The 115,343-nt window shown below is 63.7% G+C and carries 100 protein-coding genes and 2 pseudogenes (1 of these 102 running past the window's edge); 59 read left to right on the forward strand and 43 right to left on the reverse strand.

Annotated elements, in window-relative coordinates; genetic code table 11:
• Positions 1-357 (reverse strand): annotated as a pseudogene (locus M8523_RS22370) (hypothetical protein); the annotation flags it as partial.
• 187 nt (positions 358-544) lie between these two features.
• Between M8523_RS22370 and M8523_RS22375 the strand changes: the two are divergent.
• Positions 545-835: a hypothetical protein gene (locus tag M8523_RS22375; RefSeq protein ID WP_282587130.1), complete on the forward strand. Its 291-nt coding sequence runs from the start codon at positions 545-547 to the stop codon at positions 833-835.
• 310 nt (positions 836-1,145) lie between these two features.
• Here M8523_RS22375 and M8523_RS22380 read toward each other — a convergent pair whose 3' ends face one another.
• Positions 1,146-1,664 (reverse strand): hypothetical protein, encoded by a 519-nt coding sequence (locus M8523_RS22380; protein WP_282587131.1) that lies wholly within the window; start codon positions 1,662-1,664, stop codon positions 1,146-1,148.
• A gap of 203 nt (positions 1,665-1,867) precedes the next feature.
• On the opposite strand from M8523_RS22380, the gene M8523_RS22385 reads away from it, so the two are divergent.
• The 4 genes and pseudogenes from M8523_RS22385 to M8523_RS22400 all read left to right on the forward strand — a co-directional run bounded on the left by M8523_RS22385 (position 1,868) and on the right by M8523_RS22400 (position 4,174).
• Positions 1,868-2,323: a hypothetical protein gene (locus M8523_RS22385; RefSeq protein ID WP_282587132.1), complete on the forward strand. Its 456-nt coding sequence runs from the start codon at positions 1,868-1,870 to the stop codon at positions 2,321-2,323.
• Entirely contained in the window at positions 2,299-2,820 is a 522-nt protein-coding gene (locus M8523_RS22390; protein WP_282587133.1) for an MFS transporter, read from the forward strand. The genes M8523_RS22385 and M8523_RS22390 overlap by 25 nt, the downstream gene beginning before the upstream one ends.
• Before the next feature lie 320 nt (positions 2,821-3,140).
• Positions 3,141-3,327, forward strand: a pseudogene (locus tag M8523_RS22395) (tyrosine-type recombinase/integrase); the annotation flags it as partial.
• Positions 3,328-3,697: 370 nt separating this feature from the next.
• A complete protein-coding gene (locus M8523_RS22400) occupies positions 3,698-4,174 on the forward strand; it encodes a BLUF domain-containing protein (protein ID WP_282587134.1) in 477 nt (158 codons plus the stop codon).
• A 98-nt stretch (positions 4,175-4,272) separates the two neighbouring features.
• Here M8523_RS22400 and M8523_RS22405 read toward each other — a convergent pair whose 3' ends face one another.
• A complete protein-coding gene (locus M8523_RS22405; RefSeq protein ID WP_282587135.1) occupies positions 4,273-5,223 on the reverse strand; it encodes an IS481 family transposase in 951 nt (316 codons plus the stop codon).
• A 376-nt stretch (positions 5,224-5,599) separates the two neighbouring features.
• On the reverse strand, positions 5,600-5,884 hold the full coding sequence (locus tag M8523_RS22410; protein WP_282587136.1) for a hypothetical protein: 285 nt from the start codon (positions 5,882-5,884) through the stop codon (positions 5,600-5,602).
• Between the two features lie 530 nt (positions 5,885-6,414).
• Here M8523_RS22410 and M8523_RS22415 point away from each other — a divergent pair.
• The 17 genes from M8523_RS22415 (at position 6,415) to M8523_RS22495 (ending at position 27,122) form a co-directional block, all read left to right on the forward strand.
• Positions 6,415-6,954, forward strand: coding sequence for an SRPBCC family protein (locus tag M8523_RS22415; protein WP_282587137.1), 540 nt, complete (start codon positions 6,415-6,417; stop codon positions 6,952-6,954).
• A gap of 189 nt (positions 6,955-7,143) precedes the next feature.
• On the forward strand, positions 7,144-9,438 hold the full coding sequence (locus tag M8523_RS22420; protein ID WP_282587138.1) for a xanthine dehydrogenase family protein molybdopterin-binding subunit: 2,295 nt from the start codon (positions 7,144-7,146) through the stop codon (positions 9,436-9,438).
• 163 nt (positions 9,439-9,601) lie between these two features.
• Positions 9,602-9,895 carry a hypothetical protein gene (locus M8523_RS22425; protein ID WP_282587139.1) on the forward strand — a complete coding sequence of 98 codons (294 nt, stop codon included), beginning with the start codon at positions 9,602-9,604 and terminating at the stop codon, positions 9,893-9,895.
• A 309-nt stretch (positions 9,896-10,204) separates the two neighbouring features.
• Positions 10,205-10,714 carry a (2Fe-2S)-binding protein gene (locus M8523_RS22430; RefSeq protein WP_428351063.1) on the forward strand — a complete coding sequence of 170 codons (510 nt, stop codon included), beginning with the start codon at positions 10,205-10,207 and terminating at the stop codon, positions 10,712-10,714.
• A gap of 82 nt (positions 10,715-10,796) precedes the next feature.
• Positions 10,797-13,163 carry a xanthine dehydrogenase family protein molybdopterin-binding subunit gene (locus tag M8523_RS22435; protein ID WP_282587140.1) on the forward strand — a complete coding sequence of 789 codons (2,367 nt, stop codon included), beginning with the start codon at positions 10,797-10,799 and terminating at the stop codon, positions 13,161-13,163.
• Positions 13,164-13,172: 9 nt separating this feature from the next.
• Complete coding sequence (locus M8523_RS22440) at positions 13,173-13,973, forward strand: FAD binding domain-containing protein (protein WP_282587141.1); 801 nt, start codon at positions 13,173-13,175, stop codon at positions 13,971-13,973.
• Between the two features lie 432 nt (positions 13,974-14,405).
• Entirely contained in the window at positions 14,406-15,743 is a 1,338-nt protein-coding gene (locus M8523_RS22445; RefSeq protein WP_282587142.1) for an ABC transporter substrate-binding protein, read from the forward strand.
• Between the two features lie 73 nt (positions 15,744-15,816).
• Entirely contained in the window at positions 15,817-16,680 is an 864-nt protein-coding gene (locus M8523_RS22450; RefSeq protein ID WP_282587143.1) for an ABC transporter permease, read from the forward strand.
• On the forward strand, positions 16,677-17,570 hold the full coding sequence (locus tag M8523_RS22455) for an ABC transporter permease (RefSeq protein ID WP_428351066.1): 894 nt from the start codon (positions 16,677-16,679) through the stop codon (positions 17,568-17,570). Before M8523_RS22450 ends, M8523_RS22455 begins: the two co-directional genes overlap by 4 nt.
• An 8-nt stretch (positions 17,571-17,578) precedes the next feature.
• A complete protein-coding gene (locus tag M8523_RS22460) occupies positions 17,579-18,679 on the forward strand; it encodes an ABC transporter ATP-binding protein (RefSeq protein ID WP_282587144.1) in 1,101 nt (366 codons plus the stop codon).
• A gap of 22 nt (positions 18,680-18,701) precedes the next feature.
• A complete protein-coding gene (locus M8523_RS22465) occupies positions 18,702-19,187 on the forward strand; it encodes a (2Fe-2S)-binding protein (protein ID WP_282587145.1) in 486 nt (161 codons plus the stop codon).
• Positions 19,188-19,200: 13 nt separating this feature from the next.
• Entirely contained in the window at positions 19,201-21,594 is a 2,394-nt protein-coding gene (locus tag M8523_RS22470; protein ID WP_282587146.1) for a xanthine dehydrogenase family protein molybdopterin-binding subunit, read from the forward strand.
• A 14-nt stretch (positions 21,595-21,608) separates the two neighbouring features.
• Positions 21,609-22,406: an FAD binding domain-containing protein gene (locus M8523_RS22475; protein ID WP_282587147.1), complete on the forward strand. Its 798-nt coding sequence runs from the start codon at positions 21,609-21,611 to the stop codon at positions 22,404-22,406.
• A 12-nt stretch (positions 22,407-22,418) separates the two neighbouring features.
• Positions 22,419-23,870, forward strand: a complete 1,452-nt coding sequence (locus tag M8523_RS22480; protein ID WP_282587148.1) for an amidase — start codon at positions 22,419-22,421, stop codon at positions 23,868-23,870.
• Positions 23,871-23,914: 44 nt separating this feature from the next.
• Entirely contained in the window at positions 23,915-24,829 is a 915-nt protein-coding gene (locus M8523_RS22485) for a LysR substrate-binding domain-containing protein (RefSeq protein WP_282587149.1), read from the forward strand.
• Between the two features lie 22 nt (positions 24,830-24,851).
• Positions 24,852-25,775, forward strand: a complete 924-nt coding sequence (locus M8523_RS22490; RefSeq protein WP_282587150.1) for an AAA family ATPase — start codon at positions 24,852-24,854, stop codon at positions 25,773-25,775.
• Positions 25,776-25,838: 63 nt separating this feature from the next.
• Positions 25,839-27,122: a vWA domain-containing protein gene (locus M8523_RS22495; RefSeq protein ID WP_282587238.1), complete on the forward strand. Its 1,284-nt coding sequence runs from the start codon at positions 25,839-25,841 to the stop codon at positions 27,120-27,122.
• On the opposite strand, the gene M8523_RS22500 is transcribed toward M8523_RS22495, so the two are convergent.
• From M8523_RS22500 to M8523_RS22525, 7 genes are all read right to left on the reverse strand, one after another.
• Entirely contained in the window at positions 27,041-27,382 is a 342-nt protein-coding gene (locus tag M8523_RS22500) for a winged helix-turn-helix transcriptional regulator (protein ID WP_282587151.1), read from the reverse strand. The genes M8523_RS22495 and M8523_RS22500 overlap by 82 nt on opposite strands.
• Positions 27,383-27,425: 43 nt before the next feature.
• Positions 27,426-27,686, reverse strand: coding sequence for a hypothetical protein (locus M8523_RS36815; protein WP_428351071.1), 261 nt, complete (start codon positions 27,684-27,686; stop codon positions 27,426-27,428).
• 43 nt (positions 27,687-27,729) lie between these two features.
• Entirely contained in the window at positions 27,730-27,849 is a 120-nt protein-coding gene (locus M8523_RS22505) for a hypothetical protein (protein WP_282587152.1), read from the reverse strand.
• A gap of 133 nt (positions 27,850-27,982) precedes the next feature.
• Positions 27,983-28,867: an SMP-30/gluconolactonase/LRE family protein gene (locus M8523_RS22510; RefSeq protein WP_282587153.1), complete on the reverse strand. Its 885-nt coding sequence runs from the start codon at positions 28,865-28,867 to the stop codon at positions 27,983-27,985.
• Positions 28,864-31,437, reverse strand: coding sequence for an ATP-binding cassette domain-containing protein (locus M8523_RS22515; protein ID WP_282587154.1), 2,574 nt, complete (start codon positions 31,435-31,437; stop codon positions 28,864-28,866). Before M8523_RS22515 ends, M8523_RS22510 begins: the two co-directional genes overlap by 4 nt.
• Before the next feature lie 67 nt (positions 31,438-31,504).
• The gene (locus M8523_RS22520) at positions 31,505-32,590 is read right to left on the reverse strand and encodes an ABC transporter substrate-binding protein (RefSeq protein WP_282587155.1); all 1,086 of its coding nucleotides are present in this window, start codon (positions 32,588-32,590) and stop codon (positions 31,505-31,507) included.
• A 46-nt stretch (positions 32,591-32,636) separates the two neighbouring features.
• Positions 32,637-33,539 carry an ABC transporter permease gene (locus M8523_RS22525; RefSeq protein WP_282587156.1) on the reverse strand — a complete coding sequence of 301 codons (903 nt, stop codon included), beginning with the start codon at positions 33,537-33,539 and terminating at the stop codon, positions 32,637-32,639.
• A gap of 224 nt (positions 33,540-33,763) precedes the next feature.
• On the opposite strand from M8523_RS22525, the gene M8523_RS22530 reads away from it, so the two are divergent.
• The 5 genes from M8523_RS22530 (at position 33,764) to M8523_RS22550 (ending at position 38,999) form a co-directional block, all read left to right on the forward strand.
• Positions 33,764-34,480 carry a FadR/GntR family transcriptional regulator gene (locus M8523_RS22530; protein WP_282587157.1) on the forward strand — a complete coding sequence of 239 codons (717 nt, stop codon included), beginning with the start codon at positions 33,764-33,766 and terminating at the stop codon, positions 34,478-34,480.
• A gap of 41 nt (positions 34,481-34,521) precedes the next feature.
• On the forward strand, positions 34,522-35,718 hold the full coding sequence (locus M8523_RS22535) for a mandelate racemase/muconate lactonizing enzyme family protein (protein WP_282587158.1): 1,197 nt from the start codon (positions 34,522-34,524) through the stop codon (positions 35,716-35,718).
• Entirely contained in the window at positions 35,715-36,485 is a 771-nt protein-coding gene (locus M8523_RS22540; RefSeq protein ID WP_282587159.1) for an SDR family oxidoreductase, read from the forward strand. Before M8523_RS22535 ends, M8523_RS22540 begins: the two co-directional genes overlap by 4 nt.
• A 49-nt stretch (positions 36,486-36,534) precedes the next feature.
• Positions 36,535-37,569: an L-idonate 5-dehydrogenase gene (locus M8523_RS22545; RefSeq protein WP_282587160.1), complete on the forward strand. Its 1,035-nt coding sequence runs from the start codon at positions 36,535-36,537 to the stop codon at positions 37,567-37,569.
• Positions 37,570-37,667: 98 nt separating this feature from the next.
• The gene (locus M8523_RS22550; RefSeq protein ID WP_345894283.1) at positions 37,668-38,999 is read left to right on the forward strand and encodes an MFS transporter; all 1,332 of its coding nucleotides are present in this window, start codon (positions 37,668-37,670) and stop codon (positions 38,997-38,999) included.
• 222 nt (positions 39,000-39,221) lie between these two features.
• On the opposite strand, the gene M8523_RS22555 is transcribed toward M8523_RS22550, so the two are convergent.
• A complete protein-coding gene (locus M8523_RS22555) occupies positions 39,222-40,184 on the reverse strand; it encodes a MurR/RpiR family transcriptional regulator (RefSeq protein ID WP_282587162.1) in 963 nt (320 codons plus the stop codon).
• A 226-nt stretch (positions 40,185-40,410) separates the two neighbouring features.
• Here M8523_RS22555 and M8523_RS22560 point away from each other — a divergent pair, with 226 nt between their 5' ends.
• The 7 genes from M8523_RS22560 (at position 40,411) to M8523_RS22590 (ending at position 50,348) form a co-directional block, all read left to right on the forward strand.
• Positions 40,411-41,439, forward strand: coding sequence for a substrate-binding domain-containing protein (locus M8523_RS22560; RefSeq protein ID WP_428351076.1), 1,029 nt, complete (start codon positions 40,411-40,413; stop codon positions 41,437-41,439).
• A 157-nt stretch (positions 41,440-41,596) separates the two neighbouring features.
• Entirely contained in the window at positions 41,597-42,667 is a 1,071-nt protein-coding gene (locus M8523_RS22565; protein WP_282587163.1) for an ABC transporter permease, read from the forward strand.
• Positions 42,664-43,443: an ATP-binding cassette domain-containing protein gene (locus M8523_RS22570; RefSeq protein WP_282587164.1), complete on the forward strand. Its 780-nt coding sequence runs from the start codon at positions 42,664-42,666 to the stop codon at positions 43,441-43,443. Before M8523_RS22565 ends, M8523_RS22570 begins: the two co-directional genes overlap by 4 nt.
• Before the next feature lie 29 nt (positions 43,444-43,472).
• A complete protein-coding gene (locus M8523_RS22575) occupies positions 43,473-44,474 on the forward strand; it encodes a hypothetical protein (RefSeq protein WP_282587165.1) in 1,002 nt (333 codons plus the stop codon).
• 73 nt (positions 44,475-44,547) lie between these two features.
• Positions 44,548-45,561 carry a carbohydrate kinase family protein gene (locus M8523_RS22580; protein WP_282587166.1) on the forward strand — a complete coding sequence of 338 codons (1,014 nt, stop codon included), beginning with the start codon at positions 44,548-44,550 and terminating at the stop codon, positions 45,559-45,561.
• Positions 45,562-45,913: 352 nt separating this feature from the next.
• Positions 45,914-47,056, forward strand: coding sequence for an efflux RND transporter periplasmic adaptor subunit (locus tag M8523_RS22585; protein WP_282587167.1), 1,143 nt, complete (start codon positions 45,914-45,916; stop codon positions 47,054-47,056).
• 112 nt (positions 47,057-47,168) lie between these two features.
• Positions 47,169-50,348: an efflux RND transporter permease subunit gene (locus tag M8523_RS22590; RefSeq protein ID WP_282587168.1), complete on the forward strand. Its 3,180-nt coding sequence runs from the start codon at positions 47,169-47,171 to the stop codon at positions 50,346-50,348.
• 201 nt (positions 50,349-50,549) lie between these two features.
• On the opposite strand, the gene M8523_RS22595 is transcribed toward M8523_RS22590, so the two are convergent.
• The 3 genes from M8523_RS22595 to M8523_RS22605 all read right to left on the reverse strand — a co-directional run bounded on the left by M8523_RS22595 (position 50,550) and on the right by M8523_RS22605 (position 52,641).
• Positions 50,550-51,185 carry a Crp/Fnr family transcriptional regulator gene (locus M8523_RS22595; RefSeq protein ID WP_282587169.1) on the reverse strand — a complete coding sequence of 212 codons (636 nt, stop codon included), beginning with the start codon at positions 51,183-51,185 and terminating at the stop codon, positions 50,550-50,552.
• A gap of 435 nt (positions 51,186-51,620) precedes the next feature.
• Positions 51,621-51,878, reverse strand: a complete 258-nt coding sequence (locus M8523_RS22600; RefSeq protein WP_282587170.1) for a hypothetical protein — start codon at positions 51,876-51,878, stop codon at positions 51,621-51,623.
• A 244-nt stretch (positions 51,879-52,122) separates the two neighbouring features.
• Positions 52,123-52,641, reverse strand: coding sequence for a type II toxin-antitoxin system RatA family toxin (locus M8523_RS22605; RefSeq protein WP_282587171.1), 519 nt, complete (start codon positions 52,639-52,641; stop codon positions 52,123-52,125).
• Positions 52,642-52,880: 239 nt separating this feature from the next.
• Between M8523_RS22605 and M8523_RS22610 the strand changes: the two genes are divergently transcribed.
• From M8523_RS22610 to M8523_RS22625, 4 genes are read left to right on the forward strand one after another with little or no spacing between them, the layout of a single operon-like run.
• Positions 52,881-53,441 (forward strand): polysaccharide biosynthesis/export family protein, encoded by a 561-nt coding sequence (locus tag M8523_RS22610; protein WP_282587172.1) that lies wholly within the window; start codon positions 52,881-52,883, stop codon positions 53,439-53,441.
• Between the two features lie 45 nt (positions 53,442-53,486).
• On the forward strand, positions 53,487-54,692 hold the full coding sequence (locus M8523_RS22615) for a glycosyltransferase (protein ID WP_282587173.1): 1,206 nt from the start codon (positions 53,487-53,489) through the stop codon (positions 54,690-54,692).
• 16 nt (positions 54,693-54,708) lie between these two features.
• The gene (locus tag M8523_RS22620) at positions 54,709-56,268 is read left to right on the forward strand and encodes an undecaprenyl-phosphate glucose phosphotransferase (RefSeq protein WP_282587174.1); all 1,560 of its coding nucleotides are present in this window, start codon (positions 54,709-54,711) and stop codon (positions 56,266-56,268) included.
• Positions 56,258-57,562, forward strand: a complete 1,305-nt coding sequence (locus M8523_RS22625; protein WP_282587175.1) for an O-antigen ligase family protein — start codon at positions 56,258-56,260, stop codon at positions 57,560-57,562. The genes M8523_RS22620 and M8523_RS22625 overlap by 11 nt, the downstream gene beginning before the upstream one ends.
• Here the strand turns inward: M8523_RS22625 and M8523_RS22630 are convergent.
• Positions 57,499-58,776, reverse strand: a complete 1,278-nt coding sequence (locus M8523_RS22630; protein ID WP_282587176.1) for a glycosyltransferase family 4 protein — start codon at positions 58,774-58,776, stop codon at positions 57,499-57,501. The genes M8523_RS22625 and M8523_RS22630 overlap by 64 nt on opposite strands.
• A 204-nt stretch (positions 58,777-58,980) precedes the next feature.
• On the opposite strand from M8523_RS22630, the gene M8523_RS22635 reads away from it, so the two are divergent.
• The 7 genes from M8523_RS22635 to M8523_RS22665 all read left to right on the forward strand — a co-directional run bounded on the left by M8523_RS22635 (position 58,981) and on the right by M8523_RS22665 (position 65,360).
• Positions 58,981-59,544, forward strand: coding sequence for a fasciclin domain-containing protein (locus M8523_RS22635; RefSeq protein ID WP_282587177.1), 564 nt, complete (start codon positions 58,981-58,983; stop codon positions 59,542-59,544).
• Positions 59,545-59,591: 47 nt separating this feature from the next.
• A complete protein-coding gene (locus M8523_RS22640; protein WP_282587178.1) occupies positions 59,592-59,963 on the forward strand; it encodes a DUF423 domain-containing protein in 372 nt (123 codons plus the stop codon).
• A 140-nt stretch (positions 59,964-60,103) separates the two neighbouring features.
• The gene (locus M8523_RS22645) at positions 60,104-60,652 is read left to right on the forward strand and encodes a sigma-70 family RNA polymerase sigma factor (RefSeq protein ID WP_282587179.1); all 549 of its coding nucleotides are present in this window, start codon (positions 60,104-60,106) and stop codon (positions 60,650-60,652) included.
• Complete coding sequence (locus M8523_RS22650; protein WP_282587180.1) at positions 60,649-61,362, forward strand: anti-sigma factor; 714 nt, start codon at positions 60,649-60,651, stop codon at positions 61,360-61,362. Before M8523_RS22645 ends, M8523_RS22650 begins: the two co-directional genes overlap by 4 nt.
• Positions 61,363-61,496: 134 nt before the next feature.
• Positions 61,497-62,315 carry an FAD binding domain-containing protein gene (locus M8523_RS22655; protein WP_282587181.1) on the forward strand — a complete coding sequence of 273 codons (819 nt, stop codon included), beginning with the start codon at positions 61,497-61,499 and terminating at the stop codon, positions 62,313-62,315.
• Positions 62,306-65,011 carry a molybdopterin-dependent oxidoreductase gene (locus M8523_RS22660; protein WP_282587182.1) on the forward strand — a complete coding sequence of 902 codons (2,706 nt, stop codon included), beginning with the start codon at positions 62,306-62,308 and terminating at the stop codon, positions 65,009-65,011. Before M8523_RS22655 ends, M8523_RS22660 begins: the two co-directional genes overlap by 10 nt.
• A 133-nt stretch (positions 65,012-65,144) precedes the next feature.
• Complete coding sequence (locus tag M8523_RS22665) at positions 65,145-65,360, forward strand: YgaP-like transmembrane domain (protein WP_282587183.1); 216 nt, start codon at positions 65,145-65,147, stop codon at positions 65,358-65,360.
• Between the two features lie 15 nt (positions 65,361-65,375).
• Here the strand turns inward: M8523_RS22665 and M8523_RS22670 are convergent, their stop codons facing one another.
• The 3 genes from M8523_RS22670 to M8523_RS22680 are packed head-to-tail and all read right to left on the reverse strand — an operon-like array spanning position 65,376 to position 67,751.
• A complete protein-coding gene (locus M8523_RS22670) occupies positions 65,376-66,032 on the reverse strand; it encodes a 2-dehydro-3-deoxy-6-phosphogalactonate aldolase (RefSeq protein ID WP_282587184.1) in 657 nt (218 codons plus the stop codon).
• Positions 66,029-66,952: a 2-dehydro-3-deoxygalactonokinase gene (locus tag M8523_RS22675; protein WP_282587185.1), complete on the reverse strand. Its 924-nt coding sequence runs from the start codon at positions 66,950-66,952 to the stop codon at positions 66,029-66,031. Before M8523_RS22675 ends, M8523_RS22670 begins: the two co-directional genes overlap by 4 nt.
• Positions 66,953-66,983: 31 nt before the next feature.
• Complete coding sequence (locus tag M8523_RS22680) at positions 66,984-67,751, reverse strand: SDR family NAD(P)-dependent oxidoreductase (protein WP_282587186.1); 768 nt, start codon at positions 67,749-67,751, stop codon at positions 66,984-66,986.
• Between the two features lie 177 nt (positions 67,752-67,928).
• Between M8523_RS22680 and M8523_RS22685 the strand changes: the two genes are divergently transcribed.
• A complete protein-coding gene (locus M8523_RS22685) occupies positions 67,929-68,357 on the forward strand; it encodes an NADH:ubiquinone oxidoreductase subunit NDUFA12 (RefSeq protein ID WP_282587187.1) in 429 nt (142 codons plus the stop codon).
• Positions 68,358-68,435: 78 nt separating this feature from the next.
• A complete protein-coding gene (locus tag M8523_RS22690) occupies positions 68,436-69,080 on the forward strand; it encodes a DUF2155 domain-containing protein (RefSeq protein ID WP_282587188.1) in 645 nt (214 codons plus the stop codon).
• 3 nt (positions 69,081-69,083) lie between these two features.
• Here the strand turns inward: M8523_RS22690 and aat are convergent, their stop codons facing one another.
• Positions 69,084-69,776, reverse strand: a complete 693-nt coding sequence (gene aat / locus M8523_RS22695) for a leucyl/phenylalanyl-tRNA--protein transferase (protein ID WP_282587189.1) — start codon at positions 69,774-69,776, stop codon at positions 69,084-69,086.
• A gap of 566 nt (positions 69,777-70,342) precedes the next feature.
• On the opposite strand from aat, the gene guaA reads away from it, so the two are divergent.
• From guaA to M8523_RS22710, 3 genes are all read left to right on the forward strand, one after another.
• A complete protein-coding gene (guaA, locus tag M8523_RS22700; protein ID WP_282587190.1) occupies positions 70,343-71,935 on the forward strand; it encodes a glutamine-hydrolyzing GMP synthase in 1,593 nt (530 codons plus the stop codon).
• Positions 71,936-72,072: 137 nt separating this feature from the next.
• Positions 72,073-73,656 carry an aldehyde dehydrogenase (NADP(+)) gene (locus tag M8523_RS22705; protein ID WP_282587191.1) on the forward strand — a complete coding sequence of 528 codons (1,584 nt, stop codon included), beginning with the start codon at positions 72,073-72,075 and terminating at the stop codon, positions 73,654-73,656.
• A gap of 191 nt (positions 73,657-73,847) precedes the next feature.
• Complete coding sequence (locus M8523_RS22710) at positions 73,848-74,774, forward strand: SMP-30/gluconolactonase/LRE family protein (protein ID WP_282587192.1); 927 nt, start codon at positions 73,848-73,850, stop codon at positions 74,772-74,774.
• Between the two features lie 17 nt (positions 74,775-74,791).
• Here the strand turns inward: M8523_RS22710 and nagZ are convergent, their stop codons facing one another.
• The 4 genes from nagZ to M8523_RS22730 form a co-directional block, all read right to left on the reverse strand.
• Positions 74,792-75,802: a beta-N-acetylhexosaminidase gene (nagZ, locus tag M8523_RS22715; RefSeq protein ID WP_282587193.1), complete on the reverse strand. Its 1,011-nt coding sequence runs from the start codon at positions 75,800-75,802 to the stop codon at positions 74,792-74,794.
• A complete protein-coding gene (locus tag M8523_RS22720) occupies positions 75,802-77,289 on the reverse strand; it encodes an SPOR domain-containing protein (RefSeq protein WP_282587194.1) in 1,488 nt (495 codons plus the stop codon). The genes nagZ and M8523_RS22720 overlap by 1 nt, the downstream gene beginning before the upstream one ends.
• Before the next feature lie 130 nt (positions 77,290-77,419).
• Positions 77,420-79,204: an arginine--tRNA ligase gene (gene argS, locus M8523_RS22725; RefSeq protein ID WP_282587195.1), complete on the reverse strand. Its 1,785-nt coding sequence runs from the start codon at positions 79,202-79,204 to the stop codon at positions 77,420-77,422.
• 46 nt (positions 79,205-79,250) lie between these two features.
• On the reverse strand, positions 79,251-80,456 hold the full coding sequence (locus tag M8523_RS22730; RefSeq protein ID WP_282587196.1) for a deoxyguanosinetriphosphate triphosphohydrolase: 1,206 nt from the start codon (positions 80,454-80,456) through the stop codon (positions 79,251-79,253).
• Positions 80,457-80,665: 209 nt separating this feature from the next.
• On the opposite strand from M8523_RS22730, the gene erpA reads away from it, so the two are divergent.
• On the forward strand, positions 80,666-80,992 hold the full coding sequence (gene erpA, locus M8523_RS22735; RefSeq protein WP_282587240.1) for an iron-sulfur cluster insertion protein ErpA: 327 nt from the start codon (positions 80,666-80,668) through the stop codon (positions 80,990-80,992).
• Positions 80,993-81,320: 328 nt separating this feature from the next.
• Positions 81,321-82,544, forward strand: coding sequence for a carbohydrate porin (locus tag M8523_RS22740; protein ID WP_282587197.1), 1,224 nt, complete (start codon positions 81,321-81,323; stop codon positions 82,542-82,544).
• Positions 82,545-82,629: 85 nt separating this feature from the next.
• Here M8523_RS22740 and M8523_RS22745 read toward each other — a convergent pair whose 3' ends face one another.
• The gene (locus M8523_RS22745) at positions 82,630-84,450 is read right to left on the reverse strand and encodes an AI-2E family transporter (RefSeq protein ID WP_282587198.1); all 1,821 of its coding nucleotides are present in this window, start codon (positions 84,448-84,450) and stop codon (positions 82,630-82,632) included.
• 92 nt (positions 84,451-84,542) lie between these two features.
• Between M8523_RS22745 and M8523_RS22750 the strand changes: the two genes are divergently transcribed.
• Entirely contained in the window at positions 84,543-84,920 is a 378-nt protein-coding gene (locus M8523_RS22750) for a response regulator transcription factor (RefSeq protein WP_282587199.1), read from the forward strand.
• 85 nt (positions 84,921-85,005) lie between these two features.
• Here the strand turns inward: M8523_RS22750 and ppx are convergent, their stop codons facing one another.
• Genes ppx through M8523_RS22770 form a run of 4 tightly spaced genes read right to left on the reverse strand, consistent with a single transcriptional unit; the run spans position 85,006 to position 90,610 of the window.
• On the reverse strand, positions 85,006-86,499 hold the full coding sequence (gene ppx / locus M8523_RS22755) for an exopolyphosphatase (RefSeq protein ID WP_282587200.1): 1,494 nt from the start codon (positions 86,497-86,499) through the stop codon (positions 85,006-85,008).
• Positions 86,500-86,551: 52 nt separating this feature from the next.
• Positions 86,552-88,744 (reverse strand): RNA degradosome polyphosphate kinase, encoded by a 2,193-nt coding sequence (locus M8523_RS22760; RefSeq protein WP_282587201.1) that lies wholly within the window; start codon positions 88,742-88,744, stop codon positions 86,552-86,554.
• Positions 88,745-88,749: 5 nt separating this feature from the next.
• Positions 88,750-89,475 (reverse strand): HdaA/DnaA family protein, encoded by a 726-nt coding sequence (locus M8523_RS22765; protein ID WP_282587202.1) that lies wholly within the window; start codon positions 89,473-89,475, stop codon positions 88,750-88,752.
• 1 nt (position 89,476) lies between these two features.
• Entirely contained in the window at positions 89,477-90,610 is a 1,134-nt protein-coding gene (locus M8523_RS22770; RefSeq protein ID WP_428351104.1) for an AI-2E family transporter, read from the reverse strand.
• 224 nt (positions 90,611-90,834) lie between these two features.
• On the opposite strand from M8523_RS22770, the gene purM reads away from it, so the two are divergent.
• Together purM and purN are read left to right on the forward strand one after the other, a co-directional pair.
• Positions 90,835-91,899, forward strand: a complete 1,065-nt coding sequence (gene purM, locus M8523_RS22775; protein ID WP_282587204.1) for a phosphoribosylformylglycinamidine cyclo-ligase — start codon at positions 90,835-90,837, stop codon at positions 91,897-91,899.
• Entirely contained in the window at positions 91,896-92,558 is a 663-nt protein-coding gene (gene purN, locus M8523_RS22780) for a phosphoribosylglycinamide formyltransferase (protein WP_282587205.1), read from the forward strand. Before purM ends, purN begins: the two co-directional genes overlap by 4 nt.
• 65 nt (positions 92,559-92,623) lie before the next feature.
• Here purN and M8523_RS22785 read toward each other — a convergent pair whose 3' ends face one another.
• From M8523_RS22785 to rnd, 3 genes are all read right to left on the reverse strand, one after another.
• Positions 92,624-93,406: a flagellar hook basal-body protein gene (locus M8523_RS22785; protein WP_282587206.1), complete on the reverse strand. Its 783-nt coding sequence runs from the start codon at positions 93,404-93,406 to the stop codon at positions 92,624-92,626.
• Positions 93,407-93,552: 146 nt separating this feature from the next.
• The gene (locus M8523_RS22790; protein ID WP_282587207.1) at positions 93,553-95,931 is read right to left on the reverse strand and encodes a bifunctional diguanylate cyclase/phosphodiesterase; all 2,379 of its coding nucleotides are present in this window, start codon (positions 95,929-95,931) and stop codon (positions 93,553-93,555) included.
• Between the two features lie 106 nt (positions 95,932-96,037).
• Entirely contained in the window at positions 96,038-97,210 is a 1,173-nt protein-coding gene (gene rnd, locus M8523_RS22795; protein ID WP_282587208.1) for a ribonuclease D, read from the reverse strand.
• Between the two features lie 393 nt (positions 97,211-97,603).
• Between rnd and aspS the strand changes: the two genes are divergently transcribed.
• Positions 97,604-99,397: an aspartate--tRNA ligase gene (gene aspS, locus M8523_RS22800; protein WP_282587209.1), complete on the forward strand. Its 1,794-nt coding sequence runs from the start codon at positions 97,604-97,606 to the stop codon at positions 99,395-99,397.
• 38 nt (positions 99,398-99,435) lie between these two features.
• On the opposite strand, the gene M8523_RS22805 is transcribed toward aspS, so the two are convergent.
• The 3 genes from M8523_RS22805 to M8523_RS22815 all read right to left on the reverse strand — a co-directional run bounded on the left by M8523_RS22805 (position 99,436) and on the right by M8523_RS22815 (position 103,648).
• Positions 99,436-101,292: an ABC transporter ATP-binding protein gene (locus M8523_RS22805; protein WP_282587210.1), complete on the reverse strand. Its 1,857-nt coding sequence runs from the start codon at positions 101,290-101,292 to the stop codon at positions 99,436-99,438.
• 122 nt (positions 101,293-101,414) lie between these two features.
• Positions 101,415-102,299: an MBL fold metallo-hydrolase gene (locus M8523_RS22810; protein WP_282587211.1), complete on the reverse strand. Its 885-nt coding sequence runs from the start codon at positions 102,297-102,299 to the stop codon at positions 101,415-101,417.
• Between the two features lie 113 nt (positions 102,300-102,412).
• Positions 102,413-103,648: a M24 family metallopeptidase gene (locus M8523_RS22815; RefSeq protein ID WP_282587212.1), complete on the reverse strand. Its 1,236-nt coding sequence runs from the start codon at positions 103,646-103,648 to the stop codon at positions 102,413-102,415.
• Positions 103,649-103,912: 264 nt separating this feature from the next.
• Here M8523_RS22815 and M8523_RS22820 point away from each other — a divergent pair, with 264 nt between their 5' ends.
• A complete protein-coding gene (locus tag M8523_RS22820) occupies positions 103,913-104,665 on the forward strand; it encodes an SDR family NAD(P)-dependent oxidoreductase (protein ID WP_282587213.1) in 753 nt (250 codons plus the stop codon).
• Positions 104,666-104,702: 37 nt separating this feature from the next.
• Here the strand turns inward: M8523_RS22820 and M8523_RS22825 are convergent, their stop codons facing one another.
• The 8 genes from M8523_RS22825 to M8523_RS22860 all read right to left on the reverse strand — a co-directional run bounded on the left by M8523_RS22825 (position 104,703) and on the right by M8523_RS22860 (position 114,427).
• Positions 104,703-105,971, reverse strand: coding sequence for a glycerate kinase type-2 family protein (locus M8523_RS22825; RefSeq protein WP_282587214.1), 1,269 nt, complete (start codon positions 105,969-105,971; stop codon positions 104,703-104,705).
• A 128-nt stretch (positions 105,972-106,099) separates the two neighbouring features.
• The gene (locus M8523_RS22830; RefSeq protein WP_282587215.1) at positions 106,100-106,804 is read right to left on the reverse strand and encodes a response regulator; all 705 of its coding nucleotides are present in this window, start codon (positions 106,802-106,804) and stop codon (positions 106,100-106,102) included.
• Positions 106,791-109,517 (reverse strand): DUF4118 domain-containing protein, encoded by a 2,727-nt coding sequence (locus tag M8523_RS22835; protein WP_282587216.1) that lies wholly within the window; start codon positions 109,515-109,517, stop codon positions 106,791-106,793. Before M8523_RS22835 ends, M8523_RS22830 begins: the two co-directional genes overlap by 14 nt.
• Before the next feature lie 64 nt (positions 109,518-109,581).
• Positions 109,582-110,244, reverse strand: coding sequence for a potassium-transporting ATPase subunit KdpC (gene kdpC / locus M8523_RS22840; RefSeq protein ID WP_282587217.1), 663 nt, complete (start codon positions 110,242-110,244; stop codon positions 109,582-109,584).
• Positions 110,245-110,249: 5 nt separating this feature from the next.
• On the reverse strand, positions 110,250-112,289 hold the full coding sequence (gene kdpB, locus M8523_RS22845) for a potassium-transporting ATPase subunit KdpB (RefSeq protein ID WP_282587218.1): 2,040 nt from the start codon (positions 112,287-112,289) through the stop codon (positions 110,250-110,252).
• Between the two features lie 175 nt (positions 112,290-112,464).
• Positions 112,465-114,174, reverse strand: a complete 1,710-nt coding sequence (gene kdpA / locus M8523_RS22850) for a potassium-transporting ATPase subunit KdpA (RefSeq protein ID WP_282587219.1) — start codon at positions 114,172-114,174, stop codon at positions 112,465-112,467.
• Positions 114,175-114,210: 36 nt separating this feature from the next.
• Positions 114,211-114,330, reverse strand: coding sequence for a K(+)-transporting ATPase subunit F (gene kdpF, locus M8523_RS22855; RefSeq protein WP_345894280.1), 120 nt, complete (start codon positions 114,328-114,330; stop codon positions 114,211-114,213).
• Positions 114,305-114,427 (reverse strand): hypothetical protein, encoded by a 123-nt coding sequence (locus tag M8523_RS22860; protein WP_282587245.1) that lies wholly within the window; start codon positions 114,425-114,427, stop codon positions 114,305-114,307. Before M8523_RS22860 ends, kdpF begins: the two co-directional genes overlap by 26 nt.
• Before the next feature lie 235 nt (positions 114,428-114,662).
• Here M8523_RS22860 and M8523_RS22865 point away from each other — a divergent pair, with 235 nt between their 5' ends.
• Both M8523_RS22865 and M8523_RS22870 read left to right on the forward strand, forming a co-directional pair.
• Positions 114,663-114,905 (forward strand): hypothetical protein, encoded by a 243-nt coding sequence (locus M8523_RS22865; protein WP_345894281.1) that lies wholly within the window; start codon positions 114,663-114,665, stop codon positions 114,903-114,905.
• Positions 114,906-114,912: 7 nt separating this feature from the next.
• Positions 114,913-115,343, forward strand: the 5' portion of a protein-coding gene (locus M8523_RS22870; protein ID WP_282587220.1) for a hypothetical protein. Its footprint extends 493 nt past the window's final position; the window shows 431 of its 924 coding nt (coding positions 1-431); its start codon is at positions 114,913-114,915; its stop codon lies off the right edge, out of view.

Below are 115,343 nucleotides of genomic sequence, written 5' to 3' on the forward strand. Positions count from 1 at the left end.
AAGAACGTGACCATTCAAGGCCCGAAGCTCTGGGGCGAGGCCATAGAGCCGCATCAATTTGCCCAGGCGCGGACCCGCCTCGCAGACCACGATGAAGCTTTGCGCGAGGTGCATGCGCCCCTCTCGGGTTACCAGCCGGCGGCTCCCCAACGCGGCGAGCACGAGCACGAGCGCGGGCGCCTGCTCGATATAGTCAATGGCGAAGGGATGAAGCGCCGCGAGAAACGCGGCCACCCGTTGCAGTTCGGGATCGGAGAAGCATTGGGCCGCCCGTTCACCCGCGATCGGCACCCACTCCTTGTTCTTGACCAGACCGTCCCGGACCAGATCCGGTGCGATCTGCTGAAATGGCGTCATGACCTGTCTCCGTTCGAGAGAAGCCGCCAGCACCGGGCGGCAGCCCGGCGCGGCGATCACCTCTGAGGACGGAGGGCTGCGAGGTTTTAGGAGACGCGGAGGTCATTCCAGCCGCTCTCCATATTCGGACCATGCTCGCGTGCGGCATTTCACGGCGTGCTCATCCAGATTGGGAGAGGAGACGCCCGTGTCCGAAGACCCTTGCCGCTTCATACTCGCGGTTCTCGTGGTGGCCGTGTGTGCGGCGAGCGCCGATGCCCGCGCCGCGGAGGCGAGCATCGGAACGGCGCAGATGGCGCCGGACGGAACCCTCACGTTTTTCCTGATCGCACGGGATCCGGCGAGGGGCATCACCGGCCACGGATTCTTCACATACAAGCGAGGCGATCCGAAGTACGGGGAGATGCTTCGCCACGTCGGGGGCTTGCGGCCGGGCCAGACGAAATCGGTCCCGCCCTGGCCGAGCGCCGCGAAATAGGCCGCACGCGGGGACCTCCCGATCCCCGCATGGTTGGTGGCCCACGCTTCGGGGGCCTCACCGGGCTGGATTTCGAGACGCTGCTCGGAAAGAAGTCTGACCCCTCATCCTGAGCAGGCCTCGCAGAGGCCGCGTCCAAGGATCGGCAGGTACCTCAGACGTGGCCGATGCTTCGACACGCCCGCTCTGCGGACTGCTCAGCATAAGGGTGTAGAATGTTCAGTCAGGCTTGAGCAGCCCGCGGCTCGCCGGCGTCTCGAAAAATCGGCAAGAGCTTGGCCAATCCTTCGAGACCGCCTTCCCGCTCTTCTCAGATCGAGGTCCCCATGAAGGCCTTCACGGCGTCCTGCATCGCCGCGTCGAACCCTTTCAGGTCCAGCGTCCAATGCACGGTGCCGTTGCCGACGTCGATCGTGACGGGCGTCGTGTCCGACAGGTCGAGGGTGTCTGGCGCCATGTCGACAACCTCCACTTCGGTCGGTGACCGGGCGATGGCCGCCGCCGTGTAGTCGGTGCCGCCCACCTGCATGCGGACCGGCTGCCGATTGCCGACCGTCAAATCCCATTTGGGATTGGTGAGAATGAATTGCCCGGTCTTGCTGACCTGGAAGACCACCGTGCCGCCATGCGTCATTTCGGTGGTGACGCCGAAGACCGAATGGCTGTCGGCCGTCACAGCGAAGCCCCGCCAATAATCGTGCCGCGGGCAAACGGACGTGTCCGCCGAAGCGGGTGACGCGAGCGCGGACAATGTGACCGCGCCAAGAATCATCGGGGCCGCGACGAGAGCCGGCAGGCTCCGGCGGCTGAACGGGAAAGGCTTGCGCATGGGACCGGTGCTCCTTCGAGAGCCCGTCTGAATGACGGCTCATCGAGGGAGACGGAGGCCAGTCGATTTTTCGCAGCGGCTCGCTGGCCAAGCCACGGCGTCCGGATCGAACGAAGTCGGCCCGCGAAAGAATTTTGCTCCTCCGTCTCCTGGATCATGAGCCCGCGACCGGCGGCCTCGGTCCATGTCTTGAGGAGACCACGATGAAGAATATCGGCAAGATCGCGCTGTGCGTGCCCGTCGCCGTCGGCGTCTGGCTGGCGGCCATCCCCTATTTTGCGATCGCCTTCGTGGTGATCGACTGGTTTGCCAATCGGCTTGGCGGCGCGGACTACGCCGAGGCTCTGGGCTATCGCGCCAGCGCGATCGGGGTCACGGCCGGCATTGGCTTCGCCGCTTACTGGCTGCTGCTCATCGCCTGCACCGCGGTCCGCAGCCACGGCGGCACCGATTGGATTTCACGCGCCCTGGCCTTGCTCTTCGTCGCCTTTCTGTTGCTCGTCCTGCGCGGCACGGCCTGGGATTTCCTGACGACGATCACCCACTACAGCCGCTGGGGCGCCCTCGCCGCCCTGCTCTTCGCTTCGATGACAAAGCAGGTCCTCGCCGGCAATAGAGATCGGGCCAGAGCACGTTGCTCCGCCTGCCTTACGGGTTGATGAAGGCCAGCCATGCGTCGGCGGTGTCGGCCGGCGCGGCGCTGCTGCCTGTGACGGTGCTGCTCGCAACTCTTTCGTCTCTGTTCGGAAGCCTGTCCGCGCGTGTCGGTGCGCGTCCGGTGCTGGTCGCGGGCTGCATGGTCATCGCGGCCGGATTCCTGCTGATCCTGCGCGTCAACGCCGGTTCGTCTTACGCGACCGGGCTCCCACCGGCGCTTGCCGCGATCGGAATGGGTCGTGCCGCTGCCGTCGCCCCGCTAACCGCGGCCGCAATGGCCACGGTCGAGCCTCGTCTGCCAGGCGCAGCCTCCGGCTGTAACCACGCCACGGCCCGCACCGCCGGGCTGATCGCAACCGCGTGCCTCGGGCGAGCCGTGGCGTTAAGCGGCGACGATCTCATAACGGCCTGCCACAAGGCGGCTGTGGTGGCAGCCATCGCATGCGTCATCGAAGCCGCGGCCGGTCTCCTGGTGCAAAGCCCCCTTCGCAAGCGATGAGTCGGGGGCCTGTCCCTCGGCTTCAAGCGTTCCAAAGCCATCGAATTCGACCACCGATCTACCTGGTCTGGAGGTCCATACAGGTCGGTGTCGGTGTTTCACGATCTGCAATACAGAGCGGACCGTCTTCTCACGGCCAAGCCCACCAGTCCGTGGTTGATCGCCCGTGCTTCCATCGGACGCTTTCGGCCGTGGGATAACAACGATCGGACTCTTAGAATTTGACCCAGGCGTCAAAGAACGACGCCCCTGGAATGCCGGCCGAAAGCTCGGGGCCAAGCGAGCGCCCATGCCACAGCAAGTTTGGGCCGTTCGGTTCTGGGTGGCGGCCTGAAGACTATGCAACCCATTCAGTCCGGAGAACGAAGGCGTCGATTATCTACAAGCAATCCGGCAACTTGCGCGGTGCAGATCCTTCTTGGGCATACGAAGATCGAGAGCACGGTGCGCTATTTCGGCGTGGATGTCGAAGACGCGCTGACCTTGTCTGAACGGATCGAGATCTGAACGTAGAGGCGCAGCAAGACTTGTTGGATCGAGGCTGCGCTTTCGCGCCCATCCCGGTTCTTCACCGGGCCGTCGTCTCTGCTCCGAAGCAGCCGTTGGACGTCGATCGCTTGAATGGCTCAGGTGAGTGGTTTGCTGACCTTCCCGAACACGTCAGGATGGTCTGATTGAGATCGAGCTTGAGTCGTCATCAGCGCTGATCGCGCCGACACCTCGACAGGAAAATCCGCTCTGACTCTCATGCTTTCAGCGCGCATCAGATAGGGGCGGTGATCCAACGCTTCCTTACACAAATCAGGTCGATGCGCTAACATGGCCCTCACTCACCGGGCGGTACGGCCCGCTTGGCATAGACAGAGCGAGCTTACCCATGTTCGACGAAATCGGTTTTCCAGGCGGCGCTGAGTTAGACGACGACGACGCGCCGGCGCTTTACAATTTCGTTTACTGCAGCCGTGCCGCCGATGGCGTCGACGACGTCGAGGTCGGCCGCATCGTCGAATCGGCTCAACGCCGCAATCTCGCCCGTGGCATCACCGGGGTGCTGGTTTTCGGTAGCGGTGTCTTCTTCCAATGGATCGAGGGGCCGGCCGCCGAGGTGCAGGAACTAATCGCGAGCCTGCATGGCGATTCGCGCCATTACGACATCGTCTCGCTGAACCGGAGTGAGGAAAAGCGCGAGCGTCTGTATCCGAACTGGGAGATGGAACGGGTCGAAGCCGAACACATCCGCGCGGTGCTCCAGGACGCGCTCGAGAGCGCCGAAGACGAGAACAACGTTGCGGCACTGAGGCGTATCCTCGATCACCTCGCTTCCGGGTCGTTCGAATCGCTTGGGCGAAGCTAATGTTGTCGGCGAGTGGCAGTTTAGAGCCGATCCCCCACTGAGCCGCAGCGGAAAGGTCTATCCCCATGCAAATTCACCAGGACGCATTGGCATTGTAGCTAGGTGTTTAGTCCCGGCATTTGATGGATCGAGTCGATCCTGAACCGTTGTGGTTCTGATGTCCGTTGTTTGCAGATGGCTTCGTAGCGGATGAGACCCTTCAGGGTCTTCAATCGCCGTCCGAAGTTGTAGGCGTCGATGAAGTCGGCGAGGTGCTGCTGCAACTGCGCGTGATTGTCGTAGTGGAAGCGCTTGACGGTTGCGTCCTCGATGGTCCGGTTCATCCGCTCGACCTGACCGTTAGTACATGGGTGTTTCAACTTGGTCAGGCGATGCTCGATGTCGTTCTCGTTCGAGACGCAGTCGAAGATGTGGTGGAAGGCGGAGTGGTCGCAGGCGCGATTGGTGAACTGAATGCCGTTGTCGGTCGGCACCGTGTGGATGGTGTAGGGGATCGCCACGATCAGGTCGCGGAGGAAATGTGCGGCCACCATCTTACCGGCTTTGCGGCAGAGTCTGACGAAGGCGAACTTGGACGTCCGGTCGATGGCGACGAAGAGGTAGAGCTTGCCTTCTGCGGTTTGCACCTCGGCGATGTCAACGTGGAAATAACCGATCGGATAACTCTTGAACTTCCTCTTGCCTGGCTTGTTGCCTTCGACATCGGGCAGCCGGGAGACGCCGTGACGCTGAAGGCAGCGGTGCAGGGACGAACGCGTCAGGTGCGGGATCGTGGGCTGCAGGGCGTAGAGACAGTCGTCGAGCAGCAGCACCGTGTGTTGACGGAACGCGACCACGACGGCTTCCTCTTCGACCGACAGGACCGTCGACTTGGGGGCCGCCGGTCCGGTCTTGCGATCGGCCGTCGAGGTCCGTTTCTTCCACTTCGCGACGGTCTTCGGGTTGATCCCGTAGCGTTTGCCGAGCGATCTCAGGCTCTCTTGACTATGCTGTATCGCTCGACGCACTGCCGCTGTCGTCGTGGCGCTGCCATGGTGAACCTGACCCATAGCGCCTCCTTCCACTCATGCGTGAAAGTTGCACCATCAAAATCCGGGATCAAACACCTAGGCGCGATGGGCGGTACCGGTTTCAAGTCCGATTTGACCAGCACCGGAAACGTGGCGACCCTTGTCGTGAATTCAGATTCGCTCTGCGGAGAGCGGCCTATCCCGTTACCTTGCGGCGCAAGGTGTCGCGCCGATCGACGCCGTCGGTCAATGGGCCACATCACGCGGGCTTCACGCCGCTCGTCAAACGTCATTTTTCGCGGGACAATTATGCGCCCAGTGCAGCAGCTTGACCAGGCTCGAGTCCGACGGGTTGTGCTTCACGCCACCTGAAACCAACTTTCAATGGTGCGAGCCCGACCAGATATGGCGCGGCTCATACACGCTTGAGCCATGATGCCGGCAATAGCGCCCCGCGTACCTGAAAACCCTTCGCCAGCCCGGCCACACAATTCCTGATCGACGGGAATATCGCCGCAGCAATTGCAAACGCTTCGCATTCGCAGATGATCGGCGACCTGGAGTGCCAGGGAAGACCTTTGGCCGCGAGGTCGCTGGCGAACGTTGTCAGCGGCACCACCAGAGCGAGCGGCTTGTCCTCAAGCGGTTGCGCGCCGCAGCCCAGTCGCTTGAGCAGTGTCCCGACGACATCATGACCCACGCCATGGCCATCGCCTGCAAGGCGGCGGCGAGCTTACTCAAACTCTTGGTCGTCCATTTGAGCGGCGACAGGGGATCTTCGCGCGCGTTGGATCGATGATCTTCTCCAGGCCGCAGAGCAGCGCCGGATCGGTCGCGTTAACGGGTTTGCGACCGCCCTCCGCAGGGCGGATGCCGCCTTGAGCCTTCGAGGTCTAGCCCGGCAACTCGTCGAGGCCCCGCCCGGTCGTGCAGCGGGCGATCCCCCATCATTTCAGACACCGCCGCGATTCCGCCCCGGCCGCCGCCAGAGCTTTCCACGCGGCAAACCAACGCCGTGCACGCTCGTCCAGAACCGGACCGAGTGTCTGATAGCGAAGCTTGACGGCCTTTGTCCACAGCTTTGGCCTATCCTGAGTAGGCCGCCTCAGGGTAAAAACTGACCCTTGCGGAAGAGCCCGGCTTGTGTCCGGATGGCCCGAATGATCAAGCCCTTTGGCTATGGCACACTCGTGGACGAGATGGCCGGTTGCAAATGGTGGGGGGATACCAGTGGATCTGAACGGAACACAGCGGATCGAGGCCTCGAACGAGACCGTTTATGCCGCATTGAACGACCCTGAGGTGTTGCGCCAGTGCATCCCAGGGTGCGAGTCCATCGAGAAGTCATCCGATACGGCCATGAAGGCCAAGGTGACGCTGAAGATTGGACCGATGAAGGTCACGTTCAACGGGAACGTCACTTTGTCCGATCTCGATCCACCGCACGCCTACCGCATCAATGGCGAAGGCTCGGGCGGTGTCGCCGGTTTCGCCAAAGGCTCGGCCGGTGTGCGCCTTGAGCCCGAGGGCGAGGGCGAGGCGACCCTGCTGCATTATTCGGTGAAAGCCGATGTCGGCGGCAAGATCGCCCAGCTTGGCGCGCGTTTGATCGAAGGCACGGCCAAAAAATTGTCTGCTGAATTCTTCGAGAAGCTCGGGACAGTGATTGTACCGCCGGCGCCGCAAGTCGAAGAGGTGGTTGCTGAGGCGGCCGATGCCAAGAAACCTGGGTGGTTCAGCAAGACCTTTGGGACGGCTTCGACGTCGTGACGCGTTCGGAACACGGCTGAGCACTCCGAAGAGATCGAGCACGCGACTACGCAATTCGCCTGCGAACAGTGTGGACCTGGGCACGGATCGACTATTTACCGCAGGGCCATGCTCAAGCTTTGTGGTCGAAAGCATTGGTTGGGGCCGCGCGGTGCTGAATACCGCCGGGAATCGAACGGAACGATCGTCATGAAGCCGATGAAGTTTGGGATAGGGCAGTCCATCAAGCGGATCGAGGACGCGAAGTTCATCACGGGCGTCGGTCGCTACACGGCCGATCTCGTTCGGCCGGGCGGCCTGGTCGCCGGCTTCTATCGATCGCCGCACGCGCATGCCCGCTTCACGCTGGGCGACCTTGCGGCCGTTCGGGACATGCCGGGCGTGAAGCTCGTTTTGGAGGCAGACGACATCTCCCACTTGGGCGGATTGCCGTGCCTCGCGCCCATGACCGACACGGACGGGACCGAGATGGTGCTGCCGCCGTATCCGCTCCTCGCGCAGAACACCGTCCGCCACGTCGGTGATGCGATCGTCATGATCGTGGCCTCGTCGGAGGCCGAGCTTCGAGACGCCATCGAGGCGGTGCCGATCGATTTCGATATGCTTGATGCGGTGGTCGACATGCCGGCGGCGATCGCATCGGGCGCTGTCCCGGTTTGGCCGGAGGTCGGCGGCAATGTCGCCTACGACAATGCGATGGGAGACAAGGCGGCGACCGACGCGGCCTTTGCCGCGGCCGCGCATGTCGTTTCACTGACCGTCGAGAACAACCGGCTCGTCGCGAACTTCATGGAACCGCGCGCGGCCTTAGCCGAGATCGACCCGGATGGCCGTTACGTCCTAACCACCGGCAGCCAGGGGGTGCACGGACTGCGGGATACCTTGGCCGAGACGATCCTGAAGGTCGCTCCGGACAAAGTCCGGGTCGTCACGCCCGACGTGGGCGGCGGGTTCGGAACCAAGACCTTCATGTATCGCGAATATCCGCTGCTGCTCGAGGCGGCGCTGCGCTGCGGGGCCCCAGTCAGTTGGGTCGCGGACCGGACAGAGCATTTTCTCGGCGACGCACAGGGCCGCGACAATCTCACGACCGCCGAAATGGCGCTCGACGCGGAAGGGCGCTTTCTGGCGCTTCGCATCGATATTCTCGGCAATCTCGGCGCCTATCTGTCGCAGTTCGGGCCTTACATCCCCTGGCTCGGCGTCACGATGGCGACCGGCGCCTACGACATTCCCGTCATTCACGTCCGCTGCCGGGGTGTCTACACGCATACGGTGCCGGTCGACGCCTACAGGGGCGCGGGCCGCCCGGAGGCCGCCTATGTGCTGGAGCGTCTCGTCGATACCTGCGCGCGTGAGCTCGAAATCCCAAGGGAGGCGCTGCGGGCCATGAATTTCGTGCCTTCGCAGAAGATGCCTTACAAAACCCAGACCGACCGCACCTATGACGTCGGCGACTTCGAAGGCGCGATGCGGCAGGCGCTCGATCGGGCGGATGCGGCGGGGATCGAAGCCCGCGTGGCGGAGGCCAAGGCGCGCGGCAAGCTGCGTGGCCTCGGATTCGCGAGCTACATCGAGTGCACGGCCTGGGGCGAAGGCGAGGACGGCAGCGTGTCGCTCGAACCGGACGGGACGTTCACGGTGCTGGTCGGAACGCAGTCGAACGGTCAGGGCCATGCCACGGCCTATGCCCAGACGGCCTCGCAATATCTCGACGTTCCGCTCGACCAGATCCGCGTCGTACAGGGGGACACGGACCGCGTGAAGACCGGCCACGGAACAGGCGGGTCACGTTCCATTCCGGTCGGTTCGGTGATGGTGGCGGGCGCCTCTGAAAAGCTCGTGGGGCAATTGAAGACGCTCGCCGCCGAGAAGCTGGAAGCCGCGATCGCCGATCTCGAAGTCGGCGACGGCGGCATCCGCGTCGCGGGCACGGATCGCGCCATCAGCTACGCCGATCTGGCCCTGCTGCCGGGCGCGACGGAGGCGGTTCGGGGCGCGCGCGATGAATTCGTGCCGCCGCAGGCCACCTATCCGAACGGCACTCACGTCTGCGAAGTGGAAATCGATCCGGATACCGGAATCACGACAGTCGAGCGCTACACGGTCTGCGACGATTTCGGTGTGACGCTGAACCCGATCCTCCTGGCCGGTCAAGTGCATGGCGGCATCGCGCAAGGCATCGGCCAGGCGCTGCTCGAGCGTACCGTCTACGGCGACAACGGACAGCTGCTGACCGCGACGCTGATGGACTATTGCCTTCCGCGCGCGACCGACGTGCCGATGATCGACTTCCAGACCCGGAATATCCCTTCGACGACCAATCCCCTCGGTTTGAAGGGGGCGGGCGAGGCCGGGACGATCGGTGCCTGCCCTGCGGTGATGAACGCCGTTGTCGATGCGCTCGACCGGGCCCGTGGCATCAGGCACATCGACATGCCGGCAACGCCGTCGCGCGTCGCGGCGGCGCTGCGGGCAGCCTGATCGCCGGGATCGAGGCGGCCGCTTGGCCGGCCGCCTCGGTCGGGTCGTTGTCCGAGCGTTGGATTTCGACCTGTAAGGGCAAAGCGACCAAGTCATCGTGCGCAACCGCTGCTGCCGCGCGTTACCGCTCAACGAGAGTTCGGCGCAAGGATTTAAAAATGACGTGCGCACCACGGCGCCCGCCCATCTGTCGCGTGACGATCGCTCTGCCGAGGATTGCGTCAAGCATGTCGACCAGCAGCCCGGCCGTCGCGTAAGACATACGCATCTGGCGGGTGCCGGCCGAGATGGTCCCGCTCTCTGCGAACCGCTCGATCAGCTCAATGTTGCCCGGTCCGCTTCGCCGGCCTGGGTCAAAATCGATTCGCGCTCGGAGAACGGCCGCGTCGAGCGGCCCAGTGGGGAGAGCGGCAATCTTTGTCGCGCGACGTACCGGATGTTCGCCCACGGGCTTTGATAGCTCGGTCAGGCGGAGGTTGCTCCCTTCAAGACCCAGCCACGTGGACGAGGTCCGTCGCCCCTTCGGTGGCCTCCACATTCGAGATCCGACGCACGCTGATGAGTCACCGTTCGGCGGGAGGTGCGCCGGATACGGTCTCGACGCCGTTCGCAGACTTACGCTTGACCGGCCCTCCAACGCCTATCTATCATTGGCCTAATTCCAAGGTGCGGTTCAACGTTCCTGGAAGGCGTGCTCGCAAAGCGCGGTGGGCGGCTGGGCGACCTATGTGAGGTCCCTGGCACGAACGTCCGATTTGAGGATCCGATGGGATCGGGGGAAACGATGCTTGTTGCCATGACGGTGAACGGCAAAGCCGTATCGCGTGACGTCGATCCGCGGACGCTGCTGGTTCAGTTTTTGCGAGACAATCTCAGGCTGACCGGAACCCACGTGGGTTGCGACACCAGCCAGTGCGGCGCCTGCGTCGTGCATATCGACGGGAACGCCGTCAAATCGTGCACGATCCTGGCGGTAGCCTGTGAGAGCAGTGCCGTGACGACCATTGAAGGGCTTGCCGCCGGCGGCACGCTGCACCCCATGCAGGAGGCTTTCCGCGAGCATCATGGCCTGCAATGCGGGTTCTGCACGCCGGGCATGATCATGACGGCGGTCGACATGGTCAACCGCCGCGGCCCCGACCTCGACGAGCACACGATCCGCGAGGATCTCGAAGGCAATATCTGCCGCTGCACGGGCTATCACAACATCGTCAAAGCCGTCGCAGCGGGTGCCCAGGCCATGGGCGAGACAGCCTTCAAGCAAGCCGCCGAATAGCCAGCATCCCGTTTTCAACGGCGGCCCGGCGAAACCCACGCAGCAAGACGTGAGACCCGGGTCCTGCCGCGAGGAGGAACCCATGAGTGCAACCGGTATCGGCGCTTCTGTTCGCCGCAAGGAAGATTTCCGCTTCATCACCGGCAAGGGCCACTACACGGACGATATCAACCGTCCCGGCCAAGCCTATGCCTACTTCGTCCGTTCGCCCCACGCGCATGCCAAGATCAACCGCATCGACAAGGCGGAGGCGGAGCGCGCGCCTGGCGTCGTCGCCATCTTCACGGGCGAAGATATCGCGGCCGACAAGATCGGCGGCCTGATCTGCGGTTGGATGATCCATTCGAAGGACGGCTCGCCCATGAAGGCAGGCCCGCATCCGGCGCTCGCGCAGGGCAAGGTGCGCTATGTCGGCGATCATGTCGCCGTCGTCATCGCCGAAACCTATGCGCAGGCCCGCGAGGCCGGCGAGCAGGTCAACGTCGACTACGACGTGCTGCCGGCGGTCGTCGATACCGGGTCGGCCCGCTCGGTCGGCGGCGAGCCGGTGCATGAGGTCGCGCCCGACAATACCGTGTTCGAATGGCACCTCGGGAACAAGCCCGAGACCGAGGCGGCCTTTGCCCGGGCCGCGCATGTCACCAAGCTCGATATCGTCAACAACCGGCTGATCCCGAACGCCATGGAGCCCCGGGCCGCGGTGGGCGACTACGATGACGGGGCCGACAGCTTCACGCTCTACACCACCAGCCAGAACCCGCATGTCGCCCGGCTCGTTCTCTCCGCCTTCAACGGCATCGCACCGGAAAACAAGCTTCGGGTCATCGCGCCGGATGTCGGCGGTGGTTTCGGCTCGAAGATCTTCATCTATGCGGAAGAAACCGTTTGCGTCTGGGCCGCCAAGAAGGTCAATCGGCCGGTCAAGTGGAACAGCGACCGGACCGAGGCCTTCCTGTCGGACGCCCATGGCCGCGACCATGTCACCCATGCCGAACTCGCGACCGATGCCAATGGCATGATGATCGGCCTCCGGGTGCATACGACGGCCAATCTCGGCGCTTATCTGTCGACCTTCTCGTCGTCGGTGCCGACCTATCTCTATGCGCCGTTGCTCTCGGGTCAGTATAACATTCCGGCGATCTACTGCGAAGTCGACGCGGTCTATACCAACACGGCTCCGGTCGACGCCTATCGGGGCGCCGGCCGACCCGAGGCGACCTTCGTGATCGAACGGATCGTCGAGGTGGCGGCGCGGGAACTTGGATTCGATCCCGCGGAGTTCCGGCGCAGGAACTTCGTCACCAGCTATCCGCACCAGACCCCCGTCATCATGTGCTACGACGCCGGCAACTACGGCGCCTCGATGGACAAGGCGCTGGAGCTGATCGACTACAAGGGCTTTCCGGCCCGCAAGGCGGAGGCACAACGCCGTGGCCGTCTCCGGGGCATCGGCTTTTCAGCTTATATCGAAGCCTGCGGCATTGCCCCTTCGGCGGCGGTCGGATCGCTGGGCGCGGGCGTCGGCCTCTGGGAATCTGCCGAGGTGCGGGTGAACCCGGTCGGCACCGTCGAGGTCCTGACCGGCTCGCACAGCCACGGCCAGGGCCACGAGACGACCTTTGCCCAGCTCGTCTCCGAACGCCTCGGCATCCCGATCGACAACGTGACCATTGTTCACGGCGACACCGATAAGGTGCAGATGGGCATGGGCACCTATGGCTCGCGCTCGGGTGCCGTGGGCATGTCCGCTATCGTCAAGGCGCTCGACAAGGTCGAGGCCAAGGCCAAGAAAGTGGCCGGCTACGTGCTCGAAGCCTCCCCCGATGACATCGAGTTCAAGGACGGCAAGTTCACGGTCAAAGGCACCGACAAGGAGATCGATTTCGCATCCGTCGCCCTGCAGGCCTATGTGGCCCACAAGTTCAACGGGCAGGACCTGGAACCCGGACTGAAGGAAGGTGCCTTCTACGATCCCACCAACTTCACCTTCCCGGCCGGCGTCCACATCTGCGAATGCGAGATCGACCCCGACACGGGTGTGACGCGCATCGAGAATTGGGTGGCGGTCGACGATTTCGGGATCGTGATCAACCCGATGATTGTCGAGGGCCAGGTGCATGGCGGGATTGCTCAAGGCGTCGGTCAGGCGCTGCTGGAAGGCACGGTCTACAACGAAGACGGTCAGCTGCTCACGGCGAGCTACATGGATTACTGCATGCCGCGCGCCTACGACTTTCCGTCCCTGAAGGTGGAGACGACAGAGACCCGCTGCCCGTCCAATCCGCTCGGCATCAAGGGATGCGGCGAGGCGGGCGCGATCGCGGCGCCGCCCGCCGTGATCAACGCCATCACCGATGCTCTCGGGCACGAGAACATCGCGATGCCGGCGACGCCGCTGAAAGTCTGGAGGGCCGTGCAGGAGGTTCAACCCCGCATGGCGGCCGAATAGGAGAGACCCATGTACGCCTTCACCTATCAACGCCCCACCTCCCTCGACGACGCCATGGCAATGCTCGGCGATGGCGACGCCAAGCTCCTGGCCGGCGGCCACACGCTGCTTCCGACGATGAAGCAACGGCTTGCTGCCCCCAGCGCGCTGATCGATCTCGGCGCTTTGCGCGACCAGCTCTCGGGTGTGACCGAAGAAGCTGGCGGCGTGACGATCGGCGCCATGACGCGGCACGGCGAAGTCGCCGAAGATCCTATCGTGAAGCGGGTGATCCCGGCATTGGCCGCGATGGCAAGCGTCGTGGGCGACCCCGCGGTTCGCTCGCGCGGCACGATGGGAGGTTCGGTAGCCAACAATGATCCGGCTGCCGATTATCCGGCCGCCTGCCTCGCCCTCGGGGCCACCATCCGCACGACCAAGCGCCAGATCGCTGCCGCCGACTACTTCACCGGTCTCTTCGAGACGGCGCTCGAAGCTGGCGAGATTATCACTGCCATCCATTTTCCAAAGCCCGAGAAAGCCGGCTACGAAAAGTTTCGCAATCCCGCGTCGCGCTACGCGATGGTCGGTGTCTTCGTGGCCAAGACGGCTGAGGGCGTTCGGGTCACGGTGACGGGGGCCGGGGCGAATGGCGTGTTCCGGGCGCAGGACTTCGAACAGGCACTCGCGGCGAACTTCTCGGCTGATGCCATCAAGGCGGTCAAGATGTCCCCGGACGGCCTGAACTCGGACATCCATGCAGATGCGGTCTACCGTGCGCATCTCATCGGTGTCATGGCGCGTCGCGCGCTCGACAAGGCGAACATCTAAGAGCCGGATCGGTCCAATAGTTTCGGAGGGGTCGAGTCCGTTGCGCTCGGCCCCGTTTTGTCCCCAGACGTAGTCTGCCGCCTGGCTTGCTCGTTTCCATCCAGACTGGCTCGTCGTAGGACCCGCCCACACGCCGCTGGATCCGGCACCCCTTCACAATTCAGCGTCTTCGCTCGTGCATCAGCGCGCGTTGAGACACGTTTGCAGCTCGCGAGGGATCATCCGGCGGAGCTTCGAGGTCCCACGACCATCCAAAAGCCTGCATCATTGTTGATCAGCGGAGAAGATTTCGGGGCGCAATGGTGAAATACTTCGCAGATAAAGGGATCATAAATTTGAGTTATGGGCCGCCTTTGGCCTTTTAATTTGCTTCTTATATTCAATACAAAGCATCCTTCACTCAGGAATAACCTGTTACCTGAGGATGATCTGATGATCAGCGACAACCCGGATGGTATTGCGCCGAAGGTAGACGAAGCCGAGAACCATGTGAGCCGTCGCTCATTTCTGAAGGTCGGTGCCGCGGTCGCGGGCGCCGCCGCCGGCTCGGGCGCCATAACCGGCTTCCCGACCATCTGGGCGCAGGAGATCAAGGACATCGAACTGCGCCATGTGGGCGTGTCCTATTCGGTCGTGAAGGCCATCGGTGACCAGGCCTCGAAGGATCTCGGCTTCAAGGTCACGATGCAGAACCTCGACACTTCAGCGGCCATCAACCGCTTCATCACGCAGCCCAACACGGTCGACATCGCCGACCTCGAAGGCTGGCAGGCCAAGCTTGCCGCCAAGCGCGGCGTGATCCAGGGGATCGAAGCGAAGAAAATCAAGGAGTTCGACAACTTTCTGCCGATCTTCACGAAGGGCGAGCTCGACGGCCACAAGATCCCGCGCCAAGGCATTTCGCCTTACGAGGCGCTCTATCTTGCCAAGCCGGACGCGACCGAGCTGCATGACGGCGTGACCGAGTGGCTCACCAATGTGCCACAAGTCTATAATGCAGATTCGATCGGCTACCGGCCCGACCTCGTCGGCCACACCGTGACCGAGTGGAAGGACCTGATCGACCCCAAGTTCAAGGGCAAGGCCGCCATCCTCGACGTGCCGGCCATCGGCATCATGGACGCCGCACTCACCTTCGAGAGCGCCGGGTTGATCACCTATGCCAACAAAGGCAACATGACCAAGAAGGAGATCGACTTCACCTGCGACAAGCTGATCGAGCTCAAGAAGGATGGGCACTTCCGGGCCACCTGGACCACCTTTGACCAGTCGGTGCAGCTTATGGCGGCGGGCGAAGTGGTGATCCAGTCGATGTGGTCGCCGGCGGTCGCGGCGGTGCGGGTCAAGCAAATTCCCTGCACCTATGCCCCGGTCAACATCAAGAACGGCAAGGAAGGCTATCGCGGCTGGTGCAACGGCATGGGCCTGATGAAGCATCTCACGGGCAAGAAGCTCGAAGCGGCCTATGAATACATGAACTGGTACATGTCCGGCTGGCAGGGCGCCTTCGTGAGCCGCTACGGCTACTACAGCCCGGTCCCTTCGACCGCCAAGAAGTTCATGACGCCGGCCGAATATGCCTTCTGGTACGAAGGCAAGCCGGCGCCGGAAGAGGTGAAGGATCCTTATGGCGTGGCGATGGAAAAGGCCGGCACGGTGCGCGACGGCGGCTCCTTCACCGAGCGCGTCACCAACATCTCGTGCTGGAACACGCTGATGGACGAAGCCGCCTACATGAACAAGCGCTGGAACGACTTCAAGGTCGCGTAAGCGCCCGCGATGCCCCTTCTCCCGCTAGGGGAGAAGGGGTGCCTGGCTGAACCCTGCCTGTTACGGAGCGCTTATGCGCCTCAGCAAACCCGTCGTGAGCTGGCTCTATGTCGCGCCGCTCGTCCTCGTCCTGATCCCGTTCTTCGTCGTGCCGATCGTCGTCGTGCTGATCGCGAGCGTGTTCGACACGGACGGGTTTGGCGGCCTGATCCCGACCTTTACGTTGAGCAACTATCTGAACGTCTTCACGTCGACCCTGACTTTCAATCTCTACTACGAGACCATCAAATTCACGGTCCTGACCTGGATATTTACGCTCCTGCTTGGATTTTTTATCGCCTACTACCTGGTCTTCCACGTGAAGAACCAACTGCTGGCCATCGGCCTTTTCCTGCTCTGCACGGTCCCGTTCTGGACCTCGAACATTATCCGAATGATTTCCTGGATTCCCCTGCTTGGCAAAGAAGGGCTCATCAATACGGCCCTGATCAAGATCGGGCTCATCCACGAGCCGCTTGGATTTCTGCTTTATTCGAGCTTCGCCGTTGTGGTCGCTTATGTGCACCAGCTGACGATCTTCATGATCGTGCCGATCTTCAATTCCATGGTGCGCATCGACAAGCGCGTGATCGAGGCGGCTGTCGACGCCGGGGCGAGCCGCTTCGACATCCTGCGGCTCATCGTCATTCCGCTGTCGAAGAGCGGCATCGCCCTCGGTACCATCTTCGTCGTGGCCATCGTGATGGGCGACTTCTTCGTCACCAAGGTGATGTCCGGCGGCGGTTCTGCCTCGGTGGTCGGCGCCTTTTATGAGGACATCGGAGTGCTGCAATATCCTGGGGCCGCGGCGAGCGCGGTCGTCCTCACGGTCATTCTCATGACCTCGGTGGCCCTCATCCTGCGCACGGTCGACATCCGCAAGGAGATTACCTCGTGAGCGCGGCCCCGGCGGCGATGCCGGCCGCGAAGACCCATGCCAAGCGCCGCGCTATCGCACCCAGCAAGGGCAGGCGGCCCTGGACCTTCTATGCCCTCACGGCCCTCTTCGTCTTCTACGTCCTCGCCCTCTACGGCCCGATGATCTGCATCTACATCCTGTCGTTCCAGGATGTGCGCGGCGGACTGGTCTTCCCGATGAAGGGTTTCTCGCTGCACTGGTTCGTCGACCTCTTCACGCAGGTCCGCACCGGCGATGTTAAAGGCGCCTTCAGCCGCTCCATCAAGCTCGCCATCCTGGTCACGGCCATCACCGTCGTCGTCTCGTTCCTTTCGGCCATGGCGTTCCGCCGCCGCTTCCCCGGCGACAACATCGTCTTCGCGCTGATGATCGGCTCGCTCGTAGCACCCGGCCTCGTCCTCGGCATCGGCGTAGGCCTGATGTTCAATTTTCTCGGCATCGACACGTCCTGGTGGGGATCGGCGTTGGGCGCGCAGCTCTCTTGGACGCTGCCCTTCGGCGTGCTCGTGATGTTCGCCGTGATGTCGCGCTTCAATCCGGCCTGGGAAGAAGCGGCCTACGATCTCGGCGCGACGCGCTGGCAAACCATCCGGCTCGTCATCGTGCCGGTGCTGGCGCCGGGCCTGGTTGCGGTCGCGCTCTTCGGCTTCACGCTGTCCTACGACGAATTCGCTCGCACGCTGCAGACCGCCGGACCACAGAACACGCTTCCCCTCGAAATCTGGAGCATGACGATGAACGTCACTTCGCCGTCGCTCTATGCGCTCGGCACGGTCACGACCGTCATCTCCTTTCTCGTCATCGGCATCAGTCTGGGTACGATCGTGCTGATGCAGAAGCGGCGCGGCCAACGCGCTCCCATGCATTGAGGTCCACCATGGCAATCCAGCGCGGCGCCATCGAACTGGCGGGTCTCACGAAGAGCTACGACGGGGTCACACCCGTGGTGCAGGGCGTCAACCTGAAGATCCCCGACGGCGCCTATTGCTGCTTCCTCGGCCCGTCTGGATGCGGCAAGACCACGATCCTACGTATGATCGCCGGCCACGAGGATCCAACCGACGGCGAGATCCTGATCGGCGGCGAGAATGTGGTGGGCCTGCCGCCGGTGGAGCGCGGAACCGCCATGATGTTTCAGTCCTACGCGCTCTTCCCGCACCTGTCGGTGCGGGACAACATCGCCTTCGCGCTGCGGGTGCGCGGCCAAGACAAGGCCGAGCGCTATCGGCTGACCGACGCCATGATCGAGAAGGTGCGGCTGACGGAGCTGCGCGACCGCCTTCCGGGCCAACTCTCGGGCGGCCAGCAGCAGCGTGTCGCGCTCGCCCGGGCCGCCATCACCGAACCGCGCGTGTTGCTTCTCGACGAGCCGCTCTCGGCGCTCGACGAACAGTTGCGCATCCAGATGCGATCCGAACTCCGTCGGATGCAGCGCGAACTCGGCATCACGTTCATCCACGTCACCCATTCGCAGCTGGAGGCGATCGCGCTCGCCGACATCGTGGTCGTGATGGAGAAGGGCCAGATCAAGCAGTCCGGCGCGGCGCGCGATGTCTATGCCGCACCGAAGGACCGTTATGTCGCCGAGTTTCTGGGCGGACAGAACGTGTTCTCGGGCCGGGTCGGGACCGTGAATGGCGACCGGATCGTGCTGCAGGCGTCCGAGATGAAGCAGGTGGCCATCCCGCTCTGTGGCGCGCGCGTGAAACAGGGCGATGCAATCGATGTCGCTGTCCGCCGCGATGACATCAACCTGCTGCGCCCCGGCGCAACCCTTGCAGGCGATACCTCATCGTTGGCGAGCCGGGTGATGGGGATCGAGTACCAGGGCAATTTCGTGAAGGTGATGCTCGATCCGGTCGGGTCGGATGAATTTGTCGCCTACGTGCCCGAACGCACCTTCTTTCACGATCCGCTCGATATCGGCGACGTCGTGATGGCCGCCTGGCCCGCCGACCACGCCCGCCTTCTCGCCTGAACCCGCGCCCTAGGAGCCGCTCATGCCCATTTCGTTCACGCTCAACGGCCGGTCCCGGACAGCGGATGTGCCTTCCTCGACCCTCGTCTCGGACCTGCTGCGCGATCATATGAACCTCACCGGCACTCATGTGGGCTGCGACACGAGTCAATGCGGCGCTTGCGTGGTGCTGCTCGACGGCGAGGCGGTGAAGAGCTGTACACTTCTCGCCCCGGTCTTGGCCGGTCGATCGCTGACGACCATCGAGGGCCTCGCCAAAGGCGAAAAGCTGCATCCCATGCAGGAAGCCTTCCACACGCAACACGGCCTGCAATGCGGCTTCTGCACACCCGGGATGGTGATGACCGCCATCGACCTCGTGAATCACAATCCGGTGCCGACCGAAGCCGAGATCCGCGAGGGCCTGGAAGGCAACATCTGCCGCTGCACGGGCTACCAGAACATCGTCAAGGCCATTCAGGCCGGTGCTGCCGCCATGGCGGCTTCGACCACGGCCGCAGCCGCCTGAGGGAGCAGAACACATGGCCACCATCACTGGCGTTGGAGCCGCTCCGCTCCGCAAGGAAGACCTCCGTTTCCTCACCGGCCGCGGACAATATGTAGCCGACATGAAGCGGCTGGACATGGCCATCGGCGTCTTCGTTCGCTCGCCGCACGCCCATGCGGTGCTGAAGGGCATCGATGCCTCGGCAGCCCTGCAGGCGCCCGGCGTGCTGGCGGTACTCACCGGCCAGGACGTTGCGGCTGATGGCCTTGGTTCACTCCCCTGCGGATGGGCCATCACGGGCAAGGACGGCGTGCCCATGAAGGAGCCGTCCTTCCCGATCCTGGCGCAGGGCAAGGTTCGCTTCGTCGGCGACATGGTGGCCTTTGTGATCGCCGAGTCGATCGAACAAGCCCGTGCCGCAGCCGAGTTGGTGATCGTCGATTATGAGGAGTTGCCGGCCGTCGTTGGGGTGCTTGAGGCGGTGAGCGACGGCGCGCCGCAACTCTACGACGACGTTCCCGGCAACCTGTGCTGCGATTGGGCTTTGGGTGACGAAGCCGCGACCGACGCCGCCTTTGCGAAAGCGGCCCATGTGGCGCGGCTCAGTCTGATCAACAATCGCCTCATCGGCAATCCCATGGAGCCGCGCGCCGCACTTGCCGAGTACAATCCCGGGAATGGCCATTACACGCTCTTCACGACGAGCCAATTTCCCCATGTCGTGCGCTGGCTGATGAGCGCGCTCGTGCTCAAGATTCCCGAGCAAAAGGTGCGGGTGGTCGCGCCGGATGTGGGTGGCGGCTTCGGGGTCAAGCAATTCCTCTACGGCGAAGAAGCCGTGATTACCTGGGCGGCGAAGAAGGTCGGTGTGCCGGTCAAATGGGTCTCGGACCGGGCGGAAGGTTTCATGTCCGACCGCCAGGGGCGTGACCACGTGACCGAAGCGGAGCTCGCGCTTGACGAGAACGGCAAGTTCCTCGGGTTTCGGGTGCACACGCTCGCCAATATGGGCGGCTATCTATCGACCTTCGGGCCGAATATCCCCACCAACCTCTATGCGCCCCTGCTGGGCGGCGTCTACACGACGCCCGCCATCTACTGCAACGTGAAGGTCGTCTTCACCAATACTGTGCCGGTCGATGCCTATCGCGGCGCAGGCCGCCCCGAAGCCACGTTCGTGGTCGAGCGGATCGTCGATGTTGCAGCAGCCGACATGGGCATCGACCGGGTCGAACTGCGGCGTCGCAACATGATCCCCAAGGAGGCCTACCCCTATCAGACACCGGTTCTGGTCGAATACGACTCGGGCGATCCCGTGGGGTGTCTCGACCGTGCCGAGACCGTGGCGGATGTGGCGGGCTTCGCGTCCCGCAAGGCTGCGTCGAGGGCTGCCGGCAGGTTTCGGGGTCTGGGTTACTCTACCTACGTCGAAGCCTGCGGGCTTGCTCCATCCCGCTTCGCAGGCCGACTCGGCGCGCGTGGAGGCCTCTACGAAAGCGCGACCCTGCGGGTTCACCCGACAGGTCAGGTCACGGTGCTGATCGGCACCCACAATCACGGGCAAGGGCACGAGACGACCTTCGCCCAGATCGTCTCGGAACGGCTCGGCATTCCATTCGAGAATGTCGACATCGTCTTCGGCGACACCGACAAGGTGCAGTTCGGGATGGGGACCTACGGCTCGCGCTCCCTCGTGGTGGGCGGCTCAGCCCTCAACAAGGCGAGCGACAAGGTCATCGCGAAGGGCCGCAAGATCGCCGCCCATCTCCTCGAAGCGGGCGAGCAGGACATCGAATTCGAAGCGGGCGTGTTCTCGGTCGCCGGTACGGACCGAACCAAGAGCTTCGTCGAGATCGCGCTGGCCGCCTATGTGCCACACAATTATCCGCTCGAAGTGCTCGAACCCGGTTTGGAGGAACAGGCCTATTACGACCCGATCAATTTCACCTACCCGGGCGGCGCGCACATCTGCGAAGTCGAGATCGACCCGGACACCGGTGTGGTGAGGATCGAGAGGTACACTGGCGTCGACGACGTCGGAACCGTGATCAACCCGATGATCGTCGAGGGCCAATTGCACGGAGGGATCGTGCAAGGCATCGGCCAGGCACTCTGCGAGGCGGCCATTTACGACGACCAGTCGGGCCAGCTGCTCAGCGGCTCCTTCATGGATTATTGCATGCCGCGCGCCGACATGAGCCCGCACATGGATGTCTCGACCCATTCGACGCCCTGCACCCATACGCCTTTGGGCGTGAAAGGATGTGGCGAGGTTGGCACGATCGGCTCGCCCGCCGCCGTGATCAATGCCGTGGTCGACGCGCTGTCACATCTTGGCGTGACGCACGTGGACATGCCCGCGACACCGAACCGGATTTGGCGCGTCATCCAGAACGCGACTCTGCCGCGCGCCCTCGCGGCTGAATAAGGGAGGGGAAAAGCTTGCGCGATTTTGCCTATCACCAACCGGCCACAGTGCCGGATGCCGTGGCGCTGCTCGGCTCCGTCTCGGAGAGCCGGCCCATCGCGGGCGGCATGACCCTGCTGCCGACCTTGAAGAACCGTCTCGCGTCGCCGTCTGCCTTGATCGATCTCGCGGGTCTGCCTGGACTTCAAAGCATCGAGGAGAGGTCCTTCGGCCTTGCGATCGGCGCACTCGCCCGGCACGCCGACGTGGCCCGGTCGAGGCTCGTGGCGACGCGCATCCCGGCGCTGGCCCGGCTCGCGGGTTCGATCGGCGATCCGGCCGTCCGCCATCGGGGCACAATCGGTGGATCGCTCGCAAATAATGATCCGGCGGCCGACTATCCCGCCGCGGCGCTGGCTCTCGGCGCGAGGATCGTCACGAACCGGCGTGAGATCCCGGCCGACGACTTCTTCCTCGGCCTGTTCGAAACCGCGCTCGGACCTGATGAACTCATCACCGGCGTGGTTTTCCCCGCCCCGAAGCGGGCCGGCTACGCCAAGCTCCGCAACCCGGCGTCGCGCTACGCGGTCGTCGGCGTGTTCGTGGCCGAAACGGCAAATGGGATCCGGGTTGCCATGACTGGCGCAGGCAACGGGGTCGTTCGAGTCCCCGAATTCGAGCAGGCGCTGGCAACCTCCTTTGCGCCGGAGGCCGTCGCCCACCTGAGGCTTGCCCCCGACGATTTCGCCTCGGACATGCATGCCGAAGCCGCCTATCGCGCGCATCTCGCGAGCGTGATGGCCGCACGTGCCGTCGCTGACGCCCTGGCCTAAGCCGAGACTCTCATGACCCTGGTGACCGAAGAGGGCGGCGTTGCCGTCAACGACCTCGCGCGTCTGTCCGCAGGCGAACTTCTGCGAGGATATCGCGCTGGCCACTTCACGCCGGTTGACGTCGTCGATGACGTGATTGCATCCCTGAAGCGTGTCGATTCCCGCTGCAACGTGGTCGTGGAACCGCTTTACGAGCAGGCGCGTCGCCACGCCGAGGCGGCGGCCCTCGACTGGGCGGCTGGCCGGCCGCACGGCCCTCTGGCAGGCGTGCCGGTGACCATCAAGGACCTTGTCTTCGTGGCAGGGGTGCCGGCGCGCGGCGGGGCGCCCGCCAACCAGGGCTTCGTGCCCAAGGCCGACGCCGCCGTGGTCAGCCGTCTTCGCGCGGCCGGGGCGGTGGTCACCTGCAAGACCACGACCTGCGAGTCGGGCTACAAGCTCACGGCCGACAGCCCCGTGTCGGGCATCACCCGCAATCCCTGGCGGCTTGACCGGACAAGCGGCGGATCGAGCGGTGGGGCCGTGGCCGCGATGGCGGCGGGCTGTGGTCCGCTGGCGGTCGGGACCGACGGCGTCGGCTCCATCCGCGTGCCGTCCAGCTTCTGCGGTGTGTTCGGCATCAAGCCGACATTTGGTCTCGTACCGCGCTCGCCAGGCTTCTCGCCGCCGTCCTGGGGGTCGCTTGCCCACACGGGGCCAATCACCCGCACGGTCGCCGATGCTGCCCTCATGCTGGGCATCATGGCAGGGCATGATGCGCGCGACGGAAGCAGCTTGCCCCTCTCGGGCTTCACCTATGAGGCCAATCCCGGGTCCCTTGCGGGACTTCGGGTCGCCGCGAGCGTCGATCTCGGATATGCCGCGGTCGATCCGGAAATACGCGCTGCCTTCGACCGTGCGCTCGACACACTCGCGAACTGCGGCGCGGCCGTGATCGTCGACGGGCTCGAGGTCGACCCTGGCATCCTCGATCGGACCCTCAAGCCCATTGCCTTGACCGAGCAGGCCGCGGCCGTGTCCGGACGGAGTGCGGCGGATCTCGCCGATTCGGAACCTGACTATCTGGCCGCCATCGATCAGGGTCGCCGCTACAGCGGCACCGACTATATCGAGGCCACCTACCGGCGCGGCGACCTGCGAGCGAAGTTCCTCGCCCTGTTCGACCGCGCCGACATCCTGGTCACGCCGACGGTCGCGGTCACGGCCTTCGCGGCGGGCACGCTCGGCGTCGATGCGATCGACGGGCGGCCCGTCGATCCTCACCTTGGCTGGTCGCCATTCTCCTGGCCGATGAACCTGGCCGGCCTGCCGGCCGCGACCGTCCCCTGCGGCTTCGATCGTGACGGCCTGCCCATCGGGCTACAGATCGTTGCCCCATGGCTCGGAGAGGCGGCGATCTTCCGGGTCGCAGCAGCCTTTGAAGCCGCTCAGCCCTGGGCGGGACGTTGGCCGGACATCGCCTGAGGTCTTGATTGGTGAGCAGCACAGGTCTTGCATGGCTGCCGCCGATGAACCTGATCAGCCTCGACATCCGCATGCTGCGCTCGCTGGTCTCGGTCGTGGATTCCGGCAGCATCACCGAGACGGCGCGCCGACTCGGCCGGACGCAGCCGGCCATCACGCTTCAGCTCAAGCGTCTCGAAGAGCTGGCCGGCAAGCCCCTGTTCAGTCACGAAGGGCGGCGCATGGCGCTGACCAGCGACGGCGATACGGTCTTGACCTACGCCAAATCGATCCTTCGCCTCCACGACGAGTTGCTCTCCCAGCTCGCAGCACCCTCAATCGAGGGGCATGTCGTCCTCGGCACGCCCGATCTCTATGCCGCCTTCCTGCTGCCTTCGATCCTTTCGGTTTTCCGCCGCGCGTTCCCGGGCATCCAGGTCGAGCTGAACTGCTCGCTTTCGACACCGCTCGTCAATCTGGTGAAACGCGGTGAGGTCGACGTGGCGCTTGTGACGCGAATGAATGATTTCACCGGCGGTCAGGTGGTCGGCCAGGAGCAACTGGTTTGGATGGTCGGTGAACGTTCCACGGCGCATCAGGAACGGCAGGTGCCGCTTGCGCTCCTGCCTCCGGGAAACATCTACCGCGACCATGCCATCGCGAAGCTCGAGGAGGTGCATCGCCGCTGGCGCGTGGCGTGCCAGAGCGAGAGCGTTGGCGGGCTACAGGCGGCTGTCTTCTCCGGCATGGCGGTCACCGTTCTGGGTCGCAGCGCGCTCGTGCCGACGATGCGGGAACTCAGCTCGGAAGAAGGCTTCCCGCCTCTCCCCAAAGTGGACCTTCTTCTCTATCGTTCCCACCGGGCGGCGTCGAAGGCGGCCCAAGCCCTGCACGACTACCTCGCCCACTACCTGAGCCTCGACACGGAGTTGCAGCCTGTGCCGCCTCATCCGGCAGACAAAGCTGGGGATGTGCTTTAAAAAATCGGGTAGAACGGGTCCCATGTCACATCTGCTTCCCACATCTATCGATGAGACGCTGGCTCTGCTCCAGCGGGCCGACTATGTCGGCGATCGCGCCCTTGCCACCGTGCTGTTCCTGAGCCTTCGCATGGGCCGTCCGCTCTTTCTCGAGGGCGAGGCGGGCGTGGGCAAGACGGAGATCGCCAAGGTGCTGGCCAAGTCACTGGGGCGCCGGCTGATCCGCCTCCAGTGCTACGAAGGCCTCGATACGGCGTCGGCGGTCTATGAGTGGAACTATGCCGGCCAGATGATGGCGATCCGCCTCTCGGAGGCCGCCGGTGACAAGGACCGCGTGACGCTGCAGGAGGACGTCTTCTCGGAGCGCTATCTTATCAAGCGACCGCTGCTCCAGGCTCTCCAGCCCGACGCCGCGGGCGCGCCGATCCTGCTTATCGACGAACTCGACCGCGCCGACGAAGCCTTCGAGGCCTATCTCCTCGAAGTGCTGTCGGATTTCCAGATCACAATTCCGGAGATCGGGACCGTCAAGGCGGCGGAGCCCCCGGTCGTCATCATCACCTCGAACCGCACCCGCGAGATCCACGACGCCCTGAAGCGGCGCTGCCTCTACCATTGGGTCGACTACCCCGACGCCGAGCGGGAGGCGCGGATCCTCTCCGTCAAGGCACCGGCGGCGCCCGCCGCCCTGACGCGGGAGCTCGTCGCCTTCGTGCAGAAGCTCCGCAAGGAGGATCTGTTCAAGTCGCCTGGGGTTGCCGAGACGCTCGACTGGGCCATGGCGCTGACCGAACTCGACGCGGTGGCCCTCGACCCCGACCTCGTGACCGACACACTCGGCGTGCTGCTCAAATACCAGGACGACATCGCCAAGCTGCAGGGCTCGCGGGCCCAAGTGCTGATCGACGAAGTGCGGGCGGATCTGGCGCATCGGGCGGTGGCTTGATTGGGTGAGCCTGGCCCCATCTCGGCCACCGGCCTCGACGGTGGCAAGCTGGCCATCAACGTCATGCATTTCGCGCGCGCCCTCCGGGCCGCCGGCCTCGCGATTGGTCCGGGTGCCGTGCAGGATGCCCTGACAGCCCTCCAATTGGCCGGCTTCGAGCATCGCGACGATGTCCGCGCCGCCTTGCATGCTACGTTGGTTCGCCGGCACGACCAGACGATCCTGTTCGATCAGGCCTTCGACGCCTTCTGGCGCCGTCGCGGCTATCTCGACAAGCTGATGGCAGCGCTGTCGCCCCTGGCTCAGCCCGAAGCCGGCAAGCAGAAGAAGCCCGATCCGGGTGCCTCGCGGGTCTCCGAGGCCCTGGCGCGATCCCGGCGGGATGAGCGTCCCGCTCCGCCACCCGAACTTTCGGCGCGCCTGACGGTCTCCGCCCAGGAAAAGCTGGCCCGCAAGGACTTCGCCCAGATGACGGCGGCCGAGATCGCCGAGGCGATCCGGCTCGTCGCGCAACTGCGTCTGCCGCGCGATGCGGTGAAGGTTCGGCGGCACACGGCGGATGCGCGTGGCAGCCGCGTCGACCCGCGCCGTGCGTTTCGCCGTTCGATGCGGGCGGGCGGCGCCGGCATCGAACTCGCCTACCGCAGCCCCGAGGAGAAGCGGCCGCCGATCGTGGCAATCTGCGACATCTCGGGGTCGATGGCGGATTACACACGCATCTTCCTGCATTTTCTCCATGCCATGACGGCAGAGCGCCGCAACGTCCATTCCTTCCTGTTCGGCACGCGTCTCACCAACGTGACGCGCGCCCTGCGCGCGAAGGACGCCGACGAGGCGCTCACGGCTTGCGGCGCCGGGGTGCTCGACTGGGCCGGCGGCACACGCATCGGACCGTCGCTTCACCGGTTCAACAAGGACTGGTCCCGTCGCGTCCTCGGTCAGGGCGCGACCGTGATTCTCTTCACGGACGGACTTGAGCGCGAAGGACTCGCCGAATTGGCGCAGGAGATGGAGCGTCTCCACCGATCCTGCCGCAGGCTGATCTGGGTCAACCCGCTGCTGCGCTTCGCCGCCTTCGAGGCCAAAGCGGGCGGAATCCGGACCATGCTGGCCCATGTCGACGACTTTCGACCCATTCACGATCTGCGATCGATGCGCGATTTGTGCACGGCGCTGGGAAATGGGGCAGGCCGCGGCGCCAACCCACGACGCTGGCTCAGAATCGCCGAGGCAGAGCGACCGATCCATCCCGGTCAACGACCGCTTCAGGCGAGGTCGTCGGCTGGGGACTTCACCGGTTCGAACCGGATGCTGAGCGCAGGCGCGGTCACCTCGCCCCAATCATAGAGCGCTTGCAGGACGGGCCGCAGCAACCCACCCTGGTCCGAGAGACAATAGCGCACCAGACGCCCGTCAAAGGGGTCTGTCTCGCGGTGGATGAGGCCGGTGTTCTCCAACGCCCGGAAGCGCTCGGTCAGCACTGCTAATGCCGCGGGCTCGCCGGGCGGCAGCGGCTCCTCGGCGAACATCGGCCGTCCCGGCGCCAACGCTTCGATGTCGGCTAGGGCCGCGGCCGCGCTTGCGGGACGGCCATGGAAGTCCACCATCACCTTGATGCCCGGGCCGACGGGGCTGCCCGGAGTGCCTCCATCATGCGGGCGACCTTATCCACCCCCGGCAATGGCGCATGATAATGTGTGTTAGGGAATGAACACGGCCTTGAGATGCGGTAGCCCCTCTCGACAACCTTCCGGGCGCGCTCCACAAGCGGGGCGACTTCCAGCGTCTCGTAAACGGCGCGCATGTCGCCGAGCCCGAGGTGTAGACCTGCACCTTGTCGCGCACCTTTCCGCCGAGCAGGCGCCAGACCGGCACCCCGAGATGCCTCTCTAGGATGTCCCAGAGCGCCATCTCGATGCCCGAGACCGCGCTTCACGCCGATGACGCCGAGCCGTCAGAATCTGCACTTCTTCAGCACGCGCACCGCCTGCTCGATGTCGCGCGGATCGCGCCCGACCAGCAAAGGCGCCAGGTCCTCGATGGCGCCTACCACCGAGCTGGTCTTCCATGTCACCGTGACCTCGCCCCAGCCAAACAGGCCGGCCTCGTCCGTCTCGACCTAGACGAAGACCCGGTGGCGCATTTCGGTGTTGACGATGCGGGTCGAGATGGCGGTGATCTTCACGGGCGATGCCCTGGCATTGTGATCAGCCGGCGAAGCGCGGCTCGGGCAGGCCACCGACTCCGACGTCGAGAGCCAGCAGGCCGCCAGCATGGGGTTGGGCCGCGAGAGCGTCGCCCTCAAGATCCCACACGGCCGAGGTCACGTAGAGGGTCCGCAGATCCGTCCCGCCGAACATGCAGCTCGTGGGCTTCTGCACAGGCAGGAGCACCACGCGATCCACCCGGCCATCGGGGGCATAGCGAACGAGCCGCCAGCCGTCCCATTGCGCGTTCCACAGGAAGCCTTCCGCATCCACCGTGGAGCCGTCAGGCGTGCCCGGCTGGTCCGCGCAGTCGGTAAACACACGCCGCTTGCCGAGGCGCCCGGTCGCCACGTCGAAATCGTAGGCGAAGATGGTACGGCGCAAGCTGTCGGCGAAGTAGAAGACGCGGTCGTCCGGGCTCCAGGCGAGGCTGTTGGAAATCCCGATGCCACCCTCCATGCGATGGCAGGACAGATCGGGATCGAGGCGGTAGAGCGCCCCGGATGGGGCCCTCAACCCGTCGTCCATGGTACCGGCCCAGAAGCGGCCGCGCCGGTCGCATTTGCCGTCGTTCATGCGATTGGTCGGCAGATGCGACTCGGGCGCAGCCAGACGACGGATCGCGCCCGTTGGAGGATCGAAGAACGCGAAGCCCGAGGCCAAGGCGAGTACGAGCCCGCCCGTCTCGCGCAGAGCCAGGGCGCAGACCCGCTCCTGGAAGTGCCACCGCTCGACGGCGCCCGTCGCGGGCTCGTAGCGCTGCAATAGGCGGCCCTCGATGTCGACCCAGTAGAGCGCCTGTTCGGCGACATCCCAGACCGGCACCTCGCCCAGCTTGTTGCGGGCGTCGACGACGCAGCGGACCTCGGATGTTTCCGCACTCATAGCGCACGCCTCCGCGATAGACGCAACGAATAGCCCGCGACGGCGATCAGGGTGAGGCCGCCCGTCCAGACATATTGGAAATAGGCCGATACATGCATGAGGTTCAGCGCGTTCTGCATGACACCGACCGCGATGGCGCCAAGCAGCACCCCGATCGCCGTGCCGCGGCCACCGAACACGCTGACCCCGCCGACCACCACCGCCGTCACCGAGGCCAGCGTGAACGAGGCGCCTGCCTGCGGATCGCCGCTGCCGATGCGCGCCGCGATCAACAAGCCCGCCCCGGCAGCGCAGATCGCACAGACCACATAGGCCAAGGCCCGCACCGCGCGGGTGCCGATGCCCACCACATGCGCGGCTTCGGCATTCGAGCCGACGCCGTAGAGCCGCTGGCCGAGCCGCCCGCGCACGAGCAGCAGTTCGGCGAGGAGGAAAAGCACCACCACGACGATTGCCGCGGCAGGAACCGGGCCGACGTTGGCGCTGAAGATGTCGAGAAAGCGATCGCCGACAAGACCGCCGGGGCTTGGCCGCACGATCAGCGCGAGGCCGAACACGATGGAATAGCTGGAGAGGGTCGCGATCAGGTCGGGGATGCGCAGGCGCACCACGAGCGCGGCGTTGAGCGCGCCGGTGAGGAGCCCCGCCGCGAGGCTCGCCACAACGGCGAGCACGACACCCCCGAGGCTTTCGCCCGTCGCGGTGTAGGACACGATGGCGGTGACGAGGCTGATCAGCGGCCCCACCGACAGATCGATGCCGCCGAGCAGGATTACGAAGAACTGCCCGAGGGCGACGAGCGCCAGCGGAGCGACTTGGCTGGCGATGTTGGACAGATTGCCGGGCGACAGGAAGAACGACGAGACGCGCGATGTCGCGAGCCCGAGGGCAAGCACCAGCGCCGCGAGCAGCGCCGCGCTGGCGTAGCGCGCCACCATCGCGTGACCGCCGCGGCGCGGAGCCGTGGCCGGCGTGGCTCGCGCCGCGTCGCCGTCAGCCTTGATGCCACCGCCCGCCAGGGCGGTCGTGCCGGCATCGACCGCGCTACCGACGATGCCTTCCTCCGTCGCCTCGGCGCCGCCGACCTCATTGACGACCCGTCCGCGCGAAAAGACGAGGATGCGGTCGCTGAGCCCGATCAATTCGAGAAGATCGGACGACACCAGGATCACCGCGGCCCCGGCCTCAGCCAAAGTCCGGATGCGGCGGTAGATCTCGAGCTTGGTCGCGACGTCGACGCCGCGCGTCGGATCCTCGAAGATGAAGACCTTGGGGTCACCCACGGTCCAGCGCCCGAGCACCACCTTCTGCTGGTTGCCGCCCGATAGGCTGGCGACACTCTGCTCGCCGGACGGGGTCTTGGTCGCGAAGCGCTCGATCGCGGCCCGTGTGACATCGCGCTCGCGGGCCGCCGGGATGAGCCCGAGGCCAGCCCAGTCGCGCAGATGGGGCAGCGAGGTGTTCTCGCGGATGGAATGGGGCAGGAACAGCCCTTCCTTCTGCCGCTCCGCGGGAACGTAGACGATGCCGGCACGGATCGCGCGGGCGGGCGTGCCGAGCCGCACGGCGGTGCTATCCAGCATCACCCGGCCGGTCCAGGGCGCGAGGCCGAACAAGGCGCGCACCACATCCGACTGGCCATTGCCCTGAATGCCGCCCAGCCCAAGCACCTCGCCGGCCCGCGCCGCGAAGCGTACCCCCTCGAAGCGCCCGTCGCTCGATAGATCCTCGACCACCAGTCGCGCGGCGCCGGGCGCGGTGGCGCGCGGCGGATAGGCGAGGGCCATCTCGCGCCCGACCATCATGGCGACGAGCTGTTCGTGGTCGACCTTATCGCGATCCACCGTGCCGACCACCTCGCCATCCTTGAGGACGGTGATGCGGTCCGCAATGGCGAAGACCTCCGGCAGCCGGTGCGAGATGAAGATCACCGCCGTGCCGGCCGCCCTGAGCTGCCGGACGATGACGAAGAGATGCTGGATCTCGGCCGCGTCGAGCGCGGAGGTGGGTTCGTCGAGGATCAGGACCGACGGGTCCGTGGTCAGCGCCCGTGCGATCTCGACGATCTGCCGTTCCGCGACGCTCAGATCGCGTATCCGCGCCGTCAAGGGCAGCGTCGCGATCCCTAGACGGTCGAGGATTGCTTGGGCGCCGCGGTCCATCGCGGCTCTGTCCACCAGCACTGCCCCGCCCGGCTCGCGGCCGAGCCAGATGTTCTGCGCGACGTCGAGGTCGGGCACCAGGCGGGTGTCCTGGTAGACCATGGCGATGCCGAGGTCCTGCGACTGCCGGGGCCCGATGATCGCAACCTCGGCGCCCCGAACCCGGATCACGCCGGCGTCGGGCCGCCAGACGCCGGCGATGATGCGCATCAGCGTCGACTTGCCGGCGCCGTTCTCGCCCATCAGGACATGCACCTCGCCCGGCCGACACGCGAAGGACACGCCCTTGAGCGCACGCACCACGCCGAACGATTTTTTGATCCCGACGAGTTCCAGCGCATTCGGCGCGACAAGACGATCCGCGACCGAGGTACCAGTCGCCTCTTCTTGCACTGCATCCAACATCATCGGGAACCGCCCTGCCCTTTGGTGGGTGACCCGCCTCCCAGCCAGGCGGGTCGCGTCATGGTGAGGCTCAGCTGAACAGCTTCTTGAGTTCCTCGTCTGTCAGCAGCGTGTCGACGAAAACGCCGTCCGGCAGGTCCTTCTTCATGAACTGCTGATAGTTGCTGCCGTCGATCAGGATCGGGTCGATGATCTGCCGCTTCGGCACATCCTGGCCGGACAGCAGCTTGACGGCGGTGCGGAGGGCGACGACGCCCTCCCACGACGGCTCGGATACGCAGCCGATCTTGAACTTCGGGTTTTTTTCCTTCTCGGCGTCATAGAGCTTGAAGAGGCCGTTGTAGTCGTCGCCGGTCGCCGGAACGAGCGGGCGATTGGCGGCGATCAACGCCTTCAATGCGCCTGCTGCATCCTGGCCGCCGTCGCACCAAATGCCATCGATCTCGGGATAGGCGGCGATGAGGTCGGCCATGACGACCTTGGCCTTGTCCTCCTGCCAGGACGCATCCTTGAATGCGAGAACCTCGATGCCGGGGCCGAACTGGGTCTGCGCACCCGCCCAGCAATCGGCGGTATAGGAGTTGCCGGGAAGACCGCCGAGGGCGACGATCTTGCCCTTTCCACCGAGGAAACCATTCAACGCCTTGCCGGTGGTTGCACCCTTGCGCTTGGGGTCGGTGCCGATGAAGGCCGTCCAGTTCTCGCCCTCCACCGGCAGGTTGAACGGGATGGTGGGGATGCCGGCGCGGGTCGCCTTGCGGAGGGCAGGCACGACGGCCGTGCTGGAATTGGGAATGCATAGCAGGGCATCGACGTTCTGCGAGATCAGGTCTTCGATGTCGTTGACCTGCTTGGAGATGTCACCCTGGCCATCGACCACGATAAGATCGTACTTGTCAGCATTGGCCTTGGCCTCGCTCTGCATAGAAGTGAGGCATTCCGTCCGCCAGGTATTCCCGGAGAAGCCATTGGAAAAGCCGATGCGCAGCTTACCGGATTTCTGGACCCCCTTGGCCATTTCCGGAGAACCGTCGATCTTGGCGCTGCTGATCGCGTCCGCAAGGGCGAGACCGCCGGTCGCTACGAACAGCCCCGCCGCCGAAGCGCCGAGACCGAGCCGCAGGGCGGTCCGGCGGTCGATGTTGGAATGCGTCATTTTCGTTTTCCTCCATTGATGGTGCCGTTGCGCGGCACCTTGTTGCTCAGGCGGTTCCGCGCGAGCCGATCATCCGGTAGGCCACGACGCTCAACGCGATCAGCACGCCCTGGATGACGTATTGCGCGCCCGTCGAAACCTGGGCGACATTGGTGAAGCTTGTGAGTTCTGTGACGAAGAGCGCTCCGGCGATGGTGGCCGTCACACTGCCGATGCCGCCGGTCAGGGCCGTGCCGCCGACCACGACCGCGACGACCGACGTCAGCAGGAACTGGTTGCCGATGCCGAGGCTCGGATTGCCCACATAAGCGGTTATAAGGAGACCGCCGAGCACTGCCAGGGTCGCGCTCAGGGCATAGGCGGCGACCAGCACGCTGCGGGTCGGCACGCCCATGAGGCGCGCCGCGGTCTCGTTGGCGCCCACCGCATAGACCCAGCGGCCAAAGGTCGTGCGGCGCATGGCGAAGGCGACGCCTAGAGTGATCACGATCCAGCAGATCGCGCTGGCAGGTAGGCCGAAGGCGGAACCCTGCCCGATGACGTTGAAGGCTCCGGCTGCGGCGCCGTGCGGCGCGCCGCCGGTAAAGACCAAGGCCGCACCGAACAGGATCGAGTTCATCGCGAGCGTGGCGATGATGGGTGCGACGCGCAGCACCGCGATCAGGATCCCGTTGACGATGCCGACCACGGCGCCGGCCACGAGGCAGCACAGGACGGCCGGAAGGATCCGCGAATCCTGGCCCAACATCACGCTGGTCGCGATGATGTTGGTCATGGTCACCACACCGGCGACCGAGAGGTCGATTCCGCCGGTCAGCAACGCCAACGTTTGTCCCGTCGCCACGAGGCCGAGGAAGGCCGTGACCTGCAGGATGTTCAGCATTTGCGCCGGCTTGAGCATGGCCGGCGATACGATCGCGGCGACGACGTAGAGCAAAACCACAGCCACCCACACGGGTGAGCGGCGTAATAGCGTGGATGCTCTTTGCCCCAACATCGATCGGGATCTCCGCCACAGCCGATATCGCCGGACAACCTTTAGGGGACCGACCTCGGCAGCCAGCGCGCTATATCACAGGCAATTGACCGTTGACAAATAGCTTCTGGGGTCTTCAATGATCGAAACAGCTCAACCTATCTGAGAGGTCGGCGGTATTGTTGAGTGGACTTGCCATGATTGATCCGCAATCCGCCGATCCGCGCGCCGCCAGCCTCGTCGATCGACTGATGGCGGATGTCTGCGACCACATCCGCGTCAACGGCCTGGAGCCCGGCGCAGTGCTGCCGAGCGAAGCCGATTTCGCGAGCCGGGCGGGCGTGTCTCGCGCGGTTGCCCGAGAGGGGTTCCGGGGCCTCGCCGCATTGAAGCTGATCGATGTGGGAAACGGCCGTCGCGCCCGTGTGGCGCAAACCGACGACAGCGTCCTCAGCCTCATGATCGACCACGCGGTCCACACCAAGCAGATCCGCATTCAGCAGATCCTCGATGTGCGCCGCACTATCGAACTCCGGACCGTAGCGCTGGCGGCCCTGAGGCGGAGCGATCGCGAGGCCACCGACATCGTCGATCTCGCGGCCACCATGCGCGCGAACCTCGCGCAACCCGAAAAGGTCATGGACGCCGATATCGCGTTCCATGAGGCGATCGCCAAAGCCTCGCGCAATCCGATGTTCGCGCTGCTGGTCGGTTCGTTTCGCGTCGTGACGCGGGAGACCTGGCCGATCGGCTGGGCCACGCGGTTCAATCAGGCCAGCCAGGTCGAGAACATCGACTGTCATGACTCTATCGCGCGCGCCATCCGCGATCGCGACATGCGCGCCGCCGAATCGGCGATGGCCCATCACTTCGATTCTGCCATCAAGACACTGGTCGACGCGGGTGTGATCTAGCGCATGCCCACGCATCCGGCTGAACACTCCCCAGGACTGCCATGAAGATCACTGCGATCGAGACGCTCTACGCCCGCGAATTTGCGAATGTGATGTGGGTGCGCCTGCACACGGACGCCGGCGTCATCGGCCTGGGCGAAACCTTCTATGTCGCCGCAGCGGTTTCGGCCCACATCCACGACACCTTGGCTTCACGTCTACTCGGCAAGGATCCATCCTGCATCGAGGCGATCAACCGCGACATGGTCGATCTGCCCTTGGCGCAGGCGAGCACCGGCGCCGAATTCCGCGCCGCCTCGGCGATCGACATCGCGCTCTACGACCTATGGGGGAAGGCGACCAACCAGCCGGTGCACCAGCTGCTTGGCGGCCTCTGCTGGGACAAGCTGCGCGTCTACAACACCTGCGCGGGCTACGGGTATGTCCGCAACCGGGACATCCGCACCGTCAATACGTGGAACATCGGCGCGGACGGCCCCTACGAGGACCTGCAGGGCTTCACCACCGACGCCGGGGCCCTGGCCGAGAACCTGCTCGAAAGCGGCATCACGGCCATGAAGATCTGGCCCTTCGATCCGATCGCACGGCAAACCGGCGGTATCGACATTTCCGCCGCCCAGCTCAGGGAGGGGTTGAAGCCCTTCGAGCTCATCCGGAGCCGCGTCGGCGACCGGATGGACATTATGGTGGAGTTCCATTCGCTGTGGAACCTGACAACCGCCAAGCGGATCGCCAAAGCGCTCGAGCCCTATGCGCCGACCTGGTACGAGGACCCGATCCGCATGAATTCCAGCGGCGCCCTGGCCGAATATGCGCGCTCCACCACGGTGCCGGTCTGCGCCAGCGAGACACTGGGCTCACGCTTCGCCTACAAGGACATGCTCGACAAGGACGCCATCGGGGTCGTCATGGTCGACCTCTGCTGGACGGGCGGCTTGACGGAAGGCCGCAAGATCGCGGCGCTCGCCGACCTCTACCACAAGCCTTTCGCGCCACATGACTGCACCGGCCCGGTTGGCTTCGCGGCGGCCGTGCATGCTTCCTTCAGCCAGCCCAACACCCTGATCCAGGAATCGGTGCGGGCTTTCTATACCGGCTGGTACAAGGAACTGGTCACCGCTGTGCCGGTGATCCGCGACGGCTATGTCTATCCCATGGAGGGACCGGGCCTCGGCACGGACCTCCTGCCCGCCGTTTTCGAACGGTCGGACCTCGTCGTGCGCCGGAGCGAAGCATGAAGACCCCCCAACTCTTCGATCTTTCCGGCAAGACCGCTCTGATCACGGGCTCCTCCGGCGGCCTCGGCTTCGCCATGGCGCGCGGCCTCGCCGAGGCGGGCGCCACCCTTGTTCTCAACGGACGGGACCAGGACAAGCTGAAGGCGGCGGTGCGCACGCTCGCGGACGAGGGGCACAAAGTGTCGGCGGAGGCCTTCGACGTCACCGATGAGGCGGCGGTCACGGCGGCATTCGCCCGTTTCGACACTGCCGGGGCCGCGATCGACATCCTGGTCAACAACGCCGGCATCCAGTTTCGCAAGCCGCTGGTCGACCTCGCGGTCGCCGATTGGCGCCGCGTGATCGAGACCAACCTCACCAGCGCCTTCCTGATCGGGCGGGAGGCGGCCAAGCGCATGATCGCGCGCGGCGGCGGCAAGATCATCAACATCGGATCGCTCACGAGCGAGGTCGCCCGTGCAACGGTGGCGCCCTATACGGCGGCCAAGGGTGGCATCAAGCTGCTGACCCGATCGATGGCGGCCGAGTGGGCCGCGCACAACATTCAGGCCAACGCGATCGGCCCCGGTTACATCCTGACGGAGATGAACAAGGCGCTCATCGAGAACCAGAGCTTCGACGCCTGGGTCAAGGGTCGCACACCCACCGGACGGTGGGGAACACCCGACGACCTGATCGGCGCGGCCGTCTTCCTGGCCTCCCCGGCTTCGGCCTATGTCAACGGCCACATCTTATATGTCGACGGCGGCATGCTGGCCGTCCTTTGACACCGCGGACGGTCTGGGCGATCCGCTTCAACACCTAGGAACAAGCATCATGCGCGGCGTCGTCGTCCATGCCCCAAAAGACCTCAGGATCGAGGAGGTCCCCCAGCAGAGCCTCGGGCCGACCGATGTCCGGGTCCGCATTGCGGCAGGCGGCATCTGCGGGTCGGATCTGCATTATTTCAACCACGGCGGCACGGGCGCGATCCGCATCCGGGAACCGATGGTGCTCGGCCATGAAGTCTCCGGCACCGTGGCGGAGATCGGCAGCGGAGTAACCCGGGTTGCGGTCGGCGCCCGGGTCGCCGTCAACCCGAGTCGCGCCTGCGGGCGTTGCGTTCGTTGCCAGCAAGGACTGCACAACCATTGCTTCGACATGCGCTTTATCGGCAGCGCCATGCGTTTTCCCCACATTCAGGGCGGCTTCCGCGAAAACCTCGTGGTGCACGAGACCCAGGCCGTGCCGGTGGCCGATCAGGTCGGCATGGGGGAGGCCGCCATGGCCGAACCGCTCGCGGTCTGCCTTCATGCCGTCGAGCGCGCCGGACCCTTGAGCGGGCGCAGGGTCCTGGTGACGGGCTGCGGACCGATCGGCGCCCTCGTGATCATGGCGGCCCGGCTGGCGGGGGCCGCCACCGTGGTCGCCACCGATGTACAGGATTTCGCGCTCGCGGCGGCGGTCATGGCGGGCGCCGACGAGGCATTCAACACGGCAATGGCGCCGGACGCCCTTGACCGATTTGTCGCCCAGGCCGGTCCCTTCGACGTGCTGTTCGAGGCGTCGGGCAATGCGTTGGCCCTAAGAGCTGCAATCCTGCATCTGCATCCTCGCGGCATCGTGGTCCAACTTGGTCTGGGCGGCGATATCCCGCTGCCGATCAACATCCTGGTCACGCGTGAGATCGACCTGCGCGGCACCTTCCGGTTCGACACGGAATTCGACCTCGCCGTCGCCTTGATGAACACGGGCCGAATCAACGTGCGGCCGCTGCTCAGCGCGACATTGCCCTTTGAGGACGCTGAGGCGGCGTTCGGCCTCGCGGGCGATCGATCGCGCGCCGTGAAGGTGCAACTCAGCTTCGTTTGACGCGGCCGGGACCGCAGGGCAAGTTTGTATTCGAAGGCCGGCCCAGAGAGGCGGCAGTGAGGGAGGGAATATTGTTGGCGACTCCGCAGCAGAGCGCAATGGACGGCGCGGTCCGCCATCTGGTGAGCAACTACAACCCCAAAGGCAATCGAGTCGGCTGGCTGATGCTGGCCTCGATTCTCGTCGAGGCCTGGGACCTTTACTCCATCGCCTTCGTGCTGGTTTTCATCAAGGACCAGTACCATCCCGATCCTCTGCTGCTGGGTCTCGCGGCGGCCGGCACTCAGGGCGGAGCCCTGGTGGGAGCGCTGATCGGCGGATGGCTGTCCGACAGGATCGGCCGCCGCATCATGTTTCTGACCACAATGGTGCTATTCATCGTGCTGGCCCTGGCGCAGGCCTTCGTGACCAGCGTCGGCCTGCTGGTCGTGGTGCGCTTCCTCCTCGGCGTGCCCCTCGGGAGCGACATCTCGAACGGCTACACCTACATCATGGAATCGATGCCCAAAGGGCAGCGCGAGGTGATGGGCAACCGGTGGCAGTTCATGTTCGCGCTCGGCGAAATCATGACGCTGGCCGTGATCGCCGTCTTCCTGCTGGTGAACCTCAATCACGAGATGATCTGGCGGGTGACGCTTGGGCTCGGCGCCGTGCCGGCCCTGGTGATCCTCCTGATGCGGCACGATCTGCCGGAAACGGCAGTCTGGCTGATCCGCCGCGGCCGATTCCGCGAGGCCAAGCAGGTCTCGACCCAGCTCTACGGCGACAGCCTGGCCATGCTGCCCGACCAGGACATCGTCGTGCCAAGGCCGCGGGCCTCAGCCTTCCTGGCCGACATCCGACGTGATCCTATCCGCTGGCGCGCCACTCTCTACGGATGGATCGCCTGCTTCTGCCAGGGCAGCGAGTTCTCGACCTTCGCGTTCTATCTGCCGGTGCTGTTCGTGATGGTCGGCGTCTCGTCCATCCTGGGCATCAACCTCGTCACAATGGCGCTCTACGTCGTCGCCGCCATCGCCGGATGGATCGGACCGATGATCACGCCACGCATCGGCCAGCGCGGCATCAGCATTGCTGGCTTCGCGATCGTCCTCGTCTCGCTGCTGGTAGCGGCGGGCGCGCTCTATACCGGCAACACGATGCTGCTGCCCTTCGCCGCCGCCGCCATGCTGTGGGGCCACTACTGGGATGCCTCAAACTGCATGACGATCCCGACCGTGGTTGCGAGGCCCGAATATCGCGGCACGGCGAGCGGTTTCGCCTACATGTTCGTGAAGCTCCCGTCATTTCTCGCCATCTTCCTGTTTCCATCCCTCTTCGCCGCGGTCGGGCAGGCCGCGGCGACGCTGATGGTCGCGATATTCCCCCTCGTCGGACTGCTGGCCGCCATCTTCATCCTGCCGGAGATCTACGGGTTCGAAAACGACTGACGGCCCGGCCGTTCAGCCGGGTGACTCAGGAGGTTGGAGCCGGCCGGCCTTACATCGTCCCTTGATCAGCTTCAGGCGGACAATTTAGGGTCACTAGGCCGACTTCGCTAACGCAAACGGAAACCGGCGTTCGGACCGGGTCTTCAGCCCCTACAACGACGCAGTCCCGCACCGCTGCAATGCTTGAAGCTATCCTGAGCGCAACCCGCTCCCACTTCTAGATTAGACAAGCCGCTGTGGTCTGGCACGCTTGGGCATGTCGGGAAGGCGCTTTTTGGCGATTTCCCGGTCGTGCACCGCGATGCTCCGGTCCAGTTGCTCGCGGTCGGGATGCTGGAGTGCAAGCGCGACGCAGATCATTTCGATGATCGCCAGTTGCGATGTGCGCGTGCCGATCGTTTCGTGCGCGATGGGCGATCGTCGCACGGCGGAAATCAGCATGATGTCGGTCGTCGTGGCGACCGGGCTGTTTCGGTCACTCGTGATCGCCAGCCGCTTGGCACCGCGAGCCCCCGCCGCCTGCAGGGTTTCCACGAGATCGCGTGTTCGGCCGGAGCAGCTGATGCCGAGGAATAGGTTGCTGGGGCGGGCATTCGCGGTCACGGCCGCCAGCACATGCGGATCGGAATGGACGCTCGCCGTGAACCCCAGGTAGAGGAGCCGCTGGTAGGCATCGAAGGCCACCGGCGCCGAGCTGCCGAAGCCGACGAGGTGGATGTGGTCGGCCACCAGCAAGGCGTCGACAGCCTCCTGCAGGGCGGGCAGCGCCACGAGGCTCATCGTTTTCAGCAGCGCCTCCGAATTGACCTCGATCACGCGACGCATGACGGCGGCCAGCGGATGTTCGTCGCACGCGCCCTGTTGCAGCCGTGGATGGACCAGTTGCGCCCCGAGGGCGAGCCCTCGTCCCTCCGCGAGGGCATTGCGAAGGTCCCGGTACCCTGTGAGTCCAAGGAGCTTGCAGAACCGGAACACCGTCGTCTCGCTGACCTGGCTTGCCGAAGCGACTGACGAAATAGACAGGCTCGCCGCGCGTGTCTGGTTGTCGATCATCCACTGCGAAAGCCGCGCCATGGTGCGGTCGGGAGACCGGGAAGCCGAAACGAGCTTCTGAAAGATATCGACCGCGCGGGAACCGATGCCCGGATCGCCAGTCATGGATGGGTCCACACTCGCTTCAGCCATATGCCGATCCTTCGACGCCAACGACTATTCCTCTGTCGCCTGCCGCATTCCTCGCTCAAAGTGCGTGGATCTCGGTTCGTTCGGACCAGGGTAAACTTTTTTCTCAACTCTCCGCCCGAAAAAATTTTCCGAGTCGAGCATGCGGGCCAGTTGCGTTGAAGCGTCATCTCGGCCAAGCTTCGGCCTGGGTCTGCCCATCGAACGAGGCTGGCCAGGAGGAAACACGATGACCGGTATTTTCAAGCGCCGCATGGCGTTGCTGACGGGTGCTGCGGCTCTCGCGCTGTCGATGGGCACGGCACATGCCGCCGACGCGATCAAGATCGGGCTCGTCACCAAGACCGACTCGAACCCCTTCTTCGCCAAGATGAAGCAGGGCGCGGAACAGAAGGGGAAAGAACTCGGAGTCGAGGTTCAATCATTCGCCGGCAAGTTCGACGGCGACAACGACAGCCAGGTGACGGCGGTCGAGAACCTGATCTCGGCCGGCGTTGCCGGCATTCTGATTACGCCGAGCGACACCAAGGCGATCGTGCCGACCATCCAAGCAGCCCGCAAAGCCGGTATTCTGGTGATTGCGCTCGACACCCCGCTCGACCCGATCGATGCGGCTGACGCAACCTTCGCGACGGACAATTTCAAGGCCGGCGAGCTGATCGGCGGATGGGCCGCGAAGACCGTGAAAGACCCGGCTTCCGCCCGTATCGCCTTCGTGGACGCCATCAAGACGCAACCGACCGTCGACGTGCTGCGCGACCAGGGTTTCATGAAAGGGTTCGGCATCGATATCAAGGACCCGAACCGTTACCTCGACGAGGATGACAAGCGCATCATCGGACACCAGTGGGGCGCGGGTGCGGAAGACGGGGGTCGGACCGGCATGGAGACGCTGATCCAGCAGGATCCCAAGGTCAATGTCATCTACACGATCAACGAGCCGACAGCGGCCGGCGCCTACGAGGCCCTGAAGGCGGCCGGGATCACAGATTTCACGATGACATCCGTGGATGGTGGCTGCCCGGGCGTGAAGAACGTCAAGGCGGGCGTGATCGGCGCCACCTCGATGCAATATCCGCTTCTCATGGCCTCCAAGGGCGTCGAGGCCATCGTGAACTTCAAGAAGACCGGTCAGAAGCCACAGCCCTCGCCGGGGCTGACCTTCTTCAACACGGGCGTGACACTCGTGACCGACAAACCGGTTCCCGGCATCGACTCGATCACGTCGGATGAAGCCCTGACGAAGTGCTGGGGATGAGGTTCGCGTTCCTTCTCCCGTCTACGGGAGAAGGGGCCAGCAGGCGGGTGAGGATCGCCTCGACGCCTGAACCGACCCTCGTTCGACCCGACTGCACCGGGCGTCCTTCTCCCGTTCCTACGGGAGGAGGAGCATATTCTGGGAAAGGACCACAGCAATGAGCGTAGCCGGCGAGCCGCTCGTGGTGGGCGCCACCACGGCCACAGATGAGGCCAATTTCGCCCGTTTCGAAGAGCAGCAGCATACGCCGGTCCGTCGTATGCAACGCGCGCTGCATCGGCATCCGACCATCGTTCCCTTCGTGGTGCTGGCGTTTGGCATTCTTATCTTCAGCGCTATCGTGGGGGCGCGGTTCCTGGCGCCCTTCAACCTGTCGCTGATCCTGCAGCAGGTGACGATCGTCGGCATGATCGGGATCGCCCAGACGCTGGTGATCCTCACCGCCGGCGTCGATCTCTCGGTCGGCGCCATCATGATCCTGGTCACGGTAGTGACCGGGCATCTGGCGGTCACGTCGGGTGTGCCGACTGTGTTCGCGGTTCTCATCGGTCTCGCGATCGGCATGGGATGCGGCGCGATCAATGGCGCGCTGGTCACCTTCGTGCGGCTGCCACCTTTCATCGTGACGCTCGGCACCTGGAGCGTCTACGGCGCGATCTTCCTCTGGTATTCAGGCAGCCAGACAATCCGCTCCCAGGACGTGCTCGCCCACGCCCCCTTCCTCCAGATGACCGGCACGGCCTGGAGCTTCTTCGGCGCCCGATTCACTTTCGGCACGCTGGTCACGGTCATCACCGCGGCCCTGATGTGGTACGTGCTCAATCGCACCGCCTTCGGCCGGCACGTCTACGCGACGGGCGACGACCAGGAGGCGGCACGCCTCGCGGGCATCGACACGCGCCGCACCGTGCTGGCCGTCTACACGCTTGCCGGCCTCATCTGCGCGCTCGGCGCCTGGGTGCTGATCGGCCGCATCGGCGCCATCAGTCCCACCTCTGGCGGATCGGCGAATCTCGACTCGATCACCGCGACGGTCATCGGCGGCACGAGTCTGTTCGGTGGCCGAGGGTCCATCGTCGGCACTCTGGTCGGTGCCCTGATCGTCGGCGTCTTCCGCAACGGCCTTGCGCTCGCCGGGCTCGATGCGCTCTGGCAGGAATTCGCCGTCGGCCTGCTCATCATCGTCGCAGTGGCGCTCGATCAATGGATCCGGAGGGTGTCGGCATGAAAACGCCCGTTCTCGAAGCCCGCGGCCTGTTCAAGCGCTGGGGTCGCGTGGTCGCCATGGATGGCGCCGATTTCGAACTCCGCCAGGATGAGATCCTGGCCGTGATCGGCGACAACGGCGCCGGCAAGTCCACCATGATCAAGGCGCTGGCCGGCGCGATCCGTCCCGACGTCGGTGAGATCCTGCTCGACGGCAAACAGGTCGACTTTCGGACTCCGATGGACGCCCGCAACGCCGGCATCGAAAGCGTGTTCCAGAACCTTGCGCTCTCCCCTGCCCTTTCGATCGCCGACAATCTTTTTCTTGGCCGGGAGATCCGCAAGTCCGGCCCCCTGGGTCGCTGGTTCCGCACCCTCGATCGGTCCGCCATGGCGGCCGAGGCCCGGCGGCAGGTCGGAGCCCTCGGGCTGCACACGATCCAGGACATCCACCAGAAGGTCGAGACGCTGTCGGGCGGCCAGCGCCAGGGTGTTGCAGTGGCACGGGCCTGTGCGTTCGGCGGCCGGGTTGTCATCATGGATGAGCCGACGGCGGCCCTCGGCGTGAAGGAGAGCCGCAAAGTGCTCGACCTGATCCTCGACGTCCGCCGCCGGGGCCTGCCGATCGTTTTGATCTCCCACAACATGCCGCATGTCTTCGAGGTGGCGGACCGCATCCACATTCACCGGCTTGGTCGCCGCCTCGCAGTCGTTCGGCCGAAGGATTTCAGCATGTCGGACATTGTGTCCTTCATGACGGGAGCGTCGGTGCCGCCGCCCGAGCTCTCCGCCGCATGACGCGGCCCCTCCCGAAAAGGATTCGATCGATGCCAACCCCCAAGCGCCTAGACCACAAGCTCGCCAAGATCGTGGCCGGCAGCTACACGCCCAAGGATTTCATCATTGCCGACGCCAAGGATGGCGACATGGCGCTCGGCACAGGCACCTCGGGCCCGGAACTCGGGGCCGACGGCAAGCCGACCGGACGCATGCGGCCGCTTCAAGTCTATCGCGACAATATGGAGAAGATGGTCAGGTCCGACACGATCGACATCATGCTGACGTCGCTGTCTTCGGGCGAGTATCTCACCCGAAAGGGCACTTTTGCCGACAGCGAGGTGACCCCGGCCATCCGGCTCAACGACGGCAGCGACATCTGGCATTGGCGCGGCGCGAACTACAAGCACCTGCCGACGATGCCGTTCCGCACGGCGCGGCTCGACCGCGTGAAGCCAATCGCCGACCTTGGGCTCTATGCGCTCACCTTCTTCAACGACCTCGAGCAGGATCACCGCTCGCTCGACGCCTATGCGCAGTTCCGTGATGAGGCTTCCTCCCAGGGCGTGCGTCACTTTCTCGAAGTGTTCAATCCGCAGTTCGAGGTCAAAGCCAAGGATTCCGACTTCGCGACTTACAACAACGACGCCATCGCGCGCTGCCTCGCGGGCGTATCGCGGCTCGACCGTCCCGTGTTCCTGAAGGTTGTCTACAACGGTCCACGTGCGACCGAGGAACTCGCCTCCTACGATCCCGGCAATCTGATCGTCGGCATCCTGGGTGGGGCTTCATCGACGACGCGCGATACGTTGGAGATGGTGGGTCAGGCGGAGCGCTATGGCGCCCGCGTGGCCCTGTTCGGCCGCAAGATCTTCTTCGCCGAAGATTCGGTGGGCATCGTCCGGGCCATGCGCCGCGTCATCGAAGACCGGATCGGGTCCGAGGAAGCCACCCGGGCCTATCACGACGAACTCGGAAAGGCTGGCATCCGGCCCAAGAAAAGCTTGGCCGACGATCTCGAAATCACCGATCCGTCTTTGAAGTCCGCCTGATTCCGACCGAGTGTGCAGCGAGGTCGCCCGCCGCTGCACGACCAATCGCCCCGATACACGAGTGCTGTCTTCCATGGTTCATTCACGGCGCGGTTTCGTCACTGGGGGATGCTGGTGCGTCGACCGCAACAAGACGATCCCGTTCTGGCCGTCGGAAGACATGTCGGTAGTGGTGTCCGCATCGGTCTTGCGCGGCGGCGGCTCGGCCTGCAACTTCGGGATCGACATCCGTAAACTTGACCCTGAAATGTGGGTCGAGACCATCGGCCTCATTGGGGATGACCCCGAGGGCCGCTTCCTTTTGGAGGAAGCGGCACGCTATGGCATCGAGCACAGCCGGCTTCAGGTCACATCTGACGCGCCGACCCATATCACCGATGCCTTCCAGTCGCTGCAGTCCGGACGACGGACCCATATCTTTCACGATGGTGCCAGCGGTCGCCTATCGCCTGACCATTTCGATTTCGCCGGCACGACCGGGCGTATCCTGCACCTCGGCCTTCCAGGCGTGCACGCCGTGATGGACGCGCCCTGGCACGACGACCCGAACGGTTGGGTCACCGTACTGAAGCGGGCCCGCGCGGCAGGTCTCGCTACCAACCTCGAACTCGTCACCGTGGCACGTGATAAGCTCGCCGCCCTGGCGCGGCCATGCTTGCCCTATCTCGACACGCTGATCGTCAACGATTTCGAGATCGGTGCCCTGGCGGGCATGACCACAGTGAGCGAGGGCGTGACCGACGTGGCCGCCTGCATGACGGCGGCCAGGCATATTCTCGAACAGGGAGCCATGGATGTCGTCGCGGTCCACTACGTTAAAGGGGCTGTGCTGGTCGCGCGCGACGGGACCGAGATAGAGAAGCCGTCCGTCCGCGTCCCTGACGACGCCTACCAGGGGGCCAACGGTGCCGGGGATGCCTTCGCGGCCGGTTTTCTCTATGGTCGCCATGAGGGGTGGAGCTTCGATCGGAGCTTGAGCCTCGCCCATGCGAGCGCGGGCGCCTGCCTACGCTCGATCACCACCGTCGATGGTGTGGACACAGTCGCCGCCTGCATGGCCTTGGCCGAGACTTGGGGCTGGCGGTAACGCGACGCATCGCGGCCGACCGAAGCGTTTCGCCTCAAAAAGACGGTCATACCCAAAAAGGCGAGGCTTACATGTCGCTCCTCAATCCCGCTCAGCGGGATTGAGGCTGCATCCGGTATCCCTGCGAACACGGCTTCCGTCAGCGTGATACCTTGCTTGCCTCGCCTCGGTTTCCTGTTGAAACGTCACGCACCCTGCCCCGGTTGCCATAGCCCCGCTCAGGCTCGATAATAGCCCAAGCGTTTTGAAGCGCGGGGCATGTGGCCCCTCCGTCGCAAATCGAATATATCCTGTTGGATATGTAAGGCTCGCATCTTACCTCACCGGGAATGCGGGATCTGGGAGTGTGCGGATGAAATGCCTGAAACGGCCGATTTGGACGGCCTTTGCAGTTCTGCTGCAGGCGGCGGTCGGGGTCGGCCCGGTGCTGGCACAAGCCCAGCAGCCACCGGCGGCCGTGACGGTCGCCAAACCCGTCGTCAAAGAGGTCATCGAACACGACGACTACACCGGCCGCTTCAACGCGGTGGATTTCGTCGAGGTAAGAGCCCGCGTGACGGGCTATCTCACAAAGATCAACTTCACCGATGGTGCGTTCGTCAAAAAGGGGGACGTTCTGTTTGTGATCGACCAGCGTCCTTACAAGGCTGCGCTCGACCAGGCGAAAGCCGCAGAAGCCTCGGCCAAGGCCCGCGTCTCCTTCTCACAGACCGACCTCGAACGCGCCCAGGCGCTGACGAAGACCGGCAATATCACGGAACAGAGCACCGACCAGCGGCGGCAATCCGCCCTCACCTCGCAGGCCGACCTCGACAGCGCGATGGCCGCCGTGACACAGGCGTCGCTCAACCTCGACTTCACCGAAGTGCGCGCCCCCGTTGCGGGCAAGATCAGCCAGCGCCTGGTGTCCGAGGGCAACATCGTGGTGGCCGATCAGACGCAACTCACCACGATCGTGTCGCTCGATCCGATCTATTTTTCCTTCACGGTGGATGAGCGCTCCTTCCTGGAATATCAAAAGGATCTTGGCATCGGCATGGGACAGACGCTCGGCCAAAACCCGCCGTCCGTGCTGATTTCGCTGACCGGCGAAGACACCCCGACCCACAAGGGCATCCTCGACTTCGTCGACAACAACGTCGACAACGCCACCGGCTCGATCCTGCTGCGAGCGACGGTCGAAAATCATGACACTGCGATCAAGCCAGGCCTGTTCGGTGTCGTGAGCATGCCGGCCTCGAAACCCTATCAGGGCGTGCTGATTCCGGATGAGGCGGTCGCCACCAACCAGGACAAACGCATCGTGTATGTGGTCGGGGCGGACAACACGATCACATCGCGCGAAGTGCGGATCGGCGGCAAGATCGACGGCTACCGCATTGTCCGCAAGGGACTCGATGGGAGTGAGACGATCGTCATTTCCGGCCTGACCCGCGTCCGGCCCGGTGCCAAGGTTGCTCCCGATCTGAAGGTCTTGCCTCAAAGCCGGTCCTGAGCGCGTCGTTCGACGCCCGACGGTCCGTGCTGCTCTTCGTACGCCGGGATGACTGACCCCGGCTCATCGACCGCCCTGCCGAGCCGTTCAGCGGTCGGCGCCGGAGACTCCGATGCGTTTCGCCCATTTCTTCGTCGACCGGCCGATCTTCGCGTCCGTGACTTCGATCGTCCTCCTGATCATCGGCTACGTCGCGTATATCTCACTGCCCGTCGCGCAATATCCGGACATCGTGCCGCCGACCGTCGTGGTGCGGGCGTCCTATCCGGGCGCCAATGCCGAGACCGTGGCGGCCACGATCGCGACGCCCATCGAGCAGGAAATCAACGGCGTCGACAACATGCTCTATATGTCGTCGCTGTCGACCAACGACGGCAACATGCAGTTGACCGTCACATTCAAGCTCGGCACCAATCTCGATATCGCGAACGTGCTGGTGCAGAACCGTTTATCGGTCGCCCAGCCCCGGCTGCCACCCGATGTGCGCAACCTCGGTGTGACTGTCCGTAAGTCCTCGCCCGACCTGATGATGGTCGTGCACATGCTTTCTCCCAAGAACACCTACGACCAGAACTATCTCTCGAATTACATCTATTTGAACGTCCGCGACGAGTTGCTGCGCCTCGACGGCGTCGGTGACATCACGATTTTCGGCGGCAACGAATACGCTCTGCGGGTCTGGCTCGACCCCGACAAGCTGGCTGCCTACGGTCTGTCGACGACCGACGTCGTCAATTCCCTGCAGGAACAGAACGTGCAGGTTGCCTCCGGCGCACTCGGCGCTCCGCCGGCCCCCAAGAGCAACGCGTTCCAACTCGTCGTTCAAACGGAGGGGCGCTTCAAGGACATCAACGAGTTCAAAAGCGTTGTTCTCAAGGCGTCCGAGGGACGGCTCGTCCGGATCCAGGACGTCGCACGAGTCGAACTCGGGCAGAAGGACTACGTCACGCAATCCTTCCTGAACGCACAACCGGCTGTCGGCATCGGCGTCTTTCAGCGCCCCGGCACCAACGCGCTCGAGGCCGCCGCACAGGTCCAGAAGGTGATGCAGGACCTGTCAAAAAACTTTCCGCCCGACGTCGAGTACAAGATTGCCTACAACCCGACGGAATTCATCGCGGAATCCGTGCATGAGGTCTACAAAACCCTCTTTGAAGCGCTGATCCTCGTCGTCATCGTCGTGATCGTGTTCCTGCAGAGCTGGCGCACGGCGCTGATACCTGTGGTTGCGATTCCCGTCTCGCTCGTCGGCACCTTTGCGGTCATGAAGGTGCTCGGCTTTTCGCTCAACAATCTGACGCTGTTCGGCCTGGTGCTTGCCATCGGCATCGTGGTGGATGATGCGATCGTGGTGGTCGAGAACGTCGAGCGCAACATTGCCGAAGGCATGTCGCCGGGAGAGGCGGCCCACAAGACGATGGACGAGGTCGGTGGCGCCGTCGTCGCGATCGCGCTCGTCTTGTCGGCCGTGTTCGTACCGACCGCTTTCATTCCCGGGATTTCGGGCCAGTTCTACCGCCAGTTCGCCCTGACGATCGCCGCGTCCACAATCATCTCGATGGTCAATTCGCTAACCCTGTCCCCCGCGCTCTGCAAACTGTTGCTGAAGCCTCATACGGAACACGGCAAGACGCGTTTCTTCCTGGCGCGTTTCGGCGGCTGGCTCGCGAAAAAGTTTAACGATGGCTTCGATGCGGTCTCGCACGGCTATTCGCGTATCATCCACGCTCTGACCAGCAGGATCGTCGGTCTCGGCGCCATGCTGATCCTCTATGCCGGTGTGATTGCCGGCGTGCTCTATCTGGGAACTACGACACCGACCGGCTTCATACCGCTGCAGGACCAAGGTTATCTGATCGTGGTCATTCAGCTTCCGTCGGGGGCCGCGCTCGAACGCACGACTGCCGTGGTACGCGAAGCCGCGCGCCGCGCCGGTCAAGTGGACGGTGTCGCCAATGCGGTCATCATCTCAGGCTTCGATGGGTCGACCTTCACCAACACGACCAACGGCGCCGTCATGTTTCTGACGCTGAAGCCCTTCGAGGAACGTACCAAGTCACATCGACCCGCCAATGCGATTCTGGCTGATGTGCTGAAGCAGACCTCTCCCATCCAGGAGGCTCGTATCATTGCAATCGCGCCGCCGCCCGTCCGGGGTCTCGGAAACGGCGGCGGCTTCAAGATGCAAATCCAAAGCCGTCAGAGTTCAGATATCTCCTCGCTGCTGGAAGTCGCCGGAAACGTCATCGGGCAGGCCAACCAGGATCCGAGCCTCACGCGCGTCTTCACCACCTTCGGCAACGACACGCCTCAACTGTTTCTCGATATCGACCGCACTAAGGCGCAGATGCTGAACGTGCCGCTCGCCAATCTCTTCTCGACCCTGCAGGTCAACCTCGGCGGCGCCTATATCAACGACTTCAATCTTTTTGGCCGCATCTACCAGGTGCGCGCGCAGGCGGACGCCCCCTTCCGGCTTGAGCCAACCGATATTGAGCGCTTGAAGGTGCGCTCATCGACGGGTGCGCTCGTGCCCATGGGGTCGCTGGTTCGGGTTCGGACTATCGCCGGACCGCAGATCGTCCAGCGCTACAACCTCTATTACTCAGTGCCTGTGCAAGGCGATGCCAAGCCGGGTGTGTCGACGGGAACGTCGTTGACCGCCATGGAACAGATCGCCGCGAAAGCGCTGCCGGAGGGGACGACGTACCAGTGGACCGACATCGCCTACCAGGAGCGCGCAGCCGGTAACACGGCGGTTTACGTCTTCGCGCTTGGCATCGTGTTGGTGTTTCTCGTGCTTGCCGCTCAATATGAATCGTGGACGCTGCCGCTTGCGATTCTACTTGTTGTGCCGACCGGCGTTCTCGCAGCGCTCGCGGGCGTCCAGTTGCGCGGGCAGGATAACAACATCCTGACCCAGATCGGGCTGATCGTGCTCATCGGACTCGCGGCCAAGAACGCCATCTTGATTGTCGAATTCGCGCATCAGCTCGAAGGACAGGAGGGACGCGGGCCGGTGGAAGCGGCCGTCGAAGCGTGCCGCCTGCGCCTGCGGCCCATCCTGATGACGGCCTTCGCGTTCATCCTTGGCGTCGTGCCTCTGGCGATCGCCACGGGACCGGGTGCCGAGATGCGGCAAGCGCTCGGCACCGCTGTGCTGTTCGGGATGCTCGGCGCCACGGTGTTCGGCCTGTTCCTGACCCCCGTCTTCTATGTGACGATTCGCAAAATCCAGAATGGTCTGGGTCGGATGTGGGGCTCCCCTGCGAATCCACCGGCATCGGCTTGAGACTGGCTTCCTCATTCAGGAGGCCGGCCTATCAAGGCCGTCCTGCGAACTCGGCGTTGGGTCGACCGGAGGCAATCCTATTCGACGAACCTCTGAGTTGAGACGCGGACTTCGAGGCGCGTCGCAATGTGGAGCAACACCGGCAGTCGCGGCTTTCTGTCAAATGGTTCCGAGTACGACTCGACGGCCTCAACGCGAAGGTCATGGAGAAAGCACTTCCTTCATGTGGAGGTAGGTGGGATCGAAGCCGGCGAAGTCTTGCAATTTTTCTCGGTCGAGGATCTGCAGGAACTTTGCTTTTGTGGCGATCAGCCCTCGCCCGCGCAGATCCTGCATCATTCGATTGACGTGAACGCTGGAGAGCCCCGTGGCGTCCCCAAGGACGGCCTGGGTGAGCGGCATCTCGCATCCATCTTTGTGGGCGAGTCCGACTGTCTCGAGCCGGTAGAACAATTCGCAGAAGAGGTGGGCGAGACGCTGAGGTCCTGGCCGGCAGCCCACGTTCACGACCCATTCTCGAAAGATGGCCGCATTGATCAGGCTGTCGCGCCAGAAGGCAACGGCGAGGTTCGGGAACTCACCGACCAACAGGTGCAACGCCCGATGCGGAATGAACGCGACGACGCAGGGCGTGAGAGTGCCCAGCGCATGATCCATCACGTTGAGCTGCATCGTTTGCAGATCGGGAAGGTCGCCGGGGATATGAAAAGAAACGATCTGCCGTTTGCCGGTTTCCAACTGCTTGTAGCAATGCATGAAGCCTTCGATCAGCAGGCAGCAATGATCGGGGTCGTCGCCGTCGCGAACGATCTCCTGGTCGGCGGGGAAGGATCGCATCAGAATCGGCAGGGCCTGAAGGCCGATCCTTTCGTCACGAGAGACGGAAGCAATAGACGCAAGTTTTCGGATGAGACCATCATGCCCTGAACCGTGCGGGAAAGACGCGCTCATGGATACTCCAGTGAGACCTGGCCGATCACGCACGTTGCTCAGCCCGGCCACGAGGAACGCAGCGACGATGGGAACCTTCGATCTCGGTGATCTGGAGCCTCAAGTTACGGCGGTAGGATCCTCATCGAGCGGGTGTTTTCCAGCTTCTCGGACCAAGTTCATTCGTCTGTCGATCTCAAGGATTTTAAGGCCGACCCGTCGTTCTGGCGCACAGCCAAACGGTGAAAAAGAAGAGGTCCGAAGACAAGGATTGGAAATTACACTCAAAAACCATTCATTTGGCGCAGCGGCCACACTGTCGATCTGTCGCTAGCAGCGACCTCAAGGTTGAACGTTGCCGTTCGTTTTCGTTGGGGCTGCGCCGCGCTTTATCGTGGAGTTGAAATTTTTCTCTTTCTGAATGATCGGTACGGGTTCAGAAATCACGAGACCGTCGGGGCTGACCCGCACAGCACTGCTGCCCGCGATGATCGGGGTCCCGTACAAAGCCCCTCGGGAAGGATGCTTGACGACGCGCGAGCGCGCCAAAGCCGGACTGACCGCCATCAGGGCGACAGCGATCAAGGCAATCCATTTCATCTCATCGTCCCCACGGTTCCCCGAATTAGTAGGACAGGTGGGACCGCTTTCCAAGGCCGATCAGGATCTCGTTCACCGCGGATCGGCGGCGAAGCCCGCTTGGCGCCTGCTGGTGAGCAGAGGCTTGGGAATGAGGTCGAGAATGGCCTCGGGTGGCCCACGTCTCCGCCGGTCGCCAGAGATCCAGCTTGCTTGTCTCGTCCGAGGACCGCGGCCTCTTAGGTCGCAATCGATGCTGCCTCTCCTAAAGAGGATCTCCGATACCGGCTTGTCTCACCGTATGCAGGCTGCCGCCTCCGTTGCGGCCATAGACTTGGTCGGCGCGACGCTCAAAAGCTTCCGCGAAACGCCTGAACGCCGAATCGAACATCGACCCCATCAACATGCTGAGGACGCGGCTCTTGAACTCATAGGTGATGAAAAATTCCACCGTGCATCCGCTGTCATCTGGACGGCCTGGTTCAGGCCGAAACGTCCACCGATTCTCCAGCGACCGGAAAGGCCCCTCGACATACTCGACGAGAATGGTCATGCCCGGTCGATCAAGCGTCACACGGCTGGTGAAATTTTCCCGGATCGCCTTGTAGCCCACCTGCATGTCGGCCAGGATCACCCCGTCTCCGGCCTCGTCGAGCTTCCGTTGCCGGATGATCAGGCTTTGGCAAAGCGGCAGAAACTGCGGATAGCTTTCGACGTCGGCCACCAAGTCGAACATGTGTTCCGCGGAATGGCGGACGCGGCGCGTGGTACGGAAACTCGGCATGCGGGACTCGAAGGCGGGGGGGGGTGGCGCTGAGTGAACTCCGCGTCGCCGTCACCCCTCAGGAAAGCGCGACATCACTCGACCGCTTCCACTTAAGGGGAGCAGAGAGCTCTTTCCACCCTTTTCGCGCATCGGTCATGAGGTCGCACGGGTCCGCAACAGAGTTCATTAACCATGTTTGGCTACAACGTCCGAGTTGTCTCCGCCTCGGCTTCGGTCGGCGCAGTCCTGGTTGGATCATGCTGCGATCTTTCATCTTTCAGTGCCTCGCCGTAGCGTTTCTGCTCGGCGGATGCGCTCAGCAGAATTTCCGGAACGACCTGTTCGAAAGCACCTTGATGGCGCCCTACGTCCTCGGGAGCGGTGATCGCATCCGAGTTCTCGTGTTCGGTCAGGACGCCTTATCGAACACCTATTCGGTCGGCGGCGCGGGAACGATCTCGATGCCTTTGATCGCCGATGTCAAAGTTTTCGGACTGACGACGACACAGGCCGAACGGACGATCGAGGCCAGGCTGCGCGGGGGCTTCCTGCGCGATCCTCACGTTTCGGTCGAAGTCGATGCCTATCGCCCCTTCTTCGTGCTCGGTGAGGTGACAGCGGCCGGCCAATATCCCTTCATCAACGGGATGACCATCCGCAAGGCTATCGCGGTCGCCGGTGGCTTCACGCCACGCGGATTCCAGAAACAGGCGCAAATCACCCGCGTCATCGACGGCGTTCCGGTGGTGGGCCGGTTCCCACTCGATACGCCGATTCGGCCCGGCGATACGATCACGGTCGAGGAACGCTTCTTTTAGCTTTCATCCCCATGATCCAGCCCCGGAGGTCGGCGGGATCTGGTGATGGTGGCTCATTCGGACCAACAGGACGATCCCCTTCGGGTTGTTCACGTGATCAGGGCGCCGCTCGGCGGCCTATTTCGCCATGTCCTCGATTTGGCGGAGGGTCAAATCGCGCGGGGCCACGCCGTGGGGCTGGTGGCCGACAATTCCCTCCAAGATGCGAGAATTGAGGCGATCCTGAAATCGCTGGAACCCCGGCTCGTCCTCGGTTTGTCCCGCGTCAGGATCCATCGTTCCCCTCACCCGTCAGATATCCCGGCTCTGTTCCATCTCGCCGAATGCATCCGGGTCGCGAAGCCGAGCATCGTTCATGGGCATGGCTCGAAAGGGGGGGCGCTCACGCGCCTTTGCGGCTTCGTCCCAGGTCTGCCGCCCCACGTTCGGGGCTACACGCCGCACGGCGGCAGCCTCAACTACAAGCCGGGCACGCGTCGACATGCGTTCTACATGACGGTCGAACGCTTCCTGCGCCGACAGACCGACCTTCTCATCTTCGAAAGCGGCTTCATCGCGTCCCGCTACGGCCAGTTCGTCGGGCGCCCTCCCGCGCTCAACCGGGTGATCCACAACGGGGTCGCACCTGAGGAATTCGCGCCGGTCGAGCCCGCGCCGCATGCGGCCGATTTCGTTTACGTTGGTGAACTGCGCTCTGCGAAGGGGGTCGACATCCTCCTTATGGCACTTGCGCGGGTCCGCGCTCTGGCCGGTGTCACTCCGACCTTGGCGCTCGTCGGATCCGGACCGGATCGGGACGTGCTGAGGCAGCAGGCGTTCAGCCTGGGACTGACCGAGCAGGTGACGTTCCATGGTGCCATGTCGGCACGTCGGGCCTTCGAGCTCGGACGCACCATGGTTGTCCCATCCCGCGCCGAGTCCCTCCCCTACGTTGTGCTCGAAGCCGCAGCGGCGACGATCCCGCTCGTTGCGACCAATGTCGGTGGGATCCCGGAGATCTTCGGCCCCTTGCGGCGGCGGCTCATTCCGGCCGACAGCGTCGCCGATCTCGCCGATGCGTTGATGGTCGCCTGGAATGCCGCCGCTCCCGCGAGAGCCCAGGAAGCCCAAGACCTCGCCCGCTATGTGCAAACGCGATTCTCGCTCGACCGCATGGTCGACTCGGTGCTGACCGCCTACCGGGAAGCCTTGAAGCCACCCTTCCCGCGGCGCGCCATCGAGGCTTCCCACCCGCTGGTCCTGTCATCGTGACACATCGGAATCTCAAATGAAGGCACACCCTTCGGCCTCGGCTCCCTTTGGTACCGATGACATCGTGCGGCTGCACGCGTCGGCGGCTACCAACGAGCCGACCAGGACGGACCGAACGGAACCGAATGCCGCCCTTGCCAGGCTCCTGCAAGCCGCAGGCGGCCTCGACATTAAGCCGCCGGTCTCGCCCGTGGTGCTGTCCGGCACGGTTAGGCTGATCGAAACCGCACTCCTTGGCGCAACGGGCGTCCTCGCGGCCGGCGCGCTGCGGTTCCCGAGCGTTCTCGTCTCGTCCATCATCACCCTTGTCGTCTCGCTGCTCGCCGCGACGCTTTGGAGGATGTTGCGATTGAACAGCCTGCAAGTGTTGCGTGCGCCCGGCTCCGCCGTGCCGCGCCAGATCGCGGTCCTGGGCGGCCTGTGCTCGGTGTCGGCGATCCTGCTCTGGCTCGCGGGCTATGGCGGCCCGACATCGGCAATGTGGCTTAGCACCTGGTTCGGATCGGCGGCCTTTGCGCTTTCAACCGAACGTCTCCTTGTGGCTCGGTTTGTCAGATCTCTGACACGGCGCGGTCGTCTCGAACGCAGAACCGTGGTGGTCGGCGGCGGTAAGCCCGGAGAAGAATTGCTTGACGCACTCGCCCGGCAGGCCGACCCGGATCTGCGGATCTACGGTGTCTTCGATGACCGCAACGATGCCCGGTCGCCGCTCATATTAGCCGGCTATCCCAAGCTCGGCAATGTCAGTGACCTCGTCGAGGTGGCGCGCCGCACCCGGATCGATCTCATACTTTTCACTCTGCCCATCACGGCCGAGGAGCGGCTGCTTCAGATGTTGAAGAAGCTTTGGGTGCTGCCAACCGATATCCGCCTCGCGGCTCACCGCAGTGGTCTTCGGTTTCGCCCGCAAGCCTATTCCTATGTCGGCGACGTCCCCGTTCTCGACATGTTCGACAAACCGATCGCCGATTGGGATGTCGTGATCAAGGCGATCTTCGACAGGGTGGTGGGCGCACTGGCATTGATCGCCCTTTCGCCTGTGCTGCTGTTGACGGCCATCGCCGTGAAACTCGACTCGCGTGGGCCGGTGTTCTTCAAACAGATGCGCCATGGCTTCAACAACGAGGCCATCGAAGTCTACAAGTTCCGATCCCTCTATGCCGATCAGACCGACTTCACGGCTGCGAAACCCGTGACCAAGAACGATCCGCGCGTCACTCGGATCGGCCGTTTCATCCGCAAGACGTCTATCGACGAGCTGCCGCAGCTTTTCAACGTCGTGTTCAAGGGCAACCTGTCGCTCGTCGGACCACGTCCGCATGCCGTTCATGCGCATCTGGCCAACAAGGGGTACGACGATGTGGTCGACGGCTATTTCGCCCGCCACAAGGTCAAGCCCGGCATCACCGGATGGGCGCAAGTCAACGGCTGGCGTGGGGAGACTGACACGCCGGTGAAGATCCAGAAACGCGTCGAGCATGATCTCGCCTATATCGAGAACTGGTCGATCCTGTTCGATGTCTACATTCTTCTGATCACGCCCCTCGCGCTGACGAGAACCGAGAATGCCTATTGAGGCGGCTGGAGCGACGCCGGGCCCCCACCGTCTGGGCCTGAGCTTCGACTACCAGGTTCTGATCCGCGCGACCTTCGGGCTGACCATTTTCTGTGGCGCCTTCGCGCTCGTCGAGCCTTCACCCTACGACTTCGCCTCGTTCCTCGCCATCGCGGTCTGGTGTCTGGGCGGATTTCGGGTCAACAGCACGGCGTTCCTGTTCATCGCTCTGATCGCGATCTACAATTTCGGCGGGTTCGTTTCTCTCACTCCCCACCTCGACGAGTGGCTGCCGACGCTGTTCATGCTGCAATCGCTGTATCTGGCGATCACGGCCGTCTTCTTCGTGCTCTTCTTCTCAGAGGACACGCTCAGGCGAACGCATGTCTGCCTTGTCGCCTTCACGGCAAGCACGATCGTGGCCGCAATCTGCGGCATTCTCGGCTACTTCAATGTCGCTCATCTGGGCGCCGTCTTCTCGATGTACGGACGCGCCTCAGGGACATTCAAGGACCCCAACGTCCTCGGATCCTACCTGATCATGGGCGCCCTCTTCCTGATGCAGCGCTTGATCCTTTCCCAAACCCATCGCGTCGCACTCACGACCCTGGGTTTCCTGATCATCGTCGCCGGCATCTTCCTGTCGTTCTCGCGCGGCTCCTGGATGGCCTTCGCGGTGGCCAGTGTCGTCACCGTGGGGCTGACCTTCTTCACGACTCCGAATCCGCAAAGCCGCCGCCGGATCTTGATCCTGGTCAGCGCGGCTGCCGCTCTCGGGGCCCTGGCCATCGCGGCTCTTCTGGCTGACAGCAACATTCGCACCTTCTTCTTCGAGCGCGCCGCCGTCACCCAAGACTACGATGTCGGAGAGACGGGCCGCTTCGGCAATCAGTTGCGCTCGCTCAACATGCTGCTCGATCTTGTGAATGGGTTCGGGCCGCTGCGTTTTCGGCTGACCTTCGGGCTCGATCCGCACAATTCCTATATCAACTCTTTCGCATCCTACGGCTGGCTCGGCGCCTGCGCGTTCTTCCTGCTCGTGGGGCTAACCTTCTTTATTGGATTTCGGGTTGCGATCGTCCCGTCACCCTATCGACGGACCGCGCAGGTCTTCTGGCCGGCCCTGATGGTCTTTCTCCTGCAAGGATTCCAGATCGACATCGATCATTGGCGTCATGTCTATCTGATGTTCGGCGCCGTCTGGGGATTGGAGGCGGCGCGCCTGCGCTGGGAGGCCAAGGCCTCCGGGTCTCAAGCGGCGCGGGTGTCTGCCAGGCTGCCGACCGCGTCCCGTGTCCCGGTGGCAGCGCGGTAGATCCGCATGATGTCACGGACATGGCGATCGATGGTCGGCGGATCGCTCCAGAACGACTGATAAGCCGCGGCCGACATCCTGACGGCTGTGCCGTCATGGGCTAGGCGCGCCATCGCAGTACCGAGATCATCGGCATCCGCACAACGGAACCACACGCCATTCACGCCATCTTCGATAGAGTCCCGACCAGCACAGCCGTCCGACACGATCACCGGGGTCCCGAGCGCCTTGGCTTCGAGGACGGTGAGCGGCTGTCCCTCGTACCAAAGGGATGGGAACACCAGGGCGCGGGCCGACCGCATGGCCTCGGCGACAGCGGCCTGGCCTTGCCAGCCGCGAATCTCGGCTTCCGGATAGCGCGCGATCAACTCGGCGCGCATCGGGCCATCGCCGACGAAGACCGGGCGAATGCCCTGCCGACGGGCCGCTTCGGCAAACAGGAGCGGACCCTTTTCGGGCGACAGGCGGCCGACGAAAATGAAATCGCCCCGGGCCGCATCGGGCTTCGGGCCGAGATCGACCGCGCTGATGGGATTCGACACAAGGTGCAGCCGGGCCTTCGCCGGCAGGGTGTCGCCGATGATGGATTTTTGAAACTCGGAGATCAAGATGTAGTCATCGAACACTTCAGGCAGCTTTGCCCCATACTTCAGCACCGTCTGACGCATATTGCGCCACAGCTTGCGTGTGTAGCTCCGCGAGTCGCAGTCGGTCGCCCAGCAGGCCCCCGACAGCGGCGTGAGGTGGCAGGGGTGTTGTGTCCTATAATTGTAGAACCCGCCATTGGGGCAGAGCATGAAGAACTCGTGCATCGTGTAGACGGCGGGCAGCCCCGAGGTGGCGATCGGCCCGGCAATCGAGGGTGACAACGCCTTGGCCCAACCGTGCACATGGACGACGGTTCGACCGCGCGGCAGGGTGGAAAGAAGGTCACCAAGGGCCTCGGCCGCGGAGGTGTTCCAGATCCCTTGGCGGGCGGCGGCGAGTTTTGAGGGATTGTGGATCAAGTCGGGCTGGTCGAGACAGACCACCTCGATGCCGTGTTCCTGCAGCACCGGGTCCACCGGGCCGGAGGCCGCGAAGACAATCGGGTGCTGCCCGTGGCGTTTCAGCCCAAGAGCACTGTCGATGGCCACGCGGGACTGTCCACCGCTGATGAAGCCATGATCGAGCGCGATGACGGTCGTGAGCGGAACGCCTGGATCCTGCCACATGCGGTTCGAACGCCTCCTCGCGATGGTCGAGCCAGTGACATTATGGCTTGAGGCTTCGAAGGACCTTAAGGCCCAGGAAAAAGGGCTAAGCGATCGAGGGATGTCGTAAAATTCAAATTAATCCGCGTCTTTGAAACTTGGCCCCTGAGGCTCCGTAATTCTTCATGTCTCCCGCGAAATGAGCGGAGATCTCTGGAGGATGTGATGATCGGTTCTAGGACAAACAAGGTTGCGGGTGGTCTTCTGCTTGCACTCGCACTCTCGACGGCGCCTGTCTACGCTGCTGTCAAGATGGTTGGCGGTGCGCCGATGTATCCGACCAAGAATATCGTCGAGAATGCTGTCAATTCCAAGGATCACACGACGCTGGTCGCTGCTGTCAAAGCCGCCGGTCTTGTCGACACGCTCGAAGGTGCCGGCCCCTTCACGGTCTTCGCCCCCACCAACGAGGCGTTTGCGAAGCTTCCGGCTGGCACGGTCGAGACCTTGGTCAAGCCCGAAAACAAGGACAAGCTCACCGGGATCCTCACCTATCATGTTGTCGCCGGCAAGCTGACCGCGGCCGATCTGATGAAAATGGTGAAGGCGGGTGGCGGAACGGCCGAGATCAAGACGGTCGAAGGTGAGCCGCTGACCATCTCCATGAAGGGCAAGGGTCTCGACATCACCGATGCCAAGGGCGATGTTGCACGCGTGACCATCCCGAACGTGATGCAGTCGAACGGCGTCATTCATGTCATCAACACAGTGCTGCTGCCTGCCACCTGATCTCGGGACCCACGTCTTTGCGTGAGGCGTGGGGTTCAGGGAGCCGCGTGCTGCTGGCGGCGTCTGGGGTGCTGGGCGCCTCAGGCGTGGCCCTCGGGGCAGCCAGCGCCCATCTGGGAGGCGGCGACTTTGGCCGCCTCGCTTCGGAGTTCTTATTGTTCCACGCAGCCGCCATTCCCGGGATTCTCGCGATATGCGTGCCCTCCGGATGGGTGGGGCAACTTGCCGCCTCGATGATGGTAATCGGGGCGGTCTGCTTTTCGGGCGACCTCGCCTATCTTGGCTTTGTCGGTCGGAGTCCTGTGAGCGGGTTGGCACCCTTTGGGGGCCTGACGCTGATCGCAGCCTGGCTTGTCATCGTCGCAGCAGCAGTCGGGGTATTTCGCCAAAAGGTGGAAATCGACGACAAAACGGTTTGATGACGCGTCGATGCCTCATGATCGTTGTATATGATGAGCGTTCACAGCGCTTTTCAGTTGGCCTGCCGCCCAGCGATAGATAGCCTGCCGCCAAGCTTCCAGTCGGCCCTGGCCCTCGAGAAGTGCACTGGGGCGGCTTGATGATGTTTTCGGCGGACGAGCTTTCTGCGGTCCTGCGGCGTGTCGTGGCCAAGGACCCTGAGGCGTTCGAAGCGCTCTATCGCGCCACTAGTGCCAAACTTTACGGCATTATCGTCAGGATCGTGGTGAACAGGAGCGTAGCGGACGATATCCTCCAGGAGGTGTACGTGAAGGTTTGGCAGCATGTGGGCGACTTCGACGCCGCAAAAGCATCGCCGATCACGTGGCTGGCGACGATCGCCCGCAATCGTGCCATCGACGAGGTTCGCCGCCGCAAGCCGGATGTCGCCCAAGAGGAGATCGAGACGATCGACGTCGCGGGCAATGACAGCCATCCTCTCGACGCGCTCGACCGCAGCCAAGACCTGCAGGCTCTCATGGGCTGTTTGAAAACACTTGATCAAGAAAAGCGCGATATCATTCTCTTGGCCTATTGCCGTGGACTGAGTCGGGAAGAACTCGCCCGACGCTATGTTCGTCCGGTTCCTACCATCAAGACCTGGATCCACCGTGGTCTGGCGCAGTTGAAGGCCTGCTTGTCGTCATGATCGGCTTTTCGGACGACGAGGCCCTCGCGGCCGAATATGTGCTCGGTACCCTTGATCAAGCCGAGCGTGCGGCCGCGGAGACGCGCCGCCGGACCGACCAGGCGTTCGACGACCTAGTGCAGCAATGGGAGCTGCGCCTCGCGCCTTTGGCTGACACGACACCCGACCTCGCTCCACCTTCCGATCTGTTCGCTTCGATTCTGACGCGGCTCAACGATGGGCAGGCAACGGTCGCGGGCGATAACGTCATTGTCCTGCGCCGCCAGATCCGCGTGTGGCGGACGGTTGCTGCGATCGCGAGCGCATTGGCGGCGGTCCTGGCCGTCTGGGTCGTCGGTCGCGAAGCCTTCCCGTCATCGTCGACGAATCAAACCTATGTGGCAGTGCTCCAGCAGGGCCAGGGCGCCCCGACCTTCGTGGTATCGCTCGACCTTGCCCACCGCCGCCTGGCCGTCATGCCGCTCGGGACAGACGCGCCGCAGAACAAGAGCTACGAATTGTGGATGATCGGTGCGGATCACGCGGCGCCCCGCTCCGTGGGCGTCATCGACTCGAAAGCCACGATTCTTCCCGCTCTGCCGGACGTCGATCGCGGCACGATCTCCGGGGCGACCTACGCCGTGACCTTGGAGCCACATGGCGGGTCTCCCAACGGAAAGCCGAGCGGCGCACCACTCTTTGTCGGAAAGCTGATGAATACGTCGCTTTAGCGAGTGCGATGTTGTCGGTCTGCACCTGCGCCCGCTGTGTCGTCAGGGCAACCAGCCGGCCAACTTGCGATCGTGCCTGAAATGCGCAGAAAAGGCTGGCCCGCTCCATGCTTGGAGGGCGGTGGAGCTGACGCATGGATCTGAACACCGTCACGGCCGTGACGAGACCTCGTTCGCGGAGCGAACTCGACAGTTTCGTCGAAGGCGATGCGTGGCTCGCGGGAGGCACGTGGTTGTTTTCCGAGCCTCAGCCCGATGTGAGGCGCCTGATCGACCTGTCTGACCTCGGCTGGGAGCCGATCGAGGTCACGCAAGCCGGTCTCTCGATCGCGTCCACCTGCACGATCGCGACGCTCGAAGGATTCGATCCTCCAAAGGCGTGGCGGGCCGGATCTCTTATCGGCCAGTGTTGCCATGCTTTTTTGGCGTCATTCAAGATCTGGAACATGGCGACGATCGGCGGCAATCTCTGCTGCGCCCTGCCGGCCGGCCCGATGATCTCGCTTTGCGTGGCTCTCGACGGAACATGCGTGATCTGGGGACCCAATCGCGCGGAGCGTCGGCTGGCGGTGCTCGACTTCGTGATCGCGCCGCAGCAGCATGCCTTGGGACGTGGCGAATTGCTTCGGGCGATCGAACTGCCACGCGCCGCCTTCGACCGCAGAGCTGCGTTTCGCCAGATCTCCCTCACGCCGCTCGGCCGTTCGGCCGCCCTGCTGATCGGGACGCTTGGGGCCGACGGCGCTTTCGATCTCACGGTCACGGCCGCGACGCGCCGGCCGATCCAGCTCGACTTCGGCGCCCTGCCCGATCCGAGGTCGCTGCAACAACGCCTGCAGGCCGACATTCCCCTGAGCCTCTATTACGACGACGTTCATGGGGCGCCGGATTGGCGGCGGCACATGACGTTCGAGTTTGCTGAAGAGATCCGGAGCGAACTGGCATGCTTTTGACCGTCAATGGCCAGGATCAGCACGGGGCGCCGCGTCCGGGCCAGTGTTTGCGGACCTTCCTGCGCAACCTCGGCTGGTTCGGCGTCAAGAAGGGTTGCGACGCGGGTGACTGCGGCGCCTGCACGGTCCACCTTGACGGCAAGCCCGTACATAGCTGCCTCGTCCCGGCGTTTCGGGTCGAAGGGCATGAGGTCACGACGATCGAAGGGCTCGGAGACACCGACGGCCTGCATCCGATGCAACAGGCCTTTGTCGATGCACAGGGCTTCCAGTGCGGCTTCTGCACAGCCGGCATGGTGATGACGGCCGCGTGCCTCAATCAGGCTCAACGCCGCGATCTTCCCGCCGCGCTGAAGGGCAATCTCTGCCGCTGCACCGGCTATCGCGCGATCCAGGATGCAATCGAGGGTCTGAGGCATCGCGAGGAGGCTCCCTCCGGCAAGACGATCGGCCGCAACATCGCGGCGCCGGCCGGTCCGGGGATCGTGACCGGTCAGGCGCGATACACGATGGACGTTGCGATCGATCGTCTGACACACATGAAGATCTTGCGCTCTCCGCACGCGGCCGCGCGGATCCAGAGGATCGACGCGTCGGAGACCTTGAAGATTCCTGGAGTGCTCGCGGTGCTGACGCACCATGATGCGCCCGCAAAACTCTTCTCGACCGGCCGGCATGAGCACGCGACGGACGATCCCGATGACACGCGGGTCCTCGATTCGGTCGTTCGTTTTGTCGGTCAGCGTGTGGCCGCCGTCGTGGCCGAAAGCGAGGCCGCCGCCGAGGCCGGCCGAGACCGCCTGGAGGTCGACTACGAGATCCTGCCGGCCGTTTTCGATCCCGAGGACGCAATGCGGCCGGGCGCCCCCGTGATCCACGACAAGCCGGCCGCTGCACGTATCGCCGACCCGCAACGCAACATCGTGGCGGAACTGCACGGCGAGATCGGCAGCGTCGATGCCGGCTTCATGGACGCCGATGTGGTGCATGAAGCGACCTACATGACGCAGCGTGTACAGCATGCGGCGCTCGAAACGCATGGTTCGATCGGTTGGCGCGACAGCGAGGGTCGGCTCGTGTTGCGCACGAGTTCACAGGTGCCTTTCCTCACGCGAGAGGCCCTGGCGGCGCTCTATGACCTGCCACGTGACAGTGTGCGGGTCTTCAGCGAACGGGTTGGCGGCGGCTTCGGCGGCAAGCAGGAGATGCTGACCGAAGACCTTGTCGCGCTGGCCGTGCTGAAGACAGGCCGGCCCGTGAAACTCGAATTGACGCGGGAGGAACAATTCAGCGCCACCACGACCCGCCACCCGATGCGGGTGAGCGTGAAAGTCGGCGCCAAAAGCGACGGCCGCTTGACCGCTATAGCGATGCTCATCCTCTCCAACACGGGCGCCTACGGTAATCACGGACCGGGCGTGATGTTCCATGGGGCGGGCGAGTCCCTGGGGCTCTATCGCTGCCCGAACAAGAGAGTGGATGGACACGCGGTCTACACCAACACGGTGCCGAGCGGCGCCTTCCGGGGCTACGGCCTCAGCCAGACTAACTTTGCGGTCGAGACCGCCTTGGACGAGATTGCGCGTCGCCTCGATATGGATCCCTTCGCGTTTCGCCGACGCAACGTTGTGCGACCCGGCGATCCCATGGTGTCGTATGACGAGAGCCCACATGACGTCGAATATGGCAGTTACGGGCTTGATCAGTGCCTGGACAAGGTCGAAGCCGCACTCGCCGATAAAGCCCGGCCCGACCTCGGGCCGGATTGGCTGACTGGACGCGGCATGGCGGTCGGAATGATCGACACGGTTCCACCGCGCGGACACTTTGCCGACTGTCGCATCAGGCTGGGCCGCGACGGCCTCTACGACCTGACCGTCGGTACGGCCGAATTCGGGAACGGGACCACGACGGTCCATTGCCAGATTGCGGCCGCCGTTCTCGGCACATCGGTCGAACGGATCAGGATCCGGCAGTCCGACACCGCGCATGGTGGCCATGATACGGGCGCCTACGGCAGCACCGGAACCGTGATTGCCGGAGCCGCCACCGAAAATGCCGCGCGCGCGCTCGCCAAAAGCCTGTCGGCCTTCGCGACCCGTCACATGGGACGCGACAATGCCGCCCTGGCCGAGGATCACATGATGGTCGACGGGAAGCGCGTAGATCTGGCCGAGCTTGCACAGAGCGCCGAAGACGCCGGCCTTCCCCTCGAAGCTATGGGGCACGCGAACGGGACGCCGCGATCCGTCGCCTTCAACGTGCAGGGCTTTGAGATCGCGGTTCATCGACGCTACGGCACGCTGCGTATCTTGCGAAGCATTCACGCCGCCGATGCCGGAACGGTCATGAACCCGATGCAGTGCCGGGGTCAGATCGAGGGTGGCGTTGCGCAAGCGATCGGCGCGGCCCTCTATGAGGAGATGCGGATCGATGCCGACGGAAAGGTCATCAATCCCGTCTTCCGCGGCTATCACATCCCAGCCTTTGCGGATGTGCCGCATACGGAGGTTTATTTCGCCGCAACCCACGACAGTGTCGGCCCCCTTGGGGCGAAGTCCATGAGTGAAAGCCCGTACAATCCTGTCGCGGCGGCGCTTGGCAATGCCATCCGGGACGCCACCGGCATCCGTCTGCTTGAGACACCTTTCTCCGCCGATAGGCTGCACCGGGCTTTGGCGTCCCAGGCCCCTTAGCCAAAGCGGCGCGAAGGCGGCAGTTTGGCGATGCCGCCTCACATTTGTGGAACCTCATCCGGTGATTGCCGTTCAGGATATCGAGCCGTGCTGCAATGCAGCGCCGCCAGATTTTTCATGAGGAGCCATCCCGATGTCGACAGGACTTCCCGCTTTCCCGGCCCACGAAGGTCATATCGGAATGCCGGAGCGATTCATCTCGGTTGCGGCCGGCTTGGCGCTTGCAGCGACTGCCGCAAAGCCACGTCCCAACGTTCTGCTCAGCATCCTGGCACTTGGGGCCGGTGCCTTCCTGGCCTATCGAGGCGCGACCGGCTACTGCCCCGCCCGCGCGGCTCTGGACGCGTAAGGCGGCGTAAGCCGTTCAGCGTTGAGAAGACCCGGCCCATTCGCGGACGGCGCCGACCAACGCTTCAGCGTTCTTGCCGACCTCGTCCGCAGTCATGCCTGGCTTGAACAAGGACGAACCGATCCCGAACCCGTGCACCACGCTTCCGTTCCAATCCTTGATGGTGCCGGATGAAACGCCACCCACGACAAGAAGGCGTGTGCCCTTCGGGAGCACCGCAGCCATTGCTTTCGCGACGGAGGGTGTCACCAGTTCACCCGGGAAGAGCTTGACCGCATGCGCACCCGCGTCGAGCGCCGCGAAGGCTTCGGTCGGCGTGAGGCAGCCCGGCAGGGAGATCATCCCGGCCGCGCGCGTGTGGCGGATGACCTCCACGTTGCAATTGGGCGAAATGATCACTTGGCCGCCAACGTCGTGCACACGCGCGACATCTTCGGCGCGCAGGACGGTGCCGGCGCCGACGGTCGCGTGGCCACCGAATGCCTTGGCGAGAAGCCCGATACTCTCGAAAGGCTCGGGTGAATTCAATGGGACTTCGAGGATGCGGATCCCCGCGTTCACCAAGACGGTGCCGACCGCGATCGCTTCCTTGGGGACCAGCCCGCGCAGGATCGCGACGATCGGCATGGTGGCGAAATCTTCTTCGTAGCGCTGCTCCACGGCCGTGCTCATAGGGCTGGTCCTGTGCTGGTGAGATCGAGGCTGGCCGCGATGCTGGTCAGGCCCGCCAGGGTCGCGCCCTCGGGCTCAACGTCGATCACCTGGAATCCATAGTGAAGGAGCGCGGATCGATAGGGTTGCAGCTGCGGATCCGCGGCTACGAGGTGAACCACATGCCCTGCGCCGAAGAGATCACGCGCGCCGGAGATTTCCGCTTCGATCAACAGTCCGGACAGGAAGGGCCGAACAGCACGGCCGCTGACGTTCCTGGACAAGACCTGCGTCCTTGCCTGGAACATCTGGCGCGTCAGCCCACCGGGCATCTGCGAAAGTGTCCGAGCGAGACGCTGACCAGCCTCGACATCCGCAGGCTCCTCGGCGAGTCGACCCACGAAGGATTGGACGAGGGCGGCATAGAGCTCACCGGTCGCGAAGGTCACGAACCGCGTGATGCGCCCCTCTTCCATCTCCACCCACTTGCTGTGGGTTCCGGGCAAACACACGAGCCCGTCCTTCACGCCAGCCCCGAAGGCTTGGATCTCCTCGCCGCGCATCACGTCGTAGCCGCCGTCGTCCGTGCGACAATCGACACCGGGGACGATAAACATCGGCCTCGCATCATTGGGCACCCGAATGAGCCGCGCCGCGAGATCCGCCGGTCCGCAGGGGGGCGAGACATAGGGGGCTTCCAGCCAGCCGTTCCGGCTTCCCACCATTCCGGACATCAAGACCGGCAGAGCCGCGTTGGTGCTGAACCACGCCTCACAAGCATCGTCGAGCGCCTTTTGATACCCCCCGGCGGGAACGCTCTGGACACCACTCTCGGATGCTGCGCGGCCCAGGATCTCGCCATTCATGCCGACCAGGGTCGCCCTCATCCGGGTGGTTCCCCAATCGACCGCGACGAATGGTGCGGAACTTGAAGCTGTCATCCGCCCTCCCGCTCGGCCATTCCGTTGCAGGTCATAGCCAACCGCCGTCCACCAGGTAGCTTTGATTGGTCATGGCCCCCGCTTCGTCCGAGGCGAAAAACAAGGTGGCGCGGGCGACATCATCTGGAACGAGCGGCCGTTTGAGGCATTGCCGGTCGAGCCTGTCCTTGTCCGCCTCGGGCGTCATCCAAAGTTCGAGCTGGCGATCGGTCATGATCCAGCCGGGCGCCACCGAGAGAACCCGGATATTGTCCTTGCCGTAATCGCGGGCCAACGAGCGGGTCAGTCCGAGAACGGCCGACTTCGCAGCCGTATAAATCGGCATCCCGCCCTGCCCGAGCATCCAAGACAGCGAGCCGAAATTGATGATGCACCCTTTCTGGGCGGCCTGCATGTCCGGCAGCACTGCCTGCGCAGCAAAGAACTGGTGCTTGAGGTTAACGGCGATGCGCTCGTCGAAATATTCTGGCGTCACGTCGGGCGTCGCATGACGCTGATCGTGCGCCGCGTTGTTCAGGAGAATGCCGATCGGCCCAAGTTCCTCGCGAATGGCAGCGATCCCGGCGCGAAGCTCGTCGATGTTGCGCAGGTCGGCATGTTTGAAGACGACCTGATGGCCCGCGTCCCTCAATTTGCTCGCGAGTGCCTCGGATGGCGCGTCGGCGATATCGAGAAACCCGATTTTGGAGCCCTGCTCGGCAAAACGCTGCGTGAGAGCCGCACCGATTCCGCTACCGCCCCCCGTGATCAGCACAACGGCATCACGCAGGCTCGGGTAGCGCGCGATCTCAACTGTCATAAAACCTCCCTGCGCCAACATGGCCTCGACGCTCGCGAAGGGTTTAGTGGCAGCTCGCGGATCCGGCAATGCGAACTGCTTCCCGCTGGAGAGGATTTGCCGCGGGCCACTCGCGCTTGCCGCTTTACCTTCCTGCCCTGTCGCGGCATAGTCCGCGCGCTCACAAGGACCCGGGACATGGCGCAAGACCGGCGCGGACCAAAAATACCGTTCAGCATCGCACAGGTCTTCTCCTGGTGGAGCCGGCTGACGGTCGGCACGCGTGTCTACACGAACAGATTCGGCATTTATGTCGGATCGGACGAGTTCGGGAATGCCTATTACAAGACCGGCAAAATCGACCCCGACCTGCTGTTCGAGCGGCGCTGGGTGATCTACGCCGGCGAAAGCGACGGCTCGCTGACGCCACCCGGCTGGTATGGTTGGCTCCACCACACGACCGACACGCCGCCGACCGAGGAAAATTACCGGCCGCGCGAATGGCAGAAGCCCTACATCCCGAACATGACCGGAACGCCCGAGGCTTATCGGCCAGAAGGGTCGACGTTGCGGTCAGGGCAGCGCCAGAAGACGGGCGCGGATTACGGGGCCTGGACGCCGAACTGACGCATCTCCAACATCGATTTGCCATATCGTTCGACTGAAAGCGTGCGTCGCGGCAATGAGGACGCACCCGAACCCCATATGACGTCTGCATCCTTTTTCCAGGGCCTCGGCCCAGTCACCGTCCTCAGTCTCGTGATCGCGGCCGGTGCTTTCGATGCGCCTGCCTGGGCCGACAAGATCAAGAACCCGGTCGCGGTCTTTTCCGGGCTCGACAAGATCACCGGCCGCATCATCTCTTTCGAAGCGAAGATCGACGAGACCGTGCAATTCGGTTCGCTCCAGGTGACGCCGCGAGTCTGCTACACGCGGCCACAGACCGAGGCGCCGCAGACCGATGCTTTTGCCGAAGTCGACGAGGTGCAGGCCGACAAGCAATATAAGCAGATTTTTTCGGGATGGATGTTCGCGGCGAGCCCGGGGCTCCACGGGATCGAGCACCCGGTCTACGATGTCTGGTTGACGGAATGCAAAGGCGGATCAGAGGTGATCGCCGATGCGCCGGATCCAAATGCCGACCCGAACGCTGTGCCGGCGCCGACAGCCGATGCAGCCTCGCCTGCCACGCCATCGGTTGCGGCTCCTCCCCCCAAACCCAAGCGTGTCGTGAAGCGGCAGGAAGCCCCCCCGACGGCTGTTCCGGAACGCCGCGAACCGAGCCAAAGCTTCTTTCCGGCCAGCAACTATCCGACTGAATTCGGCGGCAAGGATCCGGCCGGCAAGTGATGGTCAGCTCGCCGTCAATGCTTCACCTGACGACGACGCCTGTCTGATCACCGCCAGGACATCCGCGCCAGACATCCGATCGGCGTTAGGGTTAAATTTTGCCGGACGATCGATCGCCTTCGCGAGCAGCCTGCGATAGCGGTCCCGCGAGATCTCGACCGCACCCAACGTGGCGAGGTGGGGTGTCACGAATTGCGCGTCGAGCAGCGTGTAGCCGCCGCGGATCAGCCGGGCAGCCAGATGCGCCACGGCGATTTTCGACGCATCCGTCTCGCGATGGAACATGCTTTCACCGAAAAAGGCGCCGCCGATCGACACCCCATACAATCCGCCGACCAAGACCTCGTCCCGGTAGGTCTCGACTGTGTGCACATGTCCATATCGGAACATGTCTCGATAGGCGTTTCGGATTGTTTCATTGATCCATGTCGACGGTCGCGACGGCCCTATCGCGGCACAGCCTTCGATGACAGCGTCAAAATCCGCGTCGATCCGCACCTCGAAGCGGTCGGAGCGGATGGCCTTGGCAAGGCTGCGTGAAATCATCATCGCATCCAGCGGAAAGATGCCGCGAAGCCGGGGCTCGACCCAGAACAACTCCGGGTCATCCGCGCTTTCGGCCATCGGAAACAATCCTGCCGCGTAGGCACGGAGCAGAAGGTCTGGCGTGAGATTGATCGGGTTCGAAGCCGGCATCCTCCATGCTGTCAAGGCTTCCCGAACGCGGGTCAAGCCGGATCGTTGCGAGCCTGAAGGCCGCTCGCACTTCTTTCCCGGTCGCTGGCCTGCGGGAACGCGAAGTGACTGATTAGCTCGCCAGATGAAGGTGTTCCGGCGGAAGGGTGTTTCTCGCCGCCGGATGGGGATTTGGATGTCTCGCGCCTATCCGTGAGGCGGAAGTGTCCACGGAAGGCCCGGATCAGCAGATTGAAAAACACGGGCGGAAGGTCGACCCGACGTCGGGCGTCGTCGTTTACCCGGCGACGTCGCGACTGCGTCGGTGTCTCTTCATCCGGGCAATATGCCGACCCCGCGTGAACCAGACGATCGATTGCATCGGCTTCCGCGCTGGCCTGGGAAAAGGCGGCGAGAACGTCGGCGGTCCGATACGAGGAGGCAAGCCATTGTTGTCTCATCCGAACGGTTCTACACGCGAAACTTTGCCGCCTGCTGTCGCCAATCGCTCAAGGCGACCCTAACGCGTTTACCTTTGCCTTGGCGCAAGGCTTCGCCTAATTCGAGGCGAACGGAAAGGTCGATTGATGCAAGAACAGGATGAAAGCGCCGTGCGCGCGGAATCGCAAGGGCACCACCATCGCGTCCTCATCATCGATTTCGGATCTCAGGTCACACAGTTGATCGCACGGCGCGTTCGGGACGCGGGCATCTACAGCGAGGTCGTGCCGTTCCAAAAGGCCAGCGAAGCGATGGCGGGGAGCCTGCCGGACGCGTTCATCCTGTCGGGCGGACCTGAATCGGTGAGCCAGGAGGGAAGTCCGCGGGCGCCCCAGGCGGTTTTCGAAAGCGGTAAACCCATCCTCGGCATCTGCTACGGCCAGATGGCCATGGCTCATCAACTCGGTGGCGAGGTGAATACGGGCGATCATCGCGAATTCGGCCGTGCAGACCTGACCATCAAGGGCGCGTGTGCCTTGTTCGACGATCTCTGGCTCGACGGGCAGTCCTACCCGGTCTGGATGAGTCATGGCGATGCCGTGACGCGCATGCCGGAGGGTTTCCAGATCGTCGCAACGTCCGAGAATGCGCCCTGCGCCGTGATCGCCGACGAGGCCCGGCGCTACTATGGTCTCATGTTCCATCCGGAGGTGGTGCACACACCCGATGGTGGGCGGCTGATCTCCAACTTCCTGCATAAAGTCGTCGGGCTGAAATCGGACTGGACGATGGCGTCGTTTCGCGACGAGGCACTGGCGCAGATCCGTGCCCAGGTCGGAGACGGCCGAGTACTGTGCGGCTTATCGGGCGGGGTCGATTCAGCGGTGGCGGCCGTGCTGATCCACGAAGCCATCGGCGAGCAACTGACCTGCGTCTTCGTCGACCACGGATTGCTGCGACAGGACGAGGCCAAGGAGGTCGTGACCCTGTTTCGCGACCACTACAACATCCCCCTGGTTCACGTCGACGCGAGCGACACGTTCCTGAGCGCGCTGGCCGGCGTGACGGATCCGGAGACCAAGCGCAAGACGATCGGCAAGCTCTTCATCGACGTCTTTGAAGCCGAGGCGGCCAAGATCGGCGGCGCCGACTTCCTGGCGCAAGGCACCCTCTATCCCGACGTCATCGAAAGCGTGTCGTTCAGCGGCGGTCCCTCGGTCACCATCAAGTCGCATCACAATGTCGGCGGCCTCCCCGAGCGGATGAACATGAAGCTCGTCGAGCCGCTCCGGATGCTCTTCAAGGACGAAGTGCGTGTGCTCGGCCGTGCGCTTGGCCTGCCGCCTGCTTTCGTCGGGCGCCACCCCTTTCCGGGTCCCGGCCTCGCAATCCGCATTCCGGGCGACATCACGCGGGGAAAGCTGCAGATTCTTCGCCAAGCCGACGCCATCTACCTCGAAGAGATCCGCGAGGCAGGGCTCTACGATACGATCTGGCAGGCTTTCGCGGTTCTATTGCCGGTCCGCACCGTCGGCGTCATGGGGGACGGCCGCACCTATGACCAGGTCTGCGCCTTGCGGGCCGTGACCTCGGTCGACGGCATGACGGCCGACTTCTTCCCCTTCGATATGGCCTTCATCGGCCGTGTCGCCACGCGGATTATCAACGAGGTCAAGGGCATCAACCGCGTGGTCTATGACGTGACCTCCAAGCCGCCAGGCACGATCGAGTGGGAATGAGATCAGGTCACATAGGTGTGCGATGGTCTGGATCCAGACGCGTTGACCTTGTGCCAAAGCAGAGCTGAGCCGCGTAGGCGCCCCTCGATCTTATCGCCGTGCCGGCATAGAACAGCACGAACTGGAAGGACATTCACATGGAACTGCTTGGCGAGTCGCTGATTGGCGCGCATTCGGTCAGAGGCGATGCGGGGGAGATCACCGCAACCGACATGACCACTGGCAAGGTGGTCGGGCCGCATTTTGGAGGCAACACCAAATCCGATCTCGACCGGGCCTGCGGCCTGGCTGAGGCCGCCTTCGAACCCTACCGTGCCCTGCCCCTCGAAAAACGCGCGGTGTTCCTCGAAGCGATCGCGCAGGCAATCCTCGATCTCGGCGACGAACTGATCCAGCGCTGCATGCAGGAAAGCGGACTGCCGCGCCCTCGCCTGGAAGGCGAGCGAGGCCGGACGGTCGGCCAATTGCGGCTTTTCGCCCAGGTGGTGCGGGATGGCGGCTTCCTCGACGTCCGGATCGACCCTGCCTTGCCGGAGCGCAAGCCCCTGCCCCGCCCGGACCTGCGGCTTCGCAACATCCCGCTCGGCCCGGTCGCGGTGTTTGGCGCCTCGAACTTTCCGCTCGCCTTCTCGGTCGCGGGTGGCGATACGGCTTCGGCACTGGCGGCCGGTTGCCCCGTGGTGGCAAAAGCGCATTCGGCGCATCCCGGAACTTCCGAACTCGTGGGACGGGCCGTGCAGAAGGCGGTCAAGGACTGCGGTCTGCCCGAGGGTGTCTTCTCGCTCCTCTATGACAGCGGCACGGCGATCGGGCAGGGCCTCGTGGCGGATCCCCGCATCAAGGCGGTCGGCTTCACGGGCTCGCGCCGCGGTGGCCTGGCGTTGATGGGCATCGCGGCCGCGCGGCCTGAGCCGATCCCGGTCTATGCTGAAATGAGCAGCATCAATCCCGTCCTGCTGCTGCCGGGCGCGCTGGCGGCGCGTGGTGCCGAGATCGCGCGCGCCTTCGTGGGCGCCCTGACCCTCGGGGCCGGACAATTCTGCACCAATCCCGGGCTTGTCCTGGGTATCGACGGTGAGGGATTGCAGGCCTTTATCGATGCCGCCAAGGCTGCCGTGCTCGATGCGCCCGCCGCCACGATGCTCACACCGGGCATTTTTAATGCCTATTGCAGCGGCGTCGAGACGCTGGCGGGCCACGCTGGCGTCGAGACGCTCGCGCGCGGCAAGGAAGGGACCCAGTTCCAAGGGCGGGCCGGCCTGTTCGCCACGACGGCCGACCAGTTCCTGGCCCAGCACGCCCTACAGGATGAGATTTTCGGCGCCTCCTCGCTCGTGGTTCGCTGCCGTGACGAAGCGCAGCTGATCTCGGTGCTTCACGCCATCGAGGGACAGCTGACGGCAGCCCTCCATTTGACGGAGGCCGATCATCCGCTGGCACGCCGGCTGCTGCCGCTGCTGGAGCGCAAAGTCGGTCGCATCCTGGTCGGCGGCTTCGGCACAGGCGTCGAGGTGGCGCACGCCATGGTGCACGGGGGTCCTTTCCCGTCCACCTCCGATGGCCGCACCACCTCGGTCGGCAGCCTAGCGATCAGCCGCTTCCTTCGCCCGGTCTGCTACCAGGATCTGCCCGCCGGTCTTTTGCCCGAAGCGCTGCGCGACGAGAACCCGCTCGGCCTCACCCGCCGCATGGACGGAAAGGTTGCCACGCCCACCGCGTAAGAGGCGGCCGCATCAACCTTCCCCAAAGGACGCTGGGGAAGGCTCGCCGACGGCAGCCGATTGTGGACGAACGACCGTTTACCCGCTGCCCTCGTCGACTTAGAAACGCATAGGCGCGCTTCGACCGAAAAAGCGGCGGGCGCGACCTTGAGATGAGTGCGGCCATGAGCCGCCGGCCAGGGAGGCTAAAGATGCTGACGAAGGATTTCGAGGTTATCGACAAGAGGTTCTCGAGGCTTGTTCACGGGAATTGTCATCTCGAAAAGCTCTGGACGGGGTGCCGTTGGGCCGAGGGTCCCGCGTATTTCGCGGCTGGCAAGTACCTGGTCTGGTCGGATATTCCAAACGATAGGGTCATGCGATACGACGAGACGGACGGGTCGGTCTCGGTCTTCATCCAGCCTGCCCGCAACCACAACGGCCACACGGTGGACCGGCAGGGCCGGTTGATCAGCTGCGAGCATGGCGGCCGCTGCGTGTCGCGCATCGAGCATGACGGCAGCCGCACAGTGCTGATCAGCCATGTCGACGGAAAGCGGCTCAACTCTCCCAACGACGCCGTCGTGAAGTCGGACGATTCCATCTGGTTCACCGATCCGACCTACGGGATCGACAGTCACTACGAGGGGGACGCGGCCCCATCCGAGATCGGCGGGAGCCACGTGTATCGGCTTGTGCCTTCGACCGGCGAAGTCACGGCCGTCGCCCAGGACTTCGTCAAGCCGAATGGTTTGGCGTTTTCTCCCGACGAGTCGCTGCTCTACATCGTCGACACTGGCGCGACGCATGTCGAGGATGGCCCGAGAGAGATCCGCGTGTTCGATGTCGGTCCCGATGGCCGCACGCTCAGCAACGGGCGTCATTTCGCGACATGCCCGGTCGGACTTTTCGATGGCTTGCGGATCGACACGGCCGGTCATGTCTGGACGTCGACCGGCGAAGGCGTGCACTGCTACCATCCCGACGGGACACTGCTTGGTAAGATCAAGGTGCCCGAAGTGGTGGCCAACCTCTGCTTCGGCGGCCCGAAGCGCAATCGGCTCTACATTTGCGGGACGACGTCGCTCTATGTGACGTATGTCAATGCGCACGGCGCCACTTGGCCAGAGGCCAAGTAAAAAAACTGCGGCGGCCGTCAGGCCGCCGCAGTGAGTGCCGCAAAGCGGTCGCGCAGGCCTTCGGGAAGGCTTGGCGCAACCTTGGGGATCATCGCCAACGCGGCCTCGGCCCGGCGGGCACTCTCGCCGGCCAGGATCGGCGCCGCCTCAGCCACCTGACGAGCCTCGGCGGCCTTGCCGTTGCAGTGCAGGAGGATGTCGCAACCGGCCGCGGAGGCCGCAGCGGCCCGCTCGCCGAGCGTTCCCTTCAGGGCTTCCATCGACAGATCATCGGTCAGAAGAAGGCCGGAGAAGCCGAGCGCGCCACGGATGATCGTTTCCACGATCAGCCGTGAGGTCGTGGCGGGGCGCTCCGGATCCAGCGCGGTGAACACCAGATGCGCCGTCATCGCGACCGGGAGGTCGGCCAGCGTGCGGAAGGGCGGAAAATCGACGGCCTCCAATTCGGAGCGCGTCGCCTGAACGACCGGCAGTTCAAGATGGCTATCTACCCCGGTCCTGCCGTGCCCTGGGATGTGCTTGATCACGGGCAATACGCCGCCTTCGAGCAGTCCTTCCGCGAAGGCTCGTCCCAGGCGTGCCACCACATCGGGTTCGGGCCCGAAAGCCCGGTTGCCGATGACCTGATGGCTGCCGGGCGCGGGTACGTCGAGGACGGGCGCACAATCGACCGTGATCCCTGCCTGCCGAAGGTCGGCTGCGATCAAACGGCCCCCGAGCTTCGCAGCCTCGCTTGATCCGAAGCCATCCTTATAGTGCAGATAGCTCGCGGCGGCCGGATAGGCCGGCCAATGCGGCGGCCCCAGCCGTTGCACACGGCCCCCTTCCTGATCGATCAGCACAGGCGCGTCGGGCCGCCCGACGCAGTCCCTGAATGTCGACGTCAGATCCCGAAGTTGTTCGACCGAGGCCACATTGCGTTTGAAGAGGATCAGACCCCAGGGCCGCTCCTCACCGAGAAACGCCCGCTCCTCGGCCGACAAGACCAAGCCTTCGCAACCACATACGAACGCCTTCACGGCGCCCATCAGTTGCGAACCACGAAGCACGAACCGCCGCTGGCCTGCAGCTTCGAGCAGAGCGCCTTCGCGTCATCCTGCGACTGACCACCGATCCGAACCCGATAGATGGACTTGCCGTCCCTGTCCGCCTTGTGGATCGAGGGCTTTTGACCACCGAGTTCGCTCGCAAACTTCTTTTGAAGTCGGGCTGCTACATCCTTGGCTTCCTGCTCCGACGGCGGGGCCGCCAACTGCACAGACCAGCTCCCAGGCGTTGCGGCGGGAGTTGTCTCGGCAGGCGCCGAGGCATCCGCCACAGCGACAGGCGGCTTCGGTTTCGCCACATGGGCCGGCGCGGCAGCCTGCTTGGCGCCCGACGCGCCACCGTTTGGATCTTTCGGAGTCGACGAAACGCGGGCCGTTGACTTCGGCGTGGAAGGTTTGGCGACAGGCGCCGGCGGCGGAGCCGCCATATCGGCCTGAGGCTGGGCGGTGCCCAGGTCGGCCGCCGCCGGCATCACCACACCGCCCGGAACCACCGGGCTCGAAGTCTGGGGCGCATCACCGACCACCGACCCGTCAGGCCGGATCAGCACAGTCTTCACCTTGCGCGGCTCGGGGAACGGGTTCGGCGGCGATGCCGCCTGCGAAGGTGCCGAGGCAGCCGGAGACGTCGCTGGCTTGGGGAGTTGATTGAGGTCGACCGGCTGCTCGATCTTCGTCACGACCTTGGCATTGTCGACTTTGTCGCTACCGGACTTTTCCAACAGCGCCGTGTTGCCGTCTGGGCTTGCGCCGTTCGTAACGTCAGGCGACTGAACTTTAACCGGCGTATCTGAGGCCATGATGGTTGGCGTCGAGCTGCTTCCGCCGCCCACGGCCGAGCTTTCGCGCATCAGAAATGTCGCGCCAAGCCCACCTCCGGTCAGCAGCAAAACGGCAGCCAAGACCAACACGGTGCGACGCGGCGAACGCTGTTCTTCACCCTCGGAATTCCGAACCGGTCCATCGAACGGTCCGGGCTGCATCGAATCTTGCGGCAGGGCTCCCTCTGCCCAAAGATCTGCGTTCAACGGTGGCGCATCGCCCCGGGTCGCACCCGCTGGGTAGGAATGGCCAGGATCGAAGGCATCGTGCGAGGCCGGAACCGGTGGAAAACGCAGAGAGTCCCTCTGGCGCAAATCCTCACCGTGACGGGTGTCGAGAGACCCTCGCAATTGTGCATCGAAATCGGGGTAGGCCGTCTCCTGATTGTCGCCGAAGACGTCATCCGGATGGGGTTCATAGGACTCTTCTTCCGGGTGCTCAGGATGGTGTGGCGCCCCCAATTGTGGGAACGGCGATACGTTCGCGGCGGGTGCCCTTGCGGCTCCAGCACGAAATGGGTCGTCTTTCCCCACCAACCGGGCTAGCTCCGCGAGAGGATCCTCACGCGGGACGCCATAGCCTGCCTTCTCGCCCTGCACGTCGTAGCCACCCGCACCCGGGCGGGACTTCAGGAACGGCTCACTCATCCTGCACCTCGCGTCGCGGCGGCGTTGCCCGGAACTGTTTGATCCAAGGACCCCGCCCTCCGCTTTTTACTGCGATGCAGAAAAGCATCACAGCGCGACGGAAAAAAGGCATGTCCCTGTCGGGGATCGGCTACCGCATTTCGTCTGGGGCACTCACCCCGAGAATGCCCAAACCGGCCTTCAGCACGATCGTCAACGATCCCACCAAGGCCAATCGAGCACAGGATAAATCTCGCTGATCTTCCTTAACAAAGCGTAGCTCAGGATGGTCTTTGCCGCGATTCCAATGCGTGTGGAGCGCGCTCGCAAGTTCATGCAGGTAAAAAGCGATCCGATGCGGCTCATGTGCCGTTGCGGCACTCTCAACAATGCGGGGGAACTGCGCGATCATTCGGATCAGCTCGACCTCGCCCTGGTCGGTCAGCGCGTCCAGCTTCGCTGTCGCGAGCGCCTTGGCGGAGACATCGAGATCCGGGAACGCGGCCACGGCCTGCCGCAGCACCGAGCGGCCCCGCGCATGGGCATATTGCACGTAGAAGACGGGATTATCCTTCGACTGCTCGATCACCTTGTCGAGATCGAAATCGAGCGGTGCGTCGTTCTTGCGGAACAGCATCATAAACCGGACGGCATCGACCCCCACCTCGTCGACCACCTCCCGCAGCGTCACGAAGTCACCGGAGCGCTTCGACATCTTGACCGGTTCGCCACCGCGCAGGAGCTTCACCATCTGGCAAAGCTTCACGTCGAGCCCGACCTTCCGATCGGACAGCGCCGCCACGGCCGCGACCATGCGTTTCACATAGCCGCCGTGGTCGGCTCCAAGGACGTCGATCAGGACTCCGAAGCCTCGATCCACCTTGGTCTTGTGATAGGCGATATCGGAGGCGAAATAGGTGTAGCTCCCGTCCGACTTACGCAACGCACGATCGACGTCGTCGCCAAAGTCCGTGGAACGGAACAGGGTCTGTTCGCGATCCTCCCAATCGTCAGGCAGCTGGCCTTTCGGGGGTGGCAACCTTCCCTGATAGATCAGCCCTTTGCGATCAAGATCCTCGATCGCTTCTTCGACCGCATTGGCATTGTGGCCGGGCTGCGGCACTGTCAACGAGCGTTCGGAGAAGAAGACTTCATGCCGAATATTGAGGCTCGCGAGATCGTCGCGGATCATCCCCATCATGGCATCGATCGCATCCTGGCGGACCCTGGGTAGCCATGCGGCCTCCTCCATGGCGAGCAAGCTGTCGCCATGCTGACACGCCAGGGCGTCTCCCACGGACTTGAGATAGTCTCCGGGGTAAAGGCCTTCGGGAATCGCCCCGATGTTGTGCCCCAATGCTTCCCGGTAGCGAAGGAAGGCGGAGCGGGCCAACACGTCGACCTGTGCCCCGGCGTCGTTGATATAATATTCGCGGGTCACGTCGTGGCCTGCGAAGCTCAGGAGATTGGCGAGCGCATCGCCGAAGACCGCGCCGCGGCCGTGCCCCACATGCATCGGCCCGGTCGGGTTGGCGGAGACGAATTCGACGTTGATGGGCCGGGGGTCGCCAGCCGGTCGACCGCGCCCGAACCTCTCGGCATCGGCAAGGCTCTCTCGCAGGACGGCACCCAGCACGTTCGGCTGCAGTCGGAGATTGAGAAACCCTGGACCCGCGACCTCGGCCGTATCGACGTCGGGATCCTCGGCCAGCACAGCCGCCAATGCGGTCGCAAACTGGCGCGGCGACTTGTAATGCGCCTGCGCCTCCCGCGCATAGACCATGGCGGCGTTGGTGGCGAGATCGCCGTTGGTCGAATCGCGCGGAGGCTCCACCACGAAGCGGCCGAGATCGAGCGTCTCAGGCAGGCGGCCATCGGCCATCATAGATTCAAGGATCGCAATGATGCGACGGCGAAAGTCGGCAAAAATGTCCATGGTGCTTTCCTGCCCGCAGCATCGGAGCCGACGGGCCGGCCGGCACCTATCTTAAATCGGGTGTATCGTCAAAAAGCCGCTGATGGTCGGCTACCGCGAAGCGATCGGTCATGCCGGCGATGTAGTCGGACACGCGTCGCGCGCAATGGCGCGGATCGGCGAGAAGATCCGGTTGCGTCCGCCACTCAGGAGGCAGCAGCAAAGGATCGGATACATATTTTTCGGCCAGATCTTTCACGATCTGGCGCGCTCGGATTCGCACCGAGACGAGGCGGGGATGCCGGTACATGTGGGCAAACAGGAAGCTCTTGATGCGGTCGCTCGCCTCAGCCATCGCGGGCGAAAGAGCCACGACCGGCCCAGAGAGGGACCGGACGGCGTCGGCGTGGTCCGGCCGGGCATCAGCCAAGCGGCGCCGGCTTTCGGCGATCGCATCCTCAACGAAGATCCCGACGAGTTCGCGAGTGAGACCACGGACAAGGAGATCGTCCGGCAACCCCGGCGAGGCCGCACGCAGGGCCGCCTTGACTTGCGCCGGCAACGCGACCTCACGGAGGTCATCGAGCGAGAAGAGCCCGGCCTCGAGACCGTCCTCCATGTCATGCGCGTTATAGGCAATATCATCGGCGACGGCGGCCACCTGTGCCTCGGCGCTTGGACTTGGAAAGCGGCTGAAGCTTCGACTCCAGCTATCGTCGTCGTGGAAGCAGGCCAGCCCCTGGCGATGCCACTCGGACTGGCGCTCATTGCGCATGACGGGATCACCCCCGCGGCTGATCAGCCCGTCAAGCGTGTCCCATGTGAGATTTAAGCCGTCGAAGTTTGGGTAACGACGCTCGATCAGGGTGAGAATTCGCAGGGTTTGAGCATTGTGGTCGAAGCCGCCGAACGGCCGCATGACGGCGTCGAGCGCGTCCTCTCCGGTGTGCCCGAACGGGGTGTGGCCAAGGTCATGCGCCAGCGCCAGCGCCTCTGTGAGGTCGTCATCGAGCCCGAGCGCGCGGGCGATCGTTCGAGCGATCTGAGCGACCTCGATCGTATGTGTCAGGCGCGTCCGGTAGTGATCGCCTTGTTCGGGAAGAAAGACTTGTGTCTTCAGCGCCAGACGCCGGAAGGCGGATGAATGAACGATCCGATCGCGGTCGCGCTGGAAAGCGGTTCGTGTGGCCGACGACGTCTCGGGGATTCGCCGACCACGACCTCGCTCAGGATCGGCCGCATAGGGTGCCCGGCTGGGCGAAGGAAGGGTCATGATCCGCGAAAACAACTGAGAGCCCGGCGCATCAGCAGGGATATGGGATAAATCATGGTCATCCACCAGAGTCGGACCTGCGAAACCAGCCTCGACGCTCGGATTGCGGCGCGCGGCACGAGCGCCTATCTTCCTAGCAACAACAAATGTCAGATTCCCTCGGCGACACCGCGAGGGCATGGAGTTCTGTGATGGCCGAGACCCTCGAAATCGCTCCGGTCGCCCTGACCGCTAAGGCTGCCAAGCAGGTAAAGAAGGTTCTGTCCAAGGAGACAGAGGGCGCTCTGCTGCGGGTTGCCGTGAATGGCGGAGGGTGCTCCGGCTTCCAATATGCGTTCGACATCGTGCACGACCGCGAGCCTGATGACCTGGTGGTCGAGCGCGATGGCGCGGTCGTGCTGATCGACCCAGTCTCCGTGGAGTATATGCGCGGCGCCCATATCGACTACGTCGATGACCTGATCGGGCAAGCTTTCAAAATCGAGAACCCGAACGCGACGGCATCTTGTGGCTGCGGCACAAGCTTCGCGCTCTGAAGTCCGAAGACGTTTTCTGAAGGCTGTTGCCCAAAGGCGTGAGACCGCCGCGGCACGGGCACGATAGAGAGAGGAATGGGCCGAGTGCCCGATTCCTCTTGCCGGCGGACACATGACGCGAGCGCATTGGGCAACGCTGATCCTAATGATCGCGGCGCTTGTCATGCGAGCGTCAACCGCCGAGGCTGACGACAAGCCGCGCACCGACGGGCCGTCCTATTCAAGCAATGTATCGCCTGGGCCGAAAGAGCAGACAGCGGCCCCTTCCTGGGCGGGTGATCTCGAGACTCGCAGCAATCTTTTCGGTGACCTCAGAGGTTTGAGACCCGTGCTCGATCGCTACGGCGTGTCGTTCGGGTTGACTGAAACCACTGAGTTGCTTGGCAATCCGACCGGCGGTCTACGGCGAGGCGCCATTGTCGAAGGAATGACGCAAGCAAGCCTTGGATTCGATCTGTCGAAGTCGATTGGTCTCGCGGGTGGATTGATCAATGTCAGCGCCTTTCAGATCCACGGTCGGGGGCTGACGCTTGCCAATGTTGGCGCTCTGAACGTCATCAGCAGCATTGAGGCCGATCCCGCGACAAGGCTCAACGAACTCTGGTTCCAGCAGAGCTTTTGGGATGGGAAACTCGACATTAAGGTCGGTCAGCAGAGCGCCGATCTCGAATTCATCACTTCAGAATACGAAGACCTGTTCATCAATTCAGGGTTTGGCTGGCCGACGCTACCGGCGGTCGACCTGCCGTCGGGTGGACCCGCCTATCCGCTGGCGACGCCGGGAATACGGGTGCGGGTCAAGCCGAACGACGCACTCACAGGACTGCTCGGGCTGTACGACGGGAGCCCCGCGGGCCTCCGTTTCGGCGATCCGCAGCGGCTCGACGCCTCCGGGACCAGGTTCGACGTGTCCAGCGGTGCCTTCGTGATCGGCGAGGTGCAATATGCGGTGAACGGCGCCAAGGACGCTTCGGGCTTGCCGGGCACGTACAAGCTCGGCGCGTGGTATAATAGCAATCGCTTTGCGGATGCGTTCTACGCGAATGGAGCCACGCTTCAGCCACCCGGTGAATTGCTCGGAATCCCGCAGTCGCATCGTGGTGACTGGAGCCTCTATGGCACGCTCGATCAGTTGATCTATCGGGCCGAACCGGACAGCAGCGGAGGCCTGGCGATCACGGCCCGTGCGATGGGCGCTCCGGCCGACCGAAATCTCGTCGACCTCTTCCTGGAAGGCGGCGTGAGCTACAAGGGCCCCTTCGGGCGAGACAATGATACGGTCGGGTTGGCGCTCGAATGGGCGCGTGTCGGAGCCCGAGCTCGCGCCGGCGATAGAGCTGCCGCATCAGCGATGCCGGGCGACCCGACGGTTCGCAGTGGCGAGACCGTTCTGGAAGCCACCTATCAGGCGCAGATCCAGCCCAGGTGGCAGATCCAGCCCGACCTTCAATTCATCATCAATCCTGGCGGCGGCGTGGCCGATCCGGACCATGCCGGACACCAGATCGGCAACGCAACGGTTATGGGGATCCGCAGTGTCGTCGTGTTTTAGGCGCTCCTGAACCTCTCGGGTCGAGGAAATACTGCCTGCGGCGTATCGCTGCCCGCCACCCTGGCCAAGGAATGATTCTCACCGGTCATGACGACGACGCGACCATCTCCTGCCGTTCAGACGGCCGCAGCTTCGAGGCCTTCGCCGACAGGGCCCGGGCGAAGGCGATGAGTTCGCCAATCGACAGCACCAGATGCTCGCTTCCGCCCTCCTCGCGAAGCGCTGCCAGGAGAAGGCTGTCACGGCCGGAGTGCCAGAGGCCCACGACGATCGTGGCCTCTGGCATGCGCTTCTGCATGCGGCGGACGAAATACCGGATACCCGAAACGCTGCTGCCCTCCTCCAGAACGGACAGGCAACAGAGACGCGTGGCGGCAAGATCGGTGTTGCTCGATGTTCCAAGCACGAGGTTGGGTTCGACCCGAGCACCAAATCCCGCTGCGCAAAGCGCCTGGACCGCCATGGCGGCGGCTAGATCGTCGAGCTGGCCGCGCCCAGGAATGCAAACCACGGCATTCGACTGTTTCCACTCCGCCGAGGGAACGGCCTGCGACTCTGAACGGACGTCAGCCTTCTGCGACGCAAGCTGCGCCAGCACCGCTTCAATCTGGGCATGAATGGCTTCGAGACGCTCGAAGGCGAGCGTATCGCTGACGAGATCGTCCTGGGCGAGCGCAAGCCCCGGTAGAGCCACCGCGTCGAAGTAGTCGGTCAGCGAACTCGCAGCGATTTGCTGCCGGGCCATCGGCACGAGGCTTAGTGCTTTTCCTTCAAGCGCCCGCTGGTAGAATGTCTCGCTGGGTTCGAGCGGCGCCCGATCGCCCAACATAATGTCAAGGAAAGCGAGCGCCTCGACATGGCGCCCGATGACCACGAGGCAGACGGTCAGCGGCGTCGCGATAAGCAGTCCGATCGGTCCCCACAGCAAGGCCCAAAACGCGGTCGCGACGATCACGGCCAGCGGCGACAGGCCTGTGCTGTGACCATAAATCAGGGGCTCGATCACCTGCCCCATGATTGTTTCCGACATGATGAACACGGCGAGGACAATCAAAGCCAGCGACCATCCGGGCACGACGGCCACGGCGAGCAGAAGCGGCGGTGCAAGGGCAATGAACACGCCGAGATAGGGAACGAACCGCATCAGGGCGGCGAGGATTCCCCATAGAAGCGGATTTGGCAGGCCGGCGAGCCACAAGGTGAGGCCAATCAAGGTCCCGAAGCCGGCATTCAAGCCGAGTTGAAAGAGGAAATAGCGCGACAGCCGGTAAGCTGCGTCGTTCATCACCAGTATGGTCCGGTGCAGGTCGTGGCGGCCGACGAGGCGCACGAGCCGGTCACGCAGGTCATCGCTCGACAGCAGGATGAAGATCGTGAAGACGAGGACGATACCGAAGGATTCCAGCGGGCCGAGCAGAGGTTGGGCGACATTGCGCGCCAACGTCAGCCCGGACACTTCACCAAGCCCGAACGGCAAACTGGCTTGCTGGCCCGTGCCACCTTCGGCCGGCTTCGACGCAGTGGGGGCTTGCTCGGTCAGTTTTGCGAGAAACCCGTATTTCTGACCGAGCGCGTGCCACTTGCCCATGATGGTCGATTGATAGGAGGGCAGGTCACCGGCCAGATCGGCAGCCTGATGTCCGACGATCATCCCCAGGCCGCCGATGAACGCGAAGGTCAGGAGAACCACGAGCACCACCGCCACAGCGTGGGGAAGCCTGGCGCGTTCGAGGAGCCGGCAGGCGGGCGCGAGCACGAAGGCCAGAAGCGCGGCGAGCACGAGCGGCACGACGAGCTCCCGGCCGCAATAGAGGCCCGCCACAAGGATGGCGCCGCCGACCATGCTGGGCAAGACGGCCGGGCGGTCAGACGGGACCGGCTCGGTTGCCGATTCGGGAGACGTCATCGTATGATCCTTTGGCCGGCTTCAACGTTACAACGTTGGCGCGGGTAACCGTTTGCCGTTCCTACCACACGAGCTTTGCATCGGGACGGATTGTGACCAAGCTCCTCCTCGTCGAAGATCACGACGAACTTTCGGACTTCCTCTCCCGCCGCCTGCGCCGGCGCGGCTTCGAGGTGGTGGTCGCCCCGGATGGGCCTGATGCGCTTCGGCTTGCAGAGGAGGAGGCGCCGGACCTGATCCTGCTCGACATGAACCTCCCCATCATGGATGGCTGGACGGTGGCACGGACATTACGGCAGCAAGCGAGCACGATGCCGATCATCGCCCTCACCGCACATGCGATGAGCCAAGACAGGGCAAGGGCCCTTGAAGCGGGCTGCGACGAACATCACGCAAAGCCGGTCGACTTTGACCTGCTGCTCTCGCAGATCGACGAAGCTCTCCTTCGGCGGGAAGAACGCGAGGGTTGAGGGCCGGATCAGGACCTATCGTCGATGTGGGGCCGAGCGGCGGCCCCCCGCGGCCGGTGTCGCGCCGCCGCAGGACGGCTGCGCGTCAGTTCTTCACCACCACGGCACCGTCTCGCCCGATGAGACGGCTGAGCTGGCGTAACCGACTGACGACGCGTTCACTGACAAGATCCGCGTCAGTGAACGCGACCGTGAGAACGACGCTGCCCCGCGTGCAATCGAGTGAAAGGCGCGCCAGCACACCGGACATTCCGGCAGACAGCAGGAAGGCCACCCGCATCGTCGCCGCGAGGATTCGAGCCCGGTCGAGCATTTGCGCCGAGACGAGGCCTCGCAGCGAGGCGTTGAGCTCGTCATCGGCCATCGAATGGCGATAAGCAACGGCAAGTGCCAGAAAGGCACGGCCCGGATGATCGACACCGACCAGATTGGCATTGGCGATCGTGTCGAGCGCCTGAACGCAGCGGTAGTCCGGATGTGCCCGCCAGGAGACGTCGGCTAGAAAGCAGGCCGCGTGCCGCAGACGGCGCTCGTCTTCGCTTTCGTCGAGGTGAGCGGACGTCATGAGCCCGTCCGTCCACCTGCAGAGGTCGTCGCCATGACCCGCGCTTCGAGACCGCAGTCGATTGATGTCCCGTACAGCCTCGACAAGTGGGTCGGCCAAGCGCTCCCGTTGTATCAAACGCTCGAACAGGACGCCTTCTCGAACACCTGCCGCCGAGATGACGATCGCCTGAGGGCGTCCCTCCCGGATGATCTCGTCGAGAACCACGGCACCGTAAGACAGAAGCGGGCGCCGCGCCGAAGAGACGCTGGCGATCGACGACAAGGCTTCGGTGTCGACGCGTTCCACCAGACGCGCAAAGGCGCCCGCCTCCTCGCCGGGAATGACATAGCCGTGCATGACGTTCAGCGGGTAATTGCGCTGGTGCATGTGCAAACGCGCCAGGGCGCGCCATGTCCCGCCGACCGCATAGAAGGTTCTGCCGCGGAGAAGCGACAGCGGAGCCGCACCGGCAAGAGCCTCGCGAACAATTTTCGTCGCGCGTTTCGGAGAGCCCTTCGAGAGATCCGCCAGCGTCAGGCCGCCAATCGGGAGGGACACGCCCTTACGGACCTTGCCCTTCTTCAGCTCGATCAGTTCCAGCGAGCCGCCGCCGAGATCGCCCACGATCCCATCCGGCTTGTGGAAGGACGACACGACGCCAAGCGCCGCCAGTTCCGCTTCCCGCGTACCGCCGATGAGCGTCACGTCCGTGCCGACCGCATCGCGCGCGGCTTCGAGAAACATCGCACCATTCTTGGCATCGCGTGTCGCAGCCGTCGCCACAACGGTGATGTCATCGATCCCCATGTTGCGGCAAAGGGCACGGAATGTCTTCAAGGCCTGCACGGCCTTGTCCATGCCGTCCTGCGCCAGAACGCCGGTCGTCGCGACGCCACGGCCCAAACCGCAAAGCACCTTCTCGTTGAACATCGGCGTGAGCGAGCGCGTCAGTCGCTCATAGGCGACGAGGCGCACCGAATTCGAGCCGATGTCGATGATCGCCACCGGGTTCTGCGGGTGACGATCGGTCACGCCGGTCGGCTCGGGCCGGTCATGCGCATATACCGGCCCGAGCGGTTTGGCGTCAGGTCTTGGAGAGTTTCTTGAGAAGGATCTTGGGACTTGATTCACGGAGCGATTTACCACGGCCCGACAGGCTCGGATTTGTCATGAAATAAGCATGCGCGTTGAACGGTTCTTCGTTCGCCGCCGGCGTGATGCGTTCACTTCGGCCGTCGGGTAGCACGCGATAGCTCTGCTGGTTGTCGATCAGGTTGGCGATCATGATCTGATCGAGCACCTGATCATGCACAGTGGGGTTCGTAATCGGGATCAGGGTCTCCACGCGCCGTTCGAGATTCCGCGGCATCAAATCGGCCGAGGAGATGTACACGCGCGCTTTGACATGTGGCAACCCGTAACCGCCGCCAAACGCATAGATGCGCGCATGTTCAAGAAAACGCCCGATGATCGACTTGACGCGGATATTGTCGGAAAGTCCTGGGACCTCCGGTCGCAGCGAGCACATTCCCCGCACCACGAAGGTTATCTTCACCCCGGCCTGGCTCGCCCGGTAGAGCGCGTCGATGATTTCGGGATCGACGAGGGAATTGCACTTCCCCCAGATCGCGGCGGGTTTCCCCGCCTTCGCGAAGGCGATCTCGTCGTCGATGTGCTTGAGCAGTGTCGATTTCAGATTCAGTGGTGATACCGCGAGCCGTTCGAGGCCGATCGGCTCGGCATATCCGGTGATGTAGTTGAAGATATGAAGGACATCCCGGCCGATCGCGGGGTCGGCCGTGAACAGCGAGACGTCCGTGTAGATCTTGGCGGTCTGCGGGTGATAATTGCCTGTGCCGAGATGACAATAGGTCGTGAGAGCACCGCCTTCACGCCGCACGACCATCGATAGTTTCGCGTGTGTCTTCAACTCGATGAAACCGAACACGACCTGAGCGCCAGCCCGTTCCAGGTCTCGGGCCCAGCGGATGTTGGCTTCCTCGTCGAACCGCGCCTTCAGCTCCACGAGCGCCGTCACCGACTTGCCGGCCTCGGCCGCTTCGATCAGCGCGCGGACGATGGGGCTGTCCTTGGAGGTGCGATAGAGCGTCTGCTTGATGGCCACGACATTGGGGTCGCGGGCGGCCTGAACGAGGAACTGCACCACGACGTCGAAGGCTTCGTAGGGGTGATGGACCACGAGGTCCTTCTGCCTGATCGCCGCAAAACAGTCGCCGCTATTGTCGCGGACACGCTCCGGAAACCGCGCGATATAGGGGGCGAACTTGAGATCGGGCCGCTCAAGCGCGACAAGCTCCGCCAGTTCGTTCAGCGCCAGCATTCCGGCGACAGAGACGTTCTGGTCCGACGCGACATCGAGCTCTTCGGCGACCAGAAAGCGCAAGCCCTCCGGCATCTTGGAGTCGAGTTCGAGCCGGATGACCACACCGCGCCGGCGCCGCTTGAGAGCGCTCTCGAAAAACAACATCAGGTCTTCGGCTTCTTCCTCGACTTCGAGATCGCTGTCCCGGATGACCCGGAAAAAACCCTCGCCAAGGATGGTGTAGCCCGGGAACAGCCGACCCGTGTTCATGGCGATGAGATTCTCGATCGTCACGACCCTGATTTCGCCGGGCGTCGCGCTATCGGGCAACCGGATGAAACGCTCGGTGCGGCTAGGGATGCGGATCAGCGCATGAAGTTTCCGGGCATCCGTGGTCCGGGCGAGGTCGAGCGCAACCGTGAAGCCGAGATTGGGGATGAACGGGAACGGATGGGCCGGGTCGATGGCGAGCGGTGTCAGCACCGGGAAGATGTGCTGCATGAAATACTCATGCAGCCAATCGCGGTCCGCCTTGCCCAGATCTTCCGGCTCGGCGATCAGGATGCCGGCCCCCGCAAGATCCTGGCGCAGTTCCTCCCACCTCGCCTGCTGGGCGGCCACCAGACTAGCGACGCTTTTCGACAATTGCGCCAGCTGCTCGGTGGGAGAGAGACCATCTTGCGACGGTGAGGTCACACCGGAGCGCACCTGCCCGTAGAGGCCTGCCACGCGCACCATGAAGAATTCGTCGAGGTTGTTGGCCGAAATCGAGAGAAAACGAAGCTGCTCCAAAAGTGGATGATTGGGGTTGGAGGCTTCCTCGAGCACGCGCCGGTTGAATTCCAGCCAGGATTGTTCCCGATTGATAAATCGCTTCGGCGAATTCGCCAGAGGTGACGTGGTGACCGTCTCGCGAGAGTCGATGTCGATGTCGCTATCTGCGATGGGGGCCATAAGTCTCACTCGGAATTCGGATCTGCAGCGTTTTGGGCCACGCCAGTGACAAGACCATGACGCGATGCATCGGCGGCTTCAAGGCTTGCGAGGACTTCCGCGGCCGTCGCTCGCGTGACCCTTCGACCGGAAGCAAGACTTGCCGCGTCCAGCGCCGCTACGATCCGGCGGGCTGTGGCAATGGATCGTTCCATCCGGCGACAGAGGAAATCGACGACGCTGGTGTCCACGGTCAGTTGCCGATCGGCCAGTAACTTGATGAGGACGGCCGAGACGAGGGCCTCGTCCGGGGGCAACAGCCGCAGCATCGGCGCCAGACGAAGCCGGGACAGGAGGTCAGGGGTACGTACCCCCCAGCTATCAGGAGCCGAACGGGCGGTCAGCAGACCGAAGCGCCCGTTCTCGCGCAGAATGTTCAGGACATGGAACAGACGCGCTTCATGGGGCCCGATCTGATCGGCATCGTCGATCATGCCATGGCCTTCGAGCCGATCAAGCGAAGCCGTCTCAAGATCGCCGCCCTGCATCCGAAATGCCGCGGCACGCTCCGCCCAGATGGCGGCGAGGTGGCTCTTGCCCGATCCCTCGGGTCCGACGAGGACAAGCACGTTGCCGGGCCATTGTGGCCAGCGTTCGATTGTCTCGAAAGCCACTTGGTTGGCGGGAGCAACGAGAAAATCCTCCATGCCCAACCGCGATGGGAGAGGAAGATCCAGCGCGAGTTGCCGCATGTCAGGCGATCGTCTTGACCGAACGCGGCGCGGGATAGGACGACGGCGTCTCCGGCTCGCCGGTATAGAGCGGGCTGACCAGGTATTTGCGAAGCGTAAAACGCATTACGACGCCGGCCGCCGCCGCGAACGGAACGGCGACGAGTAGCCCCGTGAAGCCGAACAGGGTACCGAAGGCAAGAAGAGCGAAGATGATCCAGACGGGATGAACGCCGACGGAGGCACCGACGAGGTTCGGCGACAGCACGTTCCCCTCAAGGAACTGTCCCGACACCACGACCCCGAACGTGAAGGTCATCAGGCTCCAATCCGGCCATCCCTGGACGAGTGCGACCGCCATCGAGAAGATCAGCACCGCCAGCGACCCCACATAGGGGATGAAGCTCAGAAAGCCGCCGGTCATACCGATGAGAAAACCGAAGTTGAGCCCCACGAGGGTCAAGCCCACTCCGTACCAAAGTCCGAGAAAGACACAGACGATAAACTGACCGCGCACGAAGCCCGCCAAGGCCTTGTCGATGTCGCGCGCGATGGCGCGCACATCGGCGCGGTGTTCGAGCGGCACCCAGCCGTCCACCGCCGCGATCATGCGTCTCCAATCAAGCAGAATGTAGAAGGCCACGACCGGCGTCACGACCAGAAGCGAAAAAACGCCGAACAGCGCCTGACCGCCGAACCAAAGGGACCGCAGGAGGCCGATGAGATAGGCTGAGCCTTCGGCAATCAGGGTGCCTAGCGAGTTCTGGATATCGGTGGTCGTCAGGCTATCGCTGAGCCCGAGCTTCTTGAGAACCTCGCCGCCATGATCCTGGAGGTAGAGGCTCCCGCTTGCGATCAGCGACTGGAGCTTGGACGCGAGGGCTGGGAGATTGTCGACGAGAGACATGAACTGGTGCGCGAGGATCGGAACGAGCATCAGTGTCAGCAGCACAAGGCCGACCAAAAACAGGAACAGAATGAGAAAGGTCGCGCCTAGACGATGCAAACCCAACCTCTCGAGCTTATCGGCGAGTGGATCGAGCAGATATCCGAGCGTAATACCGGCAACGAAGGGCAGAAGAACGCCCGACAATTGGTACAGACAATAGGCCACGATCGCGAAGAGCGCGACCCAGATAAAGAATTGGCGGTGCAGGATCATCGGTCCGTCATGTCGCCATATGCTCGAGCCACGAGTCCAGATAGGCCGCTGTCGTGCCGAGCGTCAACATCGGCGAGCCTGGCGGAGGGTTCCTAGACGCCCGCGCGCAACGCTTCCGTTTTGAAGTTCCCAAGGTGTCGCAGAGAACTCTTCGCTCGCGCGATCCTTGCCACATCCGTGTGGGCGGAGTATGGCGCGACAAGGCCGAGCGGGGTGTCATGACACGTGTGGAAAAACCTGGGCTGACCTATGCGGATTCGGGCGTCGATATCGATGCCGGGAACGCGATGGTCGAGCGCATCAAGCCTTTGGTGCGTGCCACCCGTCGGCCGGGCGCCGATGCGGAAATAGGCGGCTTCGGCGGCCTGTTTGACCTGAAGGCTGCCGGGTTCGTCGACCCGATCCTGGTCGCGGCCAACGATGGGGTTGGCACGAAGGTCAAGATCGCCGTCGAGAGCGGCAGGCACGAGACGATCGGAATCGATCTCGTTGCCATGTGCGTGAACGACCTTGTCGTGCAGGGTGCCGAGCCCTTGTTCTTTCTCGATTACTACGCGACCGGCAAGCTGGACCCTTCGGAAGGCGCCGCAATCGTGGCCGGGATCGCGGACGGCTGCCGTCAAGCCGGCTGCGCCTTGATCGGCGGCGAAACAGCCGAGATGCCAGGGGTCTACCGGGCGCGCGACTACGACCTCGCGGGGTTCGCGGTCGGGGCCGTCGAGAGGGGCAAGCTGCTGCCGCAGAGTGTCGAGCCGGGGGACATCGTGTACGGGCTCGCCTCCTCAGGCGTCCATTCGAACGGCTTTTCCCTCGTGCGGCGGATCGTCGAAGCCGCCAATCTTGGCTGGGACGAGCCGGCCCCCTTCTCCTCTGGACAAAACCTCGCCGAAGCGCTGCTCACGCCCACGACGATCTACGTCAAACTACTTTTGGCAGCGTTCAAAGCCACCTCCGGCATTCGGGCGCTGGCCCATATCACGGGCGGCGGCCTGCCGGAAAACCTGCCCCGCGTTCTACCAAAGCATCTCAGCGCCGTCATCGACCTCGCGGCCATCACGGTGCCCCCCGTGTTCCGCTGGCTCGCGCACGCCGGCAACGTGCCGTCCGAGGATCTGCTCCGCACCTTCAACTGCGGTATCGGCATGGCCCTGGTTGTGGCAAAGGCTGAGGCGGAGGACGTTGAGCGGTTCTTTATAGGTCGGGATCAGTCCTTGGTCCGCTTAGGAGAGATTGAACCAGGCGGCTCGACACGGATCACCTTTCACGGAGCGCTGGCCCTTTGAGCCGCGGGCATCGCCTTCGCACCGCGGTTCTGATCTCGGGCCGGGGTTCGAACATGACGGCTCTGATTGAAGCGGCTCGGGCGCCGACGTTCAGCGCCGATGTCTCTCTCGTTCTCTCCAACGATCCCGCGGCAGCGGGATTGGAATTTGCGAAACGCATGGGCATTGCGGTCGCGGCCGTCGATCACCGGATCTATGCGTCGCGGGAAGATTTCGAGCGCAGCATGGACGTGCTGCTGGATATTCACCGCATCGAGTTTTTGTGCCTGGCTGGCTTTATGCGCCTGCTGACGCCTTGGTTCGTGGGGCGCTGGCAAGGACGTATGATCAACATTCACCCGGCGCTCTTGCCGGCCTATAAAGGGCTCAACACACATGCGCGCGCCCTCGCCGACGGCGTGAAGATTCATGGCTGCACGGTGCATTTCGTCGTTCCTGCCGTCGACGACGGACCTATCGTGGCCCAGGCGGCCGTCCCGGTCGTCACGGGCGATACGGCCAAAACGCTCGGACAGAGGGTCTTGACGCAAGAATACCGCATCTATCCCATGGCGCTCGACCTCATCGCTTCAGGGTCCGCGGTTCTCGAAAACGGCCTTGTACACATTCGGGGTTCGGCCGGCACTGATGACCGGGCTCTGATCCAGCCCGAGAACTGACGACCGGGGCCATCGGTGGCGGCGTGCCCGCGCCCTCTGGCGGGCTCGTGGATGACCAGACGCTTCTAACCCGAAGCGGCATCGAACAGCTTCGAGAGCATGTCTGAGCTTGTGGACATAACCTTGGAGTTCTCCTCGTAGCCCTGCTGCGCCTTGATCATGTTCGTCAACTGGGTTGCCAGATCGACGGTCGAGCTCTCGAGGGACGAAGACTCGATCGAGCCGAGGCTTCCGGTCTTCGCCGTCCCGACCGTCATTGCGCCGGAGTCGTCGTTGGCCAGATAGACATTGCCGTCAACTGCCGTCAGGTTTTCCGGGCTGATCACATTGGCGAGCGGAATTCTTGCGAGCGATATGCTTGCCCCCGCCGCATTGGTGGCCGACAATGCGCCATCCGCTGCAACAGTCACGCTCGTTGCCCCAATCGGCACCGTGACAGGTGCCAATGCGCCACCGTCTTGGCCGCTGTAGCCCATCAGCGTATAGCCGGCGGTGTTGATCAGCGTTCCACTCGCGTTCGGCACGAAAGATCCCGCCCGTGTCATGGCGCTATCTCCATTCGGTCCCTTCACGACGAAGAAGCCATTCCCCGAGATCGCGAGATCGGTCGTGGACGTCGTGGAGGTGATGCTGCCCTGGTTCGCGACCCCCGGCCGCGCGGAAGCATGAACACCGGCCATATGGTAATTGCTGAGATCCTGAGCGCCCAGCATGGTCGCGAACTGGGTCGTCGAGCCCTTGTAGCCCGTCGTATTCACATTGGCGATATTGGTGCCGATGACGTCGAGATAGGTCGAGTGGGCAGAGACCCCCGAGACCGCGGTCTGAAGGCTATTGAACAAGCTCATGGTTGAACCCCTTTACGGGGGACCCTGACGAATATGGCTTGCGTCAACCTGGATCATGACATGTGAATTCTTCCCACTCATCAAGGGGGTGTCGTTCGGATTTGTCATCGTGCAGCGCAATGACAAGCCGACATCAAACAGATGTCTCACGCCGCGGTGGCCTTTTGGCTTGCGGCGTGACCGTGCGTGACAGCCGCGAAGGTCCAGATCGGAGCCGGTCTCGCAACCAGAAAGCCCTGCACCTCGTGGCATGCCTCAGCCTGTAGGAAGGCGAGTTCAGCGTCGGTTTCCACCCCCTCCGCAGTGACCAAGAGTTTGAGGCCACGCCCAAGACTCAACACTGCTCGGACGATCGCAGCGGTCTGTTCATCCTTGTCGATCGACTTGATGAAAGACCGGTCGATTTTGATCCGATCGAACGGGAAGGCACGTAAGTTCGAGAGCGACGAGTACCCCGTCCCGAAGTCGTCCATGGCGATCCGTACACCAAGTTCCTTGATCGCATGCAGTGTCGTCAATGCGCGAGCGGGATCCCGAATAAGGGCCGTTTCGGTGATTTCGATCTCGAGACGACCGGCGCTAAGCCCGGTGTCGCGCAAAGCGGCCTGAAGCGTCGCTGGAAAACCTGCGGCGTGGATCTGCATCGCTGAGACATTGACAGCAACCGACAAGGGCTGAGACCAGCTCGCGGCTTCGCGACAGGCTTCGCGAAGAACCCACTCCCCAAGGTTCATGATGATGCCACTTTCCTCGGCGATCGGGATGAAGGTGCTCGGGGATACATAGCCGCGCTCGGGATGTCTCCATCTGAGAAGGGCCTCAAAACCCGTGATACGGCCTGTTCCGGTTTCGGCTTGGGGCTGATAGGCCACCTCGATTTCACTTCGAGCCACGGCAAGCCGCAGATCGTGCTCGATCAGGCGGCGCTCGCGCACATCCGCCCCCATGAAGGACTCATAGAATCTGTATGTGCCCCCACCTTCGCTCTTCACTCGGTAAAGTGCCGTGTCAGCGTTGTTGAGAAGAGCAGCCCTATCCGTCCCATCATCTGGATAGAGGGCGATGCCGATGCTGGTCGCAATTTGGGCGCCAGAGCCATTCTGATTCGCGATCCGCAAAGCTTCCAGCACTTGTTCTGCCAGACGACTCGCCCCGACAGCATCTCGGACGGGTGCCAGAATGGCAAATTCATCGCCGCCAAGGCGACTCATCAGCTGTTTGTCGTCGAGAACGTCCTCGGTGATGCGCGCGAGGTCCTGCAAGACCTTATCGCCGGCCGCATGGCCGAAGAGGTCATTGATCTCCTTGAACCTGTCAAGATCGAGGCACAGCACTGCGAGCTTGCCGCCTGTCCGTGCCGCAACCTGCGTCTCGCGATCGAAACTTTTGTCGAAGCTTGTTCGGTTTGCCAGTCCGGTCAAACCGTCGTGAAGCGCCAGGAAGTTGATCTTGCTTTCCGCCGTCCGGCGCGCCCGCAGATCGCGGACCGCTACGCCGAAATGAGGTAGACTTGCATAATCGATCGCCCGGATGATGATCTCAACGGGAATTGATTGACCATGCGCTGCGATCAGTTCGGCTTCGATCGGGTGATCTGGCAAGGTCGTCGGGGTTAGCCGAGTCGCTAGGCTTGGCAAGAAGGTCGACAACTTTGCACCATTCACACTGCCGGCCGGCAATTCGACGAGATGTGCAAAACTTTCATTGGCGCTGACGATCCTGTCGCCTCTGCACACGACAAGCCCCTCGGCAGCGGCGTTGGCCAGACTTCGAAGCCGCGCTCCTTCAAGTGCTGCGTGGCGGCGATCACGAAGATCAATCGCTAGGGCGCCCGCGGCAAACAGCAGGATGGCAAGACTCGCGAGTGCCACGGCGCCAGCGATCCAACTCGACGGCATGGCGGCAGGCGCGATCTCGATAGCCGGATCCGGGATGATCGTGACCGCGCCCATTGCCGTGAAGTGAAGTCCGCAAATCGCGAGCAGCAGCCAGATGGCTGCGAGGATTTGGTGATGGACGCCCTGCGACTTAACAGCTGTCGCGCAGCCCATAGCGCCCAATAATCCGCCGAGCACGATCGATAGAGAGACAAGCCACGGATCCCAGACGATCCGGCCAGCCACTTGGAACGCCATCATCCCCGTGTAGTGCATGACGGCGATGCCGGCTCCCATCGTGGCGCCGCCGACCCAAGGGGAGAACGGAAATTGCGACCGCGCCAGTCCCAAGCCCAATCCGCTGATCAGGATGGCATAGAGGAGAGAAAGGAGCGTCAGGCTGAGATTATAGCCGCTCGGCACGCCGGGCGTGAAAGCCAGCATCCCGATAAAATGAGTCGCCCATATGCCGAACCCACCGGCCAAAGCCGCGACGCTGATCCAGCTGTAGCGATACCGCACATCGGCTCGTCGCGCATGACAAAGAAGCTGGATCGTGGTGAAGGATGCGACCGCGCAAATGAAGGCCGCTAAAGCAACCAAGCGCAAATCATGAAAATCAACGAAGCACCCTACGACTTTCAACATTGCACGACCATCAACTCAGCAGTTGGCGCATGCTAGCGAATTGTTTGCAAACGCTTCCTTGAGAAGACAGCGAAACGTTCGCGGCCGATAGTCACATCCGCCAAAGCTACGTAATGTGATCCGGCTCTCCATCCTGCCACTCGAGCGTAACGACCTTACCTCGCTCGACTGTCAGTGCCAGGCGCCCATGCTTCAACTCGAGCGCCTTTACCCCGAAAATGGTTCGGCGCCAGCCACGCATCGCGGGCACGTCTGCGGCATCGTCGGTCGCGAGAGCCTCAAGATCGTCGACGGTCGCCACGATCTTGGCCGCCACGCCATTCGCCTCCGCGACCTGCCGGAGCAAGACCTTGAGAAGCTCGACAGTGGCGCCACCGCCACCGTTGCGCCGCTCGCGATCGAGTTTAGGGAGGGTTTTAGGGTCGCGGTCGAGACCGCGCCCCACAGCATCGACGATCTCGGCCCCAGCTTTCGAGCGCTCCATGCCGCGCGGCACCGCCCGCAACTCGGCGAGCGCCTCGGGTGTCTTTGGAGCCGCCAAAGCGATCTCGATCAGCACGTCGTCCTTCAGGATCCGGGAGCGGGGCACGTCGCGGCTTTGCGCCTCCTCCTCGCGCCATGCTGCCACTTCCATCATGACGGCGAGATCGCGCGGGCGGCGCAGCCGGTTACGAAACCGCTCCCAGGCGTTTTCCGGGTGCTGTTCATAGGTCGCGGGCGAGCACAGCACCTTGATCTCATCGGCCAGCCAGGAAAGGCGGCCCTGCGCTTCCAGCTGTCGACGTAGCGCGACATAGACGTCGCGCAGATGCGTGACATCGGCGGTCGCATAGGCGATCTGGGCATCAGACAGAGGGCGCCGCCCCCAATCGGTAAAGCGCGAAGATTTATCGATGGCCACCCGGCAGATGTTCTGCACCAACTCGCCGTAAGCGACCTGATCGCCATAGCCGCAGACCATCGCGGCTACCTGAGTGTCGAACAGCGGCGCGGGAATGGCGCGCGAGAGGTTCCAGATGATTTCGATATCCTGACGGGCGGCATGGAACACCTTCACCACCGCCGGATCCTGCATCAGCGCAAAAAACGGGGAGAGGTCCATACCGGGCGCCAGCGCATCGACGACGATCGCCTCGTCGACTGAGGCGATCTGAATGACGCAGAGCTTGGGCCAGAATGTCGTTTCGCGCAGAAACTCGGTATCCACGGTGACGAAGTCGTGGGTGGCCAGCCGCTGGCAAGCTGCATCCAGAACATCGGTCGAAGTCACAACACTCATTCTGCCTCAATAGGACAAAGCTTTTGGAGAGGCGACCAATTTCACGAAGTCAGGCAGCCCGGTTCATGACAGGGATAACAAAAGTTCGATTCCTTTGACAGCAACGCCGCTTAACGCACTCGCGTCGCCGCATTTCGCCCGATGGTCGAAAGGGCTTTGGTCTCGCGCGGTCGACCCGGAAGCGTGCGGACACCGCGCCTCCATCGAGCGACAGGAGTTCACGTTCATGGACAGGATGACACGGCAAGTCGGAATGCTCGCGCGCATTCCCTGAGTGGCTGGCTCATTGCCCGAGAAAGCACCCATTCTTGACAAGACCGGGGCTGCATGGCCTTGTCCGGCGCTCGCGCGGGCCACCTGCCCTGCCCCTGTTCCCATGGTCCGAGATCAAAAATGCACCGTTACCGTTCGCACAGCTGTGGCGCCCTGCGGCCAACGGACGCCGGCAACAATGCGCGGCTTTCGGGGTGGTGCAACCGTATCCGCGACCACGGCGGCGTGCTCTTCGTCGACCTGCGCGACCATTACGGCCTCACGCAATGCGTGGTCGACCCCGATTCACCTGCGTTCCGTGAAGCCGAACTGCTGCGGTCGGAGACGGTCGTTCGCATGGACGGGCAGGTGCGTCTTCGTCCGGCCGGCACCGAGAATGCCGAAATGCCGACGGGTCTGATCGAGCTTTATGTCACCGACATCGAGGTACTCGGCCCCGCCTCCGAACTGCCGATGCCGGTGGCCACCGACCAGGAATATCCCGAAGAGACTCGGTTGAAATATCGCTTCCTGGATCTGCGCCGCGAGCGGCTACACAAGAACATCATGCTGCGCGGGCAGGTGATCGACTCGCTGCGCGCCCGAATGAAGGCGCAAGGCTTCTTTGAGTTCCAGACCCCGATCCTGACAGCCTCCTCGCCGGAAGGCGCCCGCGACTATATCGTTCCCTCGCGCATCCATCCCGGCAAGTTCTATGCACTGCCGCAAGCGCCGCAGCAGTTCAAGCAGCTGATCATGACGGCCGGCTTTGACCGCTATTTCCAGATCGCCCCTTGCTTCCGAGACGAGGATGCACGCGCAGACCGCTCGCCGGGTGAGTTCTACCAACTCGATATCGAGATGAGCTTCGTCACGCAGGAGGACGTCTTCGAGGCGGTCGAGCCGGTTCTGCGTGGAGTCTTCGAGGAGTTCGGCGGCGGCAAGCCGGTGACGCAGAAATTCCCGATGATCCCCTACCGTGAATCGATGCTGAAATACGGTGTCGACAAGCCGGACCTGCGCAACCCGATCGTCATCGTCGACGTCACGCAGGAATTCGAACTGCCGGATGTCTCGTTCAAGGCGTTCAAGAATGTCATTGCGTCCGGCGGCGTGGTGCGGGCGATTCCGGCCCCGGGTGCGGGTGCACAGCCGCGCTCCTTCTTCGACAAGCTGAACGACTGGGCTCGGGGCGAAGGCGCTGCGGGTCTCGGCTATATCATCTTCGATGAGGTGGATGGTACGCTGACGGGACGCGGCCCGATCGCCAAGTTCATTCCGGCCGACATCCAGGCCATGATCGCCCAAAAGGCTGGGATCAAGGCGGGGGATGCTTTGTTCTTCGCCTGCGACCAGGAGGGCAAGGCCGCCAAACTGGCGGGCGCGGCCCGCATCAAGCTCGGCCATGAGCTCAAGCTCATCGACCCGAACGTCTTCGCATTCTGCTGGGTCGTCGACTTCCCGATGTACGAGTTCAACGAAGACGACAAGAAGATCGACTTCTCGCACAATCCGTTCTCGATGCCGCAAGGCGGTCTCGAAGCGCTTCGCACCAAGGACCCGCTCGATATCCTGGCCTACCAGTACGACATTGTGTGCAACGGCATCGAATTGTCCTCAGGTGCGATCCGAAACCATCGGCCGGACATCATGCGCGAGGCCTTCGCGATCGCCGGCTATGGCGAAGAGGTACTGGAGGAGCGCTTCGGCGGCCTCTACCGCGCCTTCCGCTACGGCGCGCCTCCGCACGGTGGCATCGCACCAGGCGTAGATCGCATCGTCATGCTGCTGGCCGGCGAGGAAAATCTCCGTGAGGTCGTGCTCTTCCCCATGAACCAGCGCGCCGAGGACCTCCTGATGGGAGCGCCCTCCATCGTCAGCGCCAAGCAATTGCGCGAAACCCACATCCGGCTGAACCTGCCGGAGAAAAAATAGGCCAACGCGCCTTCGGCTCCATCAAGCTGAAAGCGTTCTCAACGGTAACCCGACGCCTGAAGGTCGAACAGCTCCGCATAGTTTCCGCCTGACGCCAGGAGGGACTCATGCGTGCCGGTTTCGATGACGCGCCCTCCTCCGAGCACCACGATGCGGTCGGCCATGCGGACGGTCGAGAAGCGGTGGGAAATCAGGATCGCGGTCTTGCCGCGGCTCAGATCCTTGAACCGCTCGAAAACTTCGTATTCGGCGCGTGCATCGAGAGCGGCCGTCGGCTCGTCCAGGATCAGCACGTCGGCTTCCCGCATATAGGCCCGCGCGATGGCGATCTTCTGCCATTCGCCGCCCGAGAGATCGATGCCGTTGTTAAACCTGCGGCCGAGCGGCTGATCGTAGCCGAGCGGTAGGCGGTCGATCAGCCTGTCGGCGAGACTGCGAACAGCGGCCTCGGCAACGCGAGGGCGGTCTGTCAGATCATCGACACGGCCGACGCCGATATTCTCGGCGGCCGTCAGGTGAAACCGAACGAAATCCTGGAAGATCACGCCGACGCGGGCGCGGAGTTGGGCCAGGTCGTAGTCCCGCAGGTCGCGCCCGTCGAGCAGCACGCGGCCTTCGGTTGGGTCATACAGGCGGGCCAGAAGCTTGACGATCGTGGTCTTGCCGGCCCCGTTCTGGCCCACCAGCGCCAGCACTTCGCCGCTGTGCAGCGTAAGGTCGAGATGCCGGACCGCCCAGGTCTCGGATCCAGCATAGCGGTAACCCACATCTTCGAACACGAAACCGATTTGGATCGGATGCGGCACCGGCAGGGGCAGCGCCGGAGAAACGATCGTGGGCCGCAGTTCGAAAAAGTCGAACAAGTCCGCAAGGTAGAGCACTTGCCCGGCCATCTGCGAAAAGCCCAGAAGAAGACCCTCCAGCAGTCCCCGCAGCCGCAGGAACGACCCCGCCAGAAACGTCAGGTCGCCCAGACTGAAGCGCCCCGAGGCGGCGCGCCACACAATGAGGAAATACGCCAGATAGTAGGCCAGCGATCCCACGCCGGAGAACGCGGCGCCCCAAGCGGCACGCCGGATCGCAAGCCCACGATTATCGGCATACATCGCATCGGCGAAGCGCTCGAACCGCTGGGCCAGGAATCCGTTGAGGCCGAATAGCTTGATCTCCTTCGCAGTCTCGGTGCTCGACCCAAGGTAGCGGAGATAATCGAGCTGGCGGCGCTCGGGCGTGCGGAAATAGTCGATCCGGTAGCTTTGCGCGTTGAAATGTTTCTCTCCCAAGAAGGACGGGATCAGGGCGAGGCACAACAAAGCGATCAACCAAGGCGCATAGGCAATCAGTCCGGCGGCAAGCGAGATGATCGTGAGAATGTCTTGGGCCTGGCCGAATATCTGGGTCAGCAGCGAGGTCCGGCCCGTCACCTGCCGACGGGCCCTGTCGAGGCGATCCTGTTCGGCGCTGCTTTCCAGCTGCTCGAGGTCGAGCGTTGCCGCATGGTTCATCAGGCGGATACTGGCAAAATTGCTGTAGCGTTCCGACAGCAGGCTATCAGCGAGGGCGCTGGCGCGCCCGAGGCCGTTGGACAGCAGCGCGAGTGCGAATTCGAGGGAAAGCAGCACGATCAGGCGGTCAAGGCGGCCCGAGAAGATCCAGTCGATGAGACTATCGCCTGGCGACGGGAGCCGCGTTTGAGACACGACGGCGTCGATGATGAGCTTGCCCACCACAAGGCCCAGGAGGGGGAGAACGGCACGCGCCAGCCGCAGTCCCAGACTCCCGACCGTCAAGGCTGGGCTCGCCGTCCAAACGAGCCGGAACAGAGAAACAAGGTGGCGGAAGGGACCGGCCCGATCGCGAAGCATTGTGCGAATGGCGTCGAGCTTGAGGTTCATGCTCGCAAGGCGGACAGGATTGATTGAAAAACCGATGTCGACCCGCGAGCTGTCCTCAATGATATCAAGAGAGCTGCGGCGTCGCGCATCTGTGCATCATTTGCGGCGATCGAGCCTTCCCTTTAGGGGGTCTCGGGCTTCCAAGAAAAGTGATCGCCTGCCGTCTCGATGCGTCCGATACCCGGGAAAGGAAAATGCGGCGCGAAGATCAGCGAGTGATCCTCGGCCAAGCGCTTCAGCGTCGCACGACGCGTCGATTCGCCCTCATCCTTGTCGTTGTCATAGGCGATCGCCCAGTCGGGCTCTGCCAGCGACACGATCGAACTGTGAGCCGTATCGCCGATGTCGATCAACTTGTCTGATCCCGACACGATCTCGAAACCGGCGTGCCCAGGTGTATGACCCGGCAAGGCGATCGACGTCACACCCGGCAGCACCGTAGCGCCGGGCTCAAATGTCTGCACCTTGGGAGCGATGATTTTGGCGAGAGCCTGGCTGTTCGGCTGGGCCTGCATCCAGGCCCATTCCGGAGCGGACATGCGGATCGTCGCCTTCGGAAAGGCGAGGCCACCCTCGGCGGTCGCCAGACCGCCGACATGATCGCCATGCGAATGCGTGATCATCACATCCGTCACTTCGTCAGGCGCAACGCCAGTCTGGGTGAGGCTTGCCATCAGGGCACCTTTCACGCTGGGCCCGAGGCCCGTATCGAACAGCATGACCCTGTCTGCCGCTTTCACGAGAAGCCCATCCACGCTCAGCGTGACCTCATCGGTTGGGGCACCGGCATCCTTCAGGACCCGCGCCACCGCGTCGGGACCGACACCGACTCCGAACACCTTCCCGTCGTTATCGAGAACATTGTTGGCGTCGCGAAGAGCGAACACCTGGAGCGATCCCAACTTGAACGCCTGAGCACTGGGTGGGACGATCTGCGGTTTGGCGAGTGCCGCCCCGTACCCTGACGCGAATAGGAGAAAACACGTGAGGGAAATTCGAGCGCGCATGCAATAGACCTTTCAGCGGCGCCACCAGGGAGCGGCCCAGCTTATCTCGATCAATTCGAGGCCGCAGGGAACGGTTCCGGCAAGACCGAATCGAGCGGACCGGGATATTGCCCTTATCGGCCGATGGACTGAAGGGTCCTTGGCAATGTCGTCATGATCCGTGGGCCTGAGGCCTCGATGATGAATTGATCTTCGAGATTGAAGCCACCGAGCCCTCGCACGTAGATCGGCACCTCGAAGGCCATCACCATGCCGGGCTCGAAGAGAACCTCGGTGTCGGCGGCGATGAAGGGCCATTGTTCGCTGAACAGGCTATGACCGAGGCCATGGCCGAAATGACCGCGTGAATAGCCCGCAAGGCCGGCGGATGCGAGCGCCGCCGTCGCGGCATGATGAGCCGCCTTCAGCGGCACACCGGGCCGGATCGCCTCCATACCGGCGTCGAAAGCGTGTTCGAGGATCCCGTGGAATTCCATCTGTTCCCGTGTCGGTGCCCCGAACACATAGTTGCGCGACGTGTCGGACGAATAGCCATCGACCACGCAGCCGACATCGGCCTTGATGATGGCACCGTGGGTCACCCGACCCCCTGCCCCCCAGGGTTCGGGGCCGATCGAAATGTAATCCCAGCTTGGAGGAGCAGGAAGGCCGCGCCCGGCGGCAGCTTCCTCGATACCCAGCCGGAACAGGTCATGGAGATCTTCGACGCCGTGGCCCTCCAGCGTGCTCTCAGCCAGTCGGCGCAGTCCTGCCTCAGATAGTTCGAGAGCGAGCGTCAAACGCTCGATCTCCGGCGTGGTCTTGACCATGCGCAATCGATCGAAGGCTGCTGATCCGTTGACCAGGACGGCATCCGAAAAAGCCGCGCGAATTGCCTCGGCGTCGCTGGCCGCGATATAGTCGAAATCGAAGCCAAGCCGAGCCCGCGCAAGCCCGCGGTCGGCCAAGACATCCGTGAGAGCCGCCAAGGCAAGGCGCAGGTCGAAGGTGGCGGGGCGGCCGAAATCTGTTGGGCGCCCTGCGCTCCGCCAGCTGGCCGCGACGCGAGGTGCAATCGGTCCCTCCCCGGCGCCAAGCACGGCATGCTCGATCCAAAGCGGGTGTGCGCGTGTGTCCGGGATGATCTTTCGGGCGCCCTCGATCGCAAGGTCGCCGATCACGATGCCGATCGGAATCGTCGGATCGGCCGGCAGGACCGCGAACCCCGCGCCTGCGCGCCGAAACAAAGCAGCGACCCCCTGCGAAACGCCCGAGATCGTGCGAAACCCTTCCGGCTCCGCGATGACCAAGGCATCCAGGCCGGCCTGCTGCAGGGTGAGACGTGTGCGGTGACGATCGACGAAGGACAAGATCCTGGCTCCTTGGCGCGCCTGTTTGTGAACCACCTAAGCGTTCCAACCCTTGCCCGGAACCCCACTCTGCGGGACGAGGTTCAATTCCGAGGCGACGTTCCTGAGGTGGAAATGCCTCGAATGCTTGGGTAGAAGATGGCCGGGTTCGCGTCGCCGCTCCCTGGCCTTGAAGGATTTCAGGTTGCTGTTGCCCCAAGCCGCATTATGGCGTCTCGTCGGCCCAACCACGTGGACGGCCGAAATGGTCCAAAAGGAAACGCCATGAACTTCTACGATTTCAAGTCTCGCGTCGCTATCGTCACTGGGGGTGGTCAGGGCATCGGCCGAACGGTCGCGGAGCGGATCCTTGCGGGCGGCGGCTCTGTCTGCATCTGGGACCGCGATGCGGCCTTGCTCGAAAAAACCGTCACCGAACTCGGCGAGCCAACCGGCGTCCATGGCATCCCGGTCGACATCGGCGACCTTGCCGCAGTCGAGGCTGGCACTGCGGAGACCATCAAGCGGTTCGGCCAGATCGACGTCCTGATCAACAATGCCGCCATCGTCGGCCCGAACACGTCGACCTGGACCTATCCGGCCGATGCTTTCGCCAACGTGGTGCATGTCGGCCTTGTCGGCACCTTCCACTGCTGCCGCGCGGTGGTCCCGCACATGATCGCGCGCGATTACGGCCGCATCGTCAACCTCAGCTCGATCGCCGGCAAGGAAGGCAACCCGAATGCAGTGGCCTATTCGTCCACCAAGGCGGGCGTGATCGCGCTGACGAAGTCGCTCGGAAAGGAACTCGCCGACAAGAACATCTCGGTCAATTGCGTGACCCCCGCTGTCGCCAAGACCGCCATGGCGCTCAGCCAGGCGCCAGAGCATCTGGCCTATATCCTGGCCAAAATCCCGCGCGGCCGCATGCTGGAACTGTCGGAAGCCGCCTCGATGATCTGCTGGCTCGCGTCGGAGGAAAGCTCCTTCACCACGGGCGCGGTGTTCGATCTGTCCGGCGGGCGGGCCACCTACTGAGCACCGGCTCAGTCAAGCAATCCGGCCGGGCCGGGAATCAATCCGGCTCGACCAGGATTGCGCGGAAATCGTTGACGTTGGTCAGCGTCGGTCCTGTCATCACCAGATCGTCAAGCGCCGCGAAGAAGGTATAGCCATCGTTGTCGGCCAGCAGCGCCTTGGCGTGAACGCCGAGGGCTGCAGCGCGGCCGAGGCTCTCCGGTCCGACGAAGGCGCCCGCATTGTCTTCCGATCCGTCGATCCCGTCGGTGTCCCCGGCCAGCGCCGCGACGCGCGGATCGCCGTTCAGTGCCACCGCCAAAGCCAGAAGAAATTCCGCGTTCCGCCCGCCTCGGCCCTGGCCCCGCACCGTCACGGAAGTTTCCCCGCCCGACAGCAAGACGCAGGGACCGGGCGCGGGATGGCTATGAGCGACGCATGAACGGGCGATGCCAGCCATCACCCGTCCCACCTCGCGCGATTCGCCCTCGATGGCGTCCCCCAGCAGGACCGGCGTGACGCCAGCGGCGCGCGCCACGTCCGCCGCTGCCAGCAAGGCGTCCTGTGGACGCGAAATCACCCGCACCTCGGTCCCGGCGAAGCAAGGTTCTCCGGCCTTCGGGGTTTCCGACGCGGGATCTTCAAGCACGCTCTGCACATGGGGTGGAACCGCGATACCATATTTGGCGAGAACCATGCGGGCATCGGCGAGCGTGGTGCTATCGGGCACTGTGGGTCCGGAGGCGATGACGGCGGGATCGTCGCCCGGCACGTCGGAGATGATCAGTGTGACCAGCCGCGCCGGGGCGATCGCGCGTGCAAGCCGGCCGCCCTTGATGGCCGAGAGATGCTTGCGCACGCAGTTCATCTCCGTGATATCGGCGCCGCTGCGCAAAAGCGCGCGGTTGAGGGCCTGTTTGTCGACCAAGGTCAGGCCGGGCGCCGGAGCCGCGAGGAGCGCCGAGCCGCCACCCGAGACGAGGCAGATCACGAGGTCGTCGGCGGTCAAACCCTTCACCAGGTCGAGGATACGGGTCGCGGCGCGCATCCCGGCTTCATCGGGCACGGGATGCGCGGCTTCCACGACTTCGATCCGCGTGGTGGGCGCGCCATGCCCGTAGCGCGTGACCACCAGTCCTTTGAGTGGTCCCGGCCAATGAGCCTCGACAGCGGCGGCCATCGAGGCCGCAGCCTTGCCGGCGCCGATCACGATCGTCCGCCCCTTCGGCGGCGCGGGGAGATGGGGCGGCACGCAAAGCGCGGGTCGGGCCGCGTCGATGGCGGCCTGAAACAGACGGGTCAGGAATTGCTTCGCATCACGACGCATCGAACTCTTATCCCAAACCCCGGCCGCACCATCAGATGTTCACGCGACCGGTTCTACGGCCACTTTTTGAGGATCATAGCGCAGCACTGGCTGAGAATCGCCAAGCTGTAGCGCGACCCACAGCGAACTTACACCCGTGCAGGAGCCGGAAGGGTGAGCCGGTAGCCGACGCCAGGTTCGTTGAGCAGCAGGCGAGGGTCGGCCGGGTTCTCTTCGATCTTCTGGCGGAGGCGGCCGACGAAGACACGCAGGTATTGAGACTGATCGCCCTGATTGGGCCCCCAGACCTCGCGCAGGATGTGTTGATGGGTCAGGACACGGCCCGCGTGCCGCGCCAGCAGGTGCAAGAGGTCGTATTCCTTTGGGGTCAGCTTCAACGGTTCACCCTTCAGTGTCACCCGATGCGCCAGCGTGTCGATGACGAGATCGCCGGCTTCGAACACCGCCGTGGTCCCAGCCGCCCGGACAGCATGCCGAAGGGCGGTGCGGAGGCGCGCCACCAGTTCGCCGACGCCGAAAGGCTTGCTGACGTAATCGTCGGCACCCGCATCGAGGGCCGCGATCTTGCCGGCCTCATCGTCGCGGGCCGACAAAATGACGATCGGAACCTGCGAGGTCTTGCGCATTTCGATCAGGACATCGAGGCCATTCATGTCAGGAAGACCGAGGTCGAGAACCACGAGCTCCGGAACCGCCTTGCGGAACTTCGCGAGCGCATCGGCGCCTGTCAGCGCCGGCTCGACCGTGAAGCCGACCGCCGTGAGAGTGGGCCTGAGGAAGCGCTGAATCTGCGGCTCGTCGTCGACGACCAGGATGACGTTAGACCCCGACATCGGACAACTCCTTCTCCTCGACGCCTAAGGGCTGCGGCGGTCCGACGGGCAAATGAATCACAATGCGCGTTCCCTTGCCTGCGGTGGCTGGGCTTTCGGCCCTGATCGAACCTCCCATAGCATCCACCACACCCTGGGCGACGGCCAATCCCAGACCCGTCCCCGGGGGTCGCCGGTCGCCATCCGTCACCCGAGCGAACTTCTCGAAGACGCGGACGAGATCTGCGGCCGGGATGCCGCAGCCTTCGTCTTCGACCGTGATCGTCACATCGCCGATCCCCATCGTCGCCCTCACGGTCGTCGCTGAACCGGATTGGCTATATTTGTCCGCATTGTCGAGCAGGTTGAAGAGGGCCTGCTGCAACAGAAGCGGATCGCCGCGCACGAGCGGAAGGCCTTCCTCCACCATCACACGCGTCGTCCGGCCCGGAAACGCTTTTTCTGCACGCGCGACGGCGGCGCGCACCACGTCGGTGACGTCGACCCAGTCACGCTTGAGGTCGAGAACGCCGGATTCCACGCGCGTCATGTCGAGCAGGTTGGACACGAACCGCGCAAGACGGCGCGCCTCCTCTTCGATCGCGGCCATCAGGTCGTCGCGATCCGCCTCGGACATCTGGCCGCCGTAGCCGCGCAGGCTCGTCACCGAACCGAGGATGGAAGCCAGAGGTGTTCTGAGGTCGTGGCTGAGGGAGGACAGCAACGTCGTCTGCAGTCGCTCTCGCTCCGCCAGGGTCTCGTTACGACGAGATTCTGCGACCAGACTCGCGCGTTCGATGGCCAGAGTGCCCTGATCGAGCAGGGCTCCGAGAACACGCTCGGTCTCGGCCGAAAGCGCTTGGCCGCGCGCCGCCGGCATATAGCCGATCACACCGACAATTCCGGCCGAAGTTCGTATCGGCTGGAACCGGAACAGCGCATTTGGCAGCGTGCCGGTGCGCCAGCCCGCCGACTCGATGTGGTCGAAGGCCCAGCGGGCCGCCGCCCATTCGGCGGCGCCGAGCTCGTCCTCCGGAGGAAACGCGGCCCGGATCATCAGATCGGCAGCCGTCTTGCCGCCCTCCCCAAGCAGGATGACGACTTGTCCACCGATGGCCTGCGCGGCCTGCCGCGCGATGATCCAGAGGACATCGTCCAGGCTGATCGCCCCCGAGAGCTTTCGAGACACGTCGTAGAGCGCCTGAATGGTGGTGACACGGGTGCGGGCGGCCTGTGACTGGTCGCGGACGCGGCCCGTCAGACCGCCGGCGATGACCGCAACAAGCAAAAAGATCCCAAGCGCCAGGACTTCATGCGGCTCCGCGATCGTGAACGTGTAGACCGGCGGAATGAAGAAGAAATTATAGGCGAAGAAGGACAGGATCGCGGCAACGATTGCCGGCCATTGCCCGACCGTGACGGCGCAACCGAGCACAGCGGCGAGAAAGATCATCGAAAGGCTCGGCCGCTGCAACCACCTCGAACCCAGCTCGGCCAGCAGGGTCGCCGCGGCCACGGACCCGAAGGCGGCCGAAAACCCGATCGCGAAGGTCGTTCGGTCGGGCCAGCCCCACGCGGGTCGCCGTCGTGCGCTCGCTTCCGGCCCGATAATCACGTGGATGGCGACGTCGGATGCTCGGCGCAACAGTGTGCCCGAGAGCGAATGCCCCTTGAGACGTGCCCAGAATCCCGCGCTCGACCTGCCGATGACGATCTGGGTGATGTTCTCCCGGCGGGCGTAGCGCAGGATCTCGTCCGGCAGGTCACGTCCCGCGAGGCGCGCGGTGTCGGCTCCTAGACGCTCGGCGAGACGCATCGTCTCGTCGATGCGTTGCAGGGTGGCCGGTGCGACGATCTCGGCGCCGGTGCGCTCCAGAGTTACGGCGACCCAAGGTGCGTTCAGCCCACTCGCCAGCCGGCCACAGGCGCGCACCACGGCTTCGGACGAGGAGTCGCCGCCGACACAAACCATGAGCCGTTCGGCCGTGGGCCATGCCCCCTCCACGGCGTTGCGCCGCAGATGGTCGACCATCTGGTCGTCGACCCTGTCGGCCGTGCGCCGCAAGGCGATTTCGCGTAGCGCCGTCAGGTTGCCGGGCTTGAAGAAGGCGCCAGCCGCCCGGGCGGCATTCTCGGGGAGATAGATGCGGCCTTCGCTCAGCCGCGTGATCAGCTCCGCCGGTGTGATGTCGACAACCACAACCTCGTCGGCCTGATCGAGCACGACATCCGGCACGGTTTCGCGAACCACCACACCGGTGATCCGCGACACGACATCGGACAGGCCCTCGAGATGTTGGATGTTGACGGCGGTCCAGACGTCGATCCCGGCATTGAGCAGTTCTTCGACGTCCTGGTGGCGCTTGGGATGCCGGCTGTCGGGCGCGTTGGAATGGGCTAGCTCATCGACGATGAGCAGCGCCGGGTGGCGCGCCAGAGCCGCATCGAGGTCGAACTCGCTGATCGTGGTCCCGCGATAAATCACCTCGCGGCGGGGCAGGATCACGAGGCCGTCGAGGAGCGCTTCGGTTTCGACCCGGCCATGAGTCTCAACGACACCAACCACGACATCGAGATGGGCTAGGCTCAACCGGCGGGCACCCGACAGCATCGCATAGGTCTTGCCCACTCCGGGCGCCGCCCCGAGAAAGATCTTCAGCTTGCCGCGATCCTCCCGGCCCATGGCGGCGAGCAGCGCGTCAGGATCGGGACGGAGAGGCGGCGGACTGGACATCAGGCTCGCGAGGTCACGACGGTCTCTGGAGGGTCTTGCGCGGAGAGGCTTAGCTCAGAACCGCTCAGCCTCCGACCTTAGCAGATCCGGCGGCTTGCGCGGGAGCCCCCGCGCCTGGGGCGGCCGCAGCCGGCGCTGGGACCGGCGCGACACGGTCGAGCTCGAGGTTCAAAGCCAGGACGTTGACGATTTTGTCGCCGAAGACGGACGAGGTTCCGGCGTCCACAAGGGCCTGCAGCTTGTCGGCCGGAACGTTGCGGGCGGCCGCAACGCGCGCCACCTGGAGGGTCGCATAGGCGGACGAAATGTCAGGATCGAGACCCGACGCGGACGTCGTCACGGCATCGGCCGGCACAGGCTTCTGCGGGCTTCCGCCGAGGGCCGCCACCGAGGCCTTCACCCGATCGAGAAGCTTTTGCGATGTCGGCCCCAGGTTCGAGCCGGTCGAGTTGGCGGCGTTATAGGGCGCGTCGATCGTCTTGCTGGAATCCTTTGGATCGGCCGCGCTGGTGGCCGAGGGGCGACCCTGGAAGTAGCGATCGGTCGCAAAATTCTGACCGATCAACGAGGAGCCGACAACCGTTCCATCGCGGGTGACGAGACTTCCGTCGGCAGGCCCTTTCAGGGCCACCTGCGCGATGCCCGTGATGGCGAGCGGATAGGCGATGCCGGTGAGGGCGGTGAAGAGGACGATCATCACGATCGCGGGGCGAAGATGGGACAGCATGGGGCTCACGCGAGATGGAGGTGGGAAACGGCAAGATCGATGATCTTGATGCCGATGAACGGGACGGCGATGCCGCCGAGCCCGTAGAGCAGCAGGTTACGACGCAGCAGGGCCGCCGCACCGACGGGCCGATACGGGACACCGCGCAAAGCCAGCGGGATCAGCGCGATGATGATCAGCGCGTTGAAGATCACGGCCGACAGGATGGCCGAACGCGGCGAGTGCAGCCCCATCACGTTGAGGGCGCCGAGTTCGGGATAGGTGGCCAAAAACAGCGCCGGGATGATGGCGAAATATTTCGCGACGTCATTGGCGATCGAGAAGGTCGTCAGCGAGCCGCGCGTCATGAGGAGCTGCTTGCCAATGCCGACGATCTCGATGAGCTTGGTGGGATCGCTGTCGAGATCGACCATGTTGCCGGCCTCACGCGCCGCCTGCGTGCCAGTCTGCATCGCGACACCGACGTCGGCCTGGGCCAGCGCGGGCGCGTCGTTGGTGCCGTCGCCGCACATGGCGATCAGCCGCCCGCCCTGCTGTTCCTTGCGGATATAGGCGAGCTTGTCTTCGGGCTTGGCCTGAGCCAGGAAGTCGTCGACGCCGGCCTCCGACGCGATGGCGGCGGCCGTGATCGGGTTGTCACCCGTCACCATCACGGTCTTGATGCCCATGGCCCGCAGGGCCGCGAAACGCTCCTTGATGTCGGGCTTCACCGTGTCCTTAAGGTGGACGACGCCGAGAAGCTGCTTGTTTTCGGCGACCGCGAGTGGCGTACCGCCGGTGCGGGCGATGCGCTCGACCGCCTGCCGAAAATCGGCCGGGCCGCCACCTGCTGTCAGACCGACGCTTTCGAGTACAGAATCAACCGCGCCTTTGCGTAGGCTTCGGCCATCGAGATCGACGCCGGACATCCGGGTCTGTGCTGTAAACGGCACCACGACGGCATTCACTTGGACAAGGTCGATCTCCTGGAGACCGTAGCGGCTCTTGGCGAGAGCCACGATCGAGCGCCCCTCCGGCGTCTCATCGGCGAGGCTCGACAGAAGCACGGCTTCCGCGAGGGTCTTTTCAGGCACGCCGCCCACGGGCACGAATTCGCTCGGCATGCGGTTGCCGAAGGTGATCGTGCCGGTCTTGTCGAGCAGCAACGTATCGACGTCGCCGGCTGCCTCCACGGCGCGGCCCGACGTCGCCACGACGTTGAAGCGGATCAGCCGGTCCATGCCGGCGATGCCGATGGCCGACAACAGGCCGCCGATCGTGGTCGGGATCAGGCAGACGAGCAGCGCCACCAGCACGGTCACCGAGAGCGTAGCGCCCGAGTAGAGCGCGATCGGCCACAGCGACACGCAGACAATCAGGAAGATGATTGTAAGTCCCGAGAGCAGGATCGACAGAGCCAGCTCGTTCGGTGTCTTCTGCCGCTCGGCGCCTTCCACAAGCGCGATCATGCGGTCCAGGAAGGTCGATCCGGCCGCGGCCGAGATCCGCACCTTGATCCAATCGGACAGGACCATCGTGCCGCCAGTCACGGCCGAGCGGTCGCCGCCCGACTCGCGGATCACCGGAGCGGACTCCCCCGTAATGGCCGATTCGTTGACCGAGGCGATGCCTTCCAGCACCTCGCCGTCCGACGGGATAAGCTGGCCGGCTTCCACCAACACCACGTCACCGACCTTGAGATCGAGTGCGTTCACGTCCTCGACGCGCTTGCCGTCGACGATCCGCTTGGCGCGCGTGTCGGAGCGGGTCTTACGCATGGCGTCGGCCTGGGCGCGGCCGCGACCTTCAGCGACGGCCTCGGCGAAATTGGCGAACAGCACGGTGAACCAGAGCCAGGCTGCGATCTGGCCCGAGAACAGGGCTTGGCCGTTCTGCGCCACCAGATCGCGCAGGAACAGGAGCGTGACGCCGAGCGACACGACCTCGGTGACAAAGATCACCGGGTTTTTGGCGAGCGTCTTGGGATTGAGCTTACGGAAGGCCTCGATAATCGCCCGGCGCGTGATGGCCGGATCGAAGAGGCTGGTGGCGGAACGGGGAGCCATGGGAGGCGGGTCCTTGGAGATGGAGGAGTTCCTTCTCCCGCGAGAGCGGGAGAGGGTGGCCCCGCACAAGCGGGGTCAGATGAGGGGCGGCTCGGCGTTGGAGGGCGTTGGCCCTCATCCGCCCTACCGGGCACCTTCTCCCGCTCGTGCGGGAGAAGGGAACAATTCGGCTTGCTTAGTAGGCCTTGCCGGACAGCATCGCGAAGTGTTCGACGACGGGGCCGAGCGCCAGGGCCGGGAAATACTGCAGCAGATACAGGATCACGATCACGCCGAGCAGCAAGCCGATGAAGAGCGGCCCGTCTGTCGGGAAGGTGCCGACCGAGGCTGGGGCCTTCTTCTTGGCCGCGAGCGAACCTGCCAGTGCCAGAACCGGAACGATATAGGCGAAGCGGCCGAGGAACATGGCGAGGCCAAGGGTCGTGTTGTACCAGAGCGTATTGCCGGTGAGACCGCCGAAAGCCGAGCCATTGTTGGCCGTTGTCGAGGCAAAGGCGTAGAGGATCTCACTGAGGCCGTGCGGTCCGGCGTTGTTGAGGCTATCGAGGCCCGTCTTCAGCAGAACCGACACGGCCGTGAAGCCGAGTACCAACGGCGGATAGATGAGGATCGCCAGCATGGCGAGTTTCATTTCACGGCTCTCGATCTTCTTGCCGAGGTATTCCGGCGTGCGACCGACCATCAACCCCGCCACGAAGACCGTGATGACCGCCACCACGAGGATGCCGTAGAGGCCCGAACCGTCGCCACCGGGCGTGATGCAGCCGAGGAGCATGTTGAACATCGGCACCAAGCCGCCGAGCGGCGTCAGGCTGTCGTGCATGGCCACGACCGCGCCGGTGCTGGTGCCTGTCGTCGCAACGGAGAACAGAGCCGTCAGCGCCTGGCCGAACCGCAGTTCCTTGCCTTCGAGATTGCCCGCCACGCCGTCGACGCCGAGAGCGGTCAGCAACGGGTTGCCGTAGGTTTCGGCCGCGTAGACGACGCCCACCCCGACCACGAGGACGATGCCCATCGTGACCAGCAATGAACGGCCTTCCTTCCAATTTCCGGCCATGCGGCCGAAGGCGATCACGGAAGCCACCGGGATGAGCAGAAGCGTCCAGATCTGCAACATCGTGGTCCAGGCGCTCGGGCTTTCGAACGGGTGAGCCGAGTTGGCGTTGAAGAAGCCGCCGCCGTTGGTGCCGAGTTCCTTGATGGCCTCCTGGCTGGCCACGGGGCCGATGGAGATCACCTGCTTGGCGCCCTCCAGCGTCGTGGCTTCCACGGAGGCGAGGAGCGTCTGCGGAATGCCGGAGGCCACCATGACGAGCGCGATGACGATCGAGAGCGGCAGCAGGAGATACAAGACCGCCCGGGTCATATCGACCCAGAAATTGCCGATCGTCTTGGCTTCCGAGCGCGTAAAGGCGCGCACCAAGGCGACCGCCATCGCGATACCGGTCGCGGCAGACACGAAGTTATGCACCGTCAGTCCAGCCATCTGCACGAGATGGCTCATGGTGGTTTCACCACCATAGTTCTGCCAGTTCGTGTTCGTGATGAAGCTCACCGACGTGTTGAACGCGAGGTCGGGCGGCACTCCATCGAAGCCTTGCGGGTTCAACGGCAGATAGGCCTGCAGGCGCTGCAGCGCATAGAGGCTGAACAAGCCGGCCCCACTGAAGGCCAGCATGGCCAGCGTATAGCTCCGCCAGCCCTGCTCCTTACTGGGTTCGACGCCCGCGAGCGCATAGAAGCCCCGTTCGACGGGTGCCAGCACCGGGGTCAAAAAAGTCCGCTGGCCCGTCATCACACGTGCGATGAAGGCGCCGAACGGCACGGCGGCCGCCACGACGGCGGCCAAAATAACAAGAACGAGCAGCCAGCCCACGACGGTCATGGCATCACCTTCACGGCCCTTTCGGGGTCCGCGCCTTCAAAAACGTTCGGGATGGATGAGGGTATAAAGCAGGTAGAAGCCGAGTGCGGCCGCCACCAAAAGGCCTGCGATGGGTTCCAGCATAACGGCCTCACATCCGCTCGCAGGCGGCCGCATAGGCAGCCGTGATCCCAAAGAGCGCCAGGCCTAGGACGATAAAAGCGACGTCGAGCACGATGAACCTCCAGAGTTCCGGGTCGACGTCATAAGGCACGGATCGGCATAAACGATCGAGACGCCGTAATCAGCGTTTGCATAAACAAGGCATAAACAAGCCGTCGATCGGCGTTGGTGTGTATAAAATTTGTGACTGCTTCCAGGCAGCGACGTCGTCCGCTGCGAACACGATCGTGAATACGTCGGCCCCGCCGTTTATGATCTATTTATTCGGTGATATTGGCTCGCATATATAAATCTTACATCTCACTCGTTACATCGAGGCTTCCACGATGATGGAAGCAAAGATGCAACCCGTAGCGTACACGTCCGCCGAAGCCACTCAGGCAAAGGTCGAAAGTCACTTCATTATTGGGCAAGACCCAAGCGGGCATTGGCTGGCGATCGAAACCCACCGCCTCGGTGGCGGCCTGTTCAAGAGCCGGGCCGATGCCGTGCATTTTGTTGAGTTCGAAACCGGCCGCCGTCCTGGAGCCGTCGAATTTTCGCCGACGCCCGTGCGGCTCAGCTTCTGATGATCCCATGCACACGATCGAACTGTTCCGCCACAAACTCATCCATCGCCTGAACCGCTGCGCCGCCGACCGCCGGCAGGCCTGCGCCGAGGTGCCGACAGGCGAGGATCTGAAGATCATCGCGCTGTTCGACCGCCTGGCCCGCGAGTCGGATCACTTCGATCCGGATCTCTCCGCCGAGGTGGAACAGGCGCTAGCGGACCCAGTGAGGGCGAGAGGACTCCGGCAGGCACTGGAGGATCTGCCAGCCTCCATCGGGTTTTCGGTCTGGCACAGGGATGGCGCGAGTCTGGTCCGGTGGATGCTGGTGCAGGCGTCACCGCCCGACCCCATTCCTTTGGCATCACGGCGTTCGCGGATCGCCGCCGGGGGTACCGGGACGGCGTCCGAGAGGCGAAGATTACCGGTCGCGGGCCGGACAAGTGAGAACGCGCGGCC

The sequence above is a fragment of the Lichenifustis flavocetrariae genome (assembly GCF_026130545.1).
In the GTDB taxonomy this organism is placed as follows: Bacteria; Pseudomonadota; Alphaproteobacteria; order Rhizobiales; family Beijerinckiaceae; genus Lichenihabitans; species Lichenihabitans flavocetrariae.

Bases quoted from the DNA above. Each gene is read 5' to 3' on its own strand.
- M8523_RS22380 (WP_282587131.1), bottom strand. From the start codon at position 1,664: ATGCGCAAGCCTTTCCCGTTCAGCCGCCGGAGCCTGCCGGCTCTCGTC.
- M8523_RS22385 (WP_282587132.1), top strand. From the start codon at position 1,868: ATGAAGAATATCGGCAAGATCGCGCTGTGCGTGCCCGTCGCCGTCGGC.
- M8523_RS22400 (WP_282587134.1), top strand. From the start codon at position 3,698: ATGTTCGACGAAATCGGTTTTCCAGGCGGCGCTGAGTTAGACGACGAC.
- M8523_RS22405 (WP_282587135.1), bottom strand. From the start codon at position 5,223: ATGGGTCAGGTTCACCATGGCAGCGCCACGACGACAGCGGCAGTGCGT.
- M8523_RS22420 (WP_282587138.1), top strand. From the start codon at position 7,144: ATGAAGCCGATGAAGTTTGGGATAGGGCAGTCCATCAAGCGGATCGAG.
- M8523_RS22430 (WP_428351063.1), top strand. From the start codon at position 10,205: ATGGGATCGGGGGAAACGATGCTTGTTGCCATGACGGTGAACGGCAAA.
- M8523_RS22435 (WP_282587140.1), top strand. From the start codon at position 10,797: ATGAGTGCAACCGGTATCGGCGCTTCTGTTCGCCGCAAGGAAGATTTC.
- M8523_RS22440 (WP_282587141.1), top strand. From the start codon at position 13,173: ATGTACGCCTTCACCTATCAACGCCCCACCTCCCTCGACGACGCCATG.
- M8523_RS22445 (WP_282587142.1), top strand. From the start codon at position 14,406: ATGATCAGCGACAACCCGGATGGTATTGCGCCGAAGGTAGACGAAGCC.
- M8523_RS22450 (WP_282587143.1), top strand. From the start codon at position 15,817: ATGCGCCTCAGCAAACCCGTCGTGAGCTGGCTCTATGTCGCGCCGCTC.
- M8523_RS22460 (WP_282587144.1), top strand. From the start codon at position 17,579: ATGGCAATCCAGCGCGGCGCCATCGAACTGGCGGGTCTCACGAAGAGC.
- M8523_RS22465 (WP_282587145.1), top strand. From the start codon at position 18,702: ATGCCCATTTCGTTCACGCTCAACGGCCGGTCCCGGACAGCGGATGTG.
- M8523_RS22470 (WP_282587146.1), top strand. From the start codon at position 19,201: ATGGCCACCATCACTGGCGTTGGAGCCGCTCCGCTCCGCAAGGAAGAC.
- M8523_RS22480 (WP_282587148.1), top strand. From the start codon at position 22,419: ATGACCCTGGTGACCGAAGAGGGCGGCGTTGCCGTCAACGACCTCGCG.
- M8523_RS22485 (WP_282587149.1), top strand. From the start codon at position 23,915: ATGAACCTGATCAGCCTCGACATCCGCATGCTGCGCTCGCTGGTCTCG.
- M8523_RS22490 (WP_282587150.1), top strand. From the start codon at position 24,852: ATGTCACATCTGCTTCCCACATCTATCGATGAGACGCTGGCTCTGCTC.
- M8523_RS22495 (WP_282587238.1), top strand. From the start codon at position 25,839: ATGCATTTCGCGCGCGCCCTCCGGGCCGCCGGCCTCGCGATTGGTCCG.
- M8523_RS22500 (WP_282587151.1), bottom strand. From the start codon at position 27,382: ATGGTGGACTTCCATGGCCGTCCCGCAAGCGCGGCCGCGGCCCTAGCC.
- M8523_RS36815 (WP_428351071.1), bottom strand. From the start codon at position 27,686: ATGGCGCTCTGGGACATCCTAGAGAGGCATCTCGGGGTGCCGGTCTGG.
- M8523_RS22510 (WP_282587153.1), bottom strand. From the start codon at position 28,867: ATGAGTGCGGAAACATCCGAGGTCCGCTGCGTCGTCGACGCCCGCAAC.
- M8523_RS22515 (WP_282587154.1), bottom strand. From the start codon at position 31,437: ATGATGTTGGATGCAGTGCAAGAAGAGGCGACTGGTACCTCGGTCGCG.
- M8523_RS22520 (WP_282587155.1), bottom strand. From the start codon at position 32,590: ATGACGCATTCCAACATCGACCGCCGGACCGCCCTGCGGCTCGGTCTC.
- M8523_RS22530 (WP_282587157.1), top strand. From the start codon at position 33,764: ATGATTGATCCGCAATCCGCCGATCCGCGCGCCGCCAGCCTCGTCGAT.
- M8523_RS22535 (WP_282587158.1), top strand. From the start codon at position 34,522: ATGAAGATCACTGCGATCGAGACGCTCTACGCCCGCGAATTTGCGAAT.
- M8523_RS22540 (WP_282587159.1), top strand. From the start codon at position 35,715: ATGAAGACCCCCCAACTCTTCGATCTTTCCGGCAAGACCGCTCTGATC.
- M8523_RS22545 (WP_282587160.1), top strand. From the start codon at position 36,535: ATGCGCGGCGTCGTCGTCCATGCCCCAAAAGACCTCAGGATCGAGGAG.
- M8523_RS22550 (WP_345894283.1), top strand. From the start codon at position 37,668: ATGGACGGCGCGGTCCGCCATCTGGTGAGCAACTACAACCCCAAAGGC.
- M8523_RS22555 (WP_282587162.1), bottom strand. From the start codon at position 40,184: ATGGCTGAAGCGAGTGTGGACCCATCCATGACTGGCGATCCGGGCATC.
- M8523_RS22560 (WP_428351076.1), top strand. From the start codon at position 40,411: ATGACCGGTATTTTCAAGCGCCGCATGGCGTTGCTGACGGGTGCTGCG.
- M8523_RS22565 (WP_282587163.1), top strand. From the start codon at position 41,597: ATGAGCGTAGCCGGCGAGCCGCTCGTGGTGGGCGCCACCACGGCCACA.
- M8523_RS22570 (WP_282587164.1), top strand. From the start codon at position 42,664: ATGAAAACGCCCGTTCTCGAAGCCCGCGGCCTGTTCAAGCGCTGGGGT.
- M8523_RS22575 (WP_282587165.1), top strand. From the start codon at position 43,473: ATGCCAACCCCCAAGCGCCTAGACCACAAGCTCGCCAAGATCGTGGCC.
- M8523_RS22580 (WP_282587166.1), top strand. From the start codon at position 44,548: ATGGTTCATTCACGGCGCGGTTTCGTCACTGGGGGATGCTGGTGCGTC.
- M8523_RS22585 (WP_282587167.1), top strand. From the start codon at position 45,914: ATGAAATGCCTGAAACGGCCGATTTGGACGGCCTTTGCAGTTCTGCTG.
- M8523_RS22590 (WP_282587168.1), top strand. From the start codon at position 47,169: ATGCGTTTCGCCCATTTCTTCGTCGACCGGCCGATCTTCGCGTCCGTG.
- M8523_RS22595 (WP_282587169.1), bottom strand. From the start codon at position 51,185: ATGCGATCCTTCCCCGCCGACCAGGAGATCGTTCGCGACGGCGACGAC.
- M8523_RS22600 (WP_282587170.1), bottom strand. From the start codon at position 51,878: ATGAAATGGATTGCCTTGATCGCTGTCGCCCTGATGGCGGTCAGTCCG.
- M8523_RS22605 (WP_282587171.1), bottom strand. From the start codon at position 52,641: ATGCCGAGTTTCCGTACCACGCGCCGCGTCCGCCATTCCGCGGAACAC.
- M8523_RS22610 (WP_282587172.1), top strand. From the start codon at position 52,881: ATGCTGCGATCTTTCATCTTTCAGTGCCTCGCCGTAGCGTTTCTGCTC.
- M8523_RS22615 (WP_282587173.1), top strand. From the start codon at position 53,487: ATGGTGGCTCATTCGGACCAACAGGACGATCCCCTTCGGGTTGTTCAC.
- M8523_RS22620 (WP_282587174.1), top strand. From the start codon at position 54,709: ATGAAGGCACACCCTTCGGCCTCGGCTCCCTTTGGTACCGATGACATC.
- M8523_RS22625 (WP_282587175.1), top strand. From the start codon at position 56,258: ATGCCTATTGAGGCGGCTGGAGCGACGCCGGGCCCCCACCGTCTGGGC.
- M8523_RS22630 (WP_282587176.1), bottom strand. From the start codon at position 58,776: ATGTGGCAGGATCCAGGCGTTCCGCTCACGACCGTCATCGCGCTCGAT.
- M8523_RS22635 (WP_282587177.1), top strand. From the start codon at position 58,981: ATGATCGGTTCTAGGACAAACAAGGTTGCGGGTGGTCTTCTGCTTGCA.
- M8523_RS22645 (WP_282587179.1), top strand. From the start codon at position 60,104: ATGATGTTTTCGGCGGACGAGCTTTCTGCGGTCCTGCGGCGTGTCGTG.
- M8523_RS22650 (WP_282587180.1), top strand. From the start codon at position 60,649: ATGATCGGCTTTTCGGACGACGAGGCCCTCGCGGCCGAATATGTGCTC.
- M8523_RS22655 (WP_282587181.1), top strand. From the start codon at position 61,497: ATGGATCTGAACACCGTCACGGCCGTGACGAGACCTCGTTCGCGGAGC.
- M8523_RS22660 (WP_282587182.1), top strand. From the start codon at position 62,306: ATGCTTTTGACCGTCAATGGCCAGGATCAGCACGGGGCGCCGCGTCCG.
- M8523_RS22665 (WP_282587183.1), top strand. From the start codon at position 65,145: ATGTCGACAGGACTTCCCGCTTTCCCGGCCCACGAAGGTCATATCGGA.
- M8523_RS22670 (WP_282587184.1), bottom strand. From the start codon at position 66,032: ATGAGCACGGCCGTGGAGCAGCGCTACGAAGAAGATTTCGCCACCATG.
- M8523_RS22675 (WP_282587185.1), bottom strand. From the start codon at position 66,952: ATGACAGCTTCAAGTTCCGCACCATTCGTCGCGGTCGATTGGGGAACC.
- M8523_RS22680 (WP_282587186.1), bottom strand. From the start codon at position 67,751: ATGACAGTTGAGATCGCGCGCTACCCGAGCCTGCGTGATGCCGTTGTG.
- M8523_RS22685 (WP_282587187.1), top strand. From the start codon at position 67,929: ATGGCGCAAGACCGGCGCGGACCAAAAATACCGTTCAGCATCGCACAG.
- M8523_RS22690 (WP_282587188.1), top strand. From the start codon at position 68,436: ATGACGTCTGCATCCTTTTTCCAGGGCCTCGGCCCAGTCACCGTCCTC.
- aat (WP_282587189.1), bottom strand. From the start codon at position 69,776: ATGCCGGCTTCGAACCCGATCAATCTCACGCCAGACCTTCTGCTCCGT.
- guaA (WP_282587190.1), top strand. From the start codon at position 70,343: ATGCAAGAACAGGATGAAAGCGCCGTGCGCGCGGAATCGCAAGGGCAC.
- M8523_RS22705 (WP_282587191.1), top strand. From the start codon at position 72,073: ATGGAACTGCTTGGCGAGTCGCTGATTGGCGCGCATTCGGTCAGAGGC.
- M8523_RS22710 (WP_282587192.1), top strand. From the start codon at position 73,848: ATGCTGACGAAGGATTTCGAGGTTATCGACAAGAGGTTCTCGAGGCTT.
- nagZ (WP_282587193.1), bottom strand. From the start codon at position 75,802: ATGGGCGCCGTGAAGGCGTTCGTATGTGGTTGCGAAGGCTTGGTCTTG.
- M8523_RS22720 (WP_282587194.1), bottom strand. From the start codon at position 77,289: ATGAGTGAGCCGTTCCTGAAGTCCCGCCCGGGTGCGGGTGGCTACGAC.
- argS (WP_282587195.1), bottom strand. From the start codon at position 79,204: ATGGACATTTTTGCCGACTTTCGCCGTCGCATCATTGCGATCCTTGAA.
- M8523_RS22730 (WP_282587196.1), bottom strand. From the start codon at position 80,456: ATGACCCTTCCTTCGCCCAGCCGGGCACCCTATGCGGCCGATCCTGAG.
- M8523_RS22745 (WP_282587198.1), bottom strand. From the start codon at position 84,450: ATGACGTCTCCCGAATCGGCAACCGAGCCGGTCCCGTCTGACCGCCCG.
- M8523_RS22760 (WP_282587201.1), bottom strand. From the start codon at position 88,744: ATGGCCCCCATCGCAGATAGCGACATCGACATCGACTCTCGCGAGACG.
- M8523_RS22765 (WP_282587202.1), bottom strand. From the start codon at position 89,475: ATGCGGCAACTCGCGCTGGATCTTCCTCTCCCATCGCGGTTGGGCATG.
- purM (WP_282587204.1), top strand. From the start codon at position 90,835: ATGACACGTGTGGAAAAACCTGGGCTGACCTATGCGGATTCGGGCGTC.
- M8523_RS22785 (WP_282587206.1), bottom strand. From the start codon at position 93,406: ATGAGCTTGTTCAATAGCCTTCAGACCGCGGTCTCGGGGGTCTCTGCC.
- M8523_RS22790 (WP_282587207.1), bottom strand. From the start codon at position 95,931: ATGTTGAAAGTCGTAGGGTGCTTCGTTGATTTTCATGATTTGCGCTTG.
- rnd (WP_282587208.1), bottom strand. From the start codon at position 97,210: ATGAGTGTTGTGACTTCGACCGATGTTCTGGATGCAGCTTGCCAGCGG.
- aspS (WP_282587209.1), top strand. From the start codon at position 97,604: ATGCACCGTTACCGTTCGCACAGCTGTGGCGCCCTGCGGCCAACGGAC.
- M8523_RS22805 (WP_282587210.1), bottom strand. From the start codon at position 101,292: ATGAACCTCAAGCTCGACGCCATTCGCACAATGCTTCGCGATCGGGCC.
- M8523_RS22810 (WP_282587211.1), bottom strand. From the start codon at position 102,299: ATGCGCGCTCGAATTTCCCTCACGTGTTTTCTCCTATTCGCGTCAGGG.
- M8523_RS22820 (WP_282587213.1), top strand. From the start codon at position 103,913: ATGAACTTCTACGATTTCAAGTCTCGCGTCGCTATCGTCACTGGGGGT.
- M8523_RS22825 (WP_282587214.1), bottom strand. From the start codon at position 105,971: ATGCGTCGTGATGCGAAGCAATTCCTGACCCGTCTGTTTCAGGCCGCC.
- M8523_RS22830 (WP_282587215.1), bottom strand. From the start codon at position 106,804: ATGTCGGGGTCTAACGTCATCCTGGTCGTCGACGACGAGCCGCAGATT.
- M8523_RS22835 (WP_282587216.1), bottom strand. From the start codon at position 109,517: ATGTCCAGTCCGCCGCCTCTCCGTCCCGATCCTGACGCGCTGCTCGCC.
- kdpC (WP_282587217.1), bottom strand. From the start codon at position 110,244: ATGCTGTCCCATCTTCGCCCCGCGATCGTGATGATCGTCCTCTTCACC.
- kdpB (WP_282587218.1), bottom strand. From the start codon at position 112,289: ATGGCTCCCCGTTCCGCCACCAGCCTCTTCGATCCGGCCATCACGCGC.
- kdpA (WP_282587219.1), bottom strand. From the start codon at position 114,174: ATGACCGTCGTGGGCTGGCTGCTCGTTCTTGTTATTTTGGCCGCCGTC.
- kdpF (WP_345894280.1), bottom strand. From the start codon at position 114,330: ATGCGGCCGCCTGCGAGCGGATGTGAGGCCGTTATGCTGGAACCCATC.
- M8523_RS22865 (WP_345894281.1), top strand. From the start codon at position 114,663: ATGATGGAAGCAAAGATGCAACCCGTAGCGTACACGTCCGCCGAAGCC.